This window comes from Clostridium sp. B9 (genome assembly GCF_050509515.1).
In the GTDB taxonomy this organism is placed as follows: Bacteria; Bacillota; Clostridia; order Clostridiales; family Clostridiaceae; genus Sarcina.
Genome location: NZ_JBNWKA010000003.1, coordinates 3455001 through 3570343, shown reverse-complemented (window position 1 = coordinate 3570343; position 115343 = coordinate 3455001). Strand labels below are relative to the sequence as shown.

The 115343-nt window shown below is 29.8% G+C and carries 90 protein-coding genes, 28 tRNA genes, 1 rRNA gene, 5 pseudogenes, 2 riboswitches and 1 other annotated feature (1 of these 127 only partly in view); of the genes and pseudogenes, 113 read left to right on the top strand and 11 right to left on the bottom strand.

Annotated features, from left to right (window positions below; genetic code table 11):
• The first annotated feature begins 33 nt into the window (after positions 1-33).
• The 12 genes and pseudogenes from ACQZHJ_RS16025 to ACQZHJ_RS15970 all read left to right on the top strand — a co-directional run bounded on the left by ACQZHJ_RS16025 (position 34) and on the right by ACQZHJ_RS15970 (position 15585).
• The gene (locus ACQZHJ_RS16025) at positions 34-984 is read left to right on the top strand and encodes a carbohydrate ABC transporter permease (protein WP_430486503.1); all 951 of its coding nucleotides are present in this window, start codon (positions 34-36) and stop codon (positions 982-984) included.
• Between the two features lies 1 nt (position 985).
• Positions 986-1879 (top strand): sugar ABC transporter permease, encoded by an 894-nt coding sequence (locus ACQZHJ_RS16020; RefSeq protein WP_430486502.1) that lies wholly within the window; start codon positions 986-988, stop codon positions 1877-1879.
• A 399-nt stretch (positions 1880-2278) separates the two neighbouring features.
• Complete coding sequence (locus ACQZHJ_RS16015) at positions 2279-3292, top strand: LacI family DNA-binding transcriptional regulator (RefSeq protein WP_430486501.1); 1014 nt, start codon at positions 2279-2281, stop codon at positions 3290-3292.
• Positions 3293-3313: 21 nt separating this feature from the next.
• Positions 3314-5458, top strand: coding sequence for a TIM-barrel domain-containing protein (locus ACQZHJ_RS16010; RefSeq protein WP_430486500.1), 2145 nt, complete (start codon positions 3314-3316; stop codon positions 5456-5458).
• A gap of 24 nt (positions 5459-5482) precedes the next feature.
• Positions 5483-6976, top strand: coding sequence for a 4-alpha-glucanotransferase (malQ, locus tag ACQZHJ_RS16005; protein WP_430486499.1), 1494 nt, complete (start codon positions 5483-5485; stop codon positions 6974-6976).
• Entirely contained in the window at positions 6969-9332 is a 2364-nt protein-coding gene (locus ACQZHJ_RS16000; protein ID WP_430486498.1) for a glycogen/starch/alpha-glucan phosphorylase, read from the top strand. The genes malQ and ACQZHJ_RS16000 overlap by 8 nt, the downstream gene beginning before the upstream one ends.
• Before the next feature lie 139 nt (positions 9333-9471).
• A complete protein-coding gene (locus ACQZHJ_RS15995; RefSeq protein ID WP_430486497.1) occupies positions 9472-11490 on the top strand; it encodes an amylo-alpha-1,6-glucosidase in 2019 nt (672 codons plus the stop codon).
• Positions 11491-11616: 126 nt separating this feature from the next.
• Positions 11617-12458 (top strand): annotated as a pseudogene (locus tag ACQZHJ_RS15990) (AIM24 family protein).
• Between the two features lie 117 nt (positions 12459-12575).
• Positions 12576-12878, top strand: coding sequence for a YerC/YecD family TrpR-related protein (locus ACQZHJ_RS15985; protein WP_430486496.1), 303 nt, complete (start codon positions 12576-12578; stop codon positions 12876-12878).
• Positions 12879-12953: 75 nt separating this feature from the next.
• Positions 12954-13271 (top strand): DUF1540 domain-containing protein, encoded by a 318-nt coding sequence (locus tag ACQZHJ_RS15980; RefSeq protein WP_430486495.1) that lies wholly within the window; start codon positions 12954-12956, stop codon positions 13269-13271.
• A gap of 243 nt (positions 13272-13514) precedes the next feature.
• Positions 13515-14207 (top strand): response regulator, encoded by a 693-nt coding sequence (locus ACQZHJ_RS15975; RefSeq protein WP_430486494.1) that lies wholly within the window; start codon positions 13515-13517, stop codon positions 14205-14207.
• A complete protein-coding gene (locus tag ACQZHJ_RS15970; protein WP_430486907.1) occupies positions 14188-15585 on the top strand; it encodes an ATP-binding protein in 1398 nt (465 codons plus the stop codon). Before ACQZHJ_RS15975 ends, ACQZHJ_RS15970 begins: the two co-directional genes overlap by 20 nt.
• Positions 15586-15639: 54 nt before the next feature.
• On the opposite strand, the gene ACQZHJ_RS15965 is transcribed toward ACQZHJ_RS15970, so the two are convergent.
• On the bottom strand, positions 15640-16932 hold the full coding sequence (locus tag ACQZHJ_RS15965) for a DUF349 domain-containing protein (protein WP_430486493.1): 1293 nt from the start codon (positions 16930-16932) through the stop codon (positions 15640-15642).
• Between the two features lie 480 nt (positions 16933-17412).
• On the opposite strand from ACQZHJ_RS15965, the gene glmM reads away from it, so the two are divergent.
• The gene (gene glmM / locus ACQZHJ_RS15960) at positions 17413-18759 is read left to right on the top strand and encodes a phosphoglucosamine mutase (RefSeq protein ID WP_430486492.1); all 1347 of its coding nucleotides are present in this window, start codon (positions 17413-17415) and stop codon (positions 18757-18759) included.
• A 41-nt stretch (positions 18760-18800) separates the two neighbouring features.
• On the opposite strand, the gene ACQZHJ_RS15955 is transcribed toward glmM, so the two are convergent.
• A complete protein-coding gene (locus ACQZHJ_RS15955; protein ID WP_430486491.1) occupies positions 18801-19325 on the bottom strand; it encodes a ferritin family protein in 525 nt (174 codons plus the stop codon).
• 666 nt (positions 19326-19991) lie between these two features.
• On the opposite strand from ACQZHJ_RS15955, the gene glmS reads away from it, so the two are divergent.
• The 6 genes and pseudogenes from glmS (at position 19992) to ACQZHJ_RS15925 (ending at position 25813) form a co-directional block, all read left to right on the top strand.
• On the top strand, positions 19992-21266 hold the full coding sequence (gene glmS, locus ACQZHJ_RS15950; protein ID WP_430486490.1) for a glutamine--fructose-6-phosphate transaminase (isomerizing): 1275 nt from the start codon (positions 19992-19994) through the stop codon (positions 21264-21266).
• 118 nt (positions 21267-21384) lie between these two features.
• Positions 21385-21825 (top strand): annotated as a pseudogene (locus ACQZHJ_RS15945) (SIS domain-containing protein); the annotation flags it as partial.
• A gap of 20 nt (positions 21826-21845) precedes the next feature.
• Positions 21846-22016: a hypothetical protein gene (locus tag ACQZHJ_RS15940; RefSeq protein ID WP_430486489.1), complete on the top strand. Its 171-nt coding sequence runs from the start codon at positions 21846-21848 to the stop codon at positions 22014-22016.
• Between the two features lie 336 nt (positions 22017-22352).
• Entirely contained in the window at positions 22353-23165 is an 813-nt protein-coding gene (locus ACQZHJ_RS15935; RefSeq protein ID WP_430486488.1) for a class I SAM-dependent methyltransferase, read from the top strand.
• A gap of 277 nt (positions 23166-23442) precedes the next feature.
• Entirely contained in the window at positions 23443-24033 is a 591-nt protein-coding gene (locus tag ACQZHJ_RS15930; RefSeq protein WP_430486487.1) for a 5-formyltetrahydrofolate cyclo-ligase, read from the top strand.
• A gap of 85 nt (positions 24034-24118) precedes the next feature.
• Complete coding sequence (locus ACQZHJ_RS15925; protein ID WP_430486486.1) at positions 24119-25813, top strand: M3 family oligoendopeptidase; 1695 nt, start codon at positions 24119-24121, stop codon at positions 25811-25813.
• Between the two features lie 52 nt (positions 25814-25865).
• Here the strand turns inward: ACQZHJ_RS15925 and thrS are convergent, their stop codons facing one another.
• The gene (thrS, locus tag ACQZHJ_RS15920) at positions 25866-27797 is read right to left on the bottom strand and encodes a threonine--tRNA ligase (protein ID WP_430486485.1); all 1932 of its coding nucleotides are present in this window, start codon (positions 27795-27797) and stop codon (positions 25866-25868) included.
• Between the two features lie 71 nt (positions 27798-27868).
• Positions 27869-28079: a binding site (T-box leader), on the bottom strand.
• A gap of 251 nt (positions 28080-28330) precedes the next feature.
• Here thrS and ACQZHJ_RS15915 point away from each other — a divergent pair.
• The 3 genes from ACQZHJ_RS15915 to ACQZHJ_RS15905 all read left to right on the top strand — a co-directional run bounded on the left by ACQZHJ_RS15915 (position 28331) and on the right by ACQZHJ_RS15905 (position 28590).
• Positions 28331-28414, top strand: a tRNA-Leu gene (locus ACQZHJ_RS15915).
• 7 nt (positions 28415-28421) lie between these two features.
• Positions 28422-28495 (top strand) — tRNA-Gly (locus ACQZHJ_RS15910).
• A gap of 20 nt (positions 28496-28515) precedes the next feature.
• Positions 28516-28590 (top strand) — tRNA-Gly (locus tag ACQZHJ_RS15905).
• Between the two features lie 137 nt (positions 28591-28727).
• Here the strand turns inward: ACQZHJ_RS15905 and ACQZHJ_RS15900 are convergent.
• A complete protein-coding gene (locus ACQZHJ_RS15900) occupies positions 28728-29132 on the bottom strand; it encodes an HNH endonuclease (protein WP_430486484.1) in 405 nt (134 codons plus the stop codon).
• A gap of 193 nt (positions 29133-29325) precedes the next feature.
• Here ACQZHJ_RS15900 and ACQZHJ_RS15895 point away from each other — a divergent pair, with 193 nt between their 5' ends.
• The 7 genes from ACQZHJ_RS15895 to ACQZHJ_RS15865 all read left to right on the top strand — a co-directional run bounded on the left by ACQZHJ_RS15895 (position 29326) and on the right by ACQZHJ_RS15865 (position 33326).
• On the top strand, positions 29326-30018 hold the full coding sequence (locus ACQZHJ_RS15895) for a hypothetical protein (RefSeq protein WP_430486483.1): 693 nt from the start codon (positions 29326-29328) through the stop codon (positions 30016-30018).
• Positions 30019-30124: 106 nt separating this feature from the next.
• A tRNA-Arg gene (locus ACQZHJ_RS15890) sits at positions 30125-30201 on the top strand.
• 3 nt (positions 30202-30204) lie between these two features.
• A tRNA-Gln gene (locus ACQZHJ_RS15885) sits at positions 30205-30279 on the top strand.
• 63 nt (positions 30280-30342) lie between these two features.
• A tRNA-Gly gene (locus ACQZHJ_RS15880) sits at positions 30343-30416 on the top strand.
• A 62-nt stretch (positions 30417-30478) separates the two neighbouring features.
• Positions 30479-30554 (top strand) — tRNA-Lys (locus ACQZHJ_RS15875).
• Positions 30555-30808: 254 nt separating this feature from the next.
• Positions 30809-31651, top strand: coding sequence for a pyridoxamine kinase (locus ACQZHJ_RS15870; protein ID WP_430486482.1), 843 nt, complete (start codon positions 30809-30811; stop codon positions 31649-31651).
• 89 nt (positions 31652-31740) lie between these two features.
• Positions 31741-31904, top strand: a riboswitch (SAM riboswitch).
• A 102-nt stretch (positions 31905-32006) separates the two neighbouring features.
• Positions 32007-33326 carry a Na+/H+ antiporter NhaC family protein gene (locus ACQZHJ_RS15865; RefSeq protein WP_430486481.1) on the top strand — a complete coding sequence of 440 codons (1320 nt, stop codon included), beginning with the start codon at positions 32007-32009 and terminating at the stop codon, positions 33324-33326.
• 136 nt (positions 33327-33462) lie between these two features.
• Here ACQZHJ_RS15865 and ispF read toward each other — a convergent pair whose 3' ends face one another.
• On the bottom strand, positions 33463-33939 hold the full coding sequence (gene ispF, locus ACQZHJ_RS15860) for a 2-C-methyl-D-erythritol 2,4-cyclodiphosphate synthase (protein ID WP_430486480.1): 477 nt from the start codon (positions 33937-33939) through the stop codon (positions 33463-33465).
• Positions 33940-34301: 362 nt separating this feature from the next.
• On the opposite strand from ispF, the gene ACQZHJ_RS15855 reads away from it, so the two are divergent.
• From ACQZHJ_RS15855 to rluF, 3 genes are all read left to right on the top strand, one after another.
• Complete coding sequence (locus ACQZHJ_RS15855; protein ID WP_430486479.1) at positions 34302-34955, top strand: class D sortase; 654 nt, start codon at positions 34302-34304, stop codon at positions 34953-34955.
• Between the two features lie 62 nt (positions 34956-35017).
• The gene (locus ACQZHJ_RS15850; RefSeq protein ID WP_430486478.1) at positions 35018-36034 is read left to right on the top strand and encodes an anti-sigma factor domain-containing protein; all 1017 of its coding nucleotides are present in this window, start codon (positions 35018-35020) and stop codon (positions 36032-36034) included.
• Between the two features lie 16 nt (positions 36035-36050).
• On the top strand, positions 36051-36971 hold the full coding sequence (gene rluF / locus ACQZHJ_RS15845; protein ID WP_430486477.1) for a 23S rRNA pseudouridine(2604) synthase RluF: 921 nt from the start codon (positions 36051-36053) through the stop codon (positions 36969-36971).
• A gap of 208 nt (positions 36972-37179) precedes the next feature.
• Here rluF and ACQZHJ_RS15840 read toward each other — a convergent pair whose 3' ends face one another.
• Positions 37180-38130 carry an alpha/beta hydrolase gene (locus tag ACQZHJ_RS15840; RefSeq protein WP_430486476.1) on the bottom strand — a complete coding sequence of 317 codons (951 nt, stop codon included), beginning with the start codon at positions 38128-38130 and terminating at the stop codon, positions 37180-37182.
• A 102-nt stretch (positions 38131-38232) separates the two neighbouring features.
• Between ACQZHJ_RS15840 and ACQZHJ_RS15835 the strand changes: the two genes are divergently transcribed.
• From ACQZHJ_RS15835 to ACQZHJ_RS15740, 20 genes and pseudogenes are all read left to right on the top strand, one after another.
• Positions 38233-38952: a DUF3298 and DUF4163 domain-containing protein gene (locus tag ACQZHJ_RS15835; RefSeq protein WP_430486475.1), complete on the top strand. Its 720-nt coding sequence runs from the start codon at positions 38233-38235 to the stop codon at positions 38950-38952.
• A 291-nt stretch (positions 38953-39243) separates the two neighbouring features.
• Complete coding sequence (locus ACQZHJ_RS15830; RefSeq protein WP_430486474.1) at positions 39244-40620, top strand: aldehyde dehydrogenase; 1377 nt, start codon at positions 39244-39246, stop codon at positions 40618-40620.
• Positions 40621-41328: 708 nt separating this feature from the next.
• Entirely contained in the window at positions 41329-42714 is a 1386-nt protein-coding gene (locus tag ACQZHJ_RS15825) for a glycoside hydrolase family 1 protein (protein ID WP_430486473.1), read from the top strand.
• Between the two features lie 159 nt (positions 42715-42873).
• A complete protein-coding gene (locus ACQZHJ_RS15820) occupies positions 42874-43944 on the top strand; it encodes a mannose-1-phosphate guanylyltransferase (protein WP_430486471.1) in 1071 nt (356 codons plus the stop codon).
• 162 nt (positions 43945-44106) lie between these two features.
• Complete coding sequence (locus ACQZHJ_RS15815) at positions 44107-44676, top strand: Uma2 family endonuclease (RefSeq protein ID WP_430486470.1); 570 nt, start codon at positions 44107-44109, stop codon at positions 44674-44676.
• A gap of 73 nt (positions 44677-44749) precedes the next feature.
• Entirely contained in the window at positions 44750-45316 is a 567-nt protein-coding gene (locus ACQZHJ_RS15810; protein ID WP_430486469.1) for a DUF3867 domain-containing protein, read from the top strand.
• A gap of 222 nt (positions 45317-45538) precedes the next feature.
• The gene (locus tag ACQZHJ_RS15805; protein ID WP_430486468.1) at positions 45539-46117 is read left to right on the top strand and encodes a zinc dependent phospholipase C family protein; all 579 of its coding nucleotides are present in this window, start codon (positions 45539-45541) and stop codon (positions 46115-46117) included.
• An 81-nt stretch (positions 46118-46198) separates the two neighbouring features.
• Positions 46199-46819, top strand: a complete 621-nt coding sequence (locus ACQZHJ_RS15800; protein ID WP_430486906.1) for a TrkA C-terminal domain-containing protein — start codon at positions 46199-46201, stop codon at positions 46817-46819.
• A 139-nt stretch (positions 46820-46958) separates the two neighbouring features.
• On the top strand, positions 46959-47318 hold the full coding sequence (locus tag ACQZHJ_RS15795) for an ArsR/SmtB family transcription factor (protein ID WP_430486467.1): 360 nt from the start codon (positions 46959-46961) through the stop codon (positions 47316-47318).
• A gap of 13 nt (positions 47319-47331) precedes the next feature.
• Positions 47332-49521 carry a heavy metal translocating P-type ATPase gene (locus tag ACQZHJ_RS15790; protein WP_430486466.1) on the top strand — a complete coding sequence of 730 codons (2190 nt, stop codon included), beginning with the start codon at positions 47332-47334 and terminating at the stop codon, positions 49519-49521.
• A gap of 470 nt (positions 49522-49991) precedes the next feature.
• Complete coding sequence (locus ACQZHJ_RS15785) at positions 49992-50630, top strand: redox-sensing transcriptional repressor Rex (protein WP_430486464.1); 639 nt, start codon at positions 49992-49994, stop codon at positions 50628-50630.
• A 299-nt stretch (positions 50631-50929) separates the two neighbouring features.
• Positions 50930-51712: a short-chain-enoyl-CoA hydratase gene (locus ACQZHJ_RS15780; protein ID WP_430486463.1), complete on the top strand. Its 783-nt coding sequence runs from the start codon at positions 50930-50932 to the stop codon at positions 51710-51712.
• Positions 51713-51761: 49 nt separating this feature from the next.
• Entirely contained in the window at positions 51762-52901 is a 1140-nt protein-coding gene (locus tag ACQZHJ_RS15775; protein ID WP_430486462.1) for an acyl-CoA dehydrogenase, read from the top strand.
• An 18-nt stretch (positions 52902-52919) separates the two neighbouring features.
• Positions 52920-53699 carry an electron transfer flavoprotein subunit beta gene (locus ACQZHJ_RS15770; protein ID WP_430486461.1) on the top strand — a complete coding sequence of 260 codons (780 nt, stop codon included), beginning with the start codon at positions 52920-52922 and terminating at the stop codon, positions 53697-53699.
• 21 nt (positions 53700-53720) lie between these two features.
• A complete protein-coding gene (locus ACQZHJ_RS15765) occupies positions 53721-54728 on the top strand; it encodes an electron transfer flavoprotein subunit alpha/FixB family protein (RefSeq protein WP_430486460.1) in 1008 nt (335 codons plus the stop codon).
• 121 nt (positions 54729-54849) lie between these two features.
• Positions 54850-55699: pseudogene (locus ACQZHJ_RS15760) on the top strand (3-hydroxybutyryl-CoA dehydrogenase).
• Between the two features lie 205 nt (positions 55700-55904).
• Positions 55905-57605 carry an ABC transporter ATP-binding protein gene (locus ACQZHJ_RS15755; RefSeq protein ID WP_430486459.1) on the top strand — a complete coding sequence of 567 codons (1701 nt, stop codon included), beginning with the start codon at positions 55905-55907 and terminating at the stop codon, positions 57603-57605.
• A 213-nt stretch (positions 57606-57818) separates the two neighbouring features.
• Positions 57819-58319: a signal peptidase I gene (locus ACQZHJ_RS15750; protein WP_430486458.1), complete on the top strand. Its 501-nt coding sequence runs from the start codon at positions 57819-57821 to the stop codon at positions 58317-58319.
• A 221-nt stretch (positions 58320-58540) separates the two neighbouring features.
• Positions 58541-58945 carry a C-GCAxxG-C-C family protein gene (locus tag ACQZHJ_RS15745; RefSeq protein WP_430486457.1) on the top strand — a complete coding sequence of 135 codons (405 nt, stop codon included), beginning with the start codon at positions 58541-58543 and terminating at the stop codon, positions 58943-58945.
• 9 nt (positions 58946-58954) lie between these two features.
• Complete coding sequence (locus ACQZHJ_RS15740) at positions 58955-59893, top strand: DNA-3-methyladenine glycosylase family protein (protein WP_430486456.1); 939 nt, start codon at positions 58955-58957, stop codon at positions 59891-59893.
• Positions 59894-59980: 87 nt separating this feature from the next.
• Here the strand turns inward: ACQZHJ_RS15740 and ACQZHJ_RS15735 are convergent, their stop codons facing one another.
• Together ACQZHJ_RS15735 and ACQZHJ_RS15730 are read right to left on the bottom strand one after the other, a co-directional pair.
• Entirely contained in the window at positions 59981-60286 is a 306-nt protein-coding gene (locus ACQZHJ_RS15735) for an HNH endonuclease (protein WP_430486455.1), read from the bottom strand.
• A 106-nt stretch (positions 60287-60392) separates the two neighbouring features.
• Positions 60393-61043, bottom strand: a complete 651-nt coding sequence (locus ACQZHJ_RS15730) for a TIGR01906 family membrane protein (RefSeq protein ID WP_430486454.1) — start codon at positions 61041-61043, stop codon at positions 60393-60395.
• Between the two features lie 463 nt (positions 61044-61506).
• Between ACQZHJ_RS15730 and groES the strand changes: the two are divergent.
• The 18 genes and pseudogenes from groES (at position 61507) to guaA (ending at position 84661) form a co-directional block, all read left to right on the top strand.
• Positions 61507-61790: pseudogene (groES, locus tag ACQZHJ_RS15725) on the top strand (co-chaperone GroES).
• A 56-nt stretch (positions 61791-61846) separates the two neighbouring features.
• The gene (gene groL, locus ACQZHJ_RS15720) at positions 61847-63466 is read left to right on the top strand and encodes a chaperonin GroEL (RefSeq protein ID WP_430486453.1); all 1620 of its coding nucleotides are present in this window, start codon (positions 61847-61849) and stop codon (positions 63464-63466) included.
• A 733-nt stretch (positions 63467-64199) separates the two neighbouring features.
• On the top strand, positions 64200-64646 hold the full coding sequence (locus ACQZHJ_RS15715) for a prepilin-type N-terminal cleavage/methylation domain-containing protein (protein ID WP_430486452.1): 447 nt from the start codon (positions 64200-64202) through the stop codon (positions 64644-64646).
• Positions 64647-64847: 201 nt separating this feature from the next.
• Complete coding sequence (locus tag ACQZHJ_RS15710) at positions 64848-65594, top strand: prepilin peptidase (protein WP_430486451.1); 747 nt, start codon at positions 64848-64850, stop codon at positions 65592-65594.
• Positions 65595-65667: 73 nt separating this feature from the next.
• On the top strand, positions 65668-67353 hold the full coding sequence (locus ACQZHJ_RS15705; RefSeq protein ID WP_430486450.1) for a GspE/PulE family protein: 1686 nt from the start codon (positions 65668-65670) through the stop codon (positions 67351-67353).
• A gap of 27 nt (positions 67354-67380) precedes the next feature.
• Positions 67381-68586 (top strand): type II secretion system F family protein, encoded by a 1206-nt coding sequence (locus ACQZHJ_RS15700; RefSeq protein WP_430486449.1) that lies wholly within the window; start codon positions 67381-67383, stop codon positions 68584-68586.
• Between the two features lie 24 nt (positions 68587-68610).
• Positions 68611-69093: a prepilin-type N-terminal cleavage/methylation domain-containing protein gene (locus ACQZHJ_RS15695; protein ID WP_430486905.1), complete on the top strand. Its 483-nt coding sequence runs from the start codon at positions 68611-68613 to the stop codon at positions 69091-69093.
• 63 nt (positions 69094-69156) lie between these two features.
• Complete coding sequence (locus ACQZHJ_RS15690; RefSeq protein WP_430486448.1) at positions 69157-69612, top strand: prepilin-type N-terminal cleavage/methylation domain-containing protein; 456 nt, start codon at positions 69157-69159, stop codon at positions 69610-69612.
• Between the two features lie 32 nt (positions 69613-69644).
• The gene (locus ACQZHJ_RS15685; protein WP_430486447.1) at positions 69645-70160 is read left to right on the top strand and encodes a prepilin-type N-terminal cleavage/methylation domain-containing protein; all 516 of its coding nucleotides are present in this window, start codon (positions 69645-69647) and stop codon (positions 70158-70160) included.
• Positions 70161-70231: 71 nt separating this feature from the next.
• Positions 70232-71383 carry a pilus assembly protein PilM gene (gene pilM / locus ACQZHJ_RS15680; RefSeq protein ID WP_430486446.1) on the top strand — a complete coding sequence of 384 codons (1152 nt, stop codon included), beginning with the start codon at positions 70232-70234 and terminating at the stop codon, positions 71381-71383.
• Positions 71384-71397: 14 nt separating this feature from the next.
• The gene (locus ACQZHJ_RS15675; protein ID WP_430486445.1) at positions 71398-71970 is read left to right on the top strand and encodes a PilN domain-containing protein; all 573 of its coding nucleotides are present in this window, start codon (positions 71398-71400) and stop codon (positions 71968-71970) included.
• Positions 71954-73165, top strand: a complete 1212-nt coding sequence (locus ACQZHJ_RS15670; protein ID WP_430486444.1) for a hypothetical protein — start codon at positions 71954-71956, stop codon at positions 73163-73165. Before ACQZHJ_RS15675 ends, ACQZHJ_RS15670 begins: the two co-directional genes overlap by 17 nt.
• 69 nt (positions 73166-73234) lie before the next feature.
• Positions 73235-74116 (top strand): type IV pilus modification PilV family protein, encoded by an 882-nt coding sequence (locus ACQZHJ_RS15665; RefSeq protein ID WP_430486443.1) that lies wholly within the window; start codon positions 73235-73237, stop codon positions 74114-74116.
• A gap of 7 nt (positions 74117-74123) precedes the next feature.
• Positions 74124-76292, top strand: a complete 2169-nt coding sequence (locus tag ACQZHJ_RS15660; RefSeq protein ID WP_430486442.1) for a type II secretion system protein — start codon at positions 74124-74126, stop codon at positions 76290-76292.
• A 23-nt stretch (positions 76293-76315) separates the two neighbouring features.
• A complete protein-coding gene (locus ACQZHJ_RS15655) occupies positions 76316-76876 on the top strand; it encodes a PilW family protein (RefSeq protein ID WP_430486441.1) in 561 nt (186 codons plus the stop codon).
• Between the two features lie 16 nt (positions 76877-76892).
• Positions 76893-80843: a VWA domain-containing protein gene (locus ACQZHJ_RS15650; protein WP_430486440.1), complete on the top strand. Its 3951-nt coding sequence runs from the start codon at positions 76893-76895 to the stop codon at positions 80841-80843.
• A 436-nt stretch (positions 80844-81279) separates the two neighbouring features.
• A riboswitch (purine riboswitch) is annotated at positions 81280-81377 on the top strand.
• Between the two features lie 190 nt (positions 81378-81567).
• Positions 81568-83022 carry an IMP dehydrogenase gene (guaB, locus tag ACQZHJ_RS15645; RefSeq protein WP_430486439.1) on the top strand — a complete coding sequence of 485 codons (1455 nt, stop codon included), beginning with the start codon at positions 81568-81570 and terminating at the stop codon, positions 83020-83022.
• A gap of 108 nt (positions 83023-83130) precedes the next feature.
• Positions 83131-84661 (top strand): annotated as a pseudogene (gene guaA, locus ACQZHJ_RS15640) (glutamine-hydrolyzing GMP synthase).
• Between the two features lie 255 nt (positions 84662-84916).
• Here the strand turns inward: guaA and ACQZHJ_RS15635 are convergent.
• Positions 84917-86209 carry an MFS transporter gene (locus ACQZHJ_RS15635; RefSeq protein WP_430486438.1) on the bottom strand — a complete coding sequence of 431 codons (1293 nt, stop codon included), beginning with the start codon at positions 86207-86209 and terminating at the stop codon, positions 84917-84919.
• A 623-nt stretch (positions 86210-86832) separates the two neighbouring features.
• On the opposite strand from ACQZHJ_RS15635, the gene ACQZHJ_RS15630 reads away from it, so the two are divergent.
• From ACQZHJ_RS15630 to ligA, 15 genes are all read left to right on the top strand, one after another.
• The gene (locus ACQZHJ_RS15630) at positions 86833-88587 is read left to right on the top strand and encodes an ABC transporter substrate-binding protein (RefSeq protein ID WP_430486437.1); all 1755 of its coding nucleotides are present in this window, start codon (positions 86833-86835) and stop codon (positions 88585-88587) included.
• 71 nt (positions 88588-88658) lie between these two features.
• Positions 88659-89624, top strand: a complete 966-nt coding sequence (locus ACQZHJ_RS15625) for an ABC transporter permease (protein WP_430486436.1) — start codon at positions 88659-88661, stop codon at positions 89622-89624.
• Between the two features lie 13 nt (positions 89625-89637).
• Positions 89638-90552: an oligopeptide ABC transporter permease gene (gene opp4C, locus ACQZHJ_RS15620; protein WP_430486435.1), complete on the top strand. Its 915-nt coding sequence runs from the start codon at positions 89638-89640 to the stop codon at positions 90550-90552.
• A 13-nt stretch (positions 90553-90565) separates the two neighbouring features.
• A complete protein-coding gene (locus tag ACQZHJ_RS15615; RefSeq protein ID WP_430486434.1) occupies positions 90566-91543 on the top strand; it encodes an ABC transporter ATP-binding protein in 978 nt (325 codons plus the stop codon).
• Positions 91544-92515: an ABC transporter ATP-binding protein gene (locus tag ACQZHJ_RS15610; RefSeq protein ID WP_430486433.1), complete on the top strand. Its 972-nt coding sequence runs from the start codon at positions 91544-91546 to the stop codon at positions 92513-92515.
• A 218-nt stretch (positions 92516-92733) separates the two neighbouring features.
• Positions 92734-92943, top strand: a complete 210-nt coding sequence (locus ACQZHJ_RS15605) for a hypothetical protein (RefSeq protein WP_430486432.1) — start codon at positions 92734-92736, stop codon at positions 92941-92943.
• Between the two features lie 29 nt (positions 92944-92972).
• Positions 92973-94325: a glucose-6-phosphate isomerase gene (locus tag ACQZHJ_RS15600; RefSeq protein ID WP_430486431.1), complete on the top strand. Its 1353-nt coding sequence runs from the start codon at positions 92973-92975 to the stop codon at positions 94323-94325.
• Positions 94326-94425: 100 nt separating this feature from the next.
• Positions 94426-94869 carry a YaiI/YqxD family protein gene (locus tag ACQZHJ_RS15595; protein ID WP_430486430.1) on the top strand — a complete coding sequence of 148 codons (444 nt, stop codon included), beginning with the start codon at positions 94426-94428 and terminating at the stop codon, positions 94867-94869.
• A 276-nt stretch (positions 94870-95145) separates the two neighbouring features.
• The gene (locus tag ACQZHJ_RS15590) at positions 95146-97179 is read left to right on the top strand and encodes a triple tyrosine motif-containing protein (protein ID WP_430486429.1); all 2034 of its coding nucleotides are present in this window, start codon (positions 95146-95148) and stop codon (positions 97177-97179) included.
• Positions 97180-97384: 205 nt separating this feature from the next.
• Entirely contained in the window at positions 97385-98104 is a 720-nt protein-coding gene (locus ACQZHJ_RS15585) for a pseudouridine synthase (RefSeq protein ID WP_430486428.1), read from the top strand.
• Between the two features lie 423 nt (positions 98105-98527).
• Positions 98528-99187 carry an LPXTG cell wall anchor domain-containing protein gene (locus ACQZHJ_RS15580; RefSeq protein ID WP_430486427.1) on the top strand — a complete coding sequence of 220 codons (660 nt, stop codon included), beginning with the start codon at positions 98528-98530 and terminating at the stop codon, positions 99185-99187.
• Between the two features lies 1 nt (position 99188).
• The gene (locus ACQZHJ_RS15575) at positions 99189-99743 is read left to right on the top strand and encodes a TasA family protein (protein ID WP_430486426.1); all 555 of its coding nucleotides are present in this window, start codon (positions 99189-99191) and stop codon (positions 99741-99743) included.
• Between the two features lie 15 nt (positions 99744-99758).
• Positions 99759-100553: a hypothetical protein gene (locus ACQZHJ_RS15570; protein ID WP_430486425.1), complete on the top strand. Its 795-nt coding sequence runs from the start codon at positions 99759-99761 to the stop codon at positions 100551-100553.
• A 177-nt stretch (positions 100554-100730) separates the two neighbouring features.
• A complete protein-coding gene (pcrA, locus tag ACQZHJ_RS15565) occupies positions 100731-102983 on the top strand; it encodes a DNA helicase PcrA (RefSeq protein ID WP_430486424.1) in 2253 nt (750 codons plus the stop codon).
• 23 nt (positions 102984-103006) lie between these two features.
• Positions 103007-104998, top strand: coding sequence for an NAD-dependent DNA ligase LigA (gene ligA, locus ACQZHJ_RS15560; protein WP_430486423.1), 1992 nt, complete (start codon positions 103007-103009; stop codon positions 104996-104998).
• Between the two features lie 83 nt (positions 104999-105081).
• Here ligA and ACQZHJ_RS15555 read toward each other — a convergent pair whose 3' ends face one another.
• Entirely contained in the window at positions 105082-105426 is a 345-nt protein-coding gene (locus tag ACQZHJ_RS15555; RefSeq protein WP_430486422.1) for a hypothetical protein, read from the bottom strand.
• Positions 105427-105547: 121 nt separating this feature from the next.
• On the opposite strand from ACQZHJ_RS15555, the gene ACQZHJ_RS15550 reads away from it, so the two are divergent.
• Together ACQZHJ_RS15550 and ACQZHJ_RS15545 are read left to right on the top strand one after the other, a co-directional pair.
• A complete protein-coding gene (locus ACQZHJ_RS15550; protein WP_430486421.1) occupies positions 105548-106012 on the top strand; it encodes a hypothetical protein in 465 nt (154 codons plus the stop codon).
• A 67-nt stretch (positions 106013-106079) separates the two neighbouring features.
• Positions 106080-107600 (top strand): ABC transporter substrate-binding protein, encoded by a 1521-nt coding sequence (locus tag ACQZHJ_RS15545; protein WP_430486420.1) that lies wholly within the window; start codon positions 106080-106082, stop codon positions 107598-107600.
• 77 nt (positions 107601-107677) lie between these two features.
• Here ACQZHJ_RS15545 and ACQZHJ_RS15540 read toward each other — a convergent pair whose 3' ends face one another.
• Positions 107678-109393 (bottom strand): hypothetical protein, encoded by a 1716-nt coding sequence (locus ACQZHJ_RS15540; protein ID WP_430486419.1) that lies wholly within the window; start codon positions 109391-109393, stop codon positions 107678-107680.
• Between the two features lie 197 nt (positions 109394-109590).
• On the opposite strand from ACQZHJ_RS15540, the gene rph reads away from it, so the two are divergent.
• The 26 genes from rph to ACQZHJ_RS15410 form a co-directional block, all read left to right on the top strand.
• Positions 109591-110343, top strand: a complete 753-nt coding sequence (gene rph, locus ACQZHJ_RS15535; protein ID WP_430486418.1) for a ribonuclease PH — start codon at positions 109591-109593, stop codon at positions 110341-110343.
• Entirely contained in the window at positions 110343-110957 is a 615-nt protein-coding gene (locus ACQZHJ_RS15530; protein ID WP_430486417.1) for an XTP/dITP diphosphatase, read from the top strand. Before rph ends, ACQZHJ_RS15530 begins: the two co-directional genes overlap by 1 nt.
• Before the next feature lie 11 nt (positions 110958-110968).
• The gene (locus ACQZHJ_RS15525) at positions 110969-111439 is read left to right on the top strand and encodes a metallophosphoesterase (protein WP_430486416.1); all 471 of its coding nucleotides are present in this window, start codon (positions 110969-110971) and stop codon (positions 111437-111439) included.
• A 231-nt stretch (positions 111440-111670) separates the two neighbouring features.
• A tRNA-Pro gene (locus ACQZHJ_RS15520) sits at positions 111671-111746 on the top strand.
• 4 nt (positions 111747-111750) lie between these two features.
• Positions 111751-111824, top strand: a tRNA-Gly gene (locus tag ACQZHJ_RS15515).
• A gap of 79 nt (positions 111825-111903) precedes the next feature.
• Positions 111904-111980 (top strand) — tRNA-Arg (locus ACQZHJ_RS15510).
• 4 nt (positions 111981-111984) lie between these two features.
• A tRNA-His gene (locus tag ACQZHJ_RS15505) sits at positions 111985-112060 on the top strand.
• 3 nt (positions 112061-112063) lie between these two features.
• A tRNA-Gln gene (locus ACQZHJ_RS15500) sits at positions 112064-112138 on the top strand.
• Between the two features lie 6 nt (positions 112139-112144).
• Positions 112145-112220, top strand: a tRNA-Lys gene (locus tag ACQZHJ_RS15495).
• A 20-nt stretch (positions 112221-112240) separates the two neighbouring features.
• A tRNA-Lys gene (locus ACQZHJ_RS15490) sits at positions 112241-112316 on the top strand.
• Positions 112317-112326: 10 nt separating this feature from the next.
• Positions 112327-112410, top strand: a tRNA-Leu gene (locus ACQZHJ_RS15485).
• Positions 112411-112440: 30 nt separating this feature from the next.
• A tRNA-Gly gene (locus ACQZHJ_RS15480) sits at positions 112441-112515 on the top strand.
• A gap of 3 nt (positions 112516-112518) precedes the next feature.
• Positions 112519-112592: transfer RNA gene (locus ACQZHJ_RS15475), tRNA-Gly, on the top strand.
• Between the two features lie 73 nt (positions 112593-112665).
• Positions 112666-112742: transfer RNA gene (locus ACQZHJ_RS15470), tRNA-Arg, on the top strand.
• Between the two features lie 5 nt (positions 112743-112747).
• Positions 112748-112823: transfer RNA gene (locus ACQZHJ_RS15465), tRNA-Pro, on the top strand.
• A gap of 4 nt (positions 112824-112827) precedes the next feature.
• A tRNA-Gly gene (locus ACQZHJ_RS15460) sits at positions 112828-112901 on the top strand.
• A 34-nt stretch (positions 112902-112935) separates the two neighbouring features.
• Positions 112936-113012, top strand: a tRNA-Arg gene (locus ACQZHJ_RS15455).
• 4 nt (positions 113013-113016) lie between these two features.
• A tRNA-His gene (locus tag ACQZHJ_RS15450) sits at positions 113017-113092 on the top strand.
• 8 nt (positions 113093-113100) lie between these two features.
• Positions 113101-113175, top strand: a tRNA-Gln gene (locus tag ACQZHJ_RS15445).
• Between the two features lie 5 nt (positions 113176-113180).
• A tRNA-Lys gene (locus ACQZHJ_RS15440) sits at positions 113181-113256 on the top strand.
• A gap of 9 nt (positions 113257-113265) precedes the next feature.
• A tRNA-Leu gene (locus tag ACQZHJ_RS15435) sits at positions 113266-113349 on the top strand.
• A gap of 23 nt (positions 113350-113372) precedes the next feature.
• Positions 113373-113447, top strand: a tRNA-Gly gene (locus ACQZHJ_RS15430).
• A gap of 3 nt (positions 113448-113450) precedes the next feature.
• Positions 113451-113524 (top strand) — tRNA-Gly (locus ACQZHJ_RS15425).
• Between the two features lie 58 nt (positions 113525-113582).
• Positions 113583-113659: transfer RNA gene (locus tag ACQZHJ_RS15420), tRNA-Arg, on the top strand.
• 496 nt (positions 113660-114155) lie between these two features.
• Entirely contained in the window at positions 114156-114911 is a 756-nt protein-coding gene (locus ACQZHJ_RS15415) for a class I SAM-dependent methyltransferase (RefSeq protein ID WP_430486415.1), read from the top strand.
• A gap of 426 nt (positions 114912-115337) precedes the next feature.
• A 16S ribosomal RNA gene (locus tag ACQZHJ_RS15410) occupies positions 115338-115343 on the top strand (it continues 1509 nt past the right edge of the window).

The window sequence follows — 115343 nt, the reverse complement described above, 5'->3', positions numbered from 1 at the left end:
GTAAAGGTATTTTATTAAGGAGGAGAGCAGGAAATGCAAGTGGCAGTAGATAAAAAAGCAGCAAGAAAAAAGAGTAGAAAACAGACAATAAAATCTATTCCGTATTTATTACCAGCACTTATATCAATTTTAATATTCACAATATTTCCTATACTATACACAGTGTATATATCTTTCACAGATTACACAATGTATTCACAAGGAAATATTCATTGGGTAGGATTTGCAAACTTTATAGAGGTTTTCACAGGTCCTTTTAAAGAAATTTTCTTCCCAGTTCTAGGTTGGAACTTAGTATTTGCGATAGCTTCAACAGCTGGAACATTCTTTTTAGGTTTAATAGTTGCAATGGCAGTTAATAATCCTAACTTAAAAGAAAAAGCAATTTATAGAGCAATACTTATAATTCCATGGGCTTTACCAGCAACAGTAGCAATACTTTCATGGAAAGGTCTTTTAAATGGAAGTTACGGAGCAATAAATAACTTATTACTGAATTTACATGTAATAGCTGATCCAATCCCATGGTTAACAGATCCAATGTGGGCAAGGGTAGCAATAATTTATGTTGGTATATGGCTTGGATTCCCATATATGATGAACGTTTGTTTAGGAGCTTTAGGAGCAATTCCAGATAGTTATTATGAAGCAGCTGATGTTGATGGTGCTAGTAAATGGGTCCAATTTAAGAAAATAACATTACCATCATTAGCTCAAACAGCTTATCCACTATTAATTTCATCATTTGCATTTAACTTTAATAACTTTGGACAAGCGTACTTAATTACTAACGGTAATCCGCCAAGAATGGCAACACAGTTTGCTGGATACACAGATATCCTTGCATCTGTAAACTATAAGTTATCAACACAGTTTGGTAGATTTGAAATAGCATCTGCAATCAGTATAATAATCTTTATACTATTAGCAACAATTTCATATTATCAAATGAAATTATCAGGACAATTTGAGGAGGTAGAATAAAATGCAAAGTAAAGTACAGAAAAAAAGCGGAGTAGTAACTACCTCTGAAATGAAATATAAAAAGAAATTAAGACCAGCTGAAGTTAGATCAGTATGGATATCAAGAATATTCTTATGGTTTATGTGTCTAGTAGTTTTATTCCCAGTACTATCTATAGTAACTGCTTCTATGGCTAAAGGGGAAGCTTTCGTACAGACAACATTATTACCACAATCATGGACATTAGAAAATTATTCAAAGGTTTTAACTGAAACTAACTTTTTAGTATGGGTTAAAAATACACTTATTATATGTGTTGCAGTATCTGTAATACAATTATTATTAACAATACCAACAGCTTTTGCTTTCTCTAAGTTGAGATTCTGGGGAAAGAAAAAAGGATTAATGTTCTTATTATTACTTCAAATGTTCCCAGCAGCTATGTCATTACCAGCAATCTTGGGTCTTGCTTACAGATTAAATGGTATGGATCATATAATTACATTAGTAATTATAGCAGCTGGTGCTAGTGCATATAATATTTGGTTAATGAAAGGTTTCATAGATGGAATTCCAAAGGAACTTGTAGAGGCTGCTAGTGTTGATGGAGCTACTACTTTCCAAATATTTATCAAAATAATATTACCATTAACAAGAAATATGCTTTTAGTAATATTCTTATTCACATTCATAGGATCATATAGTGAATTCATATTTGCATCAGCAATATTAAAAGATCCAGATAGTTTAACACTTGCTGTAGGTATGCAACAATTCATTAAAAATGATTTCTCAGCTAACTGGACTCAATATTCAGCAGCTGCAATAATGGCTTCAATTCCAATAGTTATACTTGCTACTGCAGGTCAAAAATATATGGCTAAAGGATTAGTAGCTGGATCAGTTAAAGGCTAAAAATTAAACTTTTACGGAATAGAGATAAAATACCTTAAATTAATTAGATACTTCTTATAAGATAAAATATATTGATGGAGAGTTGGAAAGAACGCTAACTATAGAAGAAACCAAGAGTGGTTTCTTCTAATCCATCATTATAAAGGAGATTTAATTAAAAAAATATACAATCTTTAGAAAGTGTTAGTAATATTAGGGGGATTGTTTAATCCTTAATAAAATTCAAAATCAAATCAATGTTTGAATAAAAGTAGAAAAAAATGAACTTTATTATAATTTCTTTAAACTCTTATAAGTGCTGTTGCTAATGCTTTATATGAGGTTTATAATTAAGTTGGTATCGTTACCGAAACAATTTCCAACTAAATTAAAGATTGCAGAAAATCGGGAGGATTTTTTATGAATATAAGAGACATAGCAAAACTTGCTGGTGTTGGTGTTAGTACAGTATCAAGAGTTATAAATGAACATCCAGATGTGAAGGATGAGACAAGAGAAAAGATATTAAAGATAATAAAAGAAAGTAATTATATACCAAATAATAGTGCTAGAATTCTTAAACAAAATAACACTAAAAATATTGGAGTTTTAATGAAAGGGGTATTCAATCCATTTTTTGCTGAAATGATAAATATTATAGGTAGTAGAATAAATGAAGCTGGATACACTATGATTCTTCAACAAAATGATTATACTACAGAGGATGATGTTGATAGCTTAATCGCTTTTGTTAAAGAAAAAAGACTTCAAGGAATTATTTGTTTAGGAGGAAACTTCTTAAACATAAATGATGAGAGCTTTCAATTTTTAGATATACCAGTAGTTTTAACTTCTGTTAATACAATATCTAAAGAAAGTAAAAGTAAGTACTCATCAATAGGTATAGACAATATTTTATCGGCTAAAGAATCAACACAGTATCTAATAGATAAAGGTCATAAAAATATAGCTATGCTATTAGGAGAAAAAGATGACGTTGGAATAAGTGGATTAAGACTTGAAGGCTATAAAGAGGCTTTAATAGAAAATAATATTCCTTATTCAGATGATAACGTATTTATAGGTAATTATGATTATAGTGGTGCTTATAAAGCTACTAAAGAGATTATAAACACAAGAAAAGACATTACTGCTATATTTTCTATATCAGATATCATGGCAGTAGGAGCAGCTAAAGCAGTTATAGATCAAGGACTAAAAGTTGGAGAAGATATTTCAATTATGGGGTTTGATGGAATGGATGTAAGCAAGTATTACAATCCAGGAATAACAACTGTTAAGCAACCTAAAAAGCATATGGCAACAAATAGTATAGATTTACTATTAGCTCTTTTAGCTAAAAAGGAAGAGCATAAACATATAATTTTTGAAACAAAGATTATTGAGAGGGAATCATGTAAAGATATGAGATAGTCATAAATGGAGGGAAATATTATGAGAAGTAGCAAGGTTAATAACCACATAATTAAATACACTTTTGGAACTCCTTTTAATACCGAGTCAGTTGTTCTAAAAGACGGAGAAGAGTTAAAAGGTAATGAATTAAAATATTTAAATTTTGAGAATAACGCTCTTACATTAAAGCTTAAAGATGAAGATATAGTTTATGGGTTAGGTGAAAATGTAAGAGGATTAAATAAAAGAGGCTGGATATATGAAAGTTTCTGTACAGATGATTTTTCACACACTCCGGAAAAGAAAAGTCTTTATGGAGCACATAACTTTTTAATGATATATGGAGAAAAGAATTTTGGAATATTCATAGATTATCCAGGAAGAGTTAAGTTTGATGTTGGATATACAAGAAGAGATGAATTAAAAATAACATTAGATGATAATAATTTTGATTTATATATAATAGAAGGAAATTCCTTAGAAGAAATAGCTAAGAGTTTCAGAGAATTGATTGGTGAAAGTTATATAGCACCAAAATGGGCCTTTGGGGTTCAACAAAGCAGATGGAGTTATAAAGATAGACATGAAGTTCTTGAGGTCCTTGATAACTATGAAAATTCACAGCTTCCTCTTGATTGTGTATACCTTGATATTGATTACATGGAGGATTTCAAGAACTTTACTATAAATAAAGAAGCTTTTCCAGAGTTTGAAAGCTTTGTAGAAGAAGTAAAAGCAAGAGGAATAAGACTTATTCCTATAATCGATGCAGGATGCAAGATTGAAGAGGGATATGATGTTTATGAAGAAGGGATTGAAAAGGGATATTATTGCTTAGATGATGAAGGAAAACCTTTCGTTGCAGCAGTATGGCCTGGAAGAGTTCACTTCCCAGACTTTTTAAATAAAGATGCAAGAATATGGTTTGGAAACAAATATAAATTCTTAACTGATAAAGGAATTGAAGGGTTCTGGAATGACATGAATGAGCCAGCTATATTCTATTCAGAAAAAAGATTAAACGAAGCTTTTGAAAAAATATCAGAAGCAAAAGGTAAGAACTTAGGAATATACGATTACTTTGATGTTAAGGATACATTCCCAAGACTTCAAAATAGCATGGAAGATTACCAAAGTTTTTACCATAGAGTAGGAAATGAAAAAGTAAGACATGATAAGGTTCATAATCTATTTGGATTTAACATGACAAGAGCAGCTGCTGAAGGGCTTGAAAATATAGATGAAAATAAGAGATTCTTACTTTTCTCTAGAGCATCAACAGTTGGTATGCATAGATATGGAGGAATATGGACTGGAGACAATATGTCTTGGTGGGAACACATTAAATTAAACATTCAGATGATGCCAAATATAAATATGTGTGGATTCATTTACACAGGAGCCGATTGTGGTGGATTTGGTGGAGATGCTACAGAAGATTTAGTTATAAGATGGTCACAATTTAGTATGTTTACACCTTTATTTAGAAATCATGCAGCTTTAGGTACAAGACATCAAGAACCATATGCATTTAGAGGTGAGAGTGTCGAAGTATTAAAAAATATGTTGGAGTTAAGATATGTTATGGTTCCATATCTATATAGTGAATATATGAAAGCTGTTTTAAATAATAAAATGTATTTTAAACCATTAACATTTGAATATAAAGATAAATTTGTTAATAGAATTGAAGATCAATTACTTCTTGGAGATAGTTTAATGTTAGCTCCAATTTATGAACAAAATGCTTTAGGAAGATATGTTTATCTTCCAGAAGAGATGCTTTTATGGAGAGCTAGAAAATATGATGAAGGAGACTTTGAAGTTTTAGGACAAGGTCATCATTATATAGATGCTAACTTAAATGAGGTACCGATGTTCATAAGAAAAAATAAAATAATAACAATGGCAAGTAAGCCAAGTAAAAGGGTAGAAGATTTAGATACTAGTAAATTAAACTTGATCGCTTTTGTTGATGATGAAGCTGAATACATCTATTACAACGATGATGGAATCACTAAAAATTATAAAAATGGTGATTATGAAGAGCTTAAAATTAGAATCAAAAAAGTAGATTCAGATTATGATATATCAATAGATAATAAAAATTCAAGAGTTGAAAATTTAAATATAAAAATATTTGATTTAAATAAAAATATGATTGAAAAAGAAATTTTAGTTTAATAATAGTAACTAGGGGGAAGCAATATGAGAAGATCAAGTGGAATAATAATGCATATTGCATCCTTACCTGGAAAGTATGGTATAGGTACTTTTGGTAAGGAAGCATATAACTTTGTAGATTTCTTAAAGAAATCTGGACAAGGATACTGGCAGATATTGCCCTTAGGTCCAACAAGTTATGGTGATTCACCATATCAATCATTTTCAGCATTTGCAGGAAATCCTTATTTCATAGATTTTGATGTTTTAAATGAAGAGGGATTACTTGATAAAAAAGATTATGAAGGGGTTAACTTTGGGAATAATCCAGAAAAGATAGATTATGCATTATTATTTGATAAGAAGATGAGAGTGTTAAGGATAGCATATGAAAAATCTTTAGAGAAAAACAAAGAAGAGATAGCTAAGTTTAGAGAAGAGAATAAACTTTGGATAGAGGATTATGCTCTTTATATGGCAATAAAAAACGAAAATGATCTTCTAAGTTGGCAAAATTGGGATGAAAAAATAAGACTTAGAGATGAAAAGACACTAAATGAGTGTAGAGTAAGGTTAGCTAAGGAAATAAACTATTGGGTGTTCTTACAATACCATTTCTATAAGCAATGGGGAGCATTAAAGAAATATGCTAATAGTTTTGATATACAAATAATTGGAGATATGCCTATATATGTAGCTGAAGATAGTGCAGATGTTTGGGCTAATCCAAAAGCATTTTTATTAGATGAAAACAATGTACCTAAGAAGGTAGCAGGATGTCCTCCAGATGCATTCTCAGCAACTGGACAACTATGGGGAAATCCAATCTATGATTGGAACTACATGGATGATACAGGATATGCTTGGTGGATAGACAGAGTAAGAGAAAGCTTTAAACTTTATGATGTTTTAAGAATAGATCACTTTAGAGGATTTGAAGCTTATTGGGAAATACCATATGGCGATGAGACTGCAGTAAATGGTGAGTGGGTTAAAGGACCTGGAATTAAGCTATTTAATGCAATCAAAGATGAATTAGGAGAGGTTAATGTAATAGCAGAAGACTTAGGATACTTAACTCAAGGAGTTATAGATTTTAGAGATGAAACTGGTTTCCCAGGAATGAAGGTTTTACAATTTGCCTTTGATTCAAGAGAAGAAAGTGATTATCTTCCACATAACTATCCAGTAAACTCAATAGCTTACACTGGAACTCATGATAATGATACTTTCAGAGGATGGTTTGAAGTTACAGGAAATAAAGATGATGTTGAATATTCTAAGAAGTATTTAAAACTTACTGAAGAAGAAGGGTATAACTGGGGATTCATTAGAGGAGTTTGGAGCAGTGTTTCACATACTGCAATAGCTTTAATGCAAGATTTCTTAAATTTAGGAAATGAGGCTAGAATAAACTTCCCTTCAACTCTAGGTGGAAACTGGGAGTGGAGAGTTAAAGAAGATGCTTTAACTGATGAATTAGCAGAGAAGATATATGATATAACAAAACTATATGGAAGGGTGAAGAACAATGAATAAAGAACAAATCAAGAGAGGGATTGAAAGATATCTTAAAGTAAAGTATGGAAAAAGCTCAATAAAGGATGCTAAAGACTTTGAAGTTTTCAATGCGTTATCACTAACTCTTTTAGAGGGAATTGTTGATGATTGGAATGACACTGAAGCACTTTATGAAAAAGAAAAGAATGCTTATTATTTTTCAGCTGAGTTCTTAATGGGTAGAGCATTAGGAAACAACCTAATAAGTTTAGGACTTTATAATGAAGTAAAAGAAGTTTTAGATGAATTAGGCTTTGACCTAAATAGAATTGAAGAAATAGAAGAGGATGCTGGACTAGGTAATGGTGGTCTAGGAAGACTAGCAGCTTGTTTTATGGATTCAGGAGCAGCATTAGAAGTACCACTAAAAGGATATGGTATCAGATATAATAATGGTTTATTTTCACAATACTTTGAAGATGGATTCCAAAAAGAAGATGTTGATAGTTGGTTAAAATATGGAGAGCCATGGAGCATAAGAAAAGAAGATGAGTTCGTAACTGTTGATTTTGAAGATATGACAGTTAAAGCTATACCATATGATACTCCAATAATCGGATATGCTAGTAAGAATATAAACACTTTAAGACTTTGGAAGTGTGAGCCTGTTAAAGAATTTGATTTCCATTTATTCAATGAGCAAAAATATGATGAGGCTGTAGAACTTAAAAATAGAGCAGAGGATATATCAAGAGTTTTATATCCAAATGATTCAAATAGAGAAGGTAAATTATTAAGATTAAGACAACAATACTTCTTGGTAAGTGCTTCATTAAAGGATATAGTAAGAAAGCATAAAGCTACATTCGGAAGAATAACAGAGAAATTTGGAGAGCTTCATTCAGTTCAATTAAATGATACTCACCCAGTTTTAGCTATACCAGAACTTATAAGAATTCTTGTAGATGAAGAAGGATTCACTTTCGAAGAAGCTTATGGAGTTGCTACTCATACATTTGCTTATACAAATCACACTATATTAGCAGAAGCATTAGAGAAATGGGATGTTGATTTAATAGAAGAATTATTCCCAAGAATATTAGAAATAATTGAAAAAATAGATGCTGAATTCATTGTTGCTTTAGATGAAAAAGGATATTCAGAAGAGGCTATAGAAGAGTTTAGAATAGTTAATGACGGACAAGTTAGAATGGCTAACTTAGCAATACATGTTGGATTTGCTGTAAATGGTGTTGCTCAATTACACACAGATATATTAAAAGATATCGAGTTAAGGAACTGGTATGAATTATATCCAGAGAAGTTCCAAAACAAAACAAATGGAATAACTCCAAGAAGATGGTTAAGATTATGTAACCAAGAATTATCAGCTTTAATCACTGAACTTTTAGGAAGTGAGGACTGGGTTAAACACTTAGACTTATTAAAAGGTTTAGAAAAATATAAAGATGATGAAGAAGTATTAAAAAGATTTATGGCTATTAAGCATACTAAGAAAGAGCAATTAGCTAAGTACATCAAAGAACATGAAGGTGTTGAATTAGATCCAAACTCAATCTTTGATATTCAAATCAAGAGATTACACGAGTATAAGAGACAATTATTAAATACTTTATACATCTTAGATTTATATTACAGATTAAAAGAAAATCCTGATATGGATATACCAAAAGTAACATTCATATATGGAGCTAAAGCTTTCCCAGGATATAAGAGAGCTAAATCAATAGTTAAATTAACTAATGAAGTTGCTAAGCTTATAAACAATGATGAAACTATAAAAGGAAAAATTAAAGTTGTATTCGTAGAAAACTATAGAGTTTCATATGCAGAAAAATTATTCCCAGCAGCAGATGTTTCAAAACAAATTTCAACAGCTGGTAAAGAGGCATCTGGAACAGGTAACATGAAGTTCATGTTAAATGGAGCTCCTACATTTGGTACTAATGATGGTGCTAACGTAGAAATAGTTAAAGAAAGTGGAGACGATAATAACTTCATATTTGGTTTAGAAGTTGAAGACATAGAAGCATTAAAAGGAAATTACAACCCGGTAGCTTACTATGAAGCAGATAAAGAATTAAAGACAGTTTTAGATTCATTAGTTGATGGAACATTTGACGATGGTGGTACTGGTGATTTTGAAGATCTTTATAATTCATTATTAAAAGAGGGAGATCAATACTTCCTATTAGCAGATTTTAAATCATTCAAAGACACTGAAGATAAAGTATTTGAAGCTTACAAAGATGAGATGAAATGGGCTAAGATGGCATTCGAAAACACTTGTAATGCAGGTATGTTCTCAAGTGACAGAACAATACAACAATATTGTGATGACATTTGGGGAATCAAGAAGTGTACTAACAAATAGTTAGAATTTAATAAAAGCTAATTAAAAACTTATAAATAGAAAACTTGAGGGGAGTTATGGAAGCTCTAAAAACATAAGTCCTCTCTAACTATTTATAAGTTTTATTAAGTTAGCAAGAGAATAAGGGGTGTATTGATTTATGAAGTTTGGAAAAAAAGATTGGCTTGATTATGATAGAGGGATAGAAAAGGAATGGATGCTTACTAATGGTATAAGTGGATTCTGTGGAGGAACTGCTATTGGTGCTAACTGTAGAAAGTATCAAGGATTACTATTAGCCTGTACTAATTCACCAGAAGAAAGGTATATGATTCTTTCTAATTTAAATGAAGAACTTACTGTTGGTGGAGAAAGACATCAGTTAAGTTCCTGTAAGTATACAGACAAAATTGTGGATGGATTTAAAAATTTACAAGGATTTTATTATGATGGACTACCTCATTTTAGATTTTTTGTAGATGGAGTAGTTGTGGATAAAAAAGTAGCTATGGATTATGGTAAAAATACTGTAGTTATTGAATATGACATATTAAATGGAAGTAAAGAAAGTAAATTAAACATAGATCCGCTATTTACATTCAGAAACCCAGGAATATGTAGTGGAGAAGAGAATTTAGAGTTTAAAACAACTTTAAAAGAAAATGAAATTGACCTTATTCCACAATTAAGAAAAGATTTGAAGATTAGATTTTTAACTTTTGGTGGAAAAGTGGTAAATAAAGGCTCTGAAATTGTGGATAAAATTTATTATGATGTGGATAAAAGTACAGGAGATAAGTATGTGGATAAATGTTATGTTCCTGCTAATGTTGAAATAAATTTAAATCCTAACGAGAGAAAAACTGTTTATTTACTTTGTACTATTGAAAAAGATGAAGAGTTTGATTGTAAAAAGATAATCAAAAGAGAAGAGGAAAGAATAAGAAAGCTTAGAAATACTTTTAATGATAATAGAGTATTAGCTAAATATCTTCCTATAGCAGCAGATCAATTCATAGTAAATAGAGAATCTATAAATGGTAAAACAATTCTTGCTGGATACCCTTGGTTCTTAGATTGGGGAAGAGATGCAATGATTGCTATAAATGGAGTAACTTTATCTACTGGAAGGTTGGATGATGCTAAGGATATTATAAGAAGTTTTAGTCTTTATGAAAAAGATGGGCTAATTCCAAATATGTTCCCTGGAGAAGGACAAGAACCTCTTTATAATACTGTTGATGCTTCTTTATGGTTTATAAATGCAGTATATAGTTATTTACTATATGCTAATGATAAAGAATCTTTAGAGTTTGTTGAGAAAGAAGTTTATAAAACTATAAAGAATATAATAAAGGCTTATAAAGAAGGAACAGAGTTCTCAATAAAGATGGATGAAAAAGACTCTTTAATAAATGCAGGTTCAGGTTTAGACCAAGTTACTTGGATGGATGTTAGAGTTAATGGAATAGTTGTAACTCCTAGACATGGTAAACCAGTTGAGATTAATGCTTTATGGTATAATGCATTAAAAATTGCTGCTTTATTAAAAGATAAGTTTGAAAAAGAGGACGTAAATGAGTATGAGGAATTAGCTAATAAGGTTAAGGAATCTTTCACTAAGAAATTCTGGAATGAAGAAAAGAAATGTTTATATGATGTTATAAATGATAAAGAAAGTGATGAGAGTATAAGACCTAACCAAATATGGGCTGTATCATTACCATTTACAATGTTAGATAGAAAACAAGAGAAATACATTGTGGAAAAAGTTTTTGAAGAGTTATATACTCCTTATGGATTAAGAAGTTTAAATAGAGACCATAAAGATTATCATGGAGTATACATCGGAAAGTTATTTGATAGAGATATGGCTTATCATCAAGGAACAACTTGGGGATTCCCACTTGGAGGATTCTTCACAGCATACTGTAAGGTTAATGATTACTCAAAAGAGTCTGTAGCTTTAGTAGATGAGTTAATGACTGATATGGAAGATCATATCAAGGATCAATGTCTAGGAAGTATTGCTGAAATTTTTGATGGAGATAATCCATATAAAGCTAGGGGATGTTATGCTCAAGCTTGGAGTGTTGGAGAGATGCTTAGAGTCTATTATGAGGACATTCTAGGTAACAAGAAAAAGTTAGAAGAAGCCCACAAAGATATATTTATATAGATAAATGTTTAGAAAAGCTAAGGTTTTATACTTTAGCTTTTTTATTTTTTAATCTTTTCTTTACTATTAAATTAGTAGTTTTGGGATATAATTAAAGGAAGAAGTTAACATAAGGAGTTGATTGATGTGAGAACATCATTAAATATAGAAAATAAAATTACAATGATATCTCAGATGAGTGGAGATTCTGTGTTTCAAGTTTTAGAGTATGATAGCTTAAAGGGAGGCAATTCTTTAGAGCTTGCTGTAAAACTTAATCAAATGAGAGAAGCTAATATAAACTTAAGACAGGTTAGAATTATTTTAGATGATAGTTCGGTTAAAATAGAAAAGGGAGCATTAAGTTACTCTAGAGGACCTATAAATATGAAAAATAAAATTGGAGAGACCTTTGGGGTTAGGTAAAAAGTTGTTTTCTAGTAAAGCAACTGGAGAAAGTGCTTTTAAACCGACTTATGAAGGAACCGGAGAAATGTTTTTAGAACCATCATTTGGACATTATGCTTTAATAGAACTAGAGGATGAAGAAATAATAGTAGATGATGGAATGTTCTATGCTTGTGAAAGTACTGTTGATGTTACAGCACATATGAATAAATCACTTTCATCTATGGTTTTAGGAAATGAAGGCGTATTTCAAGTAAAGCTTTCAGGAGAAGGAATAGTAGTACTAGAACTTCCAGGTCCCAGAAGAGGAAATCTTTAAGTGTAAGATAAATAATGATGTATTAAAAGTTGATGGTAATTTTGCTGTTTTAAGAAGTGGAGATATAGACTTTACTGTTGAGAAATCATCAAAGTCATTGATATCTACTACAACTGGAGGAGAAGGTCTTTTAAACGTGTTTAGAGGAACAGGAGAGGTTTGGTTAATTCCAACAAAGTCAGTTTATGAAAGACTTGAAAAGGGTTGGGATTCATTAAGACCATTAACAGATCCAAATGGAAGTTCTAATACAGAAGTTTAATAATAAATTTTATTTATTTATGATAAAGATATATAATTAGAATATCAAAAAGAGTTTGAATAATTTCTTAGTAAAAAGAGGTTTAAAAATAGACTGTGATTAAAGGAGATATTTTATATGAGTGCAGTTCAATCTAAATTAAAGAGTAAGGATTTGGATTACTTATTTGAAGCAATTTTAAAATTAGAAGATGTAAATGAATGCTATAATTTTTTTGAAGATATATGTACAATATCAGAGCTTAAAGCGTTAGCGCAGAGATTACATGTTGCTAAGATGCTTAGAAAAAAGAAAACATATACTGAAATTGCGGAGGAAACAAAAGCTTCAACGGCCACTATAAGTAGGGTAAATAGATGTCTGAATTATGGAGCTGATGGATATAACTTAGTATTAGATAAAATGGAAAAGAATAAATAGTATAATATTTTTGGAATAAGAGAAATTAAAAAGAAGCATACTATGTTTGATTTAATAATAAAGGAGTGATATAGTATGCCAAATTTAAGTTGTGGAGTTGGGAATTGTTCATATAATCAAGCTGGATTATGTTCATTAAACTCAATAAAAGTTAATGGTTCTTTTGCAAATCAATCTGGAGCAACTTGCTGTGGAAGCTTTGTTGAAAAAGGTGGATTTACTAATGCAGTAGAAAATATGGGGCCAGCTGATTTAGCAACTAATGTAGCTTGTGAAGCTGAAAAATGCTGTCATAATGAAAATTGTCAGTGTCATGCTCACAGTATAGATATTTCTGGTGACTATGCACAAAGTCAAGAGAATACAAATTGTGCAAGTTTTGATCCAGAATAAATAAGAAAATATCACTTTGCTAATTGAAAAAGAAGGCTAGTATAATCTAGTCTTCTTTTTATTTTATTTATTTTTTAATAATTATATAAAAGCAGCACTTTATAAAACAAATCTTATTTTATATTCAATAAGATAGTGATATGCTTAGTTAAGAATAGAAAAATAATAGTCTACATATTATTTATATAGTTTTTAGCTATAAATAAAATAGATAAATAAACTTTATAAAAGAGGTGAAAAGATTTGAATATATTATTAGTTGATGATGAAGAAAAGATAGTAGAGGTTTTAGAGGCGTATTTAAAGAAAGAAGGATTCAATGTTTTTTCTTGTGGCAATGGTAAAGATGCCTTAAATATATTTAATGATAATGATATAGATTTAATACTTTTAGATTTAATGCTTCCTGACTTGAGTGGTGAGGAAGTGTGTAGGGTTATAAGAGAAAAAAGTTGTATTCCTATAATTATGATAACAGCAAAAACTGAGGAAGAGGATTTACTTGAAGGGTTTAATATTGGGGCAGATGATTATGTAACCAAGCCTTTTAGTGTTAAACAATTAATAGCAAGAATAAAGGCTTTAATAAGAAGAAGTCAACAGTGTACAAAGGAAGAAAGTAATGTACTTTTGTTTGATAATGGAGAATTAAAAATAAACACAGATACAAGAGAGGTCTGGGTTAGAGGAGAGCTCATTACATTAACTTCAACAGAGTTTAATATACTACTTTGTTTAAGTAGTTATCCAAAGAAAATATTTACTAGAGATGAAATATTAGAGCTTGTTTTAGGAGATAAAAGTGATAGCTTTGATAGAGTAATAGATTCTCACATAAAGAATTTAAGGAGTAAAATTGAAGAGAATAGTAGAAAACCTAAATTTATTGTAACTGTGTATGGAGTGGGGTATAAGTTTGAAGGTAAGAAAATATAAAAGCTTAGAGCATAAATTGATTTTTCCTTCGGTAATTATAATTACTTTAGCCACTTTACTTGCATTGTTTGCATCAAAATTTTATTTTGATAAGAAGTTTGGTGACTATATAATGGTTAAAAATCAGGATACTGTTCAAAATGTTTTAATGGAACTAGGAAATCAATATTCTGATGGGGAATGGAATGCTGAAGGTGTTGAAAAAATAGGATATGAGGCCTTAGATAAAGGAATTATAGTAGCTTTATATAATAAGAATAATGCTGAAGTTATGGATATAGAGAAAAACTCTAAGGATAAATGTCATAAAGTTATGGATTATATAAAACATTCAATGGAAGGAAAATATGGGTCAACAAATAGTCAGTTTGAGCCTATATACTATCCAATAATAAAAGATGGAGATAAGATAGGTACAGCTAAAGTAAAATTTTATGGGCCAATTTTTTACTTAGAAAATGAATTAGTATTTTTAGATATAGTAAATAATATAATATTAGGCATTGGAGGATTATTACTATTAGCATTCATAATAATAGGGTTAATAATATCAAGGTCAATAACAACTCCTATTAAAAAACTTAAGAGAAAAGCAAAATATATTTCCAAAGGTGATTATGATAAGAAAATTGATATAGAGACTGATGTGCTTGAAATAAATGACTTAGTAAATTCTATAAATAGCTTATCTCAAAACATTAAAGAACAAGAGAGTATAAGAAAGAGACTTACAGGAGATATATCACATGAATTAAAAACACCTTTGACAAATATACAATCACATCTTGAAGCTATGATTGATGGTATATGGGAACCAACAGAGGATAGGCTTATTAGTGTAAAAGAAGAAGCGGAAAGACTTACATCTTTAGTAAGTGATATGCAAAAGCTTAATAAGTATGATGAGGCATCAATGAAGTTAAAAAAAGATAGTATTAACATAAGTGATGTTGTTTCCTTTGTTATATTTCAGTTTTCTAATTTAGCTAAAAGCAAGAATATATGTATTAAGTATGAAAGAAAAAATACTGAAGTTTATTGTGATAAAGATAAAATAACACAAGCGTTAATAAACTTATTATCAAATGCTATAAGATATTCTGATGAAGGAAGATATATTTTTATAAGAGAAGAGATAGAGGAGAATAATATTAAAATATCTGTAGAAGATGAAGGAATTGGTATTTCTGAAGAAGACTTAAAATATGTTTTTGAAAGATTTTATAGAGCGGATAAATCAAGAACAAGAACTACTGGAGGTACTGGAATTGGACTGACAATAGTTAAATCAATAGCTGCTTCTCATGGGGGAGAGGTTATGGTTGAAAGTAAGTTAGGTAAGGGAAGTAAATTCACAATACTAATACCTAGAGAGTAAAGTTGATTAAAAAAGACACTATATAAAATTGATATAGTGTCTTTATTTTTTATATTATTTTAAGTTGTTAAGTTCGTTTCTTATTTCTTGCATTTCGCCTTGAACTTCTTTAACTTTAGCTTTATTATTTTCTATTCTACCTTTTATATCTTCTATTATACCTTGGAATTTCTCGATTGTTTCTAATGAGTTTCCACCAGGTCTAACATTAAATAATCTGTCAGTGAAGTCTGAAAGTCTTTCTTCATCTTGGCTTATATATTTTTTTAATTTCTTAACAAACTCATCTTTATTTTTTAATAAGCCATTTAAGAAGTCTTTTTGCTTATTAGCTCTTGCAGCATTTATATTATCAAAGTATGATTGTCTTGCAGCATAGAAGCCATCTCTAACTTCTTTAAACTCATTTATAAGTCTTTCATTTTCTTCTTTTCCACAGAAACCTATTTTAAAGAACTCATCACTTATTTCTTTAACTTTAGCAGAAGCTTCTTTCCAACTATCATTTTCATATAGTTTCTTTAAGTCTTCTATTAAAGCGATTCTTTTTTCTATATTAACTTTATTTTCAGCTTTTAAAGCATCAAAGAATTCTTGTCTTTTTGCAAAGAAAGCATCCTTAGCTTCTTTGTATCCGATAGAAATTTCTTCGTTTCCTTCTTTACCTGAGAATCCTATTCCTTTGAATTCTTCACAAAGAGCATTGAATTTTTCAGTAGCTTCTTTCCAGTTTTCATTATTAACTAAACCTTTTAATTCAGCTATTATTTCATTCTTTCTAGCAGCTTTATTTACAAAGTCTTCTTTTAAGCCAGCCATAGCAGCTTTTCTGCTTTCTTGAGCTTTGTTTCTAGCCTCTTTGAATCTATTGAATAAGTCGTTTTGAGCATCTCTACCAGCAAATCCTATAGCGTAGAATTCTTCTGATAAAGCTTTAGAAGTCATATCACATGTTTTGATATCTTCAGTGTAAACTAAAGATTCAAGTCTTTTTATAACATCTTCTTTTTTTATAGCATTTTCTTTATATTCTTCATTAGCTTTTTCGAAGAATGCTTTTCTAGCAGAGAAGAATTCATTTTTGGCTTCTCTTAATTCTTGTTTAAGAGTATTTTCAGATTCTTGATCATAGTAATAAATATTATTAAACTCTTCTAAAAGTGCATTAAATTCGTTGTTTGCTTCTTTCCAGTTTTGAGCATTTTTTGCTAGTTCTTTAATCTTTTCAATTACTTCTTTTTTTCTTTTGCAAGAATTTTCTTCTTCAGCAGCTAGGGCCTTAGCAAAATCTTCTGTATCTTCAGAAATTTTAGTTTTATCTATGTAATTAGATTCATTAGTTGTCATGAGAATTATCCCCTTTCTTTTATATCACTCAATTAATATTTTAAGGCGTAATGGGATTTATGTCCATAATTAAAATGTTTTCACGTATATTTATGTAAGATATATAGAAATATAATATTAACAGGTATTTTGATGAACATAAAACCGAATACCTCTATATTTTCAAGTATATGCTGATATTACTTAGATATTATATTATTTAAAGAAAATTTAGTATGTACGTGTTAAAAAAATATTAATATAGATTTTATTAAAAAGCTGTATTTCAAAAATAATATTTTAGTAATAAATAGACTTTATTACTATGCTAATATAGAAAATAACCATGAAAAATAGAGAAATTTAAGTTTATATTTAACTATATTTGACAAATAGGTTTACATACAGTATTCTTTGAATGTGTAAAAAGTATTAAATTTAGTAACAAATATAAACGAATTTTAATTAAATATAGTAAGTAGATTAGAGGGGTGACATAAATTGTCAAGATTATTTGGAACAGATGGAGTTAGAGGAATAGCAAATACTGAATTAACAGCAGAGTTAGCATACAATTTAGGAAGAGCAGGAGCTTTCGTTTTAACAGAAGGAACTCATAAACCTAAAATATTAGTAGCTAAAGATACTAGAATATCAGGAGATATGCTAGAAGCTGCTTTAGTTGCAGGTATATTATCAGTTGGAGCAGAGGCTGTTTGTTTAGGCGTAATACCAACACCAGCAGTAGCTCACTTAACTAGAGAATATGGAGCAGATGCTGGAGTTATGATATCAGCTTCACACAATCCAGTTGAATATAATGGAATAAAATTCTTTGATGATAAAGGATACAAATTATCAGATGAATTAGAAGACGAAATACAAAGAGTTATAGAAAATGGATTTGAAAATGTACCATCACCAACAGGGGCAGATTTAGGAAGAGAAATAGTTGAGAAAGCTGCTTTAGAAGATTATATTGATTTTGCTAAAAATACAGTAGGTGTATCTTTAGAAGGATTAAGAATTGCTTTAGACTGTGCAAATGGAGCTTCACATGAAACTTCAGTAAGAGCATTTAGAGAGTTAGGAGCAGAAATATTCGTAATAAATGATAATCCAGATGGAACAAATATAAACGAGAATTGTGGATCAACTCATCCAGAAGAGTTAATGGAGTATGTTGTTAAGAAAAACTGTCATATGGGATTTGCTTTTGATGGAGATGCAGATAGATGTTTAGCTGTAGATGAAAATGGAAACTTAGTAGACGGTGATTTCATATTAACAATATGTGCTAAGTATTTAAAAGAGTTAGGAAGATTAAAAGACGATACTTTAGTTGTTACTGTTATGAGCAACTTAGGTTTAATGATAGCTTGCAAAAATGAAAAGATAAATACAGCTATAACTAAAGTTGGAGATAGATATGTATTAGAAGAAATGCTTGCTAAAGGATACACTTTAGGTGGAGAGCAATCAGGACATATAATCTTCTTAAATCATAACACTACAGGAGATGGATTAGTAACTGCACTTCAAGTAGCTAGCATAGTTAAGAGAACAGGAAAATCTTTAGGCGAATTAAAAAATGTTATGAAGGTATTACCACAAGTATTAGTTAATGCTAAGGTTCCAAACAACATGAAAAACATTCATAATGAAGATGAAGAGATAATAAATGAAATCAAAAAGATAGAAGCTGCATTAGAAGGATGCGGAAGAGTATTAATAAGACCTTCAGGTACAGAACCTCTAGTAAGAGTTATGCTTGAAGGAGAAAATCAAGCTGAGATAGATGAGATGGCTCATAACTTAGCTAAAATGATAGAAAATAAATGTAACTAACATAAATAAAAGTAGCAAGTCATTAGGACTTGCTACTTTTTTTACTTTTCTTCTATTGGACCATAAGTATCTGAATCAAGTCTCATAATAGCTAATGTAAGTTCTTCAGCATGTTCCTTTTCATCTTTAGCTATATCTTTAATCATCTTAATTAGTTCTTTATCATCTATTTGAGCAATTAAATTATCATATAATAGGATAGCTTCAAATTCACCCTTTATATCTTTTCTTATTTTATTTAGTATTTTATATGCTGTAAGCTTTTTGTTTTCATGATAAGTCTTTTTAAGAGGCTTATCTTTTATATCTACATGTTCTAAAGCTTCAACATAAACTTCGAATTCTTCCTTGTCATATCTTCTAAGTGCTTCTAAAAACATTCCATAATGTCTTTTTTCATCTTCCATTATATGATGAAGTAATTCTTTTATTTCAACTATAGAAATTTCATCAATATGTTTACTGTAGCCGTTTATTGCTATTATTTCAGAAATTAATGCCTCTCTTAAAAAGCCTTTTATATCTAAAGCTTTTCCTTGGGGTTGACCATCAGTTGTGTAACTCATCTATATCTCCTTAAAATACTTTAATATATTATCTATAATATGATTTTATTAAATAAGTGTTTCTTTCTAAAATATAAAATGTAAAAATGAAGGATTTGAAGGAAAGAAAATCGTTTTGTTGATAGGAATTATTGAATAATAAAATGAAAAAAGAATATAGATGTCTATACAACTATACATTAATATAATAAATAAGAGTAATATAGAGGTATAGACAGATATTTAGAAATAATTCAAAAAAACTAGAAAAAATCAAATAAAATGCTTGAAAATGAATGAAAAAGCATTGAAAAATAATTTGTGGGTGATAAAATAAGTTTGTGGAATTTTTAAATGTTGATGCATAGAATATATTATCTTTCAAAATAGTAGATTAAAGCGCCAGAACTTAAATAACTTTATAATTAAATTTAATATTTTGCCTAACCTTAAGTGGGGGTAAGAAATATTAAATTAGGTAAAGTATTTTAAGTTGACGAGGTTGGGGAGTATCGAATCTTCGGCGGGTGCCCCACGGTATAGCACTACCGTAAAAGATTAGTTAAAACTTAGAAGTGATTTTAAGGACAAAGCTAATTAGGTGTTAAAACCTTCTATGCATTAGATATTATAAGAAACTTATTTTGAAAGTGTAAATATAATTGAAAAACGGAAGGAAGAAAAAATATGTGTGGAATAGTAGGATACGTAGGACAGAAAAGAGCAACTGATGTATTAGTTGAAGGATTATCTAAGTTAGAATATAGAGGATATGATTCAGCTGGAGTTGCAGTTTTAGAAGATAGCAAGATAAAAGCTGAAAAGCATAAAGGAAGACTTGCAAATTTAGAAGGTATGTTAGAGAAAAATCCAATATCAGGTGGAATAGGAATAGGACATACTAGATGGGCTACACATGGAGAACCATCAGATGTTAACTCACATCCTCATTTAAATAGTGAAGGAACAATAGCTGTAGTTCACAATGGAATCATTGAAAACTACAATGAGTTAAGAAACTGGTTAATGGAAAAAGGATATACTTTTAAATCAGAAACAGATACAGAAGTAATTCCTAATTTAGTAGATTTTTATTATAAAGGAGATTTACTAGAGGCTGTTATGGAAGCTTCTAAAAAATTAGAGGGTTCATATGCTATAGGTGTTATTTGTAATAATGAACCTGAGAAATTAGTAGCAGTAAGAAAGGATAGTCCATTAATAGTTGGATTAGGAGATAAAGAATTCTTTATAGCTTCTGATATACCAGCAGTGTTAAATCATACAAGAGAAGTTTATCTTTTAGAAGATAAAGAGTTTGTTGTTTTAACAAATGATGGAGTAGTTCTTTTTGATGAAGAAAAGAATCCAGTAGAAAAAGAAGTTTATCATATAACATGGAATGTTGATGCTGCTGAAAAAGGTGGATATGAAGACTTCATGTTAAAAGAAATAAATGAACAGCCAAAGGCTATAAAAGATACTATGACTTCAAGGGTTATGGAAGGTAAAGAAGTAACTTTAGATGATATATCAATAACTAAGGAATACTTAGATAACATTGATAGAGTATATATAGTAGCTTGTGGAACAGCTTATCATGCTGGAGTTATTGGAAAATATGCTATAGAAAAATTAGTTAGAATACCAGTTGAAGTTGATATAGCTTCAGAATTTAGATATAGAGATGCTGTTATTACAGATAGAACTTTAATAATAGTATTAAGCCAATCAGGAGAAACTGCTGATACATTAGCAGTTTTAAGAGATGGACAAGCAAAGGGAGCAAGAGTATTAGCTGTAACTAATGTTGTAGGAAGTTCAGTTTCAAGAGAAGCAGATGATGTATTATATACATGGGCAGGGACCAGAGATTGCAGTTGCTTCAACAAAAGCATATGTAACTCAGTTAATTGCTATGTACACATTAGCATTACACTTTGCAGAGTTAAAAGAAAGTAAATCAAAAGAAGAAATAGAAGAAATAAAGAAAGCTATGCTAGAGTTACCAGAGAAGGTTTCTGAGATTCTTGAAAATACAGAGTTAATAAAAGAGTTTGCAGAAAAAGCAGCTAAGGAAAAAGATTTATACTTCTTAGGAAGAGGTATGGATTATGGAGTAGCAATGGAAGGATCATTAAAGCTTAAAGAGATTTCTTACATTCACTCAGAAGCTTATGCAGGTGGAGAACTTAAGCATGGACCTATCGCTCTTATAGAGAAAGATGTTCCAGTAATATCTTTATTAACTCAAAGGGAGCTTGTAGATAAGATGATAAGTAACGTACAAGAAGTTGTTACAAGAGGAGCAAATGTTTTAGGCGTATGCTTCAAAGGTGACATGGAAGAGAGTAAGAGAAAAATGTTTGAGGGAATAATAGAAATTCCTGAAACAATGAGTATATTATCACCAGTATTAAGTGTTGTACCATTACAATTATTCTCATACTACGTGGCAAAAGCTAAAGGGTTCGACGTAGATAAACCACGTAACTTAGCAAAATCAGTAACTGTTGAATAAATAATTAGGGGGCTTTCATTATGAATAACGAGAATTTAGTGAAATTATTAGAAGAGTATAAGGAAACAAAAAAATGTCTTGAAACAGGATTAAACTGGTTACAAGATAAAGAGTATGCTAAAGGGAAATTAGAAATAGTAAATGTAATTATCAAAGATTTAGAATCAGCAATTGGAATTCAAAGAGCTTAGTTAAATTTGAATCTTAAAGATTAAATCTTATTTATATATGTGTGTGAAAGAGTATTAATACCTAAAAAGGGATTGATACTCTTTTTATTTTAAGTGAATATTAATATATATCTTCATAGCTAACTTAATTTATCAAATAATTACGATTGTTTTATTGTGGAAATACTAGCAATATGGAATAATAAAGAGAAATAAATAGAATTGGGAATTAGTTTCCAAATGATGAGCGTATATTAATAAATATATTGAAAAATAAGAAATATTGAAGTATAATACTTTCGCTAAAGCCTTATAATACTGAGGAAGAAGCTAATCTAATTAGTGAGGTATTTTACTGTGGATAAAGTTAAAGAAAATAATAATTTAGAAGATAAAAAAGTATGTATTCATGAAAATGAAGAAGCATGGAATAAGGAAACTTATAATGCTTGGGTTAAAAGATTTGGTACAGCTGAAGATGCTGCTGAAAAGATAAAAGAAATGCCGGAGAAAAAGCTTAGTGTTTTATTAGATAAATTTGGTGATGTAAAAGGAAAGAAAATATTTAACCTTATGGGGTCAAATGGTAATAAGGCTGTAGCATTAGCTTTAATGGGCGCAGAAGCCACTGTAGTAGATTTTTCTGAAGGTAATAAGAGATATGCCTTAGATCTAGCAAAAGCCTGTGGAGTAGAAATAGAGTATATTTTAAGTGATGTTTTAAATATGCCAGAGGAAGTGGTTACTGGAGATTATGATATTGTCTTCGCAGAGATGGGAATACTTCATTATTTCTCAGATTTGATTCCATTCATGAAAGTTATATATGATTTATTAAAAGATGGTGGAAAAGCTATAATAAGGGATTTTCATCCAGTTTCAACAAAGCTTATAAGTTCAAGGGGAACTACTGCTAAGGTAAGAAAGCACAAGGTTACAGGAGATTACTTTGATACTTCATTAGAAGAAAAAGAAGTTGCTTACTCAAAGTACTTAGAAGAAGGAGAAGTTGAAAAAGTATTTTTACGTAAGTGGAATTTGGGAGAGATAGTTACAGCAGTTGCAGAGGCTGGACTTAAAATAGAGAGTTTAACTGAGGAGCCTAACTTATCAAGTGAAGTTTTTGATAAAGGGATTCCTAAGACATTCACAATAGTTGCAAGAAAATAATAATTAAAATATAAATAATAGAAATTTTTAAAAAGCATGATTTAATTGTCTTTCATAATTAAATCATGCTTTATTTTTGTAATGAGTATAAAATTATATACTATAAAGGAGTATAATCTTTATAATAAATATTAAAATTAAATTAGGAATTTAAATTAAAATACTTGCTTGTGATGGTTTGATTTAAGATGTTATTTATAAAAGTAATTGTCTTTTCAAGTAGTATTGAAATACAAAATATGGTAAAATTAATAAAAATCTAAAGGGAGGAAATTTTATGGATAAGGGAGAGTTAAGAAAAGAAATTAAGTTTAAGAGAGAGAATTTAAGTAAGGAAATAAAATTAAAGTATGATGATAATATAAAAAAGGCTCTTTTTGAAAGTGAAGTTTATAAAAATAGTAAGGTTGTATTTATATATGTAAATATGGATTCGGAAATTAATACAACTGAAATAATAAAAGAGTTACTTTCTTCAGATAAAAAGGTTGCTGTTCCAAAGGTTATTCCTATAAATGCAAAGGAAAGACAAATGAAAGCATTAAAAATAGACTCTATGCTCCAGTTAAATGAAAGTGGAGCCTTTGGAATATTAGAGCCTAGTATGGAATGTGAGGATATAAGTGAAGAAGTGGATTTAATTATAATACCTGGATTAGCCTTTGATGTGAAGGGAAATAGATTAGGATACGGTGGGGGATTTTATGATAGGTTCTTAAGAAAATATCCTAATGGTAAAAGAGTAGCATTATGTTATGATTTTCAGATTTTAGATGAAGTACCTCACGAATTTTTTGATGAGAAAGTTCAGGTCATTATAAGCGAAAAGAGAATTATAGACTTAAAACATGATGAATTAAAAAAATAATATAATGATAAGAATATATTATTGATAATAAATTTTTGTTGTGACAGAATTAAAGTATAGAAAAATATAACAAGGGGGCTAAAAAATGAAATTTGAGGATTTCAAGTATGAGAGACCTGATATAAGTAAATGTGGAAAAGAAGTAGAAAATCTTATTGTAACTTTAGGTGAGGCTAAAGATTTTGAAGAAGCTAAAAAGGTTATTAAAGATATAAATAAGATAAGAAATAATATTACTACAATGAATTCTATATGTGAAGTTAGACATACAATAAACACAGAAGATGAATTCTATAATGGAGAAAGTGAATTTTGGGATGAAAATGGTCCACTAGTAGAAGAAATAAATGATAAATTCTATAATGCATTATTAGAATCTAAATTTAAAGAGCAAATAGGTGAATATTATGGTGAGCCAATTATAAAAGGTGCAGAGTTTGCTAAAAAATGTTTCTCAAAAGAAATTATTGAGGATTTGAAGTTAGAAAATAAACTAGGAAGCCAATATCAAAAACTTATAGCTTCCGCAAAGATAATGTTTGATGGAGAGGAAAGAACTTTAGCACAACTAACTCCTTTTGTGACATCTGCTGATAGAGATGTTAGAAAAAGAGCATCAGAAGCAAAATATAAGTTTTTCCTTCATAATGAAGCTGAGATTGATAGAATATTTGATGAACTAGTAAAAGTTAGAACTAAAATAGCTAAGAAGCTTGGATATAATAACTTTGTTGAATTAGGATACATGAGAATGAATAGGTTTGACTATAACAAAGATATGGTTGAGAAGTTCAGAAAACAAGTAGAAGAGTATATTGTACCTATAAATAATAAATTATATGAAAGACAGGCTAAGAGACTTGGTCTTGATAAGTTAAGTTATTATGATGAGAAATTTGAATTCTTAAGTGGTAATCCAACTCCAAAAGGAGATTCAAAATGGATAGTTGAAAATGCCAAAGTAATGTATTCAGAACTTTCAAAAGAAACTAAGGAGTTCTTTGACTTCATGGTTGATAATGATTTAATGGATTTAGTAGCAAAGAAAGGTAAAGCTGCTGGTGGATATTGTACTAATTTCCCTGATTATAAAGCACCATTTATATTTTCAAATTTTAATGGTACTGCGGGAGATGTTGATGTATTAACTCATGAAGCTGGGCATGCATTCCAAAACTTTAGAAGTTCTTGGATTGAGATGCAAGAGTGTCAATGGCCAACTATGGAAAGTTGTGAAATACATTCAATGAGTATGGAATTCTTTGCATGGCCTTGGATGTATTTATTCTTTAAAGAAGATACAGATAAATATAAATTTTATCATTTAGGAAGTGCAGTTAAATTCATACCATATGGAATAACTGTAGATGAGTTCCAGCATTTTATATATGAAAATCCAGAAGCTACTCCTGAAGAGAGAAAAGCTGCATGGAGAAAAATAGAGAAAAAATATCTTCCTCATAAGGATTATTCAGAATGTGATTTCTTAGAAAGAGGAGGTTGGTGGTTCCAACAAAATCATATATTCTTATCACCATTTTATTATATTGATTACACATTAGCCCAAATATGTGCCCTTCAATTCTGGAAAAAAGATAGAGATAATCATGAAAAGGCATGGGAGGATTATTTAAATCTTTGCAATATAGGGGGAACAAAAACATTCTTAGGACTAGTAAACTATGCAAACTTAAAATCACCATTTGAAAATGGATGTGTAGAAAGTATAGTTGGAGAAGTGGATAAATATTTAAATAGTATAGATGATAGCAAATTTTAAATAACAAAAAAGAACTTGGATAATTCCAAGTTCTTTTTATTATAATCAAAGATTAGTTTTCTCTGTTAGCTATTTCTAATACAAGTCTGTTAACAAAGTCAGCTAAAGGCATAGCACCTTCTTCGCCATTTTTTCTGCTTCTTACAGAAACTTCTCTGTTTTCAGCTTCTTTTTCTCCAACAACTAAGATGTAAGGAGATCTTTCTAATCTAGCTTCTCTTATTTTGTATCCTATTTTCTCTGCTCTGTGGTCAGCTTCAACTCTAACGCCTCTTCTTCTTAACTCTTCTACAACTTCATTAGCGTAGTCAGCATATTTATCTGATAGAGGAAGAACTTTTGCTTGAACTGGAGCTATCCAAGTTGGAAGAGCACCTGCATATTTTTCTATAAGCATTGCTAATGTTCTTTCATAACATCCTATTGAACTTCTGTGAATGATATATGGACGTTTCTTTTCTCCATCTTTATCAATGTAGTACATTCCAAATCTTTCAGCTAAGGCGAAGTCTATTTGAATAGTTATGATTGTATCTTCTTTACCATGAACGTTCTTGAATTGGATATCAAGTTTTGGACCATAGAAAGCAGCTTCATCATCAGCTTCTGTGAAATCTATTTTTAAGTGATTTAATATTTCTCTCATTATATTTTGAGTATTTTCCCAAGCTTCAGGATCATTGATGTATTTTTCAGTATTGTTTGGATCCCATTTTGAGAATCTGTAAGTAATATCATCAGCTATTCCTAAAGTTTCCATAACGTACTTAACTAGATCAACAGTGTTTTTGAATTCATCTTCTAATTGCTCTGGAGTACATACTATATGACCATCAGCAAGAGTAAATTGTCTTACTCTTATAAGTCCATGCATTTCTCCTGAAGCTTCATTTCTGAATAGAGTAGAAGTTTCAGCAAATCTTACAGGTAAATCTCTGTAACTATGTTGAGTAGCATTGTATATTGCATATTGGAATGGGCAAGTCATAGGTCTTAAAGCAAATACTTCGTTATCAACCTCTTCATCACCTAAAACAAACATACCATCTTTATAGTGATCCCAGTGACCTGAAATTTTGTAAAGGTCGCTTTTAGCCATTAAAGGAGTTTTAGTTAAAACATATCCTCTTCTTTGCTCTTCATCTTCTATCCATCTTTGAAGAGTTTGGATTATTCTAGCTCCTTTTGGCATTAATAGAGGAAGTCCTTGACCAACATTTTCATCAGTAGTGAATATTCCTAATTCTCTACCTAATTTATTATGGTCTCTTTTCTTAGCTTCTTCTAAAGCTTCTAAGTAAGCATCTAATTCAGCTTTCTTAGGGAATGCAGTTCCATATACTCTTGAAAGCATTTTATTTTCCTCGTTACCTTTCCAGTAAGCACCAGTACATCTTAATAATTTAACAGCTTTTATTGGTTTAAGAGCCATTAAGTGAGGTCCAGCACATAAATCTACGAATTCACCTATTTGGTAGAATGAGATTACCTCATCTTCTGGAAGGTCATTTATAAGTTCAACTTTATAAGGTTCATCCTTCATAAGTTCTAAAGCTTCGTTTCTTGGAAGTTCAAATCTCTTTATTTCAGGATTTTCCTTAATTATTTTTTTCATTTCAGCTTCTAATTTGTTTAATTCCTCAGCTGTGAATGGTTTTTCTGTATCAAAGTCATAATAGAATCCATTATCTATTGATGGTCCTATAGCTAACTTATCTTGAGGGAATAATCTTTTAACAGCGGCAGCTAATACGTGAGAAGCTGTATGGTTAAAAGCATGTTGACCTTCCTTAGAATCGAAAGTACAGATAGCTAATTCACAATCCTCATTAACTGTGAATCTTAAATCCTCAACTTTTCCATTTATTAATCCGCAACATGCGTTTCTAGCTAATCCTTGGCTTATATCTTGAGCTATTTCAAGAATTGAAAGTCCAGCTTTAACTTCTTTAACTGAACCGTCTTTTAAAGTAATTTTTATCATATTAATTTCTCCTTTCATTTGATTACTATCTATTCATATAAAATAAAAAACTCTCGTCTCTTTTCAAATTGAAAAGGGACGAGAGTGTATATTCCCGTGGTTCCACCCAAATTGTACTTTATATAAAAGTACCACTTTAGTTAATCGTAACGTGATTAAAACGGACTTGATTAGAGTCACTCAGAGGTAGTTTTCAACTAATTCCATTTAAAAGTACTCACAGCTACTGTACTTTCTCTCTGAAAATGTACCGAAGTTTACTCGTCTCTTCAACGTATTAATATAATATGTACTTCTGATTATAAGTTTATTGGATTTGGATGTCAATGGATAATAATATAAAAATAATGTTATTTGCAATAATAAATTAGAATCTATAGATTTATTATGTTCAAAGATATTTTAGTATGACTTAAAAATATTATATGGAGAAATTTTATAGACTGTGATTATAAATTAAATTTAAAAAGAAAATTTTACAGAAAAATACTTGAAATGCAAAATTAAAAATATTATAATAATAGTATAGTTTTGCAGATGTGGCGGAATTGGCAGACGCACTAGACTTAGGATCTAGCGCCTTAGGCGTGGGGGTTCGACTCCCTTCATCTGCACCAAAACTAAGCGGGTGTAGTTCAATGGTAGAACACCAGCCTTCCAAGCGGGATACCCGGGTTCGATTCCCGGTACCCGCTCCATTTATGAAAAAAATAAATATGCGGGAGTGACTCAATGGTAGAGTGTCACCTTGCCAAGGTGAAAGTTGCGGGTTCGAGTCCCGTCTTCCGCTCCATAGTAAAGCAACTGAGATTTCAGTTGTTTTTTTGTGCTTTTAATAATTTTTCTAAAAAATAATATAACGTAATATATACAAACCAACATACAAATTAATTACAAAAAAAGCTAACAAGAGTTATTTTCTTGTTAGCTTTAAATACAACTAATTGCTTTTTGCAATATAAAATCTTCTATATATTCTTCTGAATAAATCTTTTTTCCCATAAGTCTAAATATTAAATCATCTTTAGAGTAGCCTTCTTTAAATAGTTTAAGGTCTTTAGTAAGTTTTTTTAGTGAACCAGGTGTAAGACCAAGCATTTTCTTAACCTCATTTCCTGTATAAAAATCCTTTTTAAAAAGTTCAAAAAGGTTATTTTGCATTTCAAGTTTATATTTTAAATCAATGACCTTATCTCTATGAGGACCACTTTTAGAACGGTGGTGTTTTCTGCATAAATATTTATAGTTTAAATTGAAATCTAGACCACCTTTTGATTTATGAACTATGTGGTGAACATCTGCATAATCACCGCAAATTTCACAATAATAAGACATATAATCCTCCTCACTTTTTTATATACCCATTTATAGTACTAAAATAGCATAAAAAATAGGTTTTATCAATATAAGTAAGGTATTTAGAACTATATGAGGATATATAAGGAAATATAGTTTTTTTTAAGCTTTGATGTAACAAAAAGTTAACAATATAATTAAAGTATAACGTATATACAAAGGGGGTTTTGCAATGCGTAACTTATTTCATCAAAAATTTAAACAAGAAGAAAATCCCGAAAAGTTTTGGGGTGAGTTAATAAGAAAAAATGAAACCCTAAAAGGTAGAATGTTCAAAAATGAACCTATAACTGAAGATACAAAATATCTACATTATGTGATATTTAATAGAAATGTTGGAATACAAAATGTTTGGGTAATGGTTCCAAACTTTAATCGCTTAGTACAATTTATTCAATACGTTTTTATGCCAGAAGCCTATTATAAATGGGTTGAAGGTAAGAAAAAATTAATAACACATATACCATCAATTGATGTTGAAAAAATAGTTTCTATGATAAATAGTAAAGCTAGTGAAGAAGATAAGAAGAAAATGAAAAATGATATTGCAGCCTTAAAAAAAATAAATGGGTTAAGTGCTGATAATGGAATGAGAAAGTTAAGAATCTTTTGTAGTAGATTTAACAACAACTGGCTTGGAGATGACGATGAATTTTTATATATAAAAGTTTTTAATAATGCTGAACAATTAGGAAAATTCGTTGTTGATACTAATTTACAAACTGATTGTGAGAAATGCTATGAAGAAACTATAGGAATGACTGCTGAAGAATGGTTTAAAGTATGTGCTAATGCTCATAAAAATAAAGAAGATGAAGCAATATTTAAAAAAGTATTATTCAAATATTTGGAAGATGTTGTTTAAAATCAACACGCTTAGTATTAATTAAAATAAAATTATAAAAATAATATAAAAAAATGTTGACATATTAAAAAGAAATATGTATAATAATTTTTGTTGATTCAAGTTTGTATCTTTAGCTCAGCTGGATAGAGCAACGGCCTTCTAAGCCGTGGGTCAGGGGTTCGAATCCCTTAAGGTACACCATACTGGGATATCGCCAAGCGGTAAGGCAACGGACTTTGACTCCGTCATTCGCAGGTTCGAATCCTGCTATCCCAGCCAAATTTTTTATGGAAAAACTTGTTGACAATATATTAACAATATGTTAATATATAAACATACTAAGCGGGTGTAGTTCAATGGTAGAACACCAGCCTTCCAAGCTGGATACCCGGGTTCGATTCCCGGTACCCGCTCCATTTTTTAACTATGACTGTAAATTTATTCAATAATAGTTAAGAAGTTAAATAAAAGTAAATATGCACCATTAGCTCAGTTGGTAGAGCACCTGACTCTTAATCAGGGAGTCCAGGGTTCGAATCCCTGATGGTGCACCAAGCATCGCTTAACTTAAGCGATGCTTTTTTTTATAAAAAGATATTACTTTAGATAAAGTTATATAGATCTTTTTATGAAATAACATCTAATTTTCAATAATATTTTATTTTAAGTGAGTAGTTATTTTCAGTTATATCTTAAGACATAACTTTGAAGGGGATATAATAGAATCGATACATTTGATATAACTTTAAGTAAACAATATAATATTAAAGAATAAAATTTTTGTGGATATTTGAAGGGAGATAAATATATGAGACCAATGAAGAAGGTAGCTGCAATACATGATATTTCATGTTATGGAAGAGCAGCTTTGGCAACTATAATTCCTATATTATCTTCAATGGGAAATCAAGTTTGTCCACTTCCTACTGCAGTATTATCAACGCATACAGATGGATTTGGAAAACCAGCTATTAGAGGATTAAGTGATTTTATATATGAAACAAAAAATCATTGGAAAAAACTAAATTTAGATTTTCAATGTATATATAGTGGATATTTAGCAGATCCAAAGCAAGTTAAATTTGTTGAGGATTTTATAAAAGATTTTAAAGAAAATGATACTTTAGTGGTTATAGATCCAGTTATGGCTGATAACGGAAAGTTATATGATGGAATGGATGAAAAAATGATTGATGAGATGCGAATCTTAATAAAAAGTGCAGATATAATAACTCCAAATATAACAGAGGCTACTTTACTTTTAGGAAGAGAATACAAAGAGGATTTAACTAAGGAAGAAGTAAAAGATTTCTTAATTTCTTTGAGTAAATTAGGTCCTAAAATAAGCATAATAACAAGTGTTCCTAGCATAAAAGGAAAAGAATATATTGATACTGTTCTTTATGATAAAGAGGAAAATATGTTTTACACATATTCTCATAAAAAAATAGATGCTTTTTATTGCGGAACTGGAGATGCTTTTGCTTCACTTTTAATTGGTGGAGTATTAAGAGGCGAATCTATAGAAGAATCTCTGGGAAAAGCTTGTGATTTTATAGCTGAAGCTATTGAATATAGTGAACAATTTGACTATCCACCAAATGAAGGAATAGCTTTAGAAAGCTTATTATATAAATTAGTAAACAAATAATCATTAAATGAATAAAATGTTAAAAAGTGCAAAATATCATTGACATTGAAAAAGTAGCATGATACTATTTAGAAAATAAAATTTAATAAATCTTATCAAGAGAGGTGGAGGGACTGGCCCTGTGAAACCCAGCAACCGGTAATTCTTTGCGGTTAAACTATACTGATTTTAAAAAGTTTAGATTCAGTAATATTTTGTTGTGCAAAGATTTATAGCGGTGCTAAATCCTGCGGTAGAAACTGAGAGATAAGAAAACGAATCTGTAAGAATAATAACTTCTATCTAAGGATAGGAGTTTTTTTATTTTGTAGGATAAATAAAGATAGGTTTATTAAATAGATTAGGAGGAGAGAAAATGAAAAAAGAAGGTAAATTTTCAGCATTATTACCATTAATAATTTTTGTAGCAATCTATTTAGGAACTTCAATTTTGATGAAGGATTTTTACTCAGTATCTGTTTTAGTTCCAGGAATAATAGCAGCTTTAGTTGGTATTTTCATGAATAGAAAGAATGGAATTGAGAAGAATATAGAGACTTTTTGTAAGGGGGCTGGAAACAGTAATATAATTTTAATGTGTCTAATATTTATATTAGCAGGCGCTTTTGCAGAAGTAGCAAAGAATATGGGAGCAGTTGAATCAACTGTTAATTTAGGATTATCAATATTACCTCAAAACATACTTATAGCAGGTATATTCCTAATAGCATCATTTATAGCTATATCCTTAGGAACATCAATGGGAACAATAGCTGCTATAGCACCAATAGCTATGGGGATAGCAGAAAAAACAAATATAGGATTACCTTTGATTGTTGGAGCAGTAGTCGGTGGAGCAATGTTTGGGGACAATCTATCAATGATTTCTGATACAACAATAGCAGCTACTAAAACTCAAGGGTGTGAAATGAGAGATAAATTTAAGGTCAATTTTAAAGTTGTTTTACCAGCAGCAATCTTAGTTGTAATAGCTTATGCTTTCCTAGGAAGTGGAGCAGATGTTTCTATGGCTGGAAACTATGAGTATAGTTTAATAAAGGTTGTACCTTACTTAGGAATATTAGTAGCAGCATTAATGGGGGTTAATGTAATAGCTATATTATCAGGTGGAATAGTTTTAGCTGGTGGAATAGGATTTTTAACAGGATCTATGAGTATTAAAATATTCTTTGATTCAATTTCAGCTGGGGTTGCTGGAATGAGTGAACTTATATTAATTTCAATAATAATTGGGGGAATTGTTGAAATTATAAAAGAGAATGGCGGAATAGATTATGTGTTAAATTTAGTTACTAAGAGGATTAATGGCAAAAGAGGGGCAGAATTTGGTGTTGGTTTATTAGTAAGTTTAGTTGATGCATGTACAGCTAATAACACTATAGCTATAGTAACAGTAGGACCTTTAGCTAAAGATATTTCAGATAAGTATAATTTAGATTCAAAAAGAGTTGCAGGAATATTAGATATGTTTTCATGTTCTGTTCAAGGAATAATACCTTATGGAGCACAATTAATGTCAGCAGCAGCTTTAACTGGATTAACTTCATTTGAAATAATGAAATTTTTATTCTATCCTTACTTAATGGGAATAAGTGCAATAATATTTATAGCATTTTTCCAAAAGAAAGAAGTTACAGTACCAAGTGCTGACTTAGATGTTGCAGTAACTCAATAATTTTATAGCAATAAGCACTTAAAGGGGATAATTATATATGGAAAAAACTGTGGATAAGATTTGGGGCAATCTTATCCACAGTTTTTTATTTTAGATTATGTTTTAAGTAAGTGTTGATTTAAAACATAGTCTTATTTTATATTTGTTTAGTTATAAGACAAATACTTTGAGAAGATATACCTTCACCTGAACCAGTGAAGCCAAGACCTTCTTCTGTTGTAGCTTTAACATTTATTTGATCTAAATCTATTTTTAATGCTTTAGCTATATTTTCTCTCATTTTAGGAATATGCGGAGCCATCTTAGGTCTTTGAGCTATTATTGTTGCATCTATATTTGAGATTTTATAATTATTTTTATATAAAAGTTCACCAACAAACTCTAGTAATTTTATGCTATCTGCACCTTTATATTTGGGATCAGTATCTGGGAAGTGCTTACCTATATCACCAAGGGCAGAAGCTCCTAAAAGTGAATCCATAATAGCATGTAATAAAACATCTGCATCAGAGTGACCTAAAAGCCCTTTTTCATAAGGGATTTTAACTCCTCCAAGGATTAAATCTCTTTTTTCAACAAGTTTATGTACATCGTACCCCATACCTATTCTCATCTTAATCACCTCTTTAAAATATGGCTTTGTTTTAAGTGAGTGTTGATTTCTAATTATATCTAGAAAGTAACAACGGTTTAAAACAGAGCGTTAAATAAAATACTTTATGATTAATTATATAGAATTATAAATCTCATATCAAAGTCTAATATATTATATTTTGATATGAGATTTATTAAGTTACATTAAAAAAGAAAATTTGTTTGTAACAAAAGCAGTATTATATTAAAGTAAAATTAGTTTATGGGCATAAATCAAATAATTGTAAAAGATATATTATACCTCTTAAAATTTTATATAGATATAATATGTGCTATGGTATAATAAAAGGGCAAAATTAAATAGAAAGGGTGTATTGAGAAGTGTGGGGAAAAATTAGAAATATTCTAGGAATTTTTCTGATTGTTGTTGGAGTAGGTCTTATAGGTGTAACCATTTGGATGAGATACGATACTTATAAGCAACAACAGGCTGTATTAGAAAGTTTTAAAAGCTTAACTTTTGATGTTCCTGAGGGTGAAGAACAAGAAGATGCTAAGTTGAATGAAGAGGGAACAGCGAAAGAAAAACTTAATGCTAATGCAGAAGAAGCAAGTACTAAAAAACCTTCAAAAGCCAAACTTGAAGAGGGTGATGGGATTGGTATATTAAGTATTCCTAAGATTGATTTAGAAATAGGAATAATAGAAGGTGTTAGATATGAAGACATAAAATATGTTGTTGGACACTTTCCAGGAGCGCCAATGCCAGGTGAAAAAGGTAATTTTGCAATAGCTGGTCATAGAATGTCTTACTTTGGAGAAGCTTTTAAAGAAATTGATAAGCTTGAAAAAGGGGACAAGGTTTATGTAACTTATAATGGTAAGAAATATACTTATGAAGTAACTGATATGTATCAAGTTACTCCAAGTGAAACAGAGGCTTTAAATCCAACTGATGATGCCACTATGACTATAGTTACATGTACTATTGATGCTAAGAATAGAGTAATAGTAAAAGGAAAATTAGTAGAATAAGACTGGGTTTTTGCCTTAGTCTTATTTTTTGTAAAATATATAAATAAAGGAGTTTGGAGAAGGTGAGTGAAGTAACTTTCAGACGAGATAAGTATATTTTTTCAAGTAGAAATATTAAAAAGAATTTAGATAAGGCTGCTTTGAAAAAAGAAATTTCTGTTTTCTTAAAGGAGCTAAGAAGTTTTAAAGTTGATATTAAAAATTTAACTTCTGAATTTTATAATATTGAAGAAAGAAATTTAATACTTAACATAGCATATTACTTGGTAGATGAGGAGGTTCTCTTAAGAAAGATTCTAAATAGAAGAGAACTAAGTACAAAAGTTATAGCCAAAAAAACTGGATTTAGTAATGAAAAGATAGTTAAATGGTCAGACTATATAATTGCATATATGATTTTACTATATAGTGCTGACTATACCAATTTGGCAACATACTTAAATATAACTTTTAAGGATTTAGAAGCTCTTGCAGTTATAAAGGGTTCTAATGGAGAAGAGGTTATTTATAAAGGTTTAGTCATTAAAGAGGGCAAAAAAAGTACTATAATAATGACTAAGGATGGTCAATTTGTAAGAATAAAAACAAGATGTGAAGATAAAGTTGGAGAAGAGCTTTCTGGTAAGGAAAAGAAGACTTTAAAGCATTATAGAAAAATAATAGTAAGTACAATATTAATATTAGCTGTACTTATTGGAGGATATACATATATCTATAAGCAACAAGAAACTACTATTTTAATACAAGGAACTTCTAAGGTGAAATTAGGATTAAATAGATTTGATAGAGTAGTTTATAGTTATTCTCCTACTGAAAAAGGAAGAATATTAGTAACGGAATTAGATTTAGATAACTATAAATTTGAAGAGGGTATGATTGCAGTCTTAAAAGGTTTTGAGAAAGAAGAAATGATGCCTCCAAATAGAGTTGTTAATGTTTATATAACAGGAGAAATGGTTGATACTGTTGATTTAAATAAGGTTATGGAATATGTAGATCAAGTTAATAATGACAAGATACCTACTAATAACTTTAAAATAAAAATAAATAATTCAGGATATGAAAAGAAAAATAATTAGGAAAGGATTATTTATAGTGAGTAAAATAGCTAAAAAGAACAATAGAAAAGAAAGAAGCTTTTCTAATAAACCAAAGCAAAGAGGAGATAAAAGATCTCAAAGTAAAAAGAATACTGAGCAAAAGCCAATAAGCAAAAGTAAGCCAAAGTTTGCAAAGAAGGCTTCAGAAAAGAATACAGTCATTATTTCAAATAAGAGTGAAGTAAGAGATGAAGTAAGATTAAATAAGTACATAAGTGAAACTGGAATCTGTTCTAGAAGAGAAGCTGATAAGCTTATAGAACAAGGAAGAGTAAAGGTTGATGGAGTTAAAGCATCAACAGGAACTAAAGTTTCAAAAGGGCAAGTTGTTTCAGTTGATGGAAAGCCATTAAAGGTTGACAATGAGTTAGTTTACATAGCTTTAAACAAACCCGTTGGAATAACTTGTACTACTGAAAGTAAAGTAAAAGGAAACATAGTTGACTTTGTTAATCATGAGAAAAGAATTTTCCCAATAGGAAGATTAGATAAGGATTCACAAGGATTAATTTTCATGACTAATGATGGTGATATAGTAAATAAAATTCTAAGAGCAGGAAATAATCATGAAAAAGAATATGTTGTTACTGTAGATAAACCAATAACTGATAGTTTTATAAAAGGTATGAGTAATGGAGTTCCTATATTAGGCACAGTGACAAAGAAGTGTTTTGTTAAAAAAGAAGGTAAATTTGTTTTTAGAATAATATTAACTCAAGGATTAAATAGACAGATTAGAAGAATGTGTGAGCATTTTGGATATGAAGTTAAAAAATTAGAAAGACTTAGAATTATGAATGTAAGCTTAGGGAAACTAAAAATGGGCTCATGGAGATATTTAACTAGAAAAGAGTTAGATGAAATAAATAGACTTACATCATCTTCAGTAAAAACAGAAGAGGCATCAAGAGTTTAAACTTAGAAAGAGTATAAATAGATTGCAAAAAGGATTATATTTCTTTAATTCTATTTATACTCTTTATTTTTTTATAACTATTTTTATTTGACTTTATTTTAAACTAGTGTTGATTTTGGAATAGACAATAGAAACGCTTTGCGAAGTTAAGTAAGTCTTAAGGCCTAGCTAAAATCAACACTCACTTAAAACATAACAACTATTAGGGCTATAGCTCTATTCCTTGAAGGGATAGGGCTTTTTCTATGAAGGAAATTACTTTTTCTTCGTAAAGTTTTTTGTTTACTTCAAGAGCTTCAGCGTGAGCGGCTCCTTCTACTAGATAAAGTTCTTTATACCCAGTTGTTTTTGATTCAAATAGATCTATGGCCATATACCAAGGGACAAAATAATCTTCTTTTCCGTGAATAAACATCATTGGAAGTTTAGATTTTGAAACTATATCTATAGGGACTACTTGTCTCATTGAGAATTTTGCTTTAGCTTTCATGAACCAATCTGCAAAAAATAAGCCGGGATATAACAGTTTTCTAACTAGATTGTTTTTGAAAGTATGGGTTATTTGAAACTTAGAAAGTTCAAAGAAATTTGAATAACCACAGTCTTCTATAGCAAATTTTATGGAATTACTTAATGGAAGAGTCTCCATAACAGTTCCAGCACCCATTGATTCTCCATGAAGTCCTAATATTATATCTTGTCCAAATTTGGACTTTAAGTATTCAATCCACATATTTAAATCATACTTTTCAAAGAATCCAAAGGAAGAATATTTCCCTTCACTTTTACCATGTCTTCTTTGATTTATTATAAGTACATTAAATCCATGTCTATAAAAAATGTCAAAGTATTTTAATGAACCAACATAACATATAGAAATACCATGAGCTAAGATAATAAATTTATTTGTAGGTTTTTCATTCATTATTAAAGTTGCTTTTAAGTTCAAGCCATCAAAAGATTTTAGTGTTATTTCTTCTTTTTCAGCAGAATCATATAATTCTTTGTCAAAAAGTTTTTTCTTAATATAAGTGTTGCAACTTTTGTCTATATCATGAAGCTTTCTTGTTACAGTTGATTTAAAAATATAGATTCCTACAGCTGAAAAGAAAGCTATAATAAGGACTAAAATAATGGCTAATAAAATAATATATTTCATATTTATCCTCCTTAATAAATTTTTCTGAAATTAAACTCTATACATAATTATATCATCTAAGAGAAAAATAATATAAGCTAACTATGAATTGGAGGTATAATTATGCGATTTAAGAAGTTCTATATAATATTTATATTGATTTTAAGTTTTTTTGCAACTAGTGTTTTGGCAGAAAATTTAAATAAGGTAAAGGTTATAGAAAAATCTATTGAAGAAAATACAGAGAAATATGAGGTGAAAGTAAAATATCCAGTGATTGTAGAAGGAAATGAAGAAGTTCTAAACAAAATAAATAATAGAATAGAAAAATATACTTTGGATTGGATTAATGATATTAAGCTTTTAGGTGAAGAGTATAGTAAAGAATATGAAAAGACAGGCAGTGAGATGCCTAAGATGGAGGCTTATAGTCTTTATGAAGTTTATGATACTGAAGACATAATAAGTATTCCGGCTACATACTATCAATATACAGGTGGAGCACATGGATTAACAACTAAATTAACATATAACTATGATTTGAATACAGGAAAAGAAGTTAGGCTAAATGATTTATTTAAAAAGGACTTTGACTATAAGAGTATAATGAATGAAATTATAAGAAACGATATAGCCAAAGAGCCTAGCATATATTTTGAAAATGGAGCATTGTTTAAAGGAGTGAATGAAAATCAAGCTTATTATTTAAGTAGAGATGGTATAATAATTTACTTTCAACAATACGAAATAGCACCCTATGCTTCTGGAATAAGAGAATTTAAAATACCTTATAATGTTTTAAATGAAGGTTTAGTTTATAATTTGAGCAATAAGTCTGTATAAATAAAAAATATAGGATTTGTTTTAATTAGGAATTGATTTCTAATTATATCTATAAATTAATGATGGTTTAAAACAGAGTCAAAATATAAAATGAGTTATATCAAACAAGGTTTTGTTAAGTTTGATATAACTCTATTTTTATTAATAGACTTATTTTGAGGTGGTAGTAATTTTTGTAATCTATTCAAAGCATATATAATTAAAATTTGCTTAAAGCAGAATATATTTATGAGTTTTTAAAGAGTGAAAATAGGATTATAATATAGTAAAAGTAGGAAGAGAGGGTTTTTTATGAGAACATTAAAAGAAAAAATAAATATACAAAAAGAATATTTTGCTATTAATGAAACTAAAGATATAAATTTTAGAATAAATAAACTTAAAAAACTAAGAGATGTTTTAAAAAGCAAAGAAAAGGAAGTTTTAGAAGCATTAAATAAGGATTTGAGGAAGTCTGAGTTTGAAGGTTATATAACAGAAGTTTCAATGGTTTATGATGAAATAAATACTCAAATAAAAAATATAAAAAAGTGGAGTAAGAGAAGGAGCGTTAAAACTCCTTTAGTACAAATTCCGGCAAGAAGTTTTGTACAATTAGAACCATATGGAACAGTTTTAATAATTGGACCATTTAATTATCCATTTATGCTAACTATGTGTCCACTTATTGGAGCAATAGCAGCTGGTAATACTGTAGTATTAAAAGTTTCAGAGCATGCCATGAAAACAGCAAATGTTATTAAGGAAATTTTGGAAGAGGCTTTTGAAGAAAAATATGTGTTATGGGTTGATCCTACAGGAGGAAAATTTGTGGTTGAAGAGCTTTTAAGTGAGAAGTTTGATTATATATTCTTTACTGGAAGTGCTATGGTTGGGAAAATAGTAATGAAGGCAGCAGCTGAAACTCTAACTCCAGTAACTTTAGAACTAGGCGGGAAAAGTCCGTGTATAGTTGATAAAGATTGCAAGGTTAATCTTGCTGCTAAAAGAATAGTTTGGGGAAAATGTATGAATTCTGGACAAACTTGTGTAGCACCAGATTATATATATGTACATAAAGATATTGCAGAAAAATTTTTAGAAAGTCTAAAGAAAGAAATAAAATCTCAGTTTGGAGAAAATGCTTTAGAATCGAAAGATTATTCTGCAATGGTTAATGAAGGAGAATTTGATAGGGTTTTATCATACATAGATGAAGGTAAATTAGTTTTTGGAGGAAAATACAAAAGAGAAACTTTACAGATAGAACCTACTATTTTATATGATGTAAAATGGACAGACAAGGTTATGGAAAGAGAAATTTTTGGACCAATATTACCAATACTTATTTTTGACGAGTTAGATGAAGTAATTAAAGTGGTTAATAGTCATGAAAAACCATTAGCTTTATATTATTTTTCAGAAGATAAAAATAAGATTAATACTGTACTAAATAGTACTTCTTCTGGAGGTGTAACTATAAATGATACTTTAGTTCACGTTTCTTCAGTTTATCTTCCATTTGGAGGTGTGGGGAATAGTGGTATGGGAGAATACCATGGAAAATATAGCTTTGATTTATTTTCAAATAAGAAGGGTGTTATGGATAGAAAAACATTCTTAGATTTGAATATTAGGTATGCTCCTTTCCAAAATAAGTTAACAATCATTAAAAAAATCATGAAATAAGTGAAAAATGGATGAATATGATTGGTTTTGTATGGAAATGATTCAAAAAGTTATGTATAATATACTTAAAGATTGTATATGTTTTCAATGAGCGGATTAAATAAAGTCGTATAAAATATAAAAAATAGTGTTCAATTTATTTTAGAAAAAAACTTTATAGGAGTACAATCTTTGAAAGTTACGTCTATGTACTAATGCCTGTTATTTAATAGATGAACTTCTAATTAATCAAAAAATTTTATAATAACATAGTGGAAATTAAGTTTTTGAACTATATGATTTGGGGGAGTCTTATAGGAAGATTACAATTGAAATTATGATTAAACTTTATTTTAAACTTAATTGTTATATTGTTCTTACATGAATTTTTATAGCTTCGACGGGGAAGAAGTTATAGTGTATCTTTCAGCTTATGATAGATATTAGGGTATTTATATTGAGAAATTATTTTTATTAATTATTGAATTTTGAGAGAATTTTATTAAATATGGTCAACAAAGGGGACGTTTTAAGTTTAAATTGAAGTTTATAATTTTATAAGGTATATTGATTTAATAGAAAAAGGTCTAAGCAAGTTTTGCTTAGACCTTTTTCTTTAATTTATCCACTGTTTATGGAATTAATCAATAATAGAACTATAGAAAAAAATAGATTTAAAATATACAATTAAATAAAGAAAAAGTTTACAAAGGTATAGGGGGCTTTAAAATGAAATATAATTTCCCAAAAAACTTTTGGTGGGGAGCTGCAACTTCAGGACCTCAATCAGAAGGAAGATTTAATAAAAAACATAATAATGTATTTGATCATTGGTTTGATATACAACCAGAATTATTCCACAATGGAGTAGGGCCAGATGTAGCATCAAATTTTTATAATAGCTATAAAGAAGACTTAGGAATGTTAAAAGAGATTGGATTAAATTCTTTTAGAACATCAATACAATGGACAAGATTAATAAAAGATTTTGAAACTGGTGAGCCAGATGAAGATGCAATAAGATTTTATAATGGTGTTATAGATGAGTGTATTGCTAACGGAATTGACATAATAATGAATTTACATCATTTTGACCTTCCAGTAGAATTATATGATAAATATGGTGGATGGGAATCAAAGCATGTTGTAGAGTTATTTGCTAAATTTGCAAAAACTGCATTTGAGTTATTTGGAGATAGAGTTAAGAAATGGGCTACGTTTAATGAGCCTATAGTTATAATAGAAGGACAATATTTATATAAATGGCATTATCCTTGTATAGTTGATGGAAAAAGAGGAGTTCAAGCGGCCTATAATATAGCTTTAGCGTCAGCAAGAGCAGTAGAAGAATATAGAAAATTAGGACAAGACGGTGAGATTGGTATAATAGTTAACTTAACACCAGCTTATCCTAGAAGTGAGTCCAAAGAAGACTTAAGAGCAGCAGAAATTGCTAATGCTTTCTTCAATGAATTATTCTTAGATCCAGCAACTAAAGGAGAATTCCCTAAAAACTTAGTTGAAGTTTTAGAATCAGATAATGTTATATGGAATTCAACTGAGGAAGAATTAGAGATTATAAAAAATAATACTGTTGATTTCCTAGGAGTAAACTACTATCAACCAAGAAGAGTTAAGGCTAGAGATGAGAAATATGTAGGAGAAACTTGGGCACCAGAAATATATTTTGATAATTATGATATGCCAGGAAAGAGAATGAATCCACATAGAGGATGGGAGATATACCCTAAGGCAATCTATGATATAGCTAAAAATGTTCAAGAGAACTATGGAAATATAAAATGGTTCATTTCAGAAAATGGAATGGGTGTTGAAGGTGAAGAGAAGTTTAAAAATGCTGATGGAATAGTAGAAGATGATTATAGAATTGAATTTATAATAGAGCATTTAGAGTGGCTTCATAAAGCAATGGGAGAAGGCTCAAACTGCGTTGGATATCACTTATGGACTCCAATTGATTGTTGGTCATGGTTAAATTCGTATAAGAATAGATATGGATTTATAGCTTTAGACTTAGAAACTCAAAAGAAAACTATCAAGAAATCAGGTAGATGGATAAAAGAAGTTTCTGAGAATAATGGTTTCGAAAACTAGTTTTTTATAAGCTTGCAATTAAATTAATATGAGTGTTTTTAAGGCATTATTACATAGTTTAGAAAATTTTGTAGTAATGTCTTAAATTTTTTTTGTACTCACATATTGAACTTTTTTTACATAAAATAGACTATAACAATTAACGGAGTTGAAGGCATAATGCTTTACTCATTAATCTTAGCAGGAGGAAAGGGGACTAGGTTATATCCACTTTCTAGAGGATCAAACCCAAAACAATTTCTAAGTGTTCAAAGCAATGGAAAGAGTTTTTTAGCTAATACTGTGGATAGGATTAGACCTCTAATTGAGAGAGATAATATTTACGTAGTAACAAATAAAGAATATGAAGACAAAATAAGAACTGAGCTAAATGATATAAGAAAAGAAAACATCTTTACCGAACCTGCTAATAAAGAAACTGCAACCTGCATAGGTCTTTCTGCTGCAAAGCTTTTGAAGAAGGATAAGGATGCAGTTATGATTGTACTGCCTTCAGACCATTATATAGAAGGAGATAAAAGTTATCTCAAAACTCTTGAACAAGCCGTAGAGATTGCGGATAAGAAGAGATCTATTATAACCATAGGTATAGAGCCAACTAGACCAGAAACAGGTTATGGCTATATAGAAATGGGTGACAGAACTAATGGAAGCATTCCTACCTTCAAGATAGCAAGGTTTACAGAGAAACCTAACTTAGAAGTTGCAAAAGACTTCTTGTTAAAGGGGACTTATTTATGGAATAGTGGAATGTTCATATTTAGAGCTGATGTTATATTGAGAGAGATAGAGAAGTATATTCCTAAGATGTATAAATGTTTAATGGAAATATATCAACACATTGGAGAAGAGGATGAGGAAGATGTGATAAAAGAGCAATACTCTTTAATTGATGGAATATCAATAGATTTTGGAGTAATGCAAAAAACAAGAAGATCCTTTGTTATAAAGTGTGATTTTTCTTGGGATGATATTGGCACATTCTCAGCTCTCAGTAGATTCTTAGAGCCTAATGGTAATAATAGAACTTCAAAAAATGTCTTTTTAGAAGAATGTGAGAATTGTTCAGTTTTTGGAAAAGATAAATTAATAATAGGTTTTGGAATAAAAGATTTAGTATTAGTTGATGCCGGAGATGTTATTTTGGTTATGGATAAAGGAAGAGATCAAGAAATTAAACACCTATTAAATTCTATTAGTGGTAAGAAGGAATTTAAAGATTATTTGTAAGCCTAATTAAGCTTATGTAAAAAAAGACCTACAACTATATGTAAATAATACATAGTTGTAGGTCTTTTTAATTAAATTTTTATACATCAACTTTAAATTTGTAAAATGTGTTATAATAGACTAAATTTTAGAGAATAATTTCTAAGAGGAGGAGTTGTGAAAATGGCTGTGAAGAGTTTGAATACAAGATGTACTTTGAATGAATTTTTAGAGATGGAAAAAGTAAGTGATATACCATTAGAATATATAGATGGATATGTTTTTGCTAAATCATTCTCATCAATTAAACACAATAAAATAGTAACTAGAATCAATGCTAGAATATATGATTATCTTGTAGCTAAACCTTGTGATGTTTTTTCAGAACAAATAGAAGTTATACTTGGAGATGATAGGGTTAAGCCAGATATTTTTGTTATATGTAGAAAAGAAAATGAGTCATATAAACGATTAGGTCAGTCATTTTTAGAAATACCAAGTATAATATTTGAAGTTGTTTCTCCTAGTAATGCTTCTTTAGATACAGTTATAAAAATGGAATTGTATTCTAATGCAGGGATAAGAGAATATAATTTGGTTTATCAAGAAGGATCAATACAGCAATATAGATTGAATGAATTTGGGTTTTACTATTTAGCAAATTCGTTCAGAAGTGATGAGTTTTATAAAAGTATAGTGTTTAAAGATTTAGAAATTGACTTAAAAAAAGTTTTTAATAGTTTAGACTTTTAAAGTAGTAGACACAATTATATTTTATGATATTATAGTAATAATATAAATTTGAACTTTACGGAGGTATTGTTTTATGAGTGATAGAATTGTTGATTTTAATGAATTAAAGAACAAGGCAAGAGATAAAGATATAGATAATTTTGAATCATATATTTATGATTTATACTACTCAGTAGCTCAAGGGCAAATGAGTATGATGGAACTTTCAAGAGAGATAACTAAATACATGAATGAGAACAATATTTCTCAGGAAAAGTTTTTAAATATTCAAACAGAAATGCTTAAGAGATATGGCTTTGATATGGGTGATATTGAAGGTCAAATGAAGAACTTAGGTATAGATATGAGTAGCTTAGGAATTCAAGGAGGCGACTATGAGAACTTAAGAAAAACTCTTAGCTTCCAAGAAAAATATCAAGGAAAAGTAAAAACAACAGCAGTTACTACATATTCAATTAAAAATGATAAAAATGATATAGAGTTAATTTTAGAAAAAGAAAAAGTTCTTATAACTAGTCCAAAGACAATAAATCTTCAAGATACAGAGTTAAATGAGTTTTTATGCTCATATAAAAAGACCTTATCAGATGATGTTTTAGATATAAGGTTTTGTGAAAATGTAGGTCAATACAACTATTAAGATTAATGGTACCCTAAACATATGATGTTTTAAATTTAATCATATATTTAGGGGCTTTTTATTTCCTGAGGATTAAAAAAATTTTTATTAAAGCGAGATATTTAAGGATTATTAATTAATAATAAATTAATAAATTGTAGGTTGATTTGTAATATACTTTTAATTAATATGATATATCATATTAATAAGAAACTTTTTTAAAAGGGATTAGAGGTAATAGATATGTTAATGAACACACATGTTCTTATTGCACAAAATATATTGAGAGACGTTAAAGTAGATTTTAAAATAAACGAGAAGAATTTCATATATGGAAATGTGAAGCCTGATATGGTTTCAAAATATAAATTAAAGAAACATTACCTAGATGAATCTTTCGATATGATTGTTAATAAGATAAAAAAACTAGCATCTTTAAGTCTGCTAGATTTTAAAAAGAAATTTTCAGTAAGTAGATTTAGTCAAGAATTAGGAGTGATTTGTCATTTTATATGTGACTTTTTCTGCATTCCACATAGTGAGAGGTGGGAATTTAAACATAGCATGAATAAACATGTTAAGTATGAAAAAGAATTAGCTAGTTTTGCTAAAACTTATATTCCTTGTAGAGATCAATATGATGTATGGGGAAATATGTCCGTTGAGCACTTTTTAAAGGAAGCACATAAGGCTTATAAGATGAATGAAAGTTATGCTAATGATATGCAATATGCTTATTTTGCATGTAGAAGTATAATAAAATATATAAATGATTCAATTGCTATAAATACTCAGTCAGTATATATAGGAGCTACTGCTTAATACAAATATTTCCTTTTGGTGTTTAATATGTTAGAATAAAATTAACTATGTAACTAATACATTAAAGGGAAAGGGTATATGATGGATTGTAAAGTTAATGAGCCTATATACAAGCAAATAGCTTTAGATATTGCAGGCAGAATATATAATGATGATATAAAAGTTGGAGATAAGATACATGGTAGATCAACACTAGCAAGTAAGTATAATGTATCACCAGAGACAGTTAGAAAAGCTGTAAAGCTATTAGAAGATATGGAAGTTGTGGAATCTAGTAAAGGTAGTGGGGTTATTATTTTATCGAAAGATAATGCTTATGATTTTATAAATAGATTTCATTCTATTGAAAGTGTAACTTCTTTAAAACATGATATTGAATCATTGATGGAAGAAAAAAAAGTTATTGAAAAGAATATAGGAGATATGATTGATAAGATTGTGGATTATTCTAATAGGCTTAGATATACAAATCCATTAACTCCTATAGAGATAGAATTACCTAAAGAATGTGAGCTTATAGGAAAAAGTATTTCTGAAACTAAGTTTTGGCAGGAAACAGGAGCAACTATAGTTGCTATAAGAAGAAAAGGAGAACTTGTTATTTCTCCAGGACCATATTTAGTTTTTAAAGAAGAGGACAATATTTTAGTTGTTGGAGAAGAAGAAATTTTAAAAAGAATAGAGATTTTTTTAGATAATTAAAGAAAAGCTAAACTGATTATAAAATTTTATAAATTAGTTTAGCTTTTTTTGGTTGCATTTTTTTGTGGACAGACATATAATGAAAGTGAACATATGAGCATTTGTTCATATGATAATATTAAAATTAGGAGTTTAAAATATGAGCAGTAATAAAATAGAGAGTTGTAATTGTTCAATTGTGCATGAAGATATAGTAAATAAAGTGAAGGCACATTTACCAAAGGAAGAAGTTTTATATGATTTAGCAGAAGTTTTTAAGGTTTTTGGTGATTCTACTAGAATAAAGATATTATATGCTTTATTTGAGGGAGAAATGTGTGTATGTGATATGGCAGAATTATTAGGCGTAAGTCAATCAGCAGTATCACATCAATTAAGAGTTTTAAAACAAGCAAGACTAGTAAAGTTTAGAAGAGAAGGGAAAGTAGTATTTTATTCCCTAGCTGATGACCATGTAAAACACATTTTTAATGAAGGATTAGATCATGTATTAGAGTAAAGGAGGGATAAGCATGAAAGACATGAAACTTTACTTAGAAGGATTAAATTGTGCTGGATGTGCTGGCAAAATTGAAGACAAAGTAAATAAATTGAATGAAGTTGATGAAGCAATTTTAAATTTTTCAACTAAGCTTCTTCTAATAACTCCGAAAGATGGTATTCAAGAGGAGGTTCTTGAAGGAAAAGTAAGAAAGATTGTTTTAGATTTAGAACCAGATGTAAAAGTTCTAAAAGAATCTGAGAAAAATAAGATGAAGAATTCAAAGGGTGCATGTTCTTGTCATGATGAACATGAACACGGGCATGACCATGGTCATAGCCATAATGAAGAAAAATCAAATAATAAATTCGGAATAGATAAAAAAGAATTAATAAGACTAGGTGCAGCCATTGCATTATTTATAATAGGTATGATAGTTAATTTAGATAAAGGATATGAGCTTGCAATATTTGGAGTGGCATATATTTTAGCAGGTGGAGAAGTCTTATTAAGAGCATTTAAAAATATCTTAAGAGGACAAGTTTTTGATGAAAACTTCTTAATGAGTATAGCAACAATAGGAGCATTTGCTATTGGAGAGTTCCCAGAAGGGGTAGCAGTAATGTTATTCTATGAAATAGGAGAAATGTTTCAAGATTATGCTGTTAATAGATCAAGAACATCAATATCAGATTTAATGAATATAAGACCAGACTATGCTAATATAATTAGTCTTACAGGTGAAGAGAAAAAAGTTTCTCCAGAAAGTGTTTCAGTAGGATCAATAATAGTTGTAAGAGCTGGTGAAAAGATACCGCTAGATGGTATTGTTCTATCAGGAGAGGGAGCATTAGATGTATCAGCTTTAACTGGTGAGTCTTTACCAAAAGAAGTTGAAAAAAATGATGAAGTATTGGCTGGTTCAATAAATAGAAGTGGATTGTTAAAGATAAAGGTTACAAAGAATTTTGGAGAATCAACAGTTTCGAAGATATTAGATTTGGTTGAGAATGCTGGAAACAAAAAAGCACCAACTGAACAATTTATAACTAAGTTTGCAAGATACTATACACCAGTAGTGGTATTTTCAGCACTAGCACTTGCTTTCTTACCACCTCTATTAATAAGTGGGGCAAGCTTATCTGAATGGGTAGGAAGAGCATTAATATTCTTAGTTGTTTCTTGTCCTTGTGCATTAGTAGTTTCAATTCCTTTAGGATACTTTGGTGGAATAGGTTCTGCTTCTAAAAATGGTATCTTAGTAAAAGGTAGTAACTACTTAGAGGCTTTAAATAATATTGAGAGTATAGTTTTTGATAAAACTGGTACACTAACAAAAGGTACATTTAAAGTTAAAAAAGCAGAGAGCACAAGCAAATTAAGTAATGAAGAATTATTAGAATTAGGAGCATATGCTGAATACTATTCAAACCATCCAATTGCAAAATCAGTTGTTAAAGCTTTTGATAAAACTATAGATAAGTCATTAATATCAAACTATGAAGAAATTCCAGGCAAGGGATTAAGAGTTAATATTGATGGTAGCACAGTCTTTGCTGGTAATGAGAAGTTAATGAAGATGAATAACATAAATACCACTAAGATTGATGAAATTGGAACAGTAATTTATATCGCAAATGAAAAATCAGAACTAGGTTATATTGTTATTGCTGATGAAATAAAAGATGATGCTAAAGAAGCAATAAGTGGGTTAAAGAAGGTTGGAGTTAAGCAAACTGTTATGCTAACAGGTGATAATGAGAAAGTTGGAGATAACGTAGCAAGAGAGCTAGGTATTGACAAAGCTTATTGTAATTTATTACCTCAAGATAAAGTTGAAAAGCTTGAAGAGCTATTTAATAATAAGAGTAAGGATAAAAAGATTGCCTTTGTTGGTGATGGAATAAATGATGCACCAGTGTTAGCTAGAGCTGATATAGGTATAGCTATGGGTGGTGTAGGATCAGATGCAGCAATAGAAGCAGCAGATGTTGTAATAATGGATGATGAACCAAGTAAGATAATAAAAGCAATAAAAATCGCTAAGAGAACAAACAAAATTGTATGGCAAAATATTATATTCGCGTTAACAGTTAAGGTTATAATATTAATATTCGGAGCACTAGGTATGGCTAATATGTGGGAAGCTGTATTTGGAGATGTAGGTGTTACATTAATAGCTATATTAAACTCAAGTAGAATATTAAAAAACAATAATTAAGAAGCGTGAAATTTGTCTAAAGTTGTTGACAGAGATAGGTTTTTTTGATATCATTACATGGTAAGAATACTTTCAGGCATAGGGTATAGATTGTAAATAATTCCCTTAAACTTTTATATTAAACATTATGAAATGTTTAAATAGGCTTGTGTGCACGTAGGGTTTTAGCCACGCAAGCCTTATTTTTTTTGTTAAAATTTATTAAAAGCGTTAAGTAGTGATAAATTAATATGATTTAATTATATTAATTTAATATGATAAAATTGGTAAAAAATATAAGAAATACACTTAAATACATATATTTTTGATAGTGAAACCAAAAGAATGTTAAAATATAGACAAACTTTTTAGGGTATGGTAATATTTTAGAAGGCTAAATTTGTAATTTTATCATTTAAGTTTGAAATACAGTCTAAAAAGTAATTGCTTTTTTAAAAAAAAGATGAACTTTAGAAAGAGGTGCTATTAAAATGGAAAAGAAAAAAGGTATATCTATGGCCGTTATAAAAAGATTACCTAAGTACCATAGATATCTACAAGAATTAATGGAAAATGATGTTGATAGAATATCTTCAAAAGAGTTAAGTGAGAAGATTGGATTCACTGCATCACAGATAAGACAAGATCTTAATTGTTTTGGAGATTTTGGCCAACAGGGATATGGATACAATGTTAAAGAATTATATAATAACATTGGAAGTATATTAGGTCTTACAAGAGACTATAACACTGTTATAATCGGGGCTGGTAACATAGGTCAGGCTATTGCAAATTATAATAGTTTTGATAAATTAGGATTTAAATTAAAAGGTATTTTTGATGCGAATCCAAGAATGTTTGGAATAAAAATAAGAGATGTTGAGATAAAAGATATAGAAGAACTTACTCCATTTGTAAGAGAAAATGACGTAGAAATAGGAATAATTTGTGTACCAAGAGCTAATGCTCAAAAGGTTTGTGATGAACTTGTTGAGGGTGGAATTAAAGGTATATGGAACTTTGCTCCTATAGATTTAGAAGTGCCAAAAGAGGTAACTGTAGAGAATGTTCATTTAAGTGAAAGTATGATGACTTTAGTATATCTTTTAAATCATAGTAATGAAAAATAGAGTGAAATTATCATAGAATAACTTGTAAATATGGAAAAAAATTAGGATATTTCGAAAAAAATACAAATAATATATTGAAATATTTGCTATTAAGTTTTATAATTTAGTTGAAGTGCATTAGTGCTTCAACTATTTTTTTACCTTTGTTTGTTACAAAATTAACAATAAAATGGTTTTTTGTAATAAAAATAGGGGTGAAGCAATACTATTTTTAGTATTGAAAATTTAAATTTGTTAGTTAATTAGTTGTTAAACGATTTAAAACCATACATTTACTATGGTATAAGGGAGGAAATACAATGGAATTAAATAATGTAATCTTTGAAAAAGAAGGAAACATTGGAATTTTAACAATTAACAGACCTAAAGCTTTAAATGCATTAAATTCTGAAACATTAAAGGATTTAAATACTGCAATAGAGCATATTGAGAATGACAATGATGTATATGTAGTTATTTTAACAGGAGCAGGTGAAAAAGCTTTTGTTGCAGGTGCAGACATCGCAGAAATGAAAGATTTAAACGAAGAACAGGGTAAAGAGTTTGGACTTTTAGGTAATAAAGTATTTAGAAGATTAGAAAAATTAGACAAGCCAGTTATTGCTGCTATAAATGGATTCGCTTTAGGTGGTGGATGTGAAATATCAATGGCTTGTGATATAAGAATTGCAAGTTCAAAAGCTAAATTTGCACAACCTGAGGTAGGTCTAGGAATTACTCCTGGATTTGGTGGAACACAAAGATTACCAAGAATAGTTGGTATGGGTAAAGCTAAAGAACTTATCTACACAGGCGACATAATAAAAGCTGATGAAGCTTTAAGAATTGGTCTAGTAAATAAGGTTGTTGAACCAGAAACTTTAATGGATGAAGCTATGACTATGGCTAATAAAATAGCTGCAAATGCTCCAATAGCTGTTAAGTTATGTAAAGATGCTATTGATAGAGGAATGCAAGTTGATATAGATTCAGCTATAGTTGTTGAAGCTGAAGACTTTGGAAAATGTTTTTCTACAGAAGACCAAAAAGAGGGTATGAGTGCTTTTGTGGAAAGAAGAGAAAAGAATTTTAAAAACAAATAATTTTTTGAAATAAAAAATGGTTGTGTGAATTTAAGGAGGGTAATTAAAGATGAACTTTCAATTAACAAGAGAACAAGAATTAGTTAAGCAAATGGTTAGAGAATTTGCACAAAATGAAGTTAAGCCAATCGCTGCAGAGATAGATGAAACAGAAAGATTCCCAATGGAGAATGTTAAGAAGATGGCTAAACTAGGAATGATGGGAATTCCTTTTAAGAAAGAATTCGGAGGAGCTGGTGGAGATACTTTATCTTATATCTTAGCTGTTGAAGAATTATCAAAAGTTTGTGGTACTACAGGGGTTATATTATCAGCTCATACTTCATTATGTGCTTCATTAATAGACCAGTTTGGTACTCCAGCACAAAAAGAAAAATACTTAACTCCACTTGCTAAAGGTGAGAAGTTAGGAGCTTTCGGTTTAACTGAGCCAGGAGCTGGTACAGATGCTGCAGGACAACAAACTACAGCTGTATTAGAAGGAGATAATTACATCTTAAACGGAAGTAAAATCTTCATAACAAACGGTGGGGTTGCTGATACTTTCATAATCTTTGCTATGACTGATAAGAGTCAAGGAACAAGAGGAATTTCAGCTTTCATAGTTGAAAAAGGGTTCCCAGGATTCTCAATTGGTAAATTAGAAGACAAAATGGGTATAAGAGCTTCTTCAACAACTGAGTTAATCATGGAAAATTGTATAGTTCCAAAAGAAAACTTAATCGGAAGAGAAGGAAAAGGATTTGGAATTGCAATGAAAACTCTAGATGGTGGTAGAATTGGTATCGCTGCTCAAGCATTAGGTATAGCAGAAGGTGCTTTTGAAGAGGCTATCGCTTACATGAAGGAAAGAAAACAGTTTGGTAGATCATTATCTGCATTCCAAGGATTACAATGGATGGTTGCAGAAATGGATGTTAAAATCGAAGCTGCAAGATTTTTAGTATATAAAGCAGCTTGCTTAAAAGAAGAGGGTAAACCATATTCAGTAGACGCTGCAAGAGCTAAATTATTTGCTGCTGACGTAGCTATGGAAGTAACAACTAAGGCAGTTCAATTATTCGGTGGATATGGATATACTAAGGAATACCCAGTTGAAAGAATGATGAGAGATGCTAAGATAACTGAAATTTATGAGGGAACTTCAGAAGTTCAAAAAATGGTTATCGCAGGAAGCATATTAAGATAATTTTAGGAGGGCTTTGAGATGAAAATAGTAGTTTGCTTAAAACAAGTGCCAGATACAACAGCTGTTAAAATAGATCCAAAAACAGGAACTCTTATAAGAGATGGAGTTCCATCAATCATAAACCCAGAGGATAAGCATGCTTTAGAAGCTGCATTACAAATAAAAGATAATGAAGGAGCAGAGGTAACTGTAATAAGTATGGGACCTCCTCAAGCTAAAGCTGCTTTAAGAGAAGCTTTATGCATGGGAGCTGATAAGGCTATCCTTATAACTGATAGAGCATTCGCAGGAGCTGATACATTAGCTACTTCAAAAGCTTTAGCAGGAGCATTAAAGAAATTAGAATATGATATAGTATTCGCTGGAAGACAAGCTATCGATGGAGATACTGCACAAGTTGGTCCAGAAATAGCTGAACATTTAAATATTCCACAAGTAACTTACGTTCAAGACGTTAAAGTTGAAGAAGATGGATTATTAGTAAATAGAGCTTTAGAAGATGGATATGAATTAATAAAAGTTGAGGCACCAGTACTTTTAACTGCTATAAAAGAGTTAAATGAGCCAAGATACATGAATATTGCAAGAATATTCGAAACATCTGACGATGAAATCTTAGTATGGTCAGCTGATGATATAGATGTAGATAAAGCTGAATTAGGATTAAAAGGATCTCCTACAAAAGTTAAGAGATCAATGACTAAAGAAGCTAAGGGTGCTGGAGAAATAGTTAAAGAGTCACCTAAAGATTCAGTTACTTATGTATTAGGTAAATTAAAAGAAAAACACTACATCTAAGGATTATGGGAGGTATTTAAGATGAATAAAGCAGATTTCAATGGCGTTTGGGTTTTTGCAGAGCAAAGAGAAGGCCAATTACAAAAAGTTTCATTAGAATTATTAGGTGAAGGTAGAAAAATCGCTGATAAATTAGGTTCAAAATTAACAGCGTTATTAATAGGAAATAAAGTTGAAAACTTAGTTGAAGACTTATCAAGACATGGTGCTGATGAAGTGTTAGTTGTTGACTCACCTGAGTTAGAGCACTATACAACTGATGGTTATACAAAAGCTATCTGCGAGTTAGCTGATGCTAAAAAACCAAACATAATCTTCATAGGAGCAACTTTCATAGGAAGAGACTTAGGTCCAAGAGTTGCAGCTAGATTATCAACTGGATTAACTGCTGACTGTACATCATTAGATGTTGATGTTGAGAGCGGAGACTTATTAGCAACAAGACCAGCATTTGGTGGTAACTTAATGGCTACAATCGTATGTCCAGATCATAGACCACAAATGGCTACAGTTAGACCAGGAGTTTTCGAAAAACTTCCACTAGGTGAAAATGATGCAACTGTAGAAAATATAGAAGTTAAGTTCGAAGCTAACGATATAAGAACAAAAATCGTTGAAATAGTTAAAGAGCACAAAGATATTATGGATATCTCAGAAGCTAGCGTATTAGTAGCTGGTGGTAGAGGTGTAGGTTCAGAAGAAAACTTCACTATGCTTAAAGAATTAGCTGAAGTTTTAGGTGGATCAATTGCCGCTTCAAGAGCAGCTATAGAAAAAGGATGGGTAGATAAAGATTACCAAGTTGGACAAACAGGAAAAACTGTTAGACCAAGCATATATGTTGCTTGTGGTATTTCAGGAGCTATCCAACATACAGCTGGTATGCAAGATGCTGATATGATAATAGCTATAAACAAAGATGCTAGTGCTCCAATCATGAAAATTGCTGACTATGCAATAGTTGGAGATGTAAATAAAGTAATTCCAGAATTCATCGCTCAATTAAAAGCTATGAAAGAGGAAGCTTAATTTAAAATAGGTAATATAACAAGGGTAAACTTATAAAATTTTTCAATTAATGGTGTAGGGCTTTTCTGAAGTGAGAAATCAGAAAAGTCCAATTAAAGAGAGTATTTAGGAGGAACTTAATATGGAAAAGATTTTTGTAATTGGTGCAGGTACAATGGGTGCTGGAATAGTTCAAGCATTCGCACAAAAAGGATATGAAGTAATCGTTAGAGATATAAAAGACGAGTTTGTTGATAGAGGAATTGCTGGAATCAACAAAGGTCTTACTAAGTTAGTTTCTAAAGGAAAAATAACTGAAGAAGATAAAGAAGCAGTTTTATCAAAAATCACTGGAACAACTGATTTAGGAATGGCTGCTGATTGTGATTTAGTTATAGAAGCTGCAGTAGAAAATATGGAAATCAAAAAGCAAATATTTGCTGAGTTAGATAAGATATGTAAAGAAGAAACTATATTAGCTTCAAATACATCTTCATTATCAATAACAGAAGTAGCTTCAGCTACAAATAGACCTGATAGAGTTATAGGAATGCATTTCTTTAACCCTGCAACAATAATGAAACTTGTAGAAGTAATCAGAGGTATGGCTACTTCACAAGAAACTTTTGACAAAGTAAAAGCTATGTCAGAAGCTATAGGTAAGACTCCAGTAGAAGTTGCTGAAGCACCAGGATTTGTAGTTAACAGAATACTTATCCCTATGATAAATGAAGCTGTAGGAATCTATGCAGAAGGAATAGCTTCAGTTGAAGATATAGATACTTCAATGAAATTAGGAGCTAATCACCCAATGGGGACCTTTAGCTTTAGGAGATTTAATCGGATTAGATGTTTGCTTAGCTATCATGGATGTACTATTCAATGAAACTAAAGACAGCAAATATAGAGCTAATAGCTTATTAAGAAAATATGTTAGAGCTGGATGGTTAGGTAGAAAATCAGGTAGAGGTTTCTACAACTACAACGCATAATATTGAAAAGTAAAAAGTTTATATATATAATATTAAAAAATTTTAGATTGAGATAATAGTATAAAAAGAGGTTGGAGTTTTTCAACCTCTTTTTCGTTTTATAAAATTTAAATATTGATTTAATTGAAATATTTAATTATAATTTAAAGAATGAGAAATAATATTATTTAATAATACATATCAATGAGAGATGAAAGGGGAAATTATGCTAAAAAGATTTATAGAATATTATAAACCGTATAAGAAATTATTTATTTTAGATTTATTAGCAGCATTTTTAGTTGCAGCTTGTGATTTAGTCTATCCCATGATCACAAGAAATATAATAAATGATGTTATTCCAAATAAGCAAATAAGACTTCTAGTTATTTTTGCTATAGTACTTACAGTAATATTTCTAGTTAAAGCTGGATTAAATTACTTTATGCAATATTGGGGACATGTTGTTGGTGTAAGAATGCAAGCAGATATGAGAAGGGACTTATTTGCTAAGCTTCAGGATATGCCAAACAAGTACTTTGATAATAATAAGACTGGAGTTTTAATGTCTAGAATAATAAATGATCTTCTAGATATTTCAGAACTTGCACATCATGGGCCAGAGGATTTATTCATATCAATAGTTATGTTACTTGGATCATTTATAATTTTATGCACAATAAATATACCATTAACAATAATTACTTTTGCTTTATTACCATTTTTACTTTTCTATACAATAAAGAAAAGAAATATGATGAAAAATGCTTTTAAAGAAACTAGAGTTAAAACTGGAGAAGTAAATGCTACTATAGAGAATAGTATTTCAGGAGTTAAGGTTACTAAATCATTTGGTAACAAAGAATATGAAATGGACAAGTTCCATAAGAGTAATAATATATTTAAAAGTGCCAGAGAACATGCTTATAAAGCAATGGCTGAATATTTCTCAGGAATGTTCTTCTTAATAGATATGCTTGAGCTTATTGTTTTAATAGCAGCAGGATACTTTACTTACTTAGGAAAAATAAATATAGGTGATTTTGCAGCTTATTTATTATATATAAAGATGTTCTTGCAGCCAATCAGAAAGCTTATAAACTTTAATGAAATGTTCCAAAATGGAATGTCTGGTTTTGAGAGATTCGAAGAGATAATGAATGAGGAAGATGAGAAAGAAATACCTAATGCAAAAGAACTTAAAGATGTAAAAGGTAAGATTTCAATTAAGGATGTTACTTTCAGATATGACAATAAGGAAAGTATATTAGAAAACTTTAATTTAGATATTAAAGCTGGAAAAATGGTAGCTTTAGTTGGACCTTCTGGTGGAGGAAAGACTACAGTATGTAATCTTATTCCTAGATTCTATGATTATGAAAATGGACAAATATTTATAGATGATATTGATATAAGTACTGTAACTTTAAAGTCATTAAGAGAGAATATTGGTATAGTTCAGCAAGATGTATTCTTATTTACAGGAACTATAAGGGAAAATATAATGTATGGAAATCCTAATGCTACAGAGGAAGAGGTTATAAAGGCTTCTAAGAATGCTTGCTTACATGACTTTATAATGGGGTTAGAAGATGGATATGATACATTTATAGGAGAAAGAGGCGTTAAGCTTTCAGGGGGTCAGAAGCAAAGAATAGCAATAGCTAGAGTCTTCTTAAAGAATCCTGCAATATTAATCTTAGATGAGGCTACTTCAGCATTAGACAATATAACTGAATACGAGATACAAAAGGCATTAGAAGAGTTAAGTAAGGATAGAACAACTTTAGTGGTTGCTCATAGACTTTCAACAGTTAAAAATTCTGATGAGATAATTGTATTAACAGATAAGGGGATTGAGGAAAGAGGAACTCATGATGAGCTTATAGCTCTTGGAGGAGTTTACAGTGGGCTTCATAACCTTTAATTGAATTAGGCCATGTTTTAAGTGATTAATGGTTTCTAGAGATATCTTTAGACTCAACTTAAAAAATAGCCATTAATGAAAGCTTGTGGACTAAATTGTTCATAAGCTTTTATTAATTATTAAGTCTTTTTTAAATACCTATAAACAAGGTAATACTTTACATAATATTTGAATATATATATTATAGGACAAATTTTTAGTAAGGGTGATTTTATGGGTGGTAAGAAATTTGGAAATATAATATATTACATATTGATAGGAGTATTAGTACTTATATTAATAAATAACTTTATGAGCAAGTCAGATGCGATTTTTAAGGCTGTAGGATTTAGAACATATACCATATTAAGTGGAAGCATGGAGCCAACAATTAATACTGGTGATTTAGCAGTTGTGAGAAGTGCTGAAGTTAATGAAGTTGAAGTAGGAGATATAATAACTTTTAAATATGATGGTAATGTTGTTACACATAGAATTATAGAAAAAAATGAAGAAGGTTTTATAACAAAGGGAGATAATAATAACGCTGAGGATACAGAAGTGGTTACAGCTAGTGATTTAATAGGAAAAGTTTTATTTAGAATACCGTTTTTAGGATATGTAACTATATTTTTAGCAAAACCTATAGTTATATCAGGACTTGTGTTCTTAATTGCATTGAGTGTTCTTTGGGATACTTTTAAAAGTGATAAAAAGAAAAAAATAGAAGCTTAGTTTATAACATGGAAGGTGATTCATAAGAACACCTATCCATGTTTTTTATTTTAATTCTAAAGATTATTTAGGTGGAAGTAAGTATAATAAATTTGTACAATATAATTTTATTAAACAATGTTTAAAAAGACTATTTATTAATAATTTTTATTAGTATAATATTAAATATGTAGAGTTTTTAGATTTTATAATTAATAAAACTTTATTTTGGAGGAAAAAATATGTTAGTTGAAAAAGCAATAGAAAAATGGGATAAAAAACATGATTTAAATTGTGCAGAGTGCATAATGTATGCTGCAAATGAAGAATATAATTTAAACTTATCAAAGGAAACTTTAAAGGTTATGTCATCATTTGGTGGTGGGCTTGCAATTGGTCACGTATGTGGAGCAGCTACTGGGGCAGCAGGAATAATTGGAGTTATGTTTACAGAAGATAGAGGACATCAAAGTCCACAAACAAGAGAGTTAACAAAAGAGTTTATGGAAAAATTTTATGAGAGATTAGGGGATTACAACTGCACAGAATTAAAAGCTAAATATAGAAAAGATGATGACAGAAGATGTATAGTTATGATAGAAACTGCAGCAGAGGTTTTAGATGAAATCATAAGAAGAGAAAGATAGGTGAAAGAAATGGACGTTAAAAATGTTGTATTTGAAGAAGGAAAAGTTATATTAAAAGATACTCAAAATTTTAATATAAAACAGACTTTTGAATGTGGTCAGTGCTTCAGATGGGAAAGAACTGAAAGTGGATCATACATAGGAGTTGCTTTTGGTAGAGTTATAGAAGTAGCTCAAGAAGGTAATGATGTTATAATTTATAACACAAACAAAGAAGATTTTGAAAATATATGGATGGATTACTTTGACTTAGAAAGAGATTACTCAAAAGTTAAAGAAGCATTATCTTGGGATGATACTTTAAAGAGTGCTGTAGAGTATGGATATGGTATAAGAATATTAAATCAAGAGCCGTTTGAATTAGTAATTTCATTTATTATATCAGCAAGAAATAGTATACCTGTAATAGCTAAAACTATTAAGAAAATAAGTGAAAGATGGGGAAAAGCTATAGAATATAAAGGTAATACATATTACGCTTTTCCAAGTGTAGAGAGTTTAGCTAAAGCTACAGTTGATGAAATAAGAGAAACTGGTGCTTCATTTAGAAGTAAATATATTTTTGATACAACTCAAAATATCTATAAGTGTGACTTAGCTAAGGCTGGAAAACTTGAAGCTTCAGAAGAAGAAATAGAAGAGGTTTTAGCAAAATATGACTTGGAAAAAATAATGGCTATGGATGCAGATTTATGTCATAAAGGACTTCAAGAATTTATGGGAGTAGGTGCAAAAGTTGCAGATTGTATAATGTTATTTTCAATGAAGAAGAGTTCAGCTTTCCCAGTTGATGTTTGGGTTAAGAGAGCTATGATGCATTTCTATGGTGCAGACGATGCTTCATTAAATAAGATAAGAATATTTGCTAGGGAAAGATTTGGAGAGTATTCAGGATTTGCTCAACAATATCTATTCTATTATGCAAGAGAAAATGGAATAAAATTATAAAAATATAGAGGTTGCATCAAAATGCTGTTCTAATAAAACTTGCTGTTTACAAGTTTAAATTCGAAGGTTTTGATACAGCCTCATTTTCTAATAACGACCTTTTTTACGCACAGCTTTTGACTTTTTTATAGTAATATTAGTTTCGCCAGGGTGCTTTTTTATAAATTTTAGATAACGCTTAATCTTTTCATCGTCTCTAAGTCTAGGAACAGAAAAAAGTCTTGTGGCTAATTCATAGTTACTATATAAAGCATGGACCTGTTTATGACAAGGAACACAAAACCATGCAGTTTCTTGAAATCGTCCACCTTTTTCACGAGGAATTAGATGATGTTCTGTTATAATAGGAACTTCTCTTTCACAAAGCTCACATATATGTTTTTCTTTATGCATATTCATCACATCCTAAATACGTAGAATACTTATAAATATTATAATATATGGAGTGAATTTTTTAAAAGTCGTTATATTAAGAATTTGAATAATAGCAAGAAAATATTCATTTTTTATAGCTCTTAGTTTTACTTATATAGATTAACTTTGAAAGTATAGCAATTAGTATTATAGCTACTAAAGCAAATACTCCTAGCGTCATAAAATAAGATTCTGGCAATGCATTTATTATTGGGTCAGTTTTACGATTAAATATCCAGTAATTGTTGTTAAATAATATTTTATGAAATACAGTAAAAACTTTAGAAAAGTTAAAGTAGAAAGCTAGAAGTATTAAAGAGCATATACTGATTACTTCATAAAAAAATAAGTTTAGAGCCTTAAATGAGAATTTTAAATTGAATTTTTTCCTTGATATAAATAAGAAAATAAATAGTAATAAGCAAGCTATACCTATTAAATAAACAGAAGAAAAAATAAGTTTAACTTCTAAGAAGTGGTAGGCTCCGTTAGGACTCATAGCAAAATTTTCAAAAATAAGTTCATTTTTATTAGGGTGATTTAAATAGGATATGATGTTTAGATAGTCAGTCATTAGTTCTTCTCTAGTTAAATTATTTATTTCTACTAGATTAGTTGAGTTTATAAATAGAGAATATATTATTGGTGAAATATTTAGAGTTAATAAAGTTGAAAATATAATTGCACTAATTAATAAATAGATAGAAAAAGTTAAGTTACTCACTTTCTTAATCATTTGAAACTCCTTAAAATAATCTTTTTTTGTTATTCTAGACTTTTTTATAAAATATTAATCAAGCAATACATATTTAAAGGATAAATTTCGTATTAATTTATAGTATGTGTTGTATTAATTAAGGGCAACTTGTCTATAATTAAAAAACATAGTATAACAGCTAAATTATATAAAAAATCAAATGATATACTACTAAAGATAATGGAAAGGTTCTTAATAGTATATCATTAATAAAGAGATAAGTTGGATGGAAAGAAATTTAAAGAAAAATAAAGCATTTTATAGAAATTAGAAGTTAATTTAATTTAAAAATGGAAAATAATAATAAAATATTGTAAATTAATAAATTTAGTTATTGAATTTAGAACTGGTAAATTATATTATATTAATAAGAATTAGCACTCTGCAATAAAGAGTGCTAAATAATTGAATAATTATTAGCATTTTTGAAGGAGGGTTTTTGATGAATATTAAACCACTTGGAGACAGAGTTGTCATAAAGAGATTAGAGGCTGAGGAAACTACAAAAAGCGGTATTATAGTTACTGGTACTGCAAAGGAAAAACCACAAGAAGCAGAAGTTGTGGCAGTAGGCCTGGGGCAATAGTTGATGGAAAAAGAACTGAGATGGAAGTTAAAGTTGGAGATAAGGTTTTATACTCTAAGTATGCAGGAACAGAAGTTAAGTTTGAAGGCGAAGAATATACTATATTAAGACAAGACGATATACTTGCAGTAGTAGAATAAATTAATTGAAGATATAGAACTATATAATCGTAATAAATTTGGGAGGTAGAAAGAATATGGCTAAAACATTATTATTCGGTGAAGAGGCTAGAAGATCTATGCAAGCAGGTGTAGATAAATTAGCTAATACTGTAAAAGTTACATTAGGACCAAAAGGAAGAAATGTTATTTTAGATAAAAAATTTGGTTCACCACTTATAACAAACGATGGGGTTACAATAGCAAGAGAAATTGAGCTTGAAGATGCTTATGAAAACATGGGAGCTCAACTTGTTAAAGAGGTAGCTACTAAGACTAATGATGTAGCAGGAGACGGAACAACTACAGCTACACTTTTAGCACAAGCTATCATAAGAGAAGGATTAAAGAACGTTACGGCAGGAGCTAATCCAATTCTAATAAGAAATGGTATTAGACTTGCAGTTGAGAAGGCTGTTGAAGAAATTCAAAAGATTTCTAAACCTGTAAATGGAAAAGAAGATATAGCTAGAGTTGCTGCTATATCAGCTGCTAATGAAAAAGTTGGTCAATTAATAGCAGATGCTATGGAGAAGGTTGGCAATGAAGGTGTTATCACAGTTGAAGAATCTAAGTCAATGGGAACTGAATTAGATGTTGTTGAAGGTATGCAGTTTGATAGAGGATATGTTTCAGCTTACATGGTGACAGATACTGAGAAAATGGAAGCTGTTTTAGATAATCCATTAGTATTAATAACTGATAAGAAAATAAGCAATATCCAAGATTTATTACCAATACTTGAGCAAATAGTTCAAGCAGGAAGAAAACTTCTAATCGTTGCAGATGATATAGAAGGAGAAGCTATGACAACATTAGTTGTTAATAAGTTAAGAGGCACATTTACTTGTGTAGCAGTTAAAGCTCCAGGCTTTGGGGATAGAAGAAAAGAAATGCTTCAAGATATAGCTATATTAACTGGTGGAGTTGTTGTATCTGATGAATTAGGAAGAGATTTAAAAGAAGTTACATTAGACATGCTTGGAGAAGCTGAGAGTGTTAAGGTAACTAAGGATAACACTACTATAGTTAATGGTAGGGGGGATTCAGAAGAAATCAAAAACAGAGTTCACCAAATAAAAACTCAATTAGAGGCTACTACTTCTGAGTTTGATAAAGAAAAATTACAAGAAAGATTAGCTAAGTTAGCTGGAGGAGTTGCTGTTATAAAAGTTGGAGCCGCTACAGAAACTGAGCTTAAAGAAGATAAATTAAGAATAGAAGATGCTTTAGCAGCTACTAAGGCAGCTGTAGAAGAAGGTATTGTTCCAGGTGGTGGAACTGCTTATGTTAATGTAATAAATGAAGTATCTAAGTTAACTTCAGATGTTCAAGATGAGCAAGTTGGTATAAATATAATAGTAAGATCATTAGAAGAGCCAATGAGACAAATTGCTTATAATGCTGGTTTAGAAGGTTCAGTTATAATAGAGAAAGTTAAACATAGCGAAGCAGGAGTAGGATTTGATGCTTTAAGAGGAGAATACAAGAATATGCTTAAAGCAGGTATTGTTGATCCAACTAAGGTTACAAGATCAGCTCTTCAAAATGCTTCATCAGTAGCATCAACATTCTTAACAACTGAGGCTGCTGTTGCAGATATTCCAGAAAAAGAAGTTCCTCAAGGTGCAGGAATGGGAATGGATGGAATGTATTAAGAATTAGTTATGTTTTTGAGTATAGACAAAAGTCTATACTCTTTATTTTTTTGCAAAATTTATAAGACTTATTAGTTAGCTTGTTTATGAATGATTATATAATGAATTAATATTAAATTGTAATAGTAAATAAGTGTAAAAGATTACTAGAAAAGGTTTAAATGTCGAAAAAGAACCCTAAAATACTTTGAAGAGCAATTAATTGTTATTTAAAGTATTAATTTTGAACTTTTAGTTTGTATAAAAAGAATAAATTAAAAAAAGAAAAAAATATTGTATTATTTTGTAGACAACTGGAAAAATATGTGTTAATATAAGTACATAAGTTACGAATGATTAATTTTTGAGAAACAAAAGAAATAACTATACTAAAGATAAAATAATAAGTAGCAAATGAATTTTCAATACAAAAGATGTTAAATTTACATATGAGATTGTATTCATTTATTAGCATTAAGCTAAAACAAAAGATATTAAAGAAAAACAAAAGAAGTTCATAGAGTACGTACATAGAAAAGAATAAACAAAAGATTTAGAAATACGAAAGATTTAGGGATAACTAAGGATTTAAAGTAACATAAGAAATTTAATAAACGAATGAGATATAAAGAGATTCTTTAAAAGAATCTCTTTTTTATGTATATAATTGGTAAGAATGTCCATAATCCTAATAGAAATTAAAGTTAAAAAACACTTAACTTTAAAATTTATATAAAGGATGGTGGAGAGCCATATGATAACAAATAAAGTATTAAAAAAATTGAAACAAAAGAAGAATAAAAAGAAGGGGTTTACACTTATTGAATTGACAGTTGTGTTAGCAATAATGGCATTAATAATAACTGTTATAGCTCCAAATTTCTCTGAAATAAAAGATAAATCAGAATCTAAAGTTGATGATCAAAATTGCTCCGTAGTTGAAAGGTCTGTAGAAATGTTATTAGCAGAAGGGGTTATTACCGAAACAGGTAATTTTAATATAACTATAACACCAGGGGATAACGGAGTAACTAGTGCTGAGATAACAGGGATAAAAGCGGCTAATGATTTAGCAAAGTTACTATATGATTTAGGAAAACCTCATACTGGGGATTCTTATTTAGCAGAGGTTGTAGATGGAAAAAAGGTAAATGCTAAGGTTATACCAGAAAAAACACCAGAAGTAAATCAAGAAAGTTGAAAATTATAAATGCTAGCAAGTTTAAAATTGCTAGTATTTTTTTATTAAAGATGATTTTTTAATAACTAAAAGTAATGAATTTTGAAAATTAGATATAAAATAAAAAGATTGTGCAAAATTATTTACAATAAAATGTATATTGTTTATAATTAATTATGAATATTAATGGAAAATTAATTTATTTTAATTGAGGAGGACTTTGTGTCTATATTATTTTTTTTATTTGGAACAATAATTGGAAGCTTTCTAAATGTATGTATATTTAGGATTCCGGCAGGTGAGTCCATAGCATTTCCACCATCTCATTGTGGAAATTGTAAGAAAAATTTAAAACCGATAGATTTAGTTCCTGTATTAAGTTATTTGTTCCTTGGTGGTAAATGTAGATATTGTAAAAATAAGATATCTATAAGATATCCATTGGTTGAATTACTTACAGGATTTTTATATTTTTTAGTATATATATATTATGGAATTTCGTTTTTAACAGTTAAGTATATAGTCTTAATTACATTTCTTATAGTCATTTCGCTAATAGATTATGATACTCAAGATGTTTATGCAGTTACAACTTACCCTGCAATAATACTTGGGTTTGTTTTTGCGCTAGTAGGAAAGTTTTATTTTGGAGAGAGTCTAACAAACTATATTTTAGGATTTGCAATAGCTAGTTTAGCTATATTCTTAGTTAGTAAGTTAACTGGCGGAGCTATGGGAAGTGGAGATATTGAAATACATGCTATAGCAGGAGTTTTTCTTGGATGGAAGTTAGCAATAATAAATATATTTTTATCTTTTATTATTGGAGGATTATTAGCAGTAATATCTATTTTATTTAAGAAAAAGAAAAGAGGAGATTATATAGCCTTTGGTCCAGCTATAGGAATATCAACAATATTATTAATATTTTTAGGTAATTTAATTGTACCTATATATTTTGGATTTTAGATAATTTATGGAATAGAATCTATTGAAGGTTAAATAATATAGATAGGTTTACGTTATAAAGGGGGCATTTCCTTTGATGAGTTATCAGAAGAAGCGTTTAGGAGATATTCTAATAGAATCAGGAAAATTAACAGAGGAAAAGCTTAAAGAAGCATTAATACTTCAAAAACAAGTTGGAAAAAGACTTGGAGAAATATTAGTAGAGCAAAACTTTGTTACTGAAGAAGATATAATAGAAGTTTTAGAAAAACAATTAAATATTGAAAGAGTTAATCTAGAAGTTATAACAATAGATAGAAGAGCTATTAAGATGATTTCTGAGAATGTTTGTAGAAAACACATGATATTCCCATATGAAATAGAAGAGAATATTATAAAGGTTGCAATGGCAGATCCACTTGATATAGTTGCTATTGATGATGTTGAAATTTCTACAGGTTTAAAGGTTAAACCATATATAGCAATAAAACAATCTATTGAAAGAGCTATAGATATATATTATTCAAACCAAAAGGTTCTTTCTGTAGCAGAGGAGTTATCAAAAGAAGTTGATGATGATGAACTTAATTTAGATAAAATCGAGGAAATTGATAACTTAGATAATGCTCCTATAGTAAAGATGATTGAATATGTTATTAAAAATGCAGTAGAAGAAAGAGCAAGTGATATTCATATTGAAACTTATGAAAATATTTTAAGAATTAGATATAGAATAGATGGTAAGCTTCAAACAATATCAACGCTACCAGTTGATACACTAGCTCCTTTGGTAACTCGTGTTAAGATACTTGCTAACCTTGATATATCGGAAAAAAGACTTCCCCAAGATGGAAGAATTCTTACTAAGGTTGGTAATAAACAAATAGATTTAAGAGTATCTATTCTTCCTATGATAACAGGAGAAAAGATAGTTATAAGAATAGTAAATAAGGATAATTTTATAATATCTAAAGAAAGTTTAGGTATGAATACTGAAGAGTTAGAGTTATTAAATAAAATAACAAAGCACTCTAATGGGATTATACTTGTTACTGGTCCAACGGGTAGTGGTAAAACTACTACGCTTTATGCACTTTTAAATGAACTTAATACAGATAGCAAAAATATAATCACTGTAGAAGACCCAGTTGAGTGTTCTATTGAAGGGGTTAACCAAGTTAATGTTAACTCAAAGGTTGGATTGACATTTGCAGCTGGATTAAGATCTATATTAAGACAAGACCCAGATATTATAATGGTAGGGGAGATTAGAGATACTGAAACTGCTCAAATAGCAATAAGAGCAGCAATTACAGGTCACTTAGTTCTATCAACTCTACATACTAATGATGCACCTTCTAGTATCTTAAGATTAGAAGATATGGGAGTTCAAAGGTATTTAATAGCAAATGCAATCAAGGGTGTTATTGCACAAAGACTTGTTAGAAAAATATGCCCAAAATGTGGTGAGGATTATGAGGCAACATCATATGAAAAACACATATTAAATATAAATGAACATGAAAATTTAATATTACATAAAGGTAGAGGATGTGTTTATTGCAATAATACTGGATATGTAGGTAGAATGGGTGTCTATGAAATAATGGAAGTAACTAGAGAGCATAGAGACGCAATATTAAAGGGTGAAAGTTCAGATATTCTTACTGAAATAGCTATAAAGCATGGTATGAGGACTTTAGGGCAAGCTTGTAAAAAGTTAGTTCTAGAAGGAAAAACTACTGTGGAAGAAATGCTAAATGTAACTTATGATATGTAATTTGGTTTAAGAAAAAGGAGATGAATTATGGCAAATTATAAATATAAAGCTATTAATTCAGAAGGGCAAAGAATAGAAGGTACTCAAACTGCAGACTCTGAAAGCCAAGTTAGAGAGATTCTTTTATCAAATGAGTATTATCCATTAAGTATAGAAAAGGATAATGCTAAAAATAGAAGAGGGTTTTCTTTTAGTCATAAAGTTAAGCTTAAAGATATAGCGGTATTTTGTAGACAGTTTTATGTTATGTTAGATTCTGGCCTATCTGTTGGTAGAGCTTTAAGTATATTAATAGATCAAGGTGAAAATCAGAAAATGAGAGAAGCTTTGGTTGGAGTAAACTCAGATGTTAAAAGAGGAGAGACTCTTGCTTCTTCAATGAAAAAAAGAAAAGATGTTTTTCCAAACTTACTTATAAGTATGATTGATGCTGGAGAACAAAGTGGTAACTTAGACATCATTCTTAAAAGAATGGCTGAGTACTATGAGAAGGAAACAAAGATAAGAGGAAAGATTAAGAGTGCTATGATTTATCCTATAGTACTTGGGGTAGTAGCAATTGTTGCTATAACATTTATTCTTACTTTTGTAATGCCAACATTCATACAGATGTTTGAAGAAAATAATGTAGAACTTCCAATAGCTACAAAAATGGTGTTGGCTACAAGTAAAATGTTAGGTAAGTATGGAATAATAATATTCTTAGTTTTAGTAGTAGGTATTATATTGCTTGGGAAATACCTTAAGAGTGAAGAAGGGCAATATAAGTTAAGTGTAATAAATTTAAGACTTCCAGTTATAAAGAAACTTACTCAAAAGATAATAGTTTCAAGATTTACAAGAACTATGGGGATAGTATCTTCAAGTGGAATGTCATTAGTAAAATCCTTAGAAATTGTGGCCTCTGTTGTTGGAAACAAAATAGCAGAGAAAGAATTACTAGGAGTAAAGGATAAGGTTGTAAGAGGGGAAAGTTTAGGAGATTCAATCATGAAAATAAAGATTTTCCCACCAATGCTAGCTTCAATGGTTAAGATTGGAGAAGAATCTGGTTCTTTAGATAGCATACTAGATAAGACAGCAGACTTTTACGATGATGAACTAGAAAGAGAAATAAATACAGCAACAGCCTTAATAGAACCAGCTATGATAGTTGTTATGGGAGTAATTATAGGATTCCTACTAATTTCAATATTAACACCTATGTTCAAGATGTATAACAGCATAGGATAGTTTTAGGAGGTGAAAAAGTTGAGTATTAATGAGAGAATTAAGAAAAAGAAAAAAGGTTTTACGCTAATAGAACTTATTATAGTAATAGCAATAATAGCAATATTAGCAGCAATAGCAATACCAAACTTTTTATCTATTCAGAGAAAAGCTAGGGTTAATGCAGATATAGCAACTGCTAAAACCTTATATGATGCTAGTAATGCATTAATTGCTGAGGGGAATTTGAATTATGTAGATGAAGAAGGTAGAGGCATATATATGAATAGACCATTTGATCCAGAGGCAGAAGTTATATATAAGTATCTTGGTAATTATAAATTAAATAAAAATGGTGGTATAGATGAATCTAGTATTATAAAGCCACAGTCTCTTGAGGATGGACAATTTTTTATAAACATAGTATTTGAAAATGGAGATAAAAGTAAGCCAGATATAACTGTTTCACTTTTAAACAAAGATAACAAAGTGGTAGCAGAATTATATCCTAATTACAATAAACGAGATTAAGTTAAGATTTTAAACTTTTAATAGTTTAATTATAAATTATATACTTTTAAGGAGGAAAAACAAATGAATACAAAAAAACAAAATAAAAAGAAAAAAGGTTTTACGTTAATTGAACTTATTATCGTTATAGCTATAATTGCAATATTAGCAGCAATTGCTATACCAAACTTTTTATCAATACAAAGAAAAGCAAGAGTAAAAGCGGATGTGGCAAGTGCTAAAACAATATATGATGCAACATCTGCATTAGTTTCAGAAGGAAAAATAGTACCTGTGAAAAGTGAAACTATAACGCTTAATATAAGTAGAGCTAAGGTAATTACAGGTGGAGAAAATGGAACCAAAGATGCTGAAGATTTAACAAGTTATTTACAAACAATACCAGTTCCGGAATCAGATTCAACAAGTGGCTTTGTTGTTACTATAACTTCTGATGATAATAATGATGCTGTTATTCAAGTTAAAATAGGAACTAAGGATGTTTATCCAAAAGCAGTAGATCCGTATCAATTAAGCTAGTATTAATTATGAATAATTAGGGGGAGAGTATTATGATAAAAAGAAATAATAAAAAGAAAAAAGGTTTTACGTTAATAGAGTTAATTATAGTAATAGCAATAATAGCAATATTAGCAGCAATAGCAATACCAAACTTCTTATCAATACAAAGAAAATCAAGGGTAAAAGCTGATATAGCAAGTGCTAAGACTGTATATGATGCAACTTCAGCACTAATTGCAGAAGATGCGATAAAGAGTGATGGCTTTTTTGTGGTAAAAAAAGATGCAGCTAATCCAGTAGATGATTATTTACAATTAATACCGCAATCAGAATCAGTTAAGGATGATGTTTTTGCAGTGAAAGTTTTATTAAGTGATAAAGCAGGAACAGCGGATACTACAGATAAAGACAAAGATGGAGATAAAGCAGAATTAGTTGGTGGAGAAAAAGCGGCCGTAACGGTTTATCTAGTTCCTAAAGCTTCTACAGATAATGCAACAGGGGACACACCAAATGGTGCTATATTAGTATATCCAAATGGTGACACACCATATAATTTAGATTAATATTTATTAAATTAAAGTGTAAGGAACTTTTCCTTACACTTTTCAACTATAAAAAGCAAGGAGGAATAACCTTGAGCTTAGAAAAGAAAGAGAAAAAAAGTATATTACAGATGGATGTAGGTGATATATTTAAGGCTTTTAAGAAGAAAAAACAAAATAAAAAAGATGAAAAAAAGGAAAGTCATAAAGTTAAAAAAGTTATATCTAAGAAAGCTGTTTCTATTGATATTGGAAGTGAAAATACAAAGGTTGTAGTTGGAAGGTACTATAAAAATAAGGTTACTATAGAGAAAGCCTTTGAATTTAAAACTCCAATAGGAATAATAGATGATGGTCACATTAAAAATATAGATGAGTTAGGTATGACTTTAAATGACAATCTTGCTTTACATAAAGTGAAAGCTGACAATATTATTTTCACTACTAATAGTACATCCATAATAAACAGAACTATAGTTGTTCCAAAGGTAACTGAGGAAGAAATTGAGTCTGTTATAAGATACGAGGTTCAACAATATTTACCTATAAAATTAGAAGAGCATATGGTTCAATATAATATTTTAGGTGAAAAAATTGTTGATGGTAAGGAAAAGTTAGAAGTTCTTATTGTTGTTTATCCGAATAAGATGATTTTTTCTTATGCAGAGCTTGTAAATATATTAGGGGGGAAACCATATGCTTTAGATGTTAACTATAATTCACAGAGAAAAGCATATTATGTTATGAACCCTGAGATAAATGAAACTATATTAAGTATGGATATAGGTGAAGAAAGTATAGATTTAACTGTAATAAAAAATAATGAATTAATTTTAATGAAAAGAATTAATTCAGGTGGTAAGTATTTGAATAGTCAAATAGCAAAGACAATGGGTATTTCACTAGAAAATGCAGAAACTCAAAAAAGAGAAAATTGTAATTTGATGAGTAGAGATGAGGGCTCTTTAGAACATTGTGTTAGAGATGTTGTAGATATGTGGTTTGATGAAGCAATTAGAATAATCAAATATTATAAGAGTAAAAATACTCATAGTACCATAGATAAAATATATCTTTGTGGAGGAAGTTCAAACATAAAGGGACTTGAAAGATATATAGCAGCTAAATTAGATTTAAGAGCGAAAATACTTCAGGAAAATAGCAATATCGAATTTAAAAAAGGTGTAGAAGAAGTGAAAGTTTCAGAATACATAAATGCTATTGGAGCCTTAATAAGACTTTAGGTTGGTGATGAATAATGAGAGATTTTAACTTTTTCTCCCACATAGCTCAAGAAAGAAAAAGTTATTCAAAAAGAAAGAATATAGGAATTTCAATACTAGGCTTAATTGTGTTTGTATTTGCAGTTAATTTTTCTGTGAATATGATCAGGATGCATATGATAAACAAGAGCATAAATGATTATGAAGCTAAGATAAATGCACCTAGTATGAAAGAGAAATTAAGTGAAGCTACAAAAATTGAGAAGGAACATAATATTTTAGAAAAATATTATAATAATGTAAAAGTAGCATCAGAACAAATTTATAGTAATGATTATGTAAGTACTCAGAGAATAAAGATAATAAACAGTACAGTTCCTAATGATGTTACATTTACTCAAGTAAATATAGATAATAAGACGTTAACAATACAGGCATTATCTAAAACAAGAAGTGCTATAAGTGATCTTCAGTATAACTTAAACAATTTAGGATTTATAGATAACACTTATATAAGTGGTATTGGTGAGAGAAATGCACAGGGACAATACTCCTTCTCTGTAAGTTGTACTTTAAAGGAGGTAGGAAATAATGAAAATAAGCAATAGAGAGAAAACTTTATTATTTGCCCTAGCTCTAGGTGTTATAGGATTTGGTTATTATAAGATAGTTTGGGATTATCAATATAAAGAAATAAAATCCTTAGAAACAAAAAAACAAGAAAAACAACAAGAGTATGAGAATGATGTTAGAATGGTTCAATCAATAGAGCCTAACAAGGAAGAAATAAAGATATATAATACTGAAATTCAAAACTTAACTTCAGGTTTTTATTCTAGTATAGAGCAACCAAATGTAATTCTAGAATTAAATAATCTTATGAATGATAATGGCATAAATGGAACAATGAGTTTTTCAGAAATTAAAACAATGCCAATTATACAAAAGCAGGAAACAACAGTTAGTGATCAAGGAACTGAAGAAAATAAAAATCAGATACAAGGAATAGTAAATGATTATAATAAGATAGTTGATAATAGTAAAAAGCAACCTGCTCAGAAAAAAGAAGAGGAAATATATAATTTAAATCAGATGATGGTTTCATTAAGTATAAATGGAACATACGACAATATAATGAATTTTGTTAAAGCTATTGAAAATAATGCAAAGCATATAAATATATTAAACTTTAATTTGAGTGCTCAGACAGATGGTAAGGTTTCAGCTAATATGAATATTCAATTAGTTGCTATGCCAAAGATTGATGCTTCAAAAGAGGAATTTACAACTGCTGATGATAAATATGGTAAGGATAATCCGTTTTCAGGAGTTAGTGCAGCAGGTACTGGCACTATAGAGAGTGAAATAGCAAATTCAAAGGTGAAGAATGATTTCTTAATGACTGTCAGACCTATAAATTCAGATTTACCAACAATAGTTTTAGGAAAATCTGAGGATAAAGATAAGGCAAGTTATTTAAGTAAAGATGAAAATACTTCAACTAATATTGAGATGTACATATCAGGTAAAGACGGAAAGTATTATTATAAATATAAAGTTGGAGATAAATCATATCCAACAGACTTTAATGGAAATGGTGAAGAGTTCAAACCTAATGGAAATGATATAAACTTTGAAGTGTTTTCAGAAAAGAGATTGAATAATGATGATAAATCAGGAGCTAATATAAAAATAGTTAATAGCTCAGATAAGGAAGTTAACTTAGTAATAGATAAGGATGATGCTAAAAATCCAAGAGTTAACGTAACAACAGAAGGTAAAGTTAAGGTTATAAAAAATTAATTTAAAAGTGAAACTTATGATTTAGATAGTAATAATAAATTATTAAAGTAACAGAAGAGGTGTGAAGCTATGGGTATCAAAAGACGAAAAAGTAAAAAAGGATTTACGGTAATAGAAGCTATAATTAGTTTGACTTTATTTACTATGATAATGATACCCTTAGGTAGCTTTACATTAACTGCAATTAAGAATACAGCTAAGAGTAGTGAAAAACAAAAAGCTATGGATGTTGCTCAAAGTATGGTGGAGCAAATAAAATCAGTAGACAGTAGTAATATAGATAATCTTGATGAAAAATCAGTATTGAATTTAGGGAATTCAAATAGTATTGAGGTTAAAAAAGAATATAAGAATAATAAATTTAAAAATTACAGCATAAGCGGAAATATTTCGGGCTTTGAAGTTGCAGGAAATATTACTCCAAATGATGCTTATGTAAATAAAGATGAAAATGTAGGTAATAAAAATTTTGATTATTACCTTTATATAAATAATGGCGAAATATTAGGAAGTGTAAATTCTAATCTTGAAGAAAAGATTAAATTAGGTCAATTAAATAGTGATAACAATGGACAAATCATTATTAGTGAAGAAAGTAATGGGGATATAAAGATAAATAACAATTATATATCATCAGTAATTGCAAATCAGAAGGATTTTAAAATAAAAATTACTGACAATAAAAGTACAAATGGGAAAATTAACATTAATCTTAGTAATCAAAATACCAATAACATATTAGGTGTTTATTGTTATAAAAATTTAGGTAGTAGTTTAACTTACAATGATGTTCCAGGGGAAGCAAGTAGTGGAATAACTAGATTATATGAAAACTTATATAATAAATCGCCAAATGAATCAGGAAGCAATTTGTTTAATATTGATATTAAAATATTAAAGAAAAATCAACTTATATATGAAATAAATTCAACTAAGGTTATAAAGGAGTGATAAATAAATGAATTTTAGAAGAAAAAAAAGTGGAGCTACACTTGCTTATGTTATTGTTGTTTTAGCAATAGTATCAGTAATTGGAACAGCTATTGTATCACTTTCTTTAGTTAACTATAAAACAACGATTTTAGAAACAAAAAGAACTGAAAATCTATATATGTCTGAGTCTGGATTAGATGAAGTTGAGGCATATATAGAAAATATTACTCAAGAGGCAGTAAAAAAGGGGAATGACGCAGTTGCTAACAATAATGAGTTGTTAGGACTAACTGGAGATGCTCTAGATAAAAAAGAAAATGAAATTTTTAAACCTGTATATGAAAAATATGTAGAAGAGAATTTGAAAAATATCTTTAAATATGAAAATGGGAATGTTTTAGTTAACAATGATATTTTAAAAAGTGTAGATGATAAAACTAAAAATAATTATACAATTTCTTTAATTCAGTTAAATGGAGAAGAACTTAAAGCTAGTGAAAAAACAGAGCCAAGTATAAATAATAATCTTACCTTTGAAGATATTAAGGAGCAGGGGAAAGTTTTAAGCTTAAGGTTTGAGTCTAAATTTAAAGTTAATGATACAAGTTATAAAGATGTAAGTTTAACTTTAAATATAAAAGTTCCAGAATTTAATGGAGCGTATTATGAAGAAAAAATTCCTACACATAGTGGATTAGAAAAAGGGTTGATTGTTGGAGAAAATATAGTTGTGGATAATGGATCTAGTCTAACTGTTAATGGTGGAATAGTTGCAGCTGCAAATTTGGGAGATAAGGAATGTTTTAAATTATATAATAAAACTGAACATACAGGTGATTATAGAATTCCTCAGTATATTATTGGAATAAAAATTGGTGATGATAGTGTTTTAAATTCCTATAATGGAGATTTAATAAGTAAAGCTAGTATAGTGGTTAATAATAAAAACTATAAGCAAAATTATAGTCCGAATAGTAAATCAGTATTAAATGTTGGGACAGACGCTAAAATATTGAATTCTACTTATGGTGTCTATACCGGTAATTTAGGTATATATTCTTCAGCAAATGAATTTGAAGCAGAGAGTGGTATGGTATTTAATAAAACTCCAATTGGAAATTCAAGTATAAATTCAAATTATCCTGTTTATACAAAAAATGATTTAATATTAAATGGTGAGCAATCAACTATTGATTTGAATAATGGATTTTATGGAATTAATAGTAATACTATAGAAGCTGGTATTAATGAAAAAAGAGAAAATTCTAGTGCTATAATTATAAATTCAAAAGATATAGGAGAGGGATCTTCAATAAATATAAAAGAGGATGCTTTAATAATGGGAAGTGCTTATATTAATACTAAGGGTGGATCATATCAAACAGGAGAATCAGTAGCTGTTAAAGGAAATTACATTGCATATACATTTGGTGATGGTAAGAATGTTACTTTTAGATATTATAATCCACTACAACTTATAAATAGTATTGATGGTAAAACTAATTTGAATGTAGAAGATAAGGCTAAATATTTTAAAGAAGTTAGTAGAACGGTTCCTAGTATCAAAACAAGTGGGATTTCATTGCCGGAAAAAACTAAAAGTATAGGAGTTTATATAAATAATAATAATATTCAATATACTAGTGGATTATCTTTAGAGGATTCAACATTTGCTAAGGGAAAAGAAGAACAATTTAACAATAAAATAGAAGAGTTAGGTCCATTAAAAGATGAATTAAATATAACAAAACAAATTCATAAGTTTGAGAATGGTAATGTTATATACATAGATAATACAGGTAATTCAAATGATAGAAGGCTAGATATTGATAAAGATAGCCAAAGTAGTACTGAAGGTGGAAATATAATTACAGGAAATAATTCTAAAATAGAATTTGATGATGGTAAAGGAAAAGGGATTATCATAACTAATAGAAATATATTTATAAATGATAATATAAACTTTGAAGGAACGATAATAACTACTGGAAACATAGTATTTGGGTATAATAAAAAGTTAAACATAACTTACAATCAAAGCGTGGTTGATAATGTAATATCAAATAATTATGAGTCATTTAAAGGTTTATTTAAGGATAAAGAAATAGGAAATAAAATTATTAGGAAGTATGATAATAGCGTTGAAAGTAATACAGAATCATTAGTTAAGAGAAGTAACTGGGAAGTTAATTAATATTAGAGAAGGCTGGTGATTATATGAGTAAATTAAAAGATAAAAAAAGAGGTCTTTCTCTTATAGAATTAGTTGTTGCACTATCATTAATAACAATAATATTAATGATAGTTGGACCATTTTTTATATCAAACTATAAAAGCTTGAATAAAACTAGTAACCAGATAGATTTTCAAAGAGAGTCAAAGGTTATATTAGATCATTTTGGTGAGACTGCTATGGAATGTGGAGAAATTTTTAAAATAAAAGCTGATGCTAAAGATGTTGATTTGAGTAAAACAAATAATATTAGTGGAGAAAATGTAATAATAACATTTGTTAATAATGAAACAGAGAATCAAGTTAGAACAAGTTTTAGGTTGAAAAATGGAACTTTAACTTATAATAGAAAATTGAAAAGTAATAATTTTAAGGATAATAAAATTACAATAGGTAAGTTTATAAAAAATATAACATATACTGCTATGCCAAAAGGAACTACTTTTGAAAATGCTAATTCTATAGAAGTAAAAATAGTTTTTGATACAAGCAATGCAGAACCGTATGAAGTGAAAAACATATTTGCTTTTAGAAATAAGAAATAAAAGTGGGGGTGAAATTGTGAAGAAACTTAAGAAGAAAAAGAGGTTTGGTATTATAATAGTATGTGCAGTTTTAATAATAAGTATTATTGGAATGTCTGCATATGGAATAACACCAGCAAATCCTACTTTTGATATAAGTGCAAATAAAGATAATCTTAATATGGAGCATGGAGAAATAAAAACGGTGGATTATACTATTACTCCAAAGGAGTTTAATCCTAGGAATAAAGTAGAAAAAGAAATTATTTTAATAATAGATACTTCTCAAACTATGGTAGTTAATGATCCTTATCACAATGTATTATCTGCATCTAATAAGTTTATAAATACATTATTAAGTTCAAAGGATGATAGTTGTAAGGTAGGAGTTGTTTCTTATAATGGTGAGGCTGAAATAGTAAGTGAATTGAGTGCTGATTCAGATACAATAAATCAGAAGGTTAATAATATTGGTGGATCAAATTGGAAAGTTAATAATGATCATTTAGGAACTAATGCAGGGGATGCTTTAAGACTAGCTATATCTTTATTTGAAAATCAAAATAATAATGGTAAGAAAGTTGAAAAGACAGTAATATTTATGACAAATGGGAAACCTAATGCATATACTGGGAAATTTTATCCTGATACCAATAAGAGCAACTTATCAGGTAACTCAGGAAAAATTTATAATATGATTAATACAATGGGAGAAGATAATTATAATGTAGATACTAATGAGTTTAATAATTATCAAAAATATTTCTATAAAAACATAGACGATAAAATTTTTGCACCAAGATGGTTTCATAGAAAAAGCTTAGATGAATTAATTAATTTAATAAATGAATATGGATACAATTACGATTATTATGATAGTGCACGACAAGCATTGGACGAAGTTAATACTAATAATTCATTTAATGGAGATCATTTTAATGTTAAAGCTATGGAAAATAAGATAAGTTATTACTTAAATTTTAAGGTCGGATATGAATACGCACTTTATATGGCAAATCAACTGAAGAATAATGGAATAACTAGCTATTCAATATATTTTGGAAAAAGTTCTGATAAAACTAGATATAATACAGTTGCAGATATGTCGGAGGTTGCAGGAAATAAAAAAGGTGATAACATAATTCAATATAAAAAAACATCTTATGGTGATAATTTAGATGCAATTTTTGATGAATTACAAAAAGATTTAGATATCTCATATACTGTTAATGATGCAAAATTAAATATAAGTGTGCCAACTGGGGCAACTATAGACTCTATAGTTTATAATGGGAAAACCATAAAAGTGGATAAAAATGATATTAAAGATGGAAAATATTCATTTGATTTAGGAAATATAAAATATAAGCTTAATTCTAACGGGAATTATGTTTCTAATTCCTTTAATATAAGTGTTAATTATCAAGGTGAAAATTTAACAGAAAAAGACTTGGGAGGAGATATAAATGGAAATATAACTTCTCAGAGTGTAGGTAGTAATTCATTAGGAGATTTACCAGGTATAAAAGCTACTATAAAACCAGGTGTAAATGTTAAAATAAGTGTTTCAGATTATATTGGAGAAGTAGGAACTCCTTATGAAGTTGGAAAAACAGCAGTGAGGGCTTCAGATGGATCATATAATTATTTTTATAATGAGCCACAAAGAACTCCTAAAACTTTAATTGGAAAGGGTTTTGCCAATATTTCTGTTAAGGGAGCTCAAGATACAAAAAATCAAACTTATTGGATTAAAACTTGGTTTACTAAGGATAATAGTGAACAAGAAATAAGCCCAGAGGAATTTAAATTAAATAATATGAACTCTGATATTATGCTTGATAAACCTAATAATCTAACTTATCAGGCATATAATGTTGGTCATTTAGGAACTATGGATAATGAGGATTCATGGAATGATAGAGGTCAAGTATTTAAATCAAAACAAGGAAATCCAGGATATTTACCTACCAATAAAATAGCTCAATATCCTCAAGAATATGGAACACCAGAAAATTTAAATAGTACTAGACCTATTTATGTTTATGGTGATACAGAGTGTGAATTAACTAATACTAAAAAATATAAAAATGAATTTATTGAAAGTTTAAATAGATATGAAAATTCAGAGGTGTGGACTTATAAATGGGGAAATAGAGTTTATGAAGTCTATAAATATGGAAACTATTGGGATAATTTGAAAGGTGGATTTATAAAAGAAGTTAGTAATTGGATGTGGAAACCTAAAACAATATTCTATGATAGTATGAGAGTTGATGATATAAACTATAGGAATGATTACCCAGGATTTACATACAAAGAATCAGATAAATATTGGGGGTATTTAAAACCAAAAGAATCTGGGTGGTACTTATTTGGTACAGAGTCAGATGATGGTTCAAGATTTAGTTTAACTGTGAATAATTCAACATACGAATTAGCTAATAGTAATTTTGGAGTAAGTGGCAATAATAGATGGTATATAAGTCAGGATAGAAGTAACTTTAAAGTACATGCAGCAGCATTTTATAGTTCTTTTCAACCAGTATATTTAGAGGCTAATAAATACTATCCAATACAACTTGAATATTTTAACTGGGGAGGTGGAGGAGCCTTTAAGTTAGGATATTGTAAGTTAGATAATTATAATGAAAATATTAGAGATGCTTTTAAAATGCTTAATAAGGCAACTACTTCACAAGATTATAAAGATTTAGATGAAGTTTTTTATTCGAAAAAATTAGGTTATTGGCCTAATAATTATTATAGATATTATATTGCAGACAATAATATTAATGAATATTTAAATAAACTAAATTGGATGGGGAATGGAAATAATGAAGTATTTACTATGTATCCATCAAAAAGTAATGAACCTGGTGATGTAGCTAATGAAGTTTTTGAAGGTAAATCAGGAGTTAAACTTCCAGTAGATAATGGGGTTTATACAATGCATTATAAAATTTTCACTAGGGCTAATGGTGGAAAAAAAGGTTCTAGTATTTTAAGAGACAACATTGCTAAGGGAAGTTACGGTAAATTTGAAATTAAAGATTTATTAAATGCTAAGATAGATGTTACTGATACAAGTGGTGGTAATAAGATTTATGCTAATAGTAAAGCCATAGTAAATTATAGAATGAATCCAAATCCATTAAAGGTAACAGATGTAATAAGAGATGGAAGTAATCCACCAGAGCAAATAAAATTAAGTGAGTTAAAGATAGTTGGATTAATACCAAAAGGTCTTAAGTTTATAAATAACGATATTTCTGTTAATGGGCGTCTTGAAAGTGATGGAAGCACTAGAATTGAAACTAATGAAATGAATGACATAATTTATACTCGTCAAGGAGATAGTTATGTTGCAAATAGTATGGACAAAAAAATAAATGTGCTTGTTGAATCAGTTGGGAATTTTGATTTTAGAGAAGATCAAAATAGAGTTGGATTTAAATTAATATATAATACTAAAGAGACTAAGCCAATGCTTGAGGACTTTAAGGGAAGTAGTATAAGTATAAATGAGCCTACTAAGATAGAGAAGTTTGGTATTTTAGATTCTGGATCACCTGACAATATAAAAGATGCAAGTGGAGGAATTGATGTTGTTAATGGAATGCCACTTAAGATTGCTATATTGGCAGATATTAAATCTCCGACTTCAGTTATAGACTTTGGATTTAATGCTAACAACATAAAAAATATAGGGTCAGGATTAAAAGTTAAAGTTTATGACAAAGGAAGTTTATATAATAGCATAGAAGAATTTACTATAGATGAGTTAAATAAGAATTTAATTAGTGGAGTTAATACCGGCATAAGACTTAAAAACTTAAGTCTTGGAGAAAAAGTAATAGTTATAGAAGTAACTCCAGATAAAATCTCACAAGGTGGAAGTACTTTGCTTAAAGCAACTGTTGAAAATGGAGATGAAAAAATATATTCTGCAAGACTTCAATATGAAGAAATGCCAGATGTATTCTAAAAACTAATAAAAATAAGACTATAAAATTTTTATGGTCTTATTTTTTTATAGCTTAGTAGTTTGTTTTAAATTAGTGAATAATAATATTATTAGTTAGGAGTATACATTTTATTTTGTAAAGTGGTATACAAAATATTTAATGATACAAAGTGTTATGGAAATGAAATATTTGGTAGTAGGAGTCTTGCAATAAGGTTCTATTTTGATAATATTTCCATAAATAAGTGCTAAATAGAATAAATTATGAAGAAATTCTATATAATTAACTAAAAATCCGAATGATTAAAATGAATGAGAATAGAGAATGTTTGTGAAAAATAACTTGCATTTACAAGATGGGATGAATATAAACTTTCATAAAGGAGGTTTTAAAATTAATTTAATGCATTTTGTTGACAAGCCTTCTTTCATGGATTATAATTAATAAAAATTAGACAAAACGGAACATAAATAAACTCGTATAAGCTTTGAATAAGGCAAAGCGTTTCTACCGGAGACCTTAAATTTCCGTCTATGAGTGAATTTGATATACTATAGGTGTACTATAAGCATATTGACTTCACTTAGAGGTTAGTATGCTTTTTTTTGAAAAATAAATTTCATATCTAATGTATATTTGCAAGTTTGCATTCAAAAATAGAGCGGGCCTTTTAAAAACGAGTTTCATAAAAATTACTTAATTGTACATAAATAACTTTGAAAATATAGTGTGGAGGCGATCGATATGGCAAGAATATTAAAAACAGCATATACATTTGATGATGTATTATTAGTACCAAATAAATCAGAGGTTCTACCTAATGAGGTTTCTTTAAAAACTCAATTAACAAAGAAGATTCAATTAAACATTCCTTTAATGAGTGCAAGTATGGATACAGTTACTGAATCTAAAATGGCAATAGCTATGGCTAGAGAAGGTGGAATAGGAATAATCCATAAAAATATGACAATTGAAGATCAAGCAAGAGAAGTTGATAGAGTTAAAAGACAAGAAAATGGAGTTATAACTGATCCAATATTCTTATCAGAAGATCATACAGTAAGTGAAGCTTTAGAATTAATGGCTCGATACAGAATTTCAGGGGTCCCTGTAACAAGAGAAGAAAAATTAGTTGGTATCATAACTAATAGAGATATAGTTTTTGAAACAAACTACGAGAAGAAAGTTTCAGAGGTTATGACAAAGAGCCCACTAGTTACTGCTAAAGAAGGAACTACTTTAGTTGAAGCTTTAGAAATATTAAAGCAACATAAAATCGAAAAACTTCCTTTAGTTGATGACGAAAATAACTTAAAAGGACTTATAACTATAAAGGATATAGAAAAAGCAAAAGCTTTCCCTAATGCGGCTAAAGATGAAAAAGGAAGACTTTTATGTGGAGCTTCAATCGGAGTGACTGCTGACATGATGGAAAGAGTAGATGCAGTAGTTAAAGCTAACGTAGACGTTATAGTTTTAGATACAGCTCATGGTCATTCAAAAGGAGTTATTGAAGGAGTTAAGAGAATAAAAGCTAAATATCCTGAACTTCAAATAATAGCTGGTAATATAGCTACACCAGAAGCAGTAAGAGATTTAGCAGAAGCTGGTGCAGATTGTGTTAAAGTTGGTATAGGACCTGGTTCAATATGTACTACAAGAATAGTTGCAGGTGTTGGGGTTCCTCAATTAACAGCAGTTATGGATTGTGCAGAAGAAGGAAAAAAATTAGGCGTTCCAGTAATCGCTGATGGTGGATTAAAATACTCAGGAGATATAGTAAAAGCTTTAGCAGCAGGTGCTTGTGCAGCTATGATGGGATCAATCTTTGCAGGATGTGAAGAAGCACCAGGAGCTATAGAAATATTCCAAGGAAGAAGCTATAAAGTTTACAGAGGAATGGGTTCTTTAGGAGCTATGGCTAAAGGTTCAAGTGATAGATACTTCCAAAATGGAACTAAGAAATTCGTTCCAGAAGGAGTTGAAGGAAGAATTGCCTACAAAGGACATTTAGCAGATACTATTTACCAATTAATCGGTGGAATAAAATCAGGAATGGGATACTTAGGAGCTCCAACTTTAGAGCAATTATATGAAACTGCTAACTTTGTTGTTCAAACATCAGCAGGATTCAGAGAAAGTCACCCACATGATATAAATATTACTAAAGAAGCACCAAACTATAGTGTTAACCAATAGGATACAAAGTTCAACAAAATGTTAAAATAAATGTCTTGAAGGTTTTAACATTTTGTTGCAATATATTATATAAGATGAACGGAATATTAAAATTGTGGAGGAAAGCAAATGAGAGATTTAGTTTTAGTTGTCGACTTCGGTGGCCAATATAATCAATTAATAGCAAGAAGAGTTAGAGAGTGTGGAGTTTATTGTGAAATAATACCTTACACTTATAGTATAGAAAAAATAAAAGAGAAAAATCCAAAAGGAATAATATTCACTGGTGGACCAAACTCAGTTTATGGAGAAAATACTCCTTCATTAGATAAAGAAATATTTGAGTTAAATGTTCCTATATTAGGAATATGTTATGGAGATCAGTTAATGGCACATCTTTTAGGTGGAAAAGTTGCAACTGCTCCAGTTAGAGAATATGGAAAAACTAATGTAACTTTAGATAACTCATCAAAGTTATTCCATGGAATAGAAGCTGATGAAACTTGTTGGATGAGTCACACTGACTACATTGCAGAAGCTCCAGAAGGATTCAAAATCATAGCTCATACAGATGTATGTCCAGTAGCTGCTATGGAAAATGAAGAAAGAAGACTTTATGGTGTTCAATTCCACCCAGAAGTTGAACATACTCCATTTGGTCAAGATATGATGAGAAACTTCCTTTACAATATATGTGGATTAGAAAATTCATGGTCAATGGCTTCATTTGCAGAAGAGAAGATAGCTGAAATAAAGAGAATAGTTGGAGACCAAAAGTTAATATGTGCACTATCAGGTGGTGTAGATTCATCAGTAGCAGCAGTTATGGTTCATAAGGCTGTAGGTAAGCAATTAACTTGTATATTTGTTGATCACGGTCTATTAAGAAAAGACGAGGGCGATCAAGTAGAAAAAATCTTCAAAGAAGGTTTTGATATGAATCTTATAAGAGTTAACGCTCAAGATAGATTCTTAGGTAAATTAAAAGGAGTTTCAGATCCAGAAACTAAGAGAAAGATAATCGGAGAAGAATTCATCAGAGTATTCGAAGAAGAAGCTAATAAATTAGGCGATATTAAATTCTTAGTTCAAGGAACTATATACCCAGATGTTGTTGAAAGTGGAACTGATACTTCAGCAGTAATCAAGAGTCACCACAATGTTGGAGGACTTCCAGAGGACATGGAATTCTCATTAATAGAGCCATTAAGAGAGTTATTTAAAGATGAAGTTAGAGCTGTAGGTGAAGAGTTAGGAATTCCTCATCACTTAGTATGGAGACAGCCATTCCCACGGACCAGGATTAGCTATAAGGGTTTTAGGAGAGGTTACTGAGGAAAAATTAGAGGTTGTTAGAGAAGCGGATGCTATTTTCAGAGAAGAGATAGCTTTAGCTGGACTTGAAAGTGAAATATGGCAATACTTCGCAGTTTTACCTAACATCCAATCAGTTGGAGTTATGGGAGACGAGAGAACTTACTGTCATACTGTAGGATTAAGAGCAGTTACATCTTCTGATGGAATGACTTCAAACTGGGCTCATATTCCATATGAAGTAATAGATAAAGTTTCAAGAAGAATAGTTAATGAGGTTAAAGGAGTTAACAGAATTGTGTATGATGTAACTTCAAAACCACCAGCAACTATTGAGTGGGAATAAGATAAATAAGTATCCAAATTAATCATTAATATATAAATTTTATTACAGGTTAAATAGGCAATCTTAAGGTTGTCTATTTAATTTTGAAATGAGATTAATAAACAATATTATAGATATTTTAAATTAAGGGTTTAAAATTTTAATATTCTGTGGATAGTGTATTTAATATATAGAATTTAAGTATTTAGGATATTGTTATTAAATATAAAAAAGTAGCTATGAAAATTTCATAGCTACTTTTTATTTTAACTGTTTTTATTTAGCTGATTTCTTTTGTATAGCTTGGAATAATGCAATTACGCCTATAGCTAAAACTATTAAAACTATAAATACTGAGAAACCTTGTGAGTATCCAGCAAATCCTGATTTATTTAGGAATGATGCCATTACAGGAGGTATTAAGAATCCACCTAAAGCTCCTAATCCACCAATCCATCCTGATGCTCCACCCATAGCTTCTGGTACAGCATTAGGAACTATTTTGAATACTGCTGCATTAGCAACACCCATTCCCACAGCAAGAAGGATTATACCTACTATTGCTAATGGCATAGTTGAAGCAAATGTCATACAAATTGCTCCTGCAAGTGCTATTGCAAGAGAAATGACAGTAGTTATTTCTCCACCATTTTTATCTGCAAGTTTACCGCCATATATTCTTGTTAATGAAGTTAATATAGAGTAGCAAGCAGTTAAAAGACCTGCAATTTTTATATTAAGTCCGAAATAAGTCATCCAATAGTTAGGGAACCAACCTGTTAGTGCTAAGAATCCGCCGAAAGTTGTGAAGTATATAAATACTAATGCCCATGTTTTCCATGACTTAGCTGATATTAAAAGTGTTTCACTTGCTTTTCCTTTAGGGAATAATTCTTGACCGTACTCTTTTGAAGCTATTTCTTTAGCTTCATCTTTACTTATTCCTTTATCAACAAGTTGGAAGTACCAAGCGTTCTGACCTATTTTTATGTAAATAACTGTTCCTACTATTAGGAATATTAACCAAGCTAAGTATGAACCAGGTAATCCTAAGAATGGAAGAGCTAAGTTTGGTATTAATAAAGCAAATATTCCAGGAGCTAAGTTACCAACTCCGCCATAGATTCCTAAAGCAACACCTTGTTGACTTTTAGGGAACCAGTAAGATGCCTGACTGACACCAACTGAGAATGTTGCTATACCACATCCAGATAAAAGTCCTAGTATAAATAATAAAGAATAATATTGGTTTAAGTTATCGTTAAAGAATGCTAAAACTACGTATAAACCACCCATACCTATTATTGATAGTAAAAGTAAGACTATAAGTGGCTTTCTTCCGCCAGTAGTATCAACCCATGCTGAGAATGGGATTCTTAATAATGAACCTGATAAGTTAGGTGCAGCTATAAGTAAAGCTAATAATACTGGGTTTAGGTTTACAAAAGCTTCTTTGAATATAGCAGACGTCGGTCCATAAAGTGAAACCGCTGCAAATCCGATGAAGAAACCTAAAGTTGCGCCTGTTAATCCACGACGTGGATTACCTTTAAGATTTAAAGTATTCATTGTATTACTCCTTTGTTTGTTAATTTTTTAACTCTAAAAGTTATAAATATCGTACTAATTGCAATGAAATTATATCACTAAAAAAAAGTATGTACTGTAACTTTTATCACGAATAATATTTTTTTGAGATTGTGTAGTAACAATTTTGTGAGATTTCATATGATATATATTATTATCAATAAAATTAATAATTTAATACAAAGAAGAGTATATTTAAAAACATATGCTAATAAAAAATACATAGAGAATAAGAATAAAAGAAAATTAACGGTAAATTATTTATAATGAAAAAATAAATTTCCAATATTGCAAAATTATTGGAAATAATTTAAAATACAAATAATAAAACTTTAAAGACGAGTGTTTTTCATAGGAGAACACAAAGGAATATTAACAATATAGTTATAAAATAAGCTTGAAATTATTAATTTATTAATAAAAATCTCTATTTACAAAGTAAATTTTAAGGGATATAATTGTTAATATGAAAATAAAGTAAAATATGGAATAAAATTTTATTTTATGAAACAATAAGAAATGTATGTATTAAGCAAGAAAAATAATGGGGCATTGCAAATTATTACATACTAACAATAAATTTTTATTAAAAGGGGGCAAAATTAATGAAAAGAAAATTAGTTACATTATTAACAGCAGGATTAGCTGCTTCAATGTTATTTGTAGCATGCGGGGGCGGAGCAGATAAACCAGCAGAAGGAAATAATGGTGGATCAAATTCAGGCTCAGAAGAAAATACAGGTGGAGAGAAGAAAGATTTATCAAAACCTGAAAGAATAGCAGCTGAAAATCCAGCGGCAATACCAGAGACTGCAAAGAATAGAAAAGATACTTTAATCGTTGGAACAACAGATCCAAAGGGAGAATTTGTACCAATATACGGTTCAACTACTTATGATGCTTGGGTTAATAATTTAATATTTGATGGATTGATTTCAAATAATGAAAAAGGTGAACCAATTCCAAATGTAGCAGAGAGCTATGAAGTTTCAGAAGATGGTAAAATTTATACTTTCAAATTAAACAAAGGAATTAAGTTCACTGATGGAACAGAATTAACTGCCAAGGATGTAGCATTCACATTTACATCTATTTGTGATCCTGGATATGATGGACCGAGAATGGATGCTGTTAGCAACTTAGTTGGTTACGAAGAGTATAACAAAGGTGATGCTGAGTCAGTTGAAGGTATTAAGGTTATAGATGATTATACAATTGAATTTACTAATAAAGAAGTAGATGCTCAAGGTATCTGGAACTTTAGTTATGGAATTATGCCAGAAAATTATTATGGATTTGAAAAAGGTAATTTCCAAGCAGTTAAAGATAAATTATTAAATCCAGTTGGATCAGGGGCATATAAATTTGTTCACTTCAAACCAGGACAAGAAGTTAAGTTTGAAAAGAATGCTGATTACTGGAAAGGTGAACCAAAGATACCTTATATAGTAATGAAAGTTACAAATGCACAAACACAATTACAAGAATTAATGGCTGGAACAGTTGATATAGATAGAGTTGGAGCTAAGCCAGAAAATATAGATCCATTAAAACAAGCAGGATTCTTAAATATGGATTTATATATGCAAAATGGATATGGATATATAGGAATGAACTATGGTAGTGATAAGGTTAAAGATCCTAAGGTAAGACAAGCTTTAGTTTATGGATTAAATAGACAAGGATTTATGGAGTCATACTACCAAGGATATGGACAAGTTTACAACTCACATATTCTTCCAACTTCATGGGCATATAACCCAGATGTACCAACTTATGATTATAATCCAGAAAAAGCTAATGAATTACTTGATGAAGCTGGATGGAAAGATACAAATGGAAATGGTGTAAGAGATAAGGATGGAGTTGAATTAGAACTTCAATGGTTAACTTACACAGATTCTAAATACGTTGAATCATTAATTCCAATAGTTCAACAATCATGGGAACAAATTGGTGTTAAGGTTACTCCAGAGTTAATGGAGTTTGGAACAATGCTTGATAAGGTTGATAAGAGAGAGTATGACATATTCAATGCTGCTTGGAACCTTTCAATAGATCCAGATCCATCAGGAATATTTGCTATTTCTCAGGATGTACCAGGAGGATTTAATAATGTTGGTTGGAGAAATGAAGAAGCAGATCAATTGTTGAAAGATGGTAAAGCTACAACTGATCAAAATGAAAGAAAGAAAATCTATGGAGAGTGGCAATTAAAGTTCTCTGAAGATTTACCATACATCCTTTTAGGTAATGCTCAAGAGATGTTTGCATCAAGTGCAAAAGTTAAGGGATATCAACCTTCAACTTATATTGATTGGACTCATGATGTTTACAAACTTGAATTAGTTAATGAATAAAATTAAAATAAATCAAAAGTTAGCCTGGACAAAAATCCAGGCTAATTTTGAAAAATGGGGGGAACAGCAAAATGCTACAATTTATTACTAGAAGAGTACTTCAAATAATACCAACTATTTTTGGAGTTTCTTTAGTGCTTTTCTTTATCTTTGCTATGGCTCCAGGAGATGCTATTACAGCTAATATGGATCCAAACATGAGTGTAGAAACTAAGCAAGCAATAAGAGAAAAATATCATTTGGATGAACCAAAAACAACTCAGTACATGTACTGGTTAAAAGGTATTGTAACAGAAGGGTCTTTAGGAGAATCTTTCTATTATAAAAGACCAGTTGCAGATGTAATGAGAGATTTTATACCAAATTCATTTATCTTGGGAGCTGCGTCCTTGATACTGGGACTAATAATAGCAGTTCCAATAGGAATAATTTCAGCAACCAAGCAATATTCATTTTTTGATAAATTCTTTACGGTCTTTGCCCTTATGGGGATATCAATGCCGTCGTTCTTCTTTGGACTTATATTAATAAAATATTTGGGAGTTCAGCTTAATTTATTCCCTATATCGGGTATGACAGATGCAGGTAGTGCATATACAGGAATGCAATATATTTTAGACGTATTACATCACATGATTTTACCACTTATAGTTTTAACTCTTGGAAGCGTAGGTGGATGGATGAGATACACAAGATCAAGTATGCTTGAGGTAGTTAGACAAGACTACATAAGAACTGCAAGAGCAAAAGGATTAAAGGAAAAAGTTGTTATTTATAAACATGCTTTAAGAAATGCTTTAATTCCAGTTGTAACATTATTAGGTATGTCAATTCCAGGATTATTCTCAGGTGCCACATTAACAGAAAAAATCTTTAACTGGCCTGGTATAGGTCCTGTTCAGCTAAGTGCTGTAAATAATAGAGACTATTATCTACTTATGGGTATAAATCTTACATTAGCAATATTGGTTCTTATAGGAAACTTACTTGCTGATATTATATATGCCTTTGTAGATCCTAGAATAAGATTGAAGTAGGGGGGCTTTGGAAATGCAAACAGAAGTAAATAAGAAAGTAAAAGTTAAAAAAGAAAAAATTGAAAGCCCTTGGACTGTTGCTTTTAAAAGGTTAAAAAAGAATAAACTAGCATTAAGTGGATTGTTTATACTTTTAATTCTTGTGGCTATAGCTGTATTTGGACCAATGTTATATCCACATGATCATTTAACTATAGATTTATTAAATACTAATAAACCACCTTCAGCAGAACATTGGTTAGGAACAGATGCTTCTGGTAGAGACGTATTAGCAAGACTTATGTATGGAAGTAGATATTCACTTTCAATAGGTATAGTTGCAGTAGGTATTTCTATTACTATAGGTACTAGCTTAGGTATATTAGCTGGTTATTATGGTGGATTAGTAGATAGTATAATAATGAGAATTGTTGACGTATTTATGTGTTTCCCATTCTTATCATTATTAATAATGGTATCTGCTATAATGTCAGATTTAAAGATACCACCAGAATATAGAATTTTCGTAGTTATGTTTATTATAGGTGCATTAAGTTGGACTGGTACTTGTCGTATGGTTAGAGGTATGGTTTTATCTCTAAGAGAGCAAGAGTTTATGCAAGCGGCAGAATCATTAGGTCTTTCTGATGCTAGAAAAATGTTTTTACACTTATTACCTAACACATTAGCTGTAATCATAGTTTCAGCTACATTAGGAATTGGTGGAGCTATATTAACAGAGTCATCTCTAAGTTTCTTAGGCCTTGGAGTTACACCACCTACACCAACTTGGGGAAATATGATACAAGCAGCTCAAGATTACTATACATTAACTAATAGATGGTGGTTATGGATACCTCCAGGAATATGTATATTCTTAACTGTTATATCAATAAATATATTTGGAGATGGATTAAGAGATGCTCTAGATCCTAAGCTAAAAGTTTAAGGGGGAGAGTGTAATGGGAAAAACATTAGTAGAATTTAAAAATCTTGAAACTCACTTTCATACAGGTGAGGGTATAGTTAAAGCTGTAAATAACGTTAGTTTTAAAATAAAAGAGGGAGAGACAGTTTGCGTAGTTGGAGAATCTGGTTGTGGAAAATCTGTAACTGCTATGTCTCTTATGAGATTAATACCAACTCCTCCTGGAAAAATAGTTGGAGGAGAAATATTCTTTGATGGAAAAGATGTTTTAAAGTTCACTGAAGAAGAACTTATGGATATGAGAGGAAATGATATTTCTGTTATATTCCAGGAACCAATGACATCTTTAAATCCTGTATTTAAAATAGGAGATCAAATTTGCGAAGCGATTATTCTTCATCAGCACTTATCAAAAGCAGAAGCTGAGAAGAAAGCGGTAGAAGTTTTAAAAATCATAGGTATAGCTAGGGCAGAGGAAATAATGAAATGTTATCCTCATGAATTATCTGGAGGAATGAGACAAAGAATTATGATTGCAATGGCAGTTTGTTGTAATCCGAAGCTTTTAATAGCTGACGAGCCTACAACTGCACTTGATGTTACAATCCAAGCTCAAATTCTAGATCTTATGAGGGATATAAAAGAGAAATTAAACACTTCAATATTATTAATAACACATGATTTAGGTGTTGTTGCTGAGATGGCAGATTATGTTGTAGTAATGTATGCAGGTAAGGTTATTGAAGAGGCTCCAGTTATAGAGTTATTCAAAAATCCACTTCATCCATATACTCAAGGATTACTTAAATCTAAGCCATCAGTTGGCGGAAATGAAACTAGACTTTATTCAATACCTGGGCAAGTTCCTAATCCAGTAGGTATGCCAGATAACTGTTACTTCAATGAGAGATGCGACAAATGTATGAAGAAATGCAAAGAGAATCAACCAACTCTTATTGATGTAGGAAATAGACACAAGGTTTCATGCTGGTTATATAAGGAGGGAAAGTAGATGCAAGATAATACAGTTTTAAAAGTTGAAAATTTAAAAAAATACTTTCCAATTAAATCAGGAGTTTTTTCTAAGACAGTTGGGCATGTAAAGGCTGTTGATGGAGTAAGTTTTACTATAGATAAAGGTGAAACTTTAGGACTAGTTGGAGAATCAGGTTGTGGTAAGTCAACAACAGGAAGAGCAATTTTAAGATTATTTGAAAAGACTGATGGAAATGTATATTTTGAAGGAAAAGATATATTTGATTTAAAAAAGAAAGAGCTTAGAGAGTTAAGACCTAGGATGCAAATGATATTCCAAGATCCATATTCATCATTAAATCCTAGATTATCAGTTGACTCATTAGTAGGAGAGGCTTTAATAAGTCATAAGTTATGTAGCAAGGAAGAGTTGCCGGAAAGAGTAGCTCAAACTATAGAGAGATGTGGTCTTGCTAGATATCATATGAAGAGATACCCACATGAATTTTCAGGTGGACAAAGACAGAGAATTGGTATTGCAAGAGCATTGGCTTTAAATCCAAGCTTTATAGTAGCTGATGAGCCAGTTTCAGCTCTTGATGTTTCAATACAATCACAGATAGTAAATTTAATGATGGATTTACAAGAAGAGATGGGATTCTCATATCTTTTCATATCTCACGATTTAAGTATAGTAAAACACATATGTCATAAAATTGGAGTTATGTATTTAGGAAGTTTAGTTGAGCTAGCTCCTAAAAATGAGCTTTATGAAAATCCACTACATCCATACACTAAGGCTTTATTATCAGCGGTTCCAATACCAGATCCAACAATAAAGAGAGAAAGAATAATATTAAGAGGTGATATTCCATCACCTGCAAATCCACCAACTGGATGTAAGTTCCACACAAGATGTCCTTATGCTATGGATAAGTGTAAAAAAGAAATTCCAGAGTATAAGTGTGTTGGAAAAGATCACTATGTAGCATGTCATTTAGTTGAGTAGATTGGGAATTTCTTTTAACTTGGTATAAACAATGTGTATTAAAATGTAAAAAATGAATTAAAAATTAAATTTTGTATAGTGTAGGAAAGAAAATTTTCCTACACTATAACTATATATGAGGAAATTTCACAAAATGTATAAAAAGTGTGATATTACCTTGTAATACATAAATGATAAATGATAAAATATTAACGTATGGTTAACGGGGGGAGTTAAATTTGTTTTGGTTTAAAGATGAAATAACTAGAAGAAAAGAAAAAGAAGATTATGAGAAGTTAATGGAAGAGATTAAAGATAAAGAAAAGCCAACTTTTAAAGATTTGGTTGCTATAATGATGGCGCAATACGCAATAATACTTCCAATGGTATTTGGTGGTTTAATTATTTTTGCGATTATATTATATATATTAATGGCGTGGTTAAAATAACTTTATAAACGTCAATGGAGGTAGTAATAATGAAAAAAGGATTAGTTGTTGATTTATCAAAAGCAGCTCCATATTTAAGAGAACATGAAGTTGCTTACATGCAAGAAACTATTAACGCAGCACATGAGAAATTACATAATGGAACAGGTGCAGGAAATGACTTCTTAGGATGGGTTGACCTACCAGTTAATTATGATAAAGAAGAATTTGGAAGAATTAAAGAAGCTGCTAAAAAAATCCAAAGTGATTCAGATGTTTTAGTAGTTATAGGTATAGGTGGTTCTTACTTAGGAGCAAGAGCTGCTATAGAAATGTTAACTAACAATTTCTATAACTCATTATCAAAAGATAAGAGAAAAACTCCTGCTATATTCTACGTAGGAAACAACATAAGTTCAACTTACATGGCTGACTTATTAAAAGCTATAGATGGATTAGATGTAAGCTTAAACGTAATATCAAAATCAGGTACTACTACAGAGCCTGCAATAGCTTTCAGAATCTTAAAAGATTTCATGGAAAAGAAATACGGAAAAGAAGAAGCTACTAAGAGAATATATGCTACAACAGATGCTAAGAAAGGTGCTTTAAAAACTTTAGCTGATGCTGAAGGATATGAGACTTTCGTAATTCCAGATGATGTTGGAGGAAGATTCTCAGTTTTAACTGCAGTTGGTTTATTACCAATAGCTACTGCTGGTATAAATGTTGATGAAATAATGGAAGGTGCAGCTGACGCTAGAGAAGAATATTCAAATCCTTCATTAGCTGACAATGAGTGTTACAAATATGCTGCAGCTAGAAACTGCTTATACAATAAAGGAAAATTAATCGAAGTTTTAGTTAACTACGAGCCATGTGTTCACTTCTTCAACGAGTGGTGGAAACAATTATACGGAGAATCAGAAGGAAAAGACAACAAAGGATTATTCCCAGCAGCTGTTGACTTCTCAACTGACCTTCACTCAATGGGACAATACATCCAAGAAGGTAGAAGAGACTTATTCGAAACTGTTCTTTGTGTAGACAATGCTAGAGAAGAAATAACTATAGAAGCTAACGAAGAAAACATAGATGGATTAAACTTCTTAGCAGGAAAAACTATGGATTATGTAAATAAGCAAGCCTTCAGAGGAACTTTACTTGCTCACAACGATGGTCAAGTACCAAACATAGTTGTTAATGTTCCTGAGTTAACTCCATACTACTTCGGAAGATTAGTTTACTTCTTCGAAAAAGCTTGTGGAATTAGCGGATACGTTTTAGGAGTAAATCCATTCGACCAACCAGGAGTTGAAGCTTACAAGAAAAACATGTTTGCTTTACTTGGAAAACCAGGTTTCGAAGATTTAAAAGCTGAATTAGAAGCTAGATTAAAATAATATAAATTAAATTTAAAAAGGAGCTCTTTTTAGAGCTTCTTTTTTGTTTTAAGGGTATAATTTTATTAAGAGAATTTTTTGTTTGATAGGAGTATTTATTATGAAGATAGTCGTTGATGGAGATGGATGTGCAGGAAGAGAAGTTATTGAAAAAGTAGCAAAAAGTAAGTCTATAGATGTTTTAATTTTTTGTACAATAAATCATATGATAAGATCTGATTATTCCGAAGTTAAAATAGTAGATGATGGCTTTCAAAGTGTAGATATGTATGTTGCAAATGCTACTAAAAATGGTGATATTGTTGTAACACAAGATTATGGGGTAGCAGCTATGGCACTTGGTAGAGGAGCTTTAGCTATTAGTCCAAAAGGAAATATTTATGATAATGAAAACATTGATAGATTACTTTTTGAAAGACATTTGCATCAAAAGAATAGAAGAGCTGGTGGAAGAAGTAAGGGAAGCTCTAAAAGAAAAAAAGAAGATGACGATAGATTAGCTTATAATTTAGATAAATTAATATTAAGAAGTAATGGGATTTAGAATTTATTTTGAGGTGAATAAGAAAACCTCAGATTAATCTGAGGTTTTCTTTTATGGTTCGATTATATGGATATAATAAAATTAGGAGATTTACAGTGTTAAGTAAGTAACACTATCTACATTATATACAGAAGTATTTAATTTTATACATTAAATAAAAATAAAAATAATGTGGAAAAAGAAGTTTTTATAGCAATAAAAATAGAAAATATTTACATAAAAACTGAAGTGTAATATAATTTATTTATCATGTTTCGGGTATTAGGGGGAGTGATTATGGGAGAGTTACTTTTAGAGTTAGATGAAAAAGAAGTAATAGAAGACAACAGTCCGGTTAACATAATGATTATAAATAATACTAGCGATAATCTAAAATATAAAATACTAATAGGAAAGGATGGAATTTGGGATACCTTAAGAGATTTTGAAAAGGGCAATAGATTTACATGGACACCAGAAGAAATCGGTGATTATATGGTTATGGTCCAAGGAAAAAAGGAAAACTCAAATAAGCCTTTTGATTATAAGGTTACCCAGAGCATTAATGTGAGTAAGAAGGGTGATAAACAAGAGAATAAAAATAAAAAAGATGATAATCTTATAAAAGGAATATATCTTAATAAAGATGTTTTTAATGTAGGAGAAAAAGCAGTTTTAAAGGTTGATAGTTTTGATGAAAATATAATGTATAGGTATTTTATAAGTGGAAAGAACGGATGGCAACTTATAAAAGATTATACTATGGAAAATAAATTGAATTATACTATTAACGAGAGTGGACAGTTTGAATTTTTAATAGAGTGCAAAGCTCCAAGTTCAACTAATACTGCTGATGATTACGAAACAGTTATGTTTACTGCTAAGGAATTTATAAAGCCTGAAATAACTAATTTTATTAATTTAAGCGAAGAGCTCTTAGTAAACTCTGAACTTACATTCCAAGTAGATGCAAATTTTGAGGATGAAAGAACAGCTCTATATAAGTTTATAAAAATATCTCCTGATGGAACTACATCTTGTGTACAAGATTTTTCATCAAGAAGAATAGTGACTTTCAAAGAGGTTGTTGAAGGGAAGTATAAACTTTTATGTTTAATAAGAGATATGTATTCGACTAAAGAATTTGATGACAGAGCAGTTATGGTGTATGATATAAAACCTTATGAACCTCTTAAACTAAAAAGTTTTACTACTGATTTAACTTCTCCTCAGCTTAAAGGAGAAAAGATTCTTGTGAAAGCTGCTATAGATGGAGGAAGTGATGTTTTATATAGATTTAAAATTGATGGCCCAGTAGCAGAAGATTCAGGGTATTCTAGAAATAGCTCATATTTATGGAGTGCAAAAAAAGATGGAAATTATAGAATAACTCTTTGGGCTAAAGATGATTCATTTATTGGAGACTATGAGATAGAATCAAAAATAGACTATAAGATTGATAAAAAGGTTGCTAAACCTATAAAAATAAAAGAGCTTATATTTGATAAAGATAGAACGCCTATTATCAATGAAGTCGTAAGATTAAGGGTTTCAGCAGAAGGAGGAACTGACCTTAAGTATGCTTTTGTTGTTTTAAAGGATGGGGAAGTACTTGAAGAAATAAGTTATGGAAGTACAAATTGGGTTGAATTTATTCCAAGAGAAAAAGGTGATTATCAATTAGAAGTTAGGGTTAAAGATAAGTATTCAACTAAAGAGTTTGACAATCATACAACTGTTAACTTTAAAGTAAGAGAGTATGCAGAGGGAAAGATTGATCATATTTTAGTTCCTTCTAAGGAATATTTTTTAGTTGGAGATGATATTGACATAGAAGTAATAACTCAAAATACTAGGCAGGTAAAAGTTAAGTATGTCACTAAAGTCAATGGTCAAGTTGTTGAGGAAACTGATTATATAAAAAATAAAAGATTTAAAATAACTCCAAAATGTTCAGGAAAATATTCGGTGGATATTTTTGCAAGAAATGTTAAGTGCAAAGATGGATTTGATTCAAGAAGAGAAGTTAAGTTCTATATTAATGAAGCTTCGCCTATTACTAATACAAAAGTAACTGCTTCTGATGAAACATTTAAGATAAATGAAGAAATAAATTTCACAACTAAATGTCATGGTGGAAGTAGAGTTTGTTATGAGTATTATATAATGGTAAATGGAAATTGGAGTTTGGTTCAAAAGTACAGTAGAAAGAGTTATTATTCATTTAGACCATATGTACCAGGAACTTATAAAGTTTTAGTTTTAACTAAGAGTTATTATAAAAAGTGTGCATATGAGGATTATGATACTTTTGAGTTTAAAGTTGAATAGAAGAGACGCTATTATAGTAGATTTTAATTAGCTGCATCGAAACTAAATAATAGGATTTACAATTACTTATAAATTCTATTATTTAGTTTTGATGTGGCTTTATTATTTAAAGAAAGAATGTAGAGTTTGGTTGTAATTAACGCAACTTTGCATTATACTAACCACATGTATAAATGTAGAATTTTTTATAAGGAGTGAAGCTTTAGTGGAAAGATTAGATAAGGTTTTATCAAATTTAGGATACGGAACAAGAAAAGAAATAAAACAAGTTGTTAAAAAAGGGTTTGTAACAGTTAATGAAACTGTAGTTAAGGATAGTGGAGTTCAAGTAGATCCTGATAAGGATAAGATTGTTATAAATGGAGAAGAAGTAGAATATAAAAAGTACATATATTTAATGATGAATAAACCGGCAGGAGTTATCTCAGCAACATATGATAAGAGAGATGAAACGGTCATTGATCTTTTATATATGGAAGATCAAGTTTTTGAACCATTCCCAGTTGGAAGATTAGATAAGGATACAGTTGGTTTATTACTATTAACTAATGATGGAGATTTAAACCATAAATTAATATCACCAAAGTATCATGTAGATAAAGTTTATTATGCAGAGATAAATGCACCTATAACAGAAAAAGATATAAAAGCTTTTGAAAATGGAGTAACTTTAGATGACGGATATAAATGCATGAGTGCTAAGCTCGTTGTATTAGAAAATTTAGAGGATTCAGCCAGAGTAGAAGTTACTGTTCAAGAGGGAAAATATCATCAAGTTAAGAGAATGTTTGAGGCTAGAGGTAAGAAGGTTGTTTACTTAAAAAGAACATCTTTTGGAAACCTTCCTTTAGATGAAAGTTTGGAAGAAGGCGAATATAAAGAGCTATCAGACAGTGAATTAGCGGTGCTTTACAAAAATTTTTAGAAAATTAAATGATAATGATTGTGATAAGAAATTCATGTAGGAAAACTTGCAAAAAAAGTATTAGATTGCTTGCAATTTAAGTAAACATCTAATATAATAGTTGTGCGAGGATAAATAAAAGGAATAAATAGCCCCCTTTTTATTTATTGCTTATTGCTGAAACGCAACCTAGCCCCAAGGGTTGCGTTTTTTTATATATAAAAATGCAAGAAAAATTGCAAGAATAAAAGTTTATAGAAGAAAAAAATCATTAAAGTTTAAAGAATTAGTATGTGTTAAGTACTGATTCTTTTTTTATTCCCAATATTATGTAATTTATTTTTAAAAGATATGTTAACTTGGTTCTTTTTAGTTATATTTTGGAATATAAATATAAAGTTAATGGGAGTATTATGTAAGGCTATTGAAACAGGGGGGAACAATATGAAGAAAAGCAAAAGTATATTTTTATGTGCACTCTTAGCCACAGTAGCATTTATGCCTACAAAGAGGATGACAGTTTTAGCAGATGAGAAGGCTAATGTAACAGTAGAAGCTGTTGAAGAAAATAACACATTGTTCGATGAAACTGTATTATGGAAACCAGGAAATGTAGAAGAAAGTTCACTTAATATTTCAAATAACTTAAATAAAGATATTAAGATTAAGAATATGTCATTTGAGGACGAAAAGATATATGATTACTTGAATTCTAAATACATAACTGAAGAGGATGAAAGGTATGAACATTTTTTAGAAAATTCTCATGTGACTATAAAGAATAATGATGAAATTCTTTATAAAGGAACACTTAAAGAGGTTTTTTCAAGTAGAAATGTTAAGTTGTCCAAAGAATTTGTAATTGAAGCTAACAGTGAAGAAACAATGCATTTAGAAATAGAAGTTTTTGAAAATATGGATAATAAGGGGCAAGGACTACATCATAATTTTAATTTGGCTATTAATTATGAATATAAAAAAGATGATTCTGACTTGCCAAATACAGGGGGCTTTAGCAATACAGGAATAATGCTTATGGGAATAGTTGCCTTAGGGTTAGGAGCACAAGTATTAAAGCTACCTCACAAAAAGGAGGAGATTTAATATGAAAGGAAATAAATTTAGAAAAATTACAGCTTTAATTGTAGCAGTTGGGATAACTGGAGGAATAGGAAGTTTAGCATATTTTTCTGACCAAAGGTTTATGAATGGAGAGATAAAATTAGTTTTAGGTACTTTAGATTCTAATATAACTAAAACTATTAAAATAGAAAAATTAGATATAGAAGTTCCAGTAAGTGATACTTTTGTTATAACTAATAATGGAACATTAGATCAGAAGATAACTTTTATGCTTAATAATTCATCTATTGATACTGATGGATTGGATAAAATAAATTACTCACTATCATTTAAAAGTAGCAATGGGAAAAAAATTAAAACTCATGGAAATGGTAATGAAGCCTTAAGTACATTATTTAATAAGGAATTAGAGTTATTAGATGTTAATGGAAATGAAGTTTTCTTAGATGATGGAGAAACTTTAACAGGAAAATTAACTTTAAATATGAAAAGAGATATGCCAGAAAAATATTCAAATGCTAATTTTAGTTTTGATTTAAATTTAGCATATACTCAAACTAATAATGAAGTAAAGTAGTAAGGGGGAGTTTAAGTGATTAGTAGAAATAAAATTATAGCATTAATTTTAGGAGTTTCACTTGCTTCAAGTGCTACTTATGGAAGTTATGCTTACTTTAGTGGAGAAAAAAGTGCTAAGAATAATGTAGGGATTGTAGAATTAGATTCTAAGGAAGGTGCTTTTGAGGTTTCCAAAATAAGCTTAAGAGAAGGAGCTTTAGTTTTGGAGTTATCTAAGAGAATTTTTTATACTGGGGAAGATTTAAAAATTGATGTTGAAGGTAGTGAAGGATTCTTAGATAATACTGAGATAAAGATTGAAGGAAAAGAAATTATATTAACTAAAACAGAAGGAGAGTTTGTTATCCCAGAAGGTGCTGAAAACATACTTCCAAGTATAAAACTTACTTCAAATTTTGAGGATAGATTTTATCAAGATTTAGTTGAAATAACTATGTATTTATATAAAGATAATGAGGGAAATATTTTATGGAGTTTAACTAATGAATATGTACCTCCAGTTGAGGAACCAGAAGTTACTGAACCAGAGGTTGTTCCACCAGTAGAGGAAGTTGTTCCAGAAGAGGAAAAACCATCAACTGAAAATACAGAGGTAGAAACTGTTGTACCTGAAATAGGCAATGAAGAAGAGAAACCACAAGTCGAGGGAGAAGATGAAAAATATCCGGTAGAAAATGTGGATGAAAATAAAGAAGAAATCATAGTAAAAGAAAATAATTCTGCTGAAGTTAAAAAAGAAGAGATAAATAATGAAGCAAAGGTAGTAAAAGAAAATTTAAATACTACTGAAGGTGAATTAATAGAATAATTAAAGAAATTTTATAGATTTAGGATTAGATTAGGGTTTAATGGTCACATTTTATAATGTGACCATTTATTTTTGTTTAGGTTATTTAAAATTAAAATATCTTTGTTTAAAATATAATATATAAACTTATATGGTATAATAAAATTTAGTTTCATTTATAAGAAGAGGAGTGATCCAATGGATTTAAAGAGCTTGCTTAATAAGGAACAATATGAAGCAGCAACTACAATTGATGGTCAAGTGCTTATACTAGCAGGAGCTGGTTCAGGAAAAACAAGAGTACTGACTCATAGAATAGCGTATATGATAGAAAAAGACATAAAACCTTACAATATATTAGCCATAACATTTACTAATAAGGCTGCTGGAGAGATGAAGGAAAGAGTTAAATCTCTAGTTGGAGAAGAAGCTAATAATATGTGGATATCTACATTCCACTCATCTTGTGTAAGAATTTTAAGAAGAGAAATAGATAAGCTTGGATATAACAAGGATTTTACTATATATGATTCATCAGATCAGAAAACATTAATAAAGATTGTCATGAAAGAACTTAATATTAATGATAAAGAAATAACTGATCAAGAGATATTAGGAACTATAGGAAAAGCGAAAGATAACTTGCAAAGTGCAGCAAGTTTTAAGAAAGAAAACCAAGAGCATTTTAGAAGAAATAAAATAGCTGATGCTTATGTTTTATATCAAAAGAAATTAAAAGAAAATAATGCCTTAGATTTTGATGATTTAATTGTTAAGACTGTAGAGTTATTTAGAAAGCATACTGATGTTTTAGAGTTCTATCAAAATAAATTTAAATACATAATGATAGATGAGTATCAAGATACGAATAAGGCTCAATATGAGTTTGCTAAACTTCTTGCAGCTAAGTATAAAAATATTTGTGTTGTTGGTGATGATGACCAGTGTATTTATGCTTGGAGAGGAGCTGACATAAGAAATATCTTAGACTTTGAGAAAGATTATCCAGATGCTAAGGTTGTTAAACTTGAGCAAAACTATAGATCAAAAGGAAATATACTAGAGGCTGCTAACAAAGTAATTAAAAATAATACAGAAAGAAAATTCAAGGTTTTAAGAACTGAGCAAGTTGAAGGAGAAAAAATAAGTATCCATAGAGCTTATTCAGATAAGATGGAGTCATCATTTATAATTTCAGAGATAGAGAAATTAAAGGATGATAAAGGATATAATTATAAAGACTTTGCTATTCTTTACAGAACAAATGCACAGTCACGTAACTTTGAGGAAGCTTTAAGAAGAGCAGGTATTCCATATAGAATATTTGGGGGATTAAAGTTCTATGATAGAAAAGAGATAAAAGATATTCTTTCATATTTAAAAATATTAGTTAATCCTAAGGATGCTATAAGTTTAAGAAGAATAATAAATGTTCCTAAGAGAAGTATTGGTGATGCAACAGTAGAAAAATTACAAAACCATGCTAATGAAACTGAGGATACATTATATAATGCATTATTAGATGTAGATTACGTACCAGGGTTAACAGCAAGAAGTATAAATCCTATTAAGAAGTTTACAGATATGATGGAAGAAATCATGATGATGTCAGAGCAATTATCTGTATCACAATTAATAGAGTATGTTTTAGAGAAAACAGGATATTTAAAGGCACTAAAAGATTCTAAGTTAATAGAAGATCAAAGTAGAATAGAAAACTTAGAGGAATTAGTTTCTGATGCTGTTGAATTTGAAAAGAATAAAGAAGAGGAAGATAAATCATTATCAGCTTACTTAGAGAAGGTTGCTCTTGTTCAAGATATGGATAACATGGAGAATGAGGATAATTACGTTATGCTTATGACTGTTCATAGTTCAAAAGGACTTGAGTTCCCAGTAGTATTCTTAGTTGGTATGGAAAATGGTATATTCCCAAGTGCAGCTTGCTTTGATAAAGAGGACCAAATGGAAGAGGCTAGAAGACTTTGCTATGTTGGAATAACTAGAGCAGAGGAAAAATTATATATGACTTCAGCAGAAACTAGAATGGTATTTGGTAAAACTGTAGCCTATGCTCAATCAGACTTTATATCAGAAATTCCAGCTCATATAAAAGACTATGTAAATGTTAATGGGATAAGTTCAACAAATGCCTTCAAAAATCATTCTAATAGTGAGACAAGAAGAACTTACAACCCGCATGGAATGAGAAGTCACATGAGTACATCACAAGCCACTAGTATTTTAAAGAAGGCTTTAAATGAGAAGGGTGGCGGAAAAGTAAGTCCAGATGAATTAACTATGGGAAGAAAGGTTAAGCATCCTAAGTTTGGTAGTGGAACAATAATAACTAAGAGTAAAGTTGGAGATGACTATAAGCTTACTATTGCCTTTGATAGTCAAGGGGTTAAACACTTAATGTTTAGCTTTGCACCTTTAGAACTTCTTTAATTTTGTATGAGGAGTAGATATATATGGATAACAAAAAACAAAGAATAGAAGAATTAGTTGAAGAGTTAAATAAATATGCTTATGAATACTATGTTTTAGGGAATTCTTCAGTTACAGATAAAGACTATGATAAGAAATATTATGAATTAGTAGATTTAGAAAAAGAAATAGGATATAAGTTACCTTATTCACCTACTCAAAGAGTTGGCGATGTTGTTTTACCTGAATTCAAGAAATATACTCATAAGGCTAGACTTTGGAGTTTGGATAAGGCTCAAAGCTTAGAAGAAATAAGAGAGTGGCATAATAGAAATATTAAGTTTATAGAAGAATTTAATAGAACTAATGAAGATGAATTACCTCCATTGAAATATATATTAACTAAAAAGTTTGATGGATTAACAATAAACCTTTCTTATGATGAGAATGGAATATTAGTTACAGGAGCAACAAGAGGAACTGGAGCAATAGGAGAAGATGTTACTGCTCAGGTTAAGACTATAAAGGCGCTACCTCTAAAAATAGATTGTCATGATTTCTTAGAGATTCATGGAGAAGCTATTATGACTACAGAGGCATTTGAAAAGTATAATGCTGAAGCAGATACTCCACTTAAAAACTTAAGGAATGGAGCAGCAGGGGCTTTAAGAAACTTAAATGTAGCTGAGACTGCTAAGAGAAATCTGTCAGCTTTCTTCTATGATATTGGATATAAAGAAGGAGTTCCATTTAAAACTTATATGGAAATGCTAGAATTCATAAAAGTTAAGGGATTCCCAATGGATGATTACATTAGAGAATGTACTACTTTAGATGAGATTCAAAAAGAAATTGACTATATAAGAGACATTAGATTTGATTTAAACTATGATATAGATGGATTAGTTATAGCTATTGATGATATAAGAACTAGAGAACTTTTAGGATATACTGTTAAGTTCCCTAAATGGGCTATAGCTTATAAATTTGAAGCACAGGAAGCAACAACTAAGCTATTAGATGTTGAATGGAATGTTGGAAGAAGTGGAAGAGTTTCTCCAACTGCTATCTTAGAACCAGTTGAATTAGCTGGGGTTACAGTTAAAAGAGCTACATTAAATAATATGGACGATATAGCCAGAAAAGGAGTAAGATTAGGAGCAGAAGTATTCGTAAGAAGAAGTAATGATGTTATTCCAGAAATTATGGGTGTTGTGCCAGATAGCTTAGAAGGATCGCAAGAGATAGAAGAACCAACAGTTTGTCCTGCATGCGGTGCTCACTTAGTTCATGAAGGAGTTCACATATATTGTGAAAATACTCTAGGATGTAAGCCTCAAATGGTAAAAACTATAGTTCACTTTGCAGGTAGAGAGGCTATGAATATAGCTGGATTCTCAGAAAGAACTGCTGAGCAATTATTTGAAAAGTTAGATATAAGAGATATTTCAGATCTTTATAGATTAGAGTATGAAAAATTATTAGATTTAGAGAAGTTTGGACCTAAGAAGGCTCAAAATCTTTTAGATGCTATAGAAAAGAGTAAAGATTGTACTCTAGAAGCATTCTTATATTCACTAGGCATTCCTAATGTAGGAGTTAAGACTGCTAAAGACTTAGTTAAGAGATTTGAAAGTTTAGAAAATCTAGAAAAAGCTACTTTTGAAGAGTTAGTTTCTGTTCAAGATGTAGGAGATATAGTTGCAAGAAGTATAATGGAGTTCTTTAAAGAAGAGAGAGCATTAAAAGTTATAAATGAATTATTAGCAGTAGGTGTAAATCCTCACTATGAGAAAAAAGAAGTAGTTGAAAGCACATTTATGGGTAAAACAGTAGTTGTAACTGGTACTCTACAAAATTATTCAAGAACTTCAATAAAGGAAAAATTAGAATCATTAGGTGCTAAAGTTTCAGGAAGTGTAAGTAAGAAAACTGACTTTGTAATAGCTGGAGAAGCAGCAGGTTCAAAATATGATAAAGCTAAATCTTTAGGAGTTACAATATTAAGTGAAGAAGAATTTGAAAATATGATATAGATATTTTTTTCTAAATATAAAATTAACACTCACTTAAAACAGAGCCAAAAATAAAAGTCATGTGAATTTAAATCACATGACTTTTATTTTTTGTATGTTTTTGGTGAATCTTCAACTTGAATGTTTTCAAAAATATCTTCATCTTGAACTTCCTCAAAAAGATCCTCATCTAAAGGTTCTACAAAATCGTCTAATAAGTTGTCTTTTATATCAGAATAAGAAACAGTGTCATCATCAATATCAGTTAAATTATTAAATATCTTTTCCTTATTTCTTATTAAAGATATGTTATGTGCTATTTTTTCAAGTAAATAATTTTTGTATTTAATTTGTCTATATGCTTTATTAGCTATTACGAAGCTCCAAATTCCAAGGAACATCATTGTAAGCATGAAAAGTATAGCAATAACTTGAACTGCTAAAGTCATTTAACTTTACCTCCACCTAGAATAATAAATAAATTATACCATATTAGATAGAAAAAATAGTGTTAAATAATTATTACATTAAAACATATACTTTAGTAAGCAATTATTAAGGAGAAAAAGTATGTTAAAGTCCTTTTACGGTTTATTAAATTCAAAAAAGATAGAAAAATCGCTTATGAAGTTCAGAAAAATACCAATTAAAAAGGTAAGTGAAATTATTTTAAGGGAATGTCATAAAGAAAATTTAGAATATGAGATTATAAAAAATAATAATCATGAATTTTTAATTGAAATAAACAAAGGGAAGAAAAAGACCTTAATAATGTTTCATAAAATATTGGCTGTTACATTATATGATTATGAAAAATTTAGTCATATGGTAGCGCATAGAGAGGCTAATAAGGGATTCTATATTACTACGGGGGTATTCCAAGAGGATGTTTACCACAAAACATACATTGATAACTTTGCAAATCATATAAAAATATTTGATGGAAAAAAATTCATTGCTAGTCAGAGGTGGATAAAAAATAAAAGGCATGAGCATATATCTTATGATAGACTAAGTTTTAAATCTTTCTATTAAGATGTATTTCTTTTAAGACAAGTGTCAATAATCTAAATGGTAAAAGATTATTGAAGGAGATTAAAGGATGAAGAAGTTGTTTTTATTTATAATTTTAATAATTACATTAGGTATGGGGGTTTTAAAAAGTTATTTAGAAATAGCTCCAACTTCTACTGTTACATTTGAGAAAGAAGAAAGTTTAGTTTATGCCATAGATGATATTCCAGATACAATAAGTTCAAGTGATATTTTAAGCAAAGAGGAAGAAGATTTAATATGCTCTATATTTTCTGGATTAGTTGAATTAAATGAAGAAGGAGAACCTATTCCAGATTTAGCTAAGGCTTGGAAACTTAGTGAAGATGGACTAGAGTATACTTTTAAAATAAAAGAAAACATTAAGTGGAGTAATGGAGAAGAAATAACTGCGGAAAGTTTTCAAATGTTTTTTAGAGATTTACTAAGTCCAGATAACGATTCATATACAAGTGATGAACTTAATACTATTTATGGAGTTAAAGAATATAGAGAAGGAAAACATGATTTTAGTAAGGTTGCTATAAACACACCAGATAAATATACAATCACTATAAGAATGAATAATAAAGATGATGAATTATTAGAAAAATTATCAAAGCCAGTATATAGATTGAGAAATTTAAATGATCCACTTGATAACTATAAATTAGAATTCAACAAAATATCATATACTGGCCCTTATATTATAGAAGAAGTTACAGAAGATGGCTTTATAAAATTAACCTACAATCCATATAGTGATATTGAAGTAGAAATAGAGGAAATACTATTGAAGGAAAAAGAAGGAGATGAAATGGAACTTGCAGCCTTTAACTTAAATAAGGTAGACATACTTAGAAATCCTCCAGCTATTAATTCGGATGAATTTGGATTATATAAGGATACAAGTGTGTATAGAAATGACATAGTAAATATTATGGTGATGAATGAAAATATAAAAGATAGTATGCATATTCTTTTGAAGAATTGGATTAATGAAAGTAATATAATTAAAAACAATTTAGGAAGTGCATATGTTGAAGTATTAAATAGAAATAATATAGGGAATATATTTCAAGATAAAAATGAGGAGAAGTTGAGTGGGGATATAGACCACAACTATAAGAAAAAGGTGCAAGAGGGGTTTAATGAGATTTTAGAAAGTAAAGGTGTCTTAAAAATTGTTATAAATGATAATGAAGAGAATAAAGTCTTTGCTAATGAATTAAAAGAAGAATTAGAAGAATATAATGTTAAAAGTACGATTAAAATTTATAAAGATGATTTTAAAGAAATATTAGAATCAGAAGATTTTGATATAGCATTAATTGATGCAGATAAAAAAAGTATAGATTCTTTTTTTAAAAGCGAAAAAAATGAGGGAAGCACTGAAACTTTAAATAGCGATAATAAGAATGAAGATGAAACTACAGATAAGAATGAAACTACAGATAAGAATGAAACTGTACAAAGTAAGGTAGCTATGAGTATATATTTAAAAAATGATTTATGGTGCAAATCAGATAGAGTTAATTATACATATATAGATGGAAATGGTAATTTAATATTGAAATATAGTAGCTATTAAATTTGTTGGGGATGAAAGTAATCATATATCTAAGATATGAAATAGTTTGATGATTACTTATATCCCCTTTTATATATTTATAGCTCAGTTGAATCTAAAATATTTTTTATTTTATCATCTAAATTTTCATCATTGGAGTTTACTTCTATAGTATTAATTTCTTCAGAGTCTATAACTTCTCTTGTTTGTAGAGTATTTATAACTGGTGCAGTGACTTCAGGAATTAAAGGACTATCAAGGATTTTATTTTCAATTTTATTTGCATCTGGCGGAACTATAGGTGTAGCACTATCAGGCTTTGGAATAAGAGAAGTTGGATCTGATAAGTTTTCTATTGTTTCTAGTTGATCTATAGGAAGAGGAACTAAATTTTCATCAGGTTCATTAGCTATATAGTCAACATATCTATCTATGAAGTTATCTATTATAGTAAAGAAGATTAGCATATTTTTTGTGCTATCAAATGTAGTCTTGCTTGAAGTAAAGGAAGATTTCTTTTTAGAATACTTTATATTTTTTATGAATATAGGAGCGAGGCCAGTAAGTTCTGGACTACTTGAAGTAGGCATTCTAAAAATTGATTCATCTATAAGATCATCTGATTTTAATGAGAAATTTCTATAGCGTTCATATGAATCTAAATTTGGAGCCTCTGGAAAACTTGTAACTATTCCAGAGTTTATAATATAGTTTTTATAAACTTTATTAATTAAGGCTTCTCTTTTATCAATATCCTCATTATCTATATCGAAAGATAACAGTAAGTTAAGTAGATAGAAAGAAATTTCTACATTAGAATATTTATATTCTTTCTTTTCAGCGCCTTTAATTATTACGCCTTTGCTATCACTAAACATATTTGTGAATAATTCAATTAAGTCTAAGTATGCATCTTTAAAAATAATTATGTTTGTATTTTTATAGCTTAAGTACATATTCATTGATAATAGTGTTGTTGATTCTAAGTCGGAAAATGTTTTGCTAGATTCATAGTATTTGCAAAGTATAAAATCAGATAAATCTAAAACAAGGTCTCGACATTCTTTATTATTAGAATAAGATAGCATTCTGTTCAAGCAATAATTTATATTACAACATTCTTCTATTGATAGGGAATAAAGCTCCTCTTTAAAATTAGTAAACATATTTAATATTTGAAGAGAGAAGTCTCTAAAAACCTTGCTATCTTCATCATCAGGAACCATATAACTATACATATAATAAGCTAGCATCATGTATGCTTGGTCGGAATAAGAAACTGGCTCTTCTTTTTCTGTTAACTTGAAGTCTGATTTATTAGAAGAGTCTTCGTTTTTTTTGTTTATAAAGAAACCCTCATTGTTTCTTAAATAATTATAATAAAATTCAAGTTGAAGTTTGCTTAAATTTTTATAAAAAGCTGCTCTTTTATATAAGGCTTTATCGCTTCCTTTAAAGCTTTCATAATATGAGCAAAGTCTAAGTAGTGATAATGTCATTAGAGCATTAGAACTTATAGGAATATCTTTTCTAAATGTAGTATCATCCCATGTTTTAGAATATTTTGATGAGTATATATTAGGTTTAGCTTTTTTATACATACAAATCAAAGGAGTATTATTTTTAAAGAATGATATTTCATCTTTTTTAAAATTTTCTTTGAGGGTTTTGTAATTTGTTGATATTCCACATCTAGATTCCAGTACTAAATGATTTACTGATTCTTTAGCTAGAAATAATAATTGATATTCTATCTCTTCTTTTGAAAGAGAATTTATTCTAAAGAATGAACCTATATACTTCAAATAATTCACCTCATAAAATTAATTCTTATATATATTAATATGAATTTATATTATAAATATTACCTGGTGAGTACATAATACTTTTAGATAATAGGGTGGTTTATAGGAGATTTTATAAGGTAGAAATATTGATAAAGGATAAAATAACCAATATACTATTCTTATAATTAGTGTTTGAAACATGAAGTGAGGTAAGGAGATATTAAATGAGAAGTAGTGTTAGAAAAAAAGAGCAAGTAAGACCTGTAAAAATAACTAGAGATTTTACAAAATATGCAGAGGGATCTGTATTTATAGAAGTTGGAGATACTAAGGTCTTATGTACTGCATCTATAGAAGATAAAGTGCCACCTTTCCTAAAGGGTACAGGAGAAGGATGGATAACAGCAGAATATAATATGCTTCCAAGAAGTACACAAAGTAGAAAGCAAAGAGATATAAATAAACTTAAAATAGATGGAAGAACTATGGAGATTCAAAGATTAATAGGCAGAGCTTTAAGAGCAGCTGTAGATATGAAGGCATTGGGAGAAAAAACTATATGGATTGACTGTGATGTTATACAAGCTGATGGAGGAACAAGAACAACTTCTATAACTGGCTCCTTTGTAGCATTAGTTGATGCTGTAAATAAACTTCACAAAAGAAAGCCATTTAATGTTTATCCAATAAGACATTTTGTAAGTGCGGTAAGTGTTGGTATTGTAGGAGATGAAAAAGTATTAGATTTATGTTATGAAGAGGATCATATTGCAAAGGTTGATATGAATGTAGTTATGACTGAAGAGGATGAATTCATAGAAATTCAAGGGACTGGAGAAGGTGGCCCTTTTTCAAGAAAAGAACTTGATGAATTATTAACTCTTGCTGAAAAGGGTGCAAAGCAAATGATACAGGCTCAAAAGGATGCTTTAAAAACTGATTCTTTATGGATTGGAACAGGGAGAGATGAAGAATAATGAAAAAATTTATATTAGCAAGTAATAATGCACACAAAATAAAAGAAATAAAAGAGATGCTTAAAGGTTTTAATTTTGAAATATTATCTTTAAAAGAAGCAGGAATAAATATAGACGTTGATGAAGATGGTAATACATTTGAAGAAAATTCATTTAAAAAAGCTAATGAAATAAGAAAGTATCTTCTTAATAAAGGCGAAGATAACTTTATTGTTATGGCTGATGATTCAGGATTAGAAGTTGATTGTTTAAATGGAGCACCAGGAATATATTCAGCTAGATATGCAGGAGATCATGGGAATGATGCTAAAAATAATGAAAAGTTATTAGAGGTATTAAAGGATGTAAATGAAGAGGATAGAAAAGCAAACTTTATTTGTGTAATAGTAGCAGTTACAGATAAAGGAGAAAAAATAGTAGCAGAAGGAAAAAGCTATGGAGTGATAGTTGATAGAGTAGGTAAAGATACTGACTTTGGATATGACCCTTTATTCTATGTACCAGAATATAAAAAGACTTTTGCTGAGATGAGTTCAGAAGATAAAAATGCAATAAGTCATAGAGGAAGAGCTTTAGAAAAACTAAAAGAAGAATTAGAAGACTTACTTAAATAGGAGGAGTATATATGCGTGTAGCTATAGTAAGTGATACACATGGAGTTACAAATGTTATTGAATATATAAAAACTTTATTACATGATTCTGATGTATTAATACATTTAGGAGATAGTATAAATGATGTAAAGATTTTGAGTAAAGATTTTGAAGGAAAAGTATATGCTGTTGTAGGGAACTGTGATTATGAGAAAAATGGTGAAGTAGAACAAGTAATAGAAATAGAGGGAAAGAAGTTTCTAATTACACATGGACATAAATATGCAGTTAAGTATGGATTAGATAGAATATTCTATAGAGGAATGGAACTAGGAGTAGATGGAGTTATATTTGGGCATACTCATAGAAAGATAGCTATTCAAGAAGGTGGCCTTTGGATTATTAATCCTGGCAGTCCATCTATACCTAAGGACGGGGAAGCAAGTATAGCGTTTATGGATATAGATTATGATGATATTAAAGTGAGCTTTTTCTCTATTTAATAAAATATAATTAAAAAAAATAGTGTCGATATATAAAAAATACTACTTTTTTAACAAGGTATTCATAATATATTGGCACTTTTTTTGAATGGTAAACCTAGATATAATGCGGTTTTGATAGGATTCGATAAAAAACTTGAAAAAAAGTTTAAAAAAAGTGTTGACATAATAAGAACTATACTGTAGAATAACTATTGTCGTCGCGAGAGAGCGGCGGTGAAACAAACTCTTCGGGGTGTGGCGCAGATGGGAGCGCGCGTGGTTTGGGACCATGAGGTCGCAGGTTCGATCCCTGTCACCCCGACCATTATGCGGGTGTAGTTCAATGGTAGAACACCAGCCTTCCAAGCTGGATACCCGGGTTCGATTCCCGGTACCCGCTCCACAAAATGTTTCAAAAGTAACTTAAAAAAGTTCTTGACAAAACATTTCAAATTAATTAAAATAGATTTTGTTTTTAATGTGTATCTTTAGCTCAGCTGGATAGAGCAACGGCCTTCTAAGCCGTGGGTCAGGGGTTCGAATCCCTTAAGGTACACCATATGGTGGGCGTAGTTCAGTTGGTAGAGCACCAGATTGTGGCTCTGGGTGTCGCGAGTTCGAGTCTCGTCGCTCACCCCATATTGGGATATCGCCAAGCGGTAAGGCAACGGACTTTGACTCCGTCATTCGCAGGTTCGAATCCTGCTATCCCAGCCAAAATGTGATTTGCTAGCTCAGTCGGTAGAGCACGTGACTTTTAATCACGGTGTCCAGGGTTCGATTCCCTGGCAGATCACCATTTTAATTAATTTTCAATTTGATTTGCTAGCTCAGTCGGTAGAGCACGTGACTTTTAATCACGGTGTCCAGGGTTCGATTCCCTGGCAGATCACCAAATTTAATTTGCAGATGTGGCGGAATTGGCAGACGCACTAGACTTAGGATCTAGCGCCTTAGGCGTGGGGGTTCGACTCCCTTCATCTGCACCAATTAAATTTAAATTTTAAGCATTTCATTATGCGGGAGTGACTCAATGGTAGAGTGTCACCTTGCCAAGGTGAAAGTTGCGGGTTCGAGTCCCGTCTTCCGCTCCATATGCGGGTGTAGTTCAATGGTAGAACACCAGCCTTCCAAGCTGGATACCCGGGTTCGATTCCCGGTACCCGCTCCACAAAATGTTTAAAATGTTAAGTAAAAGTACTTGACAAAACATTTTAAAACATTTAAAATAATAAATGTACTGTGTATCTTTAGCTCAGCTGGATAGAGCAACGGCCTTCTAAGCCGTGGGTCAGGGGTTCGAATCCCTTAAGGTACACCACACTTCGGGGTGTGGCGCAGATGGGAGCGCGCGTGGTTTGGGACCATGAGGTCGCAGGTTCGATCCCTGTCACCCCGACCATTATGCGGGTGTAGTTCAATGGTAGAACACCAGCCTTCCAAGCTGGATACCCGGGTTCGATTCCCGGTACCCGCTCCATAAATGTTTAAAATCATTTCAAAATTTACAATGTGTATCTTTAGCTCAGCTGGATAGAGCAACGGCCTTCTAAGCCGTGGGTCAGGGGTTCGAATCCCTTAAGGTACACCATGTGGTGGGCGTAGTTCAGTTGGTAGAGCACCAGATTGTGGCTCTGGGTGTCGCGAGTTCGAGTCTCGTCGCTCACCCCACTATTTATTGGGATATCGCCAAGCGGTAAGGCAACGGACTTTGACTCCGTCATTCGCAGGTTCGAATCCTGCTATCCCAGCCAAATGTGATTTGCTAGCTCAGTCGGTAGAGCACGTGACTTTTAATCACGGTGTCCAGGGTTCGATTCCCTGGCAGATCACCAAATTTAATTGCAGATGTGGCGGAATTGGCAGACGCACTAGACTTAGGATCTAGCGCCTTAGGCGTGGGGGTTCGACTCCCTTCATCTGCACCAATTAAATTTATTCAAGCATTTATGCGGGAGTGACTCAATGGTAGAGTGTCACCTTGCCAAGGTGAAAGTTGCGAGTTCGAGTCTCGTCTTCCGCTCCATATGCGGGTGTAGTTCAATGGTAGAACACCAGCCTTCCAAGCTGGATACCCGGGTTCGATTCCCGGTACCCGCTCCATTCAAAAGATAACCAATTTGGTTATCTTTTTTTTATATAAGTATAAAAGTTAATATATGCATCTATAGCTCAGCTGGATAGAGCGATGGACTTCGAATCCACAGGTCGCGAGTTCGAATCTTGCTAGGTGCACCAATACCCAAGGGTTACAGTATTCCTGTAACCCTTATTTTTATGTGAATTATTAAATAGGTGTGCAATAGAAAATAAAAATATAGAATTAGGTATAAATATTTAATTGAATCTACTCCATCTTTAATTAGTGTAGCATTAGTTTTTTCGTTTTATAAATATATAGGGCTCAGATCAATAATTTATACTATTATTGCATGGATATTTTTAATTGCTTTTTTTAAAATAAAATTAAAAGAGATAATAAAGGTTAATTAAAATATGTATTGAAAAGAGTGAGTATTTTATCAAAGTAATATTAAATTTATTTACATGAAATTTAATGGTATAATATAACAAAAGATGGAAGCGGGTGAATTCTCAGGGTGAAAAATAATCGAATTAAATACTTGGTGCAGTTTTAAGAACTGGTAGTAGGTTGTACCAAGATAAATTTATATACTATCAGAATAACTGCACCAAATTTATTAAATTAATTTTTATGAAATGAGGATCAGTTATGAATTATGATGAATTAAAAAGTAGATGGAAAAATGAAGAGAAAATGAGCTTTAAGGGATGGGATTTTTCACATTTAGAGAATAGATGGGAATGCGAAGAGTTACCTTGGAGTTATAGAGATATAATATTAAAGTATTTAGAACCTAATCATAAGTTGCTTGATATTGGCACTGGGAGTGGAGAATTTTTGCTATCATTAAACCATCCTTATAAAAATACTTCAGTTACAGAGATGTGGGAACCAAATGTAAAATTCTGCAGAGAGAAGTTAAGTCCTTTGGGTATTGATGTAAATCAAACTTTTGATGATGAAAAATTACCATTTGGAGATAATACATTTGATATTATTATAAATAGACAAGCTTCTTATAATATAAAGGAAATAAAAAGAATATTAAAACCAAATGGAATGCTTATAACTCAACAAGTTGGTAGTTTAAATAATGAAAGGCTATCTAAGTTATTAGGTATGAAAAATAATAATCATAAAGTAAAAAATTTAGAGAAAATATTAATTGATGCTGATAATAATCATTTAGATGTTATTTATAGTGATGAATATTTTCCTTACTTTAGATTTAAGGATATTGGAGCATTTGTTTATTATGCTAAAATAATAGTATGGGAATTTCAAGGTTTTTCAGTAGATAAATGTTTTGATATTCTATGTGATATGAATAAAGAATTAAATAAAAAGGGGTATATAGAGAGCTTAGCTCATAGATATATTTTAGTTTGTAAAAATAATAAATAATAATTAATAAAGTTATAGAAACACATTAGTAAAAGAATTTCTAAGTGTGTTTCTATGACTTTTTTTTATTTATATGGAGTGTATTAGTTGAGTTATAATCTATAACTTTTTTTAAAACTCTTAAAATTTCATGGCATTAGTATTGAAAATAATACTTTAAGACAAATTTATAATGTTAAACCTAACCTAGCGTATCATAATATGATTTTTATAGAAAAACAAAGAAAAATATAGCATTTTAATCTTAAATGGATAATTTGGATTGATTAACATAAATAATACTATGTAGATATGGTATCATAAATATCGTCATCAAGGGCAAGCAAGAAACGCCGAAAGATGACATGGTCTTTGAAAATTAAACAGAAGATATTAACATAAACCAGCAATTCTTTTAACAAGTAATATGAGTATAGATTAAACTTTTAAATT

Excerpts from the sequence above, each read along its gene's own strand:
- ACQZHJ_RS15665 (WP_430486443.1), top strand. The coding sequence starts at position 73,235 with ATGGGTATCAAAAGACGAAAAAGTAAAAAAGGATTTACGGTAATAGAA.
- ACQZHJ_RS16025 (WP_430486503.1), top strand. The coding sequence starts at position 34 with ATGCAAGTGGCAGTAGATAAAAAAGCAGCAAGAAAAAAGAGTAGAAAA.
- ACQZHJ_RS15840 (WP_430486476.1), bottom strand. The coding sequence starts at position 38,130 with ATGAAATATATTATTTTATTAGCCATTATTTTAGTCCTTATTATAGCT.
- ACQZHJ_RS15925 (WP_430486486.1), top strand. The coding sequence starts at position 24,119 with ATGAAATTTGAGGATTTCAAGTATGAGAGACCTGATATAAGTAAATGT.
- ACQZHJ_RS15810 (WP_430486469.1), top strand. The coding sequence starts at position 44,750 with ATGAGTGATAGAATTGTTGATTTTAATGAATTAAAGAACAAGGCAAGA.
- ACQZHJ_RS15625 (WP_430486436.1), top strand. The coding sequence starts at position 88,659 with ATGCTACAATTTATTACTAGAAGAGTACTTCAAATAATACCAACTATT.
- ACQZHJ_RS15555 (WP_430486422.1), bottom strand. The coding sequence starts at position 105,426 with ATGACTTTAGCAGTTCAAGTTATTGCTATACTTTTCATGCTTACAATG.
- ACQZHJ_RS15980 (WP_430486495.1), top strand. The coding sequence starts at position 12,954 with ATGCCAAATTTAAGTTGTGGAGTTGGGAATTGTTCATATAATCAAGCT.
- ACQZHJ_RS15800 (WP_430486906.1), top strand. The coding sequence starts at position 46,199 with ATGGATTGTAAAGTTAATGAGCCTATATACAAGCAAATAGCTTTAGAT.
- ACQZHJ_RS15815 (WP_430486470.1), top strand. The coding sequence starts at position 44,107 with ATGGCTGTGAAGAGTTTGAATACAAGATGTACTTTGAATGAATTTTTA.
- ACQZHJ_RS15835 (WP_430486475.1), top strand. The coding sequence starts at position 38,233 with ATGCGATTTAAGAAGTTCTATATAATATTTATATTGATTTTAAGTTTT.
- ACQZHJ_RS15790 (WP_430486466.1), top strand. The coding sequence starts at position 47,332 with ATGAAAGACATGAAACTTTACTTAGAAGGATTAAATTGTGCTGGATGT.
- ACQZHJ_RS15655 (WP_430486441.1), top strand. The coding sequence starts at position 76,316 with ATGAGTAAATTAAAAGATAAAAAAAGAGGTCTTTCTCTTATAGAATTA.
- ACQZHJ_RS16015 (WP_430486501.1), top strand. The coding sequence starts at position 2,279 with ATGAATATAAGAGACATAGCAAAACTTGCTGGTGTTGGTGTTAGTACA.
- ACQZHJ_RS15600 (WP_430486431.1), top strand. The coding sequence starts at position 92,973 with ATGAAAAAAGGATTAGTTGTTGATTTATCAAAAGCAGCTCCATATTTA.
- ACQZHJ_RS15865 (WP_430486481.1), top strand. The coding sequence starts at position 32,007 with ATGAAAAAAGAAGGTAAATTTTCAGCATTATTACCATTAATAATTTTT.
- ACQZHJ_RS15930 (WP_430486487.1), top strand. The coding sequence starts at position 23,443 with ATGGATAAGGGAGAGTTAAGAAAAGAAATTAAGTTTAAGAGAGAGAAT.
- ACQZHJ_RS16020 (WP_430486502.1), top strand. The coding sequence starts at position 986 with ATGCAAAGTAAAGTACAGAAAAAAAGCGGAGTAGTAACTACCTCTGAA.
- ACQZHJ_RS15775 (WP_430486462.1), top strand. The coding sequence starts at position 51,762 with ATGAACTTTCAATTAACAAGAGAACAAGAATTAGTTAAGCAAATGGTT.
- ACQZHJ_RS15730 (WP_430486454.1), bottom strand. The coding sequence starts at position 61,043 with ATGATTAAGAAAGTGAGTAACTTAACTTTTTCTATCTATTTATTAATT.
- pcrA (WP_430486424.1), top strand. The coding sequence starts at position 100,731 with ATGGATTTAAAGAGCTTGCTTAATAAGGAACAATATGAAGCAGCAACT.
- ACQZHJ_RS15630 (WP_430486437.1), top strand. The coding sequence starts at position 86,833 with ATGAAAAGAAAATTAGTTACATTATTAACAGCAGGATTAGCTGCTTCA.
- ACQZHJ_RS15615 (WP_430486434.1), top strand. The coding sequence starts at position 90,566 with ATGGGAAAAACATTAGTAGAATTTAAAAATCTTGAAACTCACTTTCAT.
- ACQZHJ_RS15955 (WP_430486491.1), bottom strand. The coding sequence starts at position 19,325 with ATGAGTTACACAACTGATGGTCAACCCCAAGGAAAAGCTTTAGATATA.
- ACQZHJ_RS15900 (WP_430486484.1), bottom strand. The coding sequence starts at position 29,132 with ATGTCTTATTATTGTGAAATTTGCGGTGATTATGCAGATGTTCACCAC.
- thrS (WP_430486485.1), bottom strand. The coding sequence starts at position 27,797 with ATGATAAAAATTACTTTAAAAGACGGTTCAGTTAAAGAAGTTAAAGCT.
- ACQZHJ_RS15545 (WP_430486420.1), top strand. The coding sequence starts at position 106,080 with ATGAAGAAGTTGTTTTTATTTATAATTTTAATAATTACATTAGGTATG.
- ACQZHJ_RS15590 (WP_430486429.1), top strand. The coding sequence starts at position 95,146 with ATGGGAGAGTTACTTTTAGAGTTAGATGAAAAAGAAGTAATAGAAGAC.
- ACQZHJ_RS15575 (WP_430486426.1), top strand. The coding sequence starts at position 99,189 with ATGAAAGGAAATAAATTTAGAAAAATTACAGCTTTAATTGTAGCAGTT.
- ACQZHJ_RS15685 (WP_430486447.1), top strand. The coding sequence starts at position 69,645 with ATGATAAAAAGAAATAATAAAAAGAAAAAAGGTTTTACGTTAATAGAG.
- ACQZHJ_RS15530 (WP_430486417.1), top strand. The coding sequence starts at position 110,343 with ATGAAAAAATTTATATTAGCAAGTAATAATGCACACAAAATAAAAGAA.
- ACQZHJ_RS15415 (WP_430486415.1), top strand. The coding sequence starts at position 114,156 with ATGAATTATGATGAATTAAAAAGTAGATGGAAAAATGAAGAGAAAATG.
- ligA (WP_430486423.1), top strand. The coding sequence starts at position 103,007 with ATGGATAACAAAAAACAAAGAATAGAAGAATTAGTTGAAGAGTTAAAT.
- ACQZHJ_RS15770 (WP_430486461.1), top strand. The coding sequence starts at position 52,920 with ATGAAAATAGTAGTTTGCTTAAAACAAGTGCCAGATACAACAGCTGTT.
- ACQZHJ_RS15870 (WP_430486482.1), top strand. The coding sequence starts at position 30,809 with ATGAGACCAATGAAGAAGGTAGCTGCAATACATGATATTTCATGTTAT.
- ACQZHJ_RS15985 (WP_430486496.1), top strand. The coding sequence starts at position 12,576 with ATGAGTGCAGTTCAATCTAAATTAAAGAGTAAGGATTTGGATTACTTA.
- ACQZHJ_RS15740 (WP_430486456.1), top strand. The coding sequence starts at position 58,955 with ATGGACGTTAAAAATGTTGTATTTGAAGAAGGAAAAGTTATATTAAAA.
- ACQZHJ_RS16000 (WP_430486498.1), top strand. The coding sequence starts at position 6,969 with ATGAATAAAGAACAAATCAAGAGAGGGATTGAAAGATATCTTAAAGTA.
- ACQZHJ_RS15765 (WP_430486460.1), top strand. The coding sequence starts at position 53,721 with ATGAATAAAGCAGATTTCAATGGCGTTTGGGTTTTTGCAGAGCAAAGA.
- ACQZHJ_RS15895 (WP_430486483.1), top strand. The coding sequence starts at position 29,326 with ATGCGTAACTTATTTCATCAAAAATTTAAACAAGAAGAAAATCCCGAA.
- glmS (WP_430486490.1), top strand. The coding sequence starts at position 19,992 with ATGTGTGGAATAGTAGGATACGTAGGACAGAAAAGAGCAACTGATGTA.
- malQ (WP_430486499.1), top strand. The coding sequence starts at position 5,483 with ATGAGAAGATCAAGTGGAATAATAATGCATATTGCATCCTTACCTGGA.
- ACQZHJ_RS15825 (WP_430486473.1), top strand. The coding sequence starts at position 41,329 with ATGAAATATAATTTCCCAAAAAACTTTTGGTGGGGAGCTGCAACTTCA.
- ACQZHJ_RS15995 (WP_430486497.1), top strand. The coding sequence starts at position 9,472 with ATGAAGTTTGGAAAAAAAGATTGGCTTGATTATGATAGAGGGATAGAA.
- ispF (WP_430486480.1), bottom strand. The coding sequence starts at position 33,939 with ATGAGAATAGGTATGGGGTACGATGTACATAAACTTGTTGAAAAAAGA.
- ACQZHJ_RS15595 (WP_430486430.1), top strand. The coding sequence starts at position 94,426 with ATGAAGATAGTCGTTGATGGAGATGGATGTGCAGGAAGAGAAGTTATT.
- ACQZHJ_RS15755 (WP_430486459.1), top strand. The coding sequence starts at position 55,905 with ATGCTAAAAAGATTTATAGAATATTATAAACCGTATAAGAAATTATTT.
- ACQZHJ_RS15700 (WP_430486449.1), top strand. The coding sequence starts at position 67,381 with ATGGCAAATTATAAATATAAAGCTATTAATTCAGAAGGGCAAAGAATA.
- ACQZHJ_RS15830 (WP_430486474.1), top strand. The coding sequence starts at position 39,244 with ATGAGAACATTAAAAGAAAAAATAAATATACAAAAAGAATATTTTGCT.
- guaB (WP_430486439.1), top strand. The coding sequence starts at position 81,568 with ATGGCAAGAATATTAAAAACAGCATATACATTTGATGATGTATTATTA.
- ACQZHJ_RS15690 (WP_430486448.1), top strand. The coding sequence starts at position 69,157 with ATGAATACAAAAAAACAAAATAAAAAGAAAAAAGGTTTTACGTTAATT.
- ACQZHJ_RS15745 (WP_430486457.1), top strand. The coding sequence starts at position 58,541 with ATGTTAGTTGAAAAAGCAATAGAAAAATGGGATAAAAAACATGATTTA.
- ACQZHJ_RS15580 (WP_430486427.1), top strand. The coding sequence starts at position 98,528 with ATGAAGAAAAGCAAAAGTATATTTTTATGTGCACTCTTAGCCACAGTA.
- ACQZHJ_RS15670 (WP_430486444.1), top strand. The coding sequence starts at position 71,954 with ATGAAAATAAGCAATAGAGAGAAAACTTTATTATTTGCCCTAGCTCTA.
- ACQZHJ_RS15525 (WP_430486416.1), top strand. The coding sequence starts at position 110,969 with ATGCGTGTAGCTATAGTAAGTGATACACATGGAGTTACAAATGTTATT.
- ACQZHJ_RS15550 (WP_430486421.1), top strand. The coding sequence starts at position 105,548 with ATGTTAAAGTCCTTTTACGGTTTATTAAATTCAAAAAAGATAGAAAAA.
- opp4C (WP_430486435.1), top strand. The coding sequence starts at position 89,638 with ATGCAAACAGAAGTAAATAAGAAAGTAAAAGTTAAAAAAGAAAAAATT.
- ACQZHJ_RS15735 (WP_430486455.1), bottom strand. The coding sequence starts at position 60,286 with ATGCATAAAGAAAAACATATATGTGAGCTTTGTGAAAGAGAAGTTCCT.
- ACQZHJ_RS16010 (WP_430486500.1), top strand. The coding sequence starts at position 3,314 with ATGAGAAGTAGCAAGGTTAATAACCACATAATTAAATACACTTTTGGA.
- ACQZHJ_RS15785 (WP_430486464.1), top strand. The coding sequence starts at position 49,992 with ATGGAAAAGAAAAAAGGTATATCTATGGCCGTTATAAAAAGATTACCT.
- ACQZHJ_RS15635 (WP_430486438.1), bottom strand. The coding sequence starts at position 86,209 with ATGAATACTTTAAATCTTAAAGGTAATCCACGTCGTGGATTAACAGGC.
- ACQZHJ_RS15715 (WP_430486452.1), top strand. The coding sequence starts at position 64,200 with ATGATAACAAATAAAGTATTAAAAAAATTGAAACAAAAGAAGAATAAA.
- ACQZHJ_RS15820 (WP_430486471.1), top strand. The coding sequence starts at position 42,874 with ATGCTTTACTCATTAATCTTAGCAGGAGGAAAGGGGACTAGGTTATAT.
- ACQZHJ_RS15965 (WP_430486493.1), bottom strand. The coding sequence starts at position 16,932 with ATGACAACTAATGAATCTAATTACATAGATAAAACTAAAATTTCTGAA.
- ACQZHJ_RS15780 (WP_430486463.1), top strand. The coding sequence starts at position 50,930 with ATGGAATTAAATAATGTAATCTTTGAAAAAGAAGGAAACATTGGAATT.
- ACQZHJ_RS15675 (WP_430486445.1), top strand. The coding sequence starts at position 71,398 with ATGAGAGATTTTAACTTTTTCTCCCACATAGCTCAAGAAAGAAAAAGT.
- rph (WP_430486418.1), top strand. The coding sequence starts at position 109,591 with ATGAGAAGTAGTGTTAGAAAAAAAGAGCAAGTAAGACCTGTAAAAATA.
- ACQZHJ_RS15805 (WP_430486468.1), top strand. The coding sequence starts at position 45,539 with ATGTTAATGAACACACATGTTCTTATTGCACAAAATATATTGAGAGAC.
- ACQZHJ_RS15940 (WP_430486489.1), top strand. The coding sequence starts at position 21,846 with ATGAATAACGAGAATTTAGTGAAATTATTAGAAGAGTATAAGGAAACA.
- ACQZHJ_RS15660 (WP_430486442.1), top strand. The coding sequence starts at position 74,124 with ATGAATTTTAGAAGAAAAAAAAGTGGAGCTACACTTGCTTATGTTATT.
- ACQZHJ_RS15795 (WP_430486467.1), top strand. The coding sequence starts at position 46,959 with ATGAGCAGTAATAAAATAGAGAGTTGTAATTGTTCAATTGTGCATGAA.
- ACQZHJ_RS15750 (WP_430486458.1), top strand. The coding sequence starts at position 57,819 with ATGGGTGGTAAGAAATTTGGAAATATAATATATTACATATTGATAGGA.
- ACQZHJ_RS15610 (WP_430486433.1), top strand. The coding sequence starts at position 91,544 with ATGCAAGATAATACAGTTTTAAAAGTTGAAAATTTAAAAAAATACTTT.
- groL (WP_430486453.1), top strand. The coding sequence starts at position 61,847 with ATGGCTAAAACATTATTATTCGGTGAAGAGGCTAGAAGATCTATGCAA.